The following is a 115343-nucleotide window of genomic DNA, read 5'->3' on the forward strand; positions in this document are numbered from 1 at the left end:
GCCGGCGCGGCCGTCATTTTCGTCGGTATTGTTCTAGCCAACGTTTTGCGAAATCTTATTGAGAGCACGCTCAAAGTTGCGCAAGTTGATCGACTGGCCGGACGTTTTGATCTTGCTGATGAGACCCAAATTACAAATGGCGCAGTCTCCAAAGGCGTTGCCAGATTGGCCGCCGCTGTTGTTCTCATCTTCTCTGCAATCATTGCGGTAGGGATATGGGACATCCCAGGAGTATCCGGGCCCGTTGGCGATATGCTTGATCTGATTTTGACATATATCCCGCGCGTCTTATTTGCTGCGGCGATCGTTGTCATCGCCGTATATATTGGCCGCTTTGTGTCCAACCTGATCCAGTCAACTCTACCAGCCATGGGCTTTGACCGGGCTATGTCATCTATTGAAGGACTTGATGGAGATAAAATTTCCGGCTTTAACCCGTCGAAAATTCTAGGCAAAATCGCGTTTATTGCGATTGTACTTTTAGGTCTCACCGCGGCTATGAATGTATTGGAAAGCCCCGTGCTGACAGCCGTGTTCTCAACTCTCTTGGCGATTGGCGGCAAGATCGTCCTTGGCGCGATTATTATCGGTGCAGGCATTTTCATCGCCAATATCGTTACGCTCATGGTCAGAGGCGCAGTTGGCGACACTGTGGCTAATGTAATTCGCTACATTCTGATTATTCTCATTACCTTTATGGGCTTGTCAGAAATGGATTTGGGTGACGGCATTGTCGAAACGGCCTTTACTGCTGCTGTGATTGCGGCTGCTGTAGCGGCAGCACTCGCCTTTGGTCTTGGTGGACGCGAATGGGCTAAAGCCAAGCTCAACGAGTATTTTCCGCCTAAAGCGGGATCAAAGCCCGCTGTCCGTAAAACGGCAAGTGTTAAAGCACCGCGCAAAACAGCGGTGCGGAAAGCTCCGGCTAAGAAGTCTTAAACTTTAAATATAAACAACAGAATCCCGTCCAAGTTATTACTTGGGCGGGTTTTTTTATGCCGAAAATTTATCCGCTATCTCCTGCATATCGGCGCGGCTTACACGGTCCATGTCCATCGCTTGTAGGGCAGTAATACGCGCCCGAAAGACTTTATACGTTTTTGCAAACGCCGCCTGTCTTGCGCTTAGCGGCTCTACATAGGCTGGATCCGGCGCGGGCCAGTATAGCTTGATATGCTGACCATGAAAGACGGGGCAAACCTCATTTGCCGCATTATCGCAAACTGTAACTACAATATCCATCTGCGGCGCCCCCTCAGCGCTAAATTCATCCCAGCTCTTTGAGCGATATTTGTGTGTGTCGTGGCCCATTTTAGACAAATGCGCGAGCGCGTCGGTATGGGGGTGCGCTGAAGGGTGGCTTCCGGCGCTATAGCCGCGCCACTGCGCGCCGCCCATATCATTGCAAAGCGCTTCGGAAATAATACTTCGCGCTGAATTTCCGGTGCAGAGAAATAAAATATTATAAGGCGGTGTCATGCCCTGTGCCTAGAGCGAGTGCCCTAACAGCGCAAAGTCATTTTTTAGGTGACCCATACGGTTTGCCGCATTAGCCTGACGTCTTGGAAACCGAAATTTCACATAACACACATATCGTCGAAGCATTGATTGAAGAGCGCTCCCGGCGTCTAATGCAACGGCCGCGCCTGTGGTCTGCGCTCCGGCCTGCACTTTATCGCTTGCTGGGCTATAAACGCGCTGTCGCCATGGCCGACGCTATTGCTGATATGACGGGACGTCAGGCCTTTGACTATGTTAGCGGCGTTGTTGGTATTCAAACTCGCGCAGAAGGGACAGAGAATATTCCGCGCAGCGGCGGGCTTATGATTATCGGCAACCACCCGACGGGACTCGCTGACGGGCTATTCGTACATAATGTGCTGCAATCTATTCGCCCCGAATACATGTTTCTAGCAAATGCCGATGCGTTGCGCGTTGTGCCCAAGGCCGGTGACCTCATCATTCCTGTAGAATGGGTCGCGGATAAACGCACGAAAGCCAAGACCAAGCAAACTCTGCTTGAGATGAAAGCAGCGGTCGCGGATAAACGCACTATGGTTATTTTTCCATCAGGGCGCTTGGCGGTTTTGGGGGTACGGGGTCTTCAGGACCAAGAATGGATGAACACAGCCGTCAGCTTTGCTAAGAAATATAACATTCCGGTTGTACCGCTGCACATCAAAGCGAAAAACAGTCTGTTATTTTACATGTTCAGCTGGCTTCACCGTGAGCTTAAAGATATCACACTCTTTCATGAAATGCTCAATAAAGGGCGGCAGCGCCCCCGCCTACGCTTCGGTCCCGTTATCGACCCGCACTCGCTTAGAGGAAATAATGACAACTCTACGGCGCAAATGCGCGCCATTGTTGAGAAACTGGGACGAAATTAAGTAACCCGCTCGACGAGCATCTTCTTTGTCTCGGCGATTGCTTTGGCCGGGTTCAGCCCTTTAGGACAGACATTGGCGCAATTCAAAATCGTGTGGCAGCGATAGAGCCGGAAGGGGTCTTCGAGATTATCGAGCCGCTCGCCTGTCGCCTCATCACGGCTGTCTACGAGCCAGCGGTAAGCTTGCAGCAAAACGGCAGGGCCGAGATAACGGTCGCCATTCCACCAGTAAGATGGACAGGCGGTGGAGCAACAGGCGCATAAAATGCATTCGTAATAGCCATCAAGCTTGTTTCGGTCTTCAGGGCTTTGCTTCCACTCTGTCGTTGGCGTCGGTGTGGTTGTATGCAGCCATGGCTCAATAGACGCATATTGGGCGTAGAAATTTGACAAATCAGGGACAAGATCACGAACAACCGGCAAATGCGGCAATGGCGAGATTGTGATTGTACCGCCTTTAACTTCATCAATGCCTTTCGTGCAGGCGAGCGTATTACGCCCGCCAATATTCATTGCGCAAGATCCGCAAACACCTTCACGGCATGACCGCCGGAAGGCCAGCGTCGAGTCAATTTCGTTCTTGATCTTGAACAGGGCGTCCAGAACCATAGGACCGCATTCATCCAGATCAATCTGGTAACTATCCCAGCTGGGCTGTCCGCCCGCTTCAGGGTCATAGCGGTAAATCTTGAACGTCTTCATACGGCTGCCGCCGGATTTTGCGTCCCAGACTTTACCTTTTGAAACCTTGGAGTTTTTGGGCAGGGTCAGTTGTACCATATGAAATCCTTATCCGCAGTAGCAGCGATGGGCGGTCGTAACTGTCTATATAGACCGCCGCGCTATGAAAAGCACTAATCGCGGTCACGCCAAATTGTCGCCGTTCGTATGCCTACATTAAACGAATACAAACACGGCGAATATCGCAGCAATGATGACAAGCAAAACGATAGAAATCATTACGGGGTATTTACGCTTTCCGTCCGGCATAGGGTCGGTGCGGCCTTGGTGATTGTCGGGCATAGTCTTCTCCTCTATGGGAACAATGCGGTCTTTAAAGAATAGTTCCTATTCCGCCCCTCAGAAGCGAATTTTATGTCCGATGTTATCTTAACCAATCCCATAGCGTTTTATTACTCGTTAATCGGACTGGCCTTTTTGGGTCTAACCCTTAGGCCCGCGCTAAAGCACTCATTTTTCTTCAACGTGCCAATTATATATATCGTCATTGGCGCTTTTGCCGCCGTGATCGGATTGCCTGTTATCAACCCTATGGCCAGCGGTGTTGAGAACAAAATCATCACCCACGGGGCAGAGCTTGTGGTAATCATTTCACTGTCTGCGGCAGGCCTGGCGATTGACCTGACTGCGAGCTGGAAAAATTGGCAGCCAACATGGCGGCTCCTCGGCATTGCCATGCCGCTGACCATCGCCGCGATTGCGGTGTTCGGCATTTATGCCTGCGCGCTTCCGCTTGCGACCGCAATTCTGCTGGGCGCAGCCATGGCTCCGACCGATCCGGTATTGGCGCGTTCAGTTCAGGTTGGTCCGCCCAATAGCGAGCAAAGCGGCGTCACCACCGCTTTAACCTCCGAAGCCGGGCTGAATGACGGTCTGGCTTTTCCGTTTATTTGGTTGGCTATCGGCCTCGCCACTGCAGCCGTCGGGGATTTTAACTGGGCGCAATGGGCGTCGTATTACGTGCTGTATAAGATTGCGGCAGGCATTATCGTGGGTGTGGCCATGGGCTGGCTCATCACCAAATTTCTGTTCAGCCCTTTGGGCGATGCCACAAATGAACGCGCCAATCCGGCACTGATTGTACTGGGCGCGACATTTATCGCCTATGGCGGGGCCGAATTCATCCATGGATATGGTTTTATTTCCGTCTTCATCGCTGCGCGCGCCGCACGAAGTTTCGCCAAAGATACCAGCGCGGAACCCTATGAAAACGCGGCCCATGAGAGCGCAGACCAGTTAGAAGCTATTTTAATGGCCATACTTCTGCTTTGGCTGGGAGCCTTTATCGGCACATATTTATGGCACCAATGGATATGGTCTGATCTGCTTGTCGCCTTGGCAATTGTGTTTGTGATCCGCCCTGTCGCCGGTTGGATTTCACTTATCGGTATGGGCTGCAATCGCATGGCACGTTACAAAATGATGTTTTTTGGCATTCGCGGCATGGGGTCTATATTCTATGTCGCTTATGCGCTCGGCCATGCCGACTTTACCCAAGCCGACACAGTCTGGCGCATCTGCGCCCTCACCATACTCGTCTCCGCATTAATCCATGGCAGCCTCGCTAATGTCTGGATGCAACGCGACAATGAGATTAAAACCGCATAGCGCGGATATTATTCAGGCTTGTTGTAATCGCCTTGTTATACGGCGCTTTAGGCTGGTCATGTTCGGCAATGAAATATTCCATGCCTGAGATATCGTTAAGCGCAAATATCCGCTCAAAATCAATGTCCCCTTCGCCAACATTGACCATATAATCACGGATCAGTTCTGGATAGCTCGCGTCTTTAGCAATAGCGGCCCAGGGATCTCCGCTCATATCTTTGACATGACAGGCTTTAAACCGTCCCGAATAACGCCGGATCAGCTCTACAGGATCGACTTTGCCCAAAACCGCCCAGTAAATATCAAGCTCGAAACAGACAAGATCAGGATCGGTGTTGTCCATCAGAACCTGCATTGCCGTGGTTCCGCCGCCCAGATCATCAAATTCAAATTGGTGATTATGATAACCCAGCTTCACGCCTTCATCGCGCATAACGCGTCCGGCTGAATTTAAGGTACGCGCATGGGCTTTCCAATGCTCAAGCCCCCGCTCTTCTTCGGCAATATAAGGCACAAAGGCAATTTCAATGCCGAGGGTTTTAGCCGCTAATATGCCGCTGGCAAGATCGTTTCGAATGGTTTCAATGCTCATATGGGTCACGGGACTGGGCAGACCCGCAAGGTCCAGAGCCGTATTCAATTCCGCCGGTGTCCGGTCTGCGTAATTACGCTCATTGAGCTCGACATAATCGTAACCCGCATCTTTGATCATCTTCAGCGTGCCGGAAAAATCGACATCCATCGCTTCGCGCAAGGTGTAAGTTTGTATCCCGACTTTACGGATCATATTGCCCGCTGTTTTTCCTCCTTTGAGCGGAATGTCTTCTGTGGCCCCGCCATCCGATTTACCACACGCGCTCAGCGCTAGAGCTCCGGCGCCTAATGTCAGCATTGCGCGTCTATTATAGATCATCATAAGTCTCCACTTTGAAAAAGGTCGGCGGCGTAATTAGCCGCCCGCGCCGAGAGCGCCATATACGTCAAGGATGGATTTTGGCAGGCTGAACTGGCCATGGCTGACCCATCCGTTATAAATAAGTTTTTCACGTCGTGAGCACGGTTAAAGCCATTTAATACGCTCGTTTTGGGATCGCGGCCCATGCGCGCTGTGCCCATTTCATGAATGCGTGCGCCGATTTCTGTCTCATTACGGTCCGGTTGCCATGGCGTAGTAATGTCGGTAAATCCGGCTTTTTCAAAAATCTCGATCGCGTCAGCATGGCCTGCTTTTAATATCGCTTTTTCATTATCGCGCATTTTCGCATTAATGACGGGGAGCGGCATGCCCCATGCATCGGTTTTCATTTCATGGAGTGTGACACGATTATCCGGATGCGGCAGCACTTCGCCAAAGACGTCGAGCATAATACGCCAGCGGCCCGGCATACGGTTCTTCGCCTTAAGCGCCGCGCCAATACCTTGATGTTGTGACCATGCGCCGTCGCGGTGCGAATAGACCTGATAGGCAAAACCGCGCTTATAATCCTGGTCACGCTCGGGATAATTGCGATAGCGCGGCAGATAGGCCCCCGTCGGGCGGCGGCCATAATAATATTTATCCAAATTACCAGGAGCCGTGGCCTGCACGCGGCTTCCGCCGACATGATCCATAATATTACGTCCGACTTGGTCAGAGCCATTGGCCAGACCATTTGGCATGGTTTCGGATTTTGAATTTAGCAAGATAGACGCGCTGGCAATTGTTGAGGCGTTGAGGAAGATAATCGGCGCGGTATATGTGCGCGAGGCTTTGCTCTTGGCGTCGATGACTTGTACGCCCGTTACCTTTTGCAAGACGCTGTCATAATCCAGTTTCTGAACAATTGCGTCTGTAACAAGCGTCATATTTCCTGTGCGTTCCGCCGCAGGGAGCGTGGCCGACAAGGACGAGAAATAAGCCCCATATGAGCAGCCGCGATAGCATAAATTGCGCGCTTGGCATTGCCCGCGACCCAGCGCCGTTTGCTCTTCAGTTGCCCGCGATAAATTCGCGACCCGCCCAATGATAAGCTGCCGTTCAGGGAAATGCGTTTCAATTTGGGCTTTGAGCATTTCCTCTGCGCAGGTCATATCAAAAGGCGGCAGAAAGTGCTGTCCGTCCGGCAAGGTCGGGACATTATCACGCCCGCCGGAAATGCCGACAAATTTTTCAACTGTGTCATACCATGGCGCCAAATCCTCATAGCGGATCGGCCAGTCTACGCCCTCCCCATCCATGGCATTGGCCTCAAAATCTATCGGTGACCAACGGTAAGCCTGCCGACCCCACATGATAGATCGCCCGCCCAGATGATAGCCGCGCCGCCAGCTGAATTTGCCTTCGCCTTCTTGCAAGTAAGGATGCTCACTATCTTTGACCCAAAACTGTTTCGTCGTCTCATGAAAAGCGTAAATTTTGGATTGTTCGGGGTAGACCGTAGCCTTTTCATCCGGTGAAACCCAGTCAAGCTGCGGCCGCTCCCAAGGATCAAGATTATCCGAATAATCGTCTTGCGGCGTGACCTGACGGCCGCGTTCCAGCACTAAAACTTTCAAGCCGCGCTCGCATAGCTCTTTTGCTACCCAACCACCGGATATTCCAGAGCCGACGACAATTGCGTCAAAATCCGCCATCTTAAAGTACGCCGCTTTCCATAAGATCTGCCGCGTGGTGGGCCGCGCGGGCGGAAAATGCCATATAGCTGATTGATGGATTTTGACATCCACCGGAGGTCATAAATGAGCCATCGGTGATAAATAGATTAGGCACGTCCCAGCTTTGGTTCCATTGATTCAGAACGCTGGTTTTGGGGTCACGGCCCATACGCGCCGTGCCCATTTCGTGAATTCCCCGCCCCGGTGCAGACATATTATCAGCGCTCACCTCATCCGGATTGCCAACCCAGTTGATTTGCATGCCGGCGGCTTCTAGCATCAATTTCGTATCGCGTGTTGCATGACGCATTAAAGCCACTTCGTTTTCCCGGTGACGTTGATTAATGACGGGGATAGGTAATCCCCATTCGTCCGTTTTTGTTGCGTGAGCGGCGACATGATTGCGCTCATCCGGCAGAATTTCGCAAAACGCAACAATCCCCAAGCGCCAAGGCCCCGGGGTGCGCTGCGCATTTTTATATTCAGCGCCGATACCCGGCGACCACACATTCCGCCTCCAATTGTCACGGTATATACGGCCCTGATAGCCATATCCGCGGACGCTATCCTCACTGGGCTCCGTATGATTGCGAAAGCGTGGAATGTAAAAACCGTTAGGTCGGCGTCCCCAATGATATTTGTCTTCCAAGCCGGGCATGATGGCATCCGCAGTTGCGCCTGCAACATGATCCATCAGGTTTTTGCCAAGCTGTCTGGAGCTGTTTCCTAAACCCTTTGGCGCGGCGTCGCTGGCAGAATTTAAAAGTATCAAACTCGTAGCAATCGTTGAGGCATTTAAAAAAACAACTCTCGCCGTCACAGTTTTTGTTTGCTTCGTATTTATATCGATTATTTTTACGCCCGTCGCCCGGCCTGTAGCCTCATCATAATCGACTTTAACAACGGCGGTATCTGTCATCATCGTCAGATTACCCGTATTTTTCGCTGCAGGGAGGGTGGCGACATTCGAATTAAAATAGGCGCCGAATGAGCAGCCCCGATAACATAAATCCCGGGCCTGACATTGACCCCGCCCGAGCGCGGTTTGCTCCGGCGTTGGCTGTGTAAGGTTTGCGACCCGGCCCGGAATGACTTTGCGGGTTGGGAAGGCCGTTTCGACTTTTTGTTTAAATTCAGTTTCAGCACAGCTGAGCTCATGAGCAGGCTGAAAAACGCCGTCCGGCAATATATCAAGCCCTTCCATGGATCCGCTAATTCCCGCGAAATAATCAACCTTATCGTACCATGGCTTGATATCATTATATCGGACGGGCCAATCGACCCCGTGCCCGTCTTTTTTATTTGCCTGAAAATCAATCTCGCTCATGCGGTAGGACTGCCGTCCCCACATCATTGACCGACCACCGGTATGATAACCGCGAAGCCATCCATACTCTGTTCCCGGAGCTGTCTCATAAGGGTGCTTTTCGTCCTCAACCCAGTATTGTTTCGTATTCTGATTAAAGGCGTAAACAGTACTCTGAATTGGATATTTTGTTTTATCCTCCTCTGTAGTGCGATTTAAATTTGGCGTGTCCCATGGATCGACAAAATCCGTGTAATCTTTTTCCGGCGTGATTTGCCGTCCGCGCTCAATAACGCAAACCTTGAACCCGCGCTCGCACATTTCTTTGGCGACCCAGCCGCCCGACATGCCCGAACCGACAACAATGACATCAAAATCAGCCATTATGTCGCCCATGTCTTGCCGACTTCGGAGAAAGGAATACACCCTTTCCATTCGCCCGGTACAGCCTCATATCGAAGTTCCTGCGTCGCGCCAATTTCACTCATATAATAGGCTGTTGCGATAGTTGATTTAACGTCACGATAACCGCTGTGAAGTTCGCTCGCCTCGCCTGAGTAAGCTACGCTATCAAATGCGCTTAGCGCTTCAGCCTGCGCGTCTACGCCCAGTTCGGCAAAGCCTCTCTCGCCATTACCAAGACTATCATTAAGTCCATTGATGACTGCGCGCCATCCGGCGCGAATTTCAGGCGTTGCCCAATTTGACGCCAAGTCTTGTATCACAGCAGGAACTCCGGCGGCTACTGCGCCGGGCGTGTCTGTGTCGGGAATAATGGTATTGGCCAGCGCGCCGACAATGGCCATTTCGCGCGTGGTAAAGAACCGTCCTGCAGCGTCAAATTCTGCGCCTGTTATTGCGCTTGCCTCCGGCGCGGTTTTTTGACCGCAAGCCGCAAGAGCGCCGCCCGCGCTCACTGCCAATAAAGCCTTCATCATATCGCGACGATACATACTCGCTCCCCTATGTCATTTTACGCACTGCTCTTTAATGACAGCGCTGTCTTATTTATGACTCCTGATGGGGATTTAAGCAAGAGGGCTTTTCTACGGCATGGCCTCGCCGCGTCGTGCCTCAATCAGATCGTAAAAATCACGCGCGGTCAGATTGATATTATCCGCATTCGCGCTGTCTTTGATCCTGTCAATTTTTTGCGTACCGATAATCGGCATGACGCCAGCAGGATGGCGAAGAGTGAACGCCAGCGCGATATTGACGGGCGTCGTGTCATACGCTTCGGCTAAACGCATAAGAGTTGACATAACGCGCTTAAACATGGCTTCGTTAAAGCGCCCATAAATCCTGCCGGTGGCCAGCGCACCACCTGCCAAAGGCGACCACGCCATCAGGGTCATATCGCGTTCTTGGCACTGATCTAATATGCCGTTCGTCATGGGATCCTGACATAGTGCCGAAAACTCATTTTGATGCACAATCAAACCGCTTTCCATATTCATTTGCAAAGCATGAGCCTGTGATGCTGTGAAATTGGATATGCCGACATATCGCGTTTTTCCACTATCAATCAAAGCATCCAGCGCGCGTCCGGCCTGGGCAAATGATGTCGATAAATCAGGACGGTGGATGAGGAACAGATCAACGCAGTCAGTATTTAACCGCACTAATGATCTCTCCAACGCACCCGTTAAATAATCATAAGTGCTATTATAAGGACGCGGCGGAATAATCCCGCCTTTAGTCACCAGAATCATCTGATCGCGCAGCTGCGGGGCGCTTTTCAGCACTTGCCCCAATACCGCCTCGGCTTCGCCAAATCCATCTGGCTCTTTAGTAAATTTCGACGGTTCGCTAAAACCATAAATATCCGCCGTATCGATCAGGGTCATACCGCAGGATAGTGCCGTCTCTATTTTGGCTTGTGCTTGCTTTGGCGTACTTTGCGCCATGCGCCAGCAGCCATAGCCGATACGCCCAACGCGCAAATCCGATTGTCCAAGAGTTATTGTTTTCATGAGCGGTTATAGAGCCCTTTGCACGTGGTCAGGGCTAAGCTGCGCTGCGGGATTTGATCACTGCTGTAAGGTCTTCTTCGAGCTCCGCAGCAATAGGCAAAGTTACTCTAAACGCGAAAACCGTACCTTTGCCGACACGGCTATCGGCCTTAATTTGCCCCCCCATTTCCCCAACTAATTCCTTACAAATAGAGAGTCCAAGTCCGGTGCCGCCTATATTTGACGCGCCGCCATCCTGCTCGAAGCGTTCGAACACACGCGGTATGTCAGCAGACGCAATGCCTATACCTGTATCGCGAATGTAAACCCGCAACGCGAATCGACCCGGCCCCATTTCCTCCCCGCGCAAGAAAATATAAATACCACCCGTTTCGGTAAACTTAATCGCGTTGTTGACTAAATTCTGAATGACTTGACGTAAGCGCCCTTTATCCCCAACCAAAAATTGCGGAATATTGTCATCAATTTTAACCTTAAGCTGCAACCCTGTTTTTCGCGCATTTACGCTGTTCAGCTCTGCAAGGTTTTTTACCAAATGGCGAATGTCAAAAGTCTCCGGATAAAGTGAAAGCTTTCCCGCATCGATTTTGGATAAATCCAAAACATCATTTATAATTGTCAGCAGCCCTTCCGAACAATCCCTAACAACGCAGGCATATTTCGTCTGCGTCGGGCTGAGATCTGACTGAACCAGAAGCCCTGACATGCCGATTATTCCGTTGAGCGGCGTGCGAATCTCATGACTCATATTGGCCAGATAGCGCGCGGTAATAATCTCGGCCTCGCGCGCTTGGCAAGCATTTTCTTCCAGACCGTCCAGTTGCTCAAAAACACGTTTACTAAGATAGGCGGCCAAGGCTGTCGCTAAAACCAAGGCCAATGTCATTTGAAAGGCACGCTGAAAAAATAACGAGCCATAATCGACGCCCGCCGTATCCCAACCCGCCGGATTGGACATAGAATAACTGAACAAAAACCACACTAAAGGAACCGCGACCAGCCCGTAAAAATAAGTTGATTTCCAATTACTAATAAGCGCAATAAGCGTTACGCCCATAAGTAAAATCGGAACAAGTGCCGTATTAATGCCCCCGGCCATATCAAGGCTATCGGAGGAAAATGACGTTGCTAAAACAGATGCAAAAAGAACACATGAATAAGCGACAGCGTAAAAATAATGAGATTTGATATAGCGGACGGAATTTAAAAGAACGAACAAAACTAAACACGCCATAAGTGAAATGACGTGCATCGAATTAAACCTGCCATAAGTCAGATACATTACGCCCTGGTTGACAACTTGCGTTGCGATAGAGGCATAACCGACCAAAATGATCGCGCCAAAACGCAGCTTTTCGCTCGCTGGTGCTGCGTTGTCCAAGCGCAAAAACGCGCGATAGCGGTTCAAAAAGGTAATCGCCCTGCCCCATAATACGACGTCATCTTAGGGAAGCGCTATATACTCACAGCGTTAGTAAGCCGTTAAAAACTCGTTTTTGCGATTCAGTAGCTTACACTTTTATAGCCAATGTACGAAGAATATGAATTAAAAGAATGCCTGGATACCGGTAATACTCCGGCCCAGTATAAGAGCGTGAACATCATGGGTGCCTTCATAGGTGTTGACAGTCTCCAGGTTCATCGCGTGGCGGATAACGTGATACTCTCCAGATATCCCGTTTCCTCCGTGAATATCACGCGCTTCGCGGGCGATCGCTAACGCCTTACCACAATTATTACGCTTCATCAGACTAATACTCTCCGGTGCCCATGCACCTTCGTCCAAGGCGCGGCCCAGAGCGAGCGAGCCTTGCAGGCCCAGGGCAATTTCCGTTTGCATATCGGCAAGTTTTTTCTGCACAAGCTGCGTTGCCGCGATCGGCTTGCCAAAGACAATCCGCTCCATCGCGTAATCGCGCGAGGCATGCCAACAAAACTCCGCCGCGCCAATCGCGCCCCAGCTAATGCCGTAACGCGCCTTGTTAAGACAGCTAAACGGCCCGCGAAGACCTTTAACATTGGGCATCAAATTCTCTTCGGGCACGAACACATCCGCAAAAGCCAGCTCGCCTGTAATGGAGGCGCGCAATGATAATTTGCCTTTAATCTCCGGCGTGGTGAAACCGTCCATTCCGCGCTCTAAAATAAAGCCGCGGATTTCACCGTCCAGCTTGCCCCAAACAACGGCCACATCGGCAACCGGTGAATTTGTAATCCACATTTTCGAGCCGTTGAGAACATATCCGCCGTCCACTTTTTTAGCTGTTGTGCGCATTGCTCCCGGATCGGACCCGCCATCAGATTCGGTTAGGCCGAAACAGCCGATCCATTCACCTGTCGCGAGTTTAGGAAGGTATTTTTGCTTCTGCGCTTCGCTACCAAAAGCTTCAATCGGATACATGACAAGACTGCTTTGTACGCTCATCATAGAGCGGTATCCGCTGTCGATAGCTTCAACTTCTCGCGCAATAAGGCCGTAGGCCACGTGGCTGCCATTGCCGCCGCCATAGGCTTCGTCGACCATAGCGCCAAGCAAGCCAAGCTCTCCCATTTCATTAAATATTTCGCGGTCAAAACGCTCTTCGTCATAGGCGGAGACAACGCGCGGGAGCAGCTTGTCGCGGCAATATCCCCGGGCGGCATCACGGATCATGCGCTCTTCTTCGGACAGGGCGTTTTCCAAAAATAACGGGTCTTCCCAATTATATTTCGGCGCGTCAGGGTTTGTCTTAGCCATAGTTGGCTCCTTTAAATCTTATTCTTTTATAGCAAATTTACGTTGGCTGGGCAGGCCCATAGACAGCACTATCGGGTCGGCATTTTGCCGCGCCTTGAAGTTTTCTTTTCCTGATAATCCGTCCCAGCCCAGCCCGATCAGGCTCTGCGCGACGGGCGCGCCCAGCGTCGTCCCCGGACCAAGAACGATATAAACATCAGGCGCAAATTCTTGGGCGCAGATTTCTATGGCGCGGGTAAAATCATAAGTCTGGGTGATCTGGTGACCGAATGTATAATCATATAGCGCGTCAATATAGACTGCGCCGGGAGTGTATATCGCCCCGCGTCCGTCGATCATGGGGATAGCAGGCTGGCTGAACACATCAGGCTTTAAAACCTGCCGCGCGGCCTCCGCAATCGGGCTCATAGCTTCGCTATGAAACGCCCCATGGTACGGCAGCCGCATCGGGAAAACGCCCATCTTGGGTAGGGTTGTCATCAGGTGATTGAGCCCCGCCTCATCAGCGGCAAACACCATCATGCCACCCAGTTTTATCGACGCGCTGATTTCGCCTTTTCCGCTACCGAGCGCCGCTTTGACTTGGGCAATATTCTCGGCGCTGGCATTCCAATCCTCATCAACAACGGGAAAAACCACCTGCCCGCCTGTCGCGCGCTCATGCATGAGGCGGCCCGTTGTATTGACGATGCGAGCGCCGTCATCCAGCGACACGGCGCCTGCGCAAGCTAGCGCCATATACCAGCCCAGCGAGTTTCCGGTCACACCGACAATATCGAAGCGGTCCCGATCAATAGATTGGAAATCCCCAAGCGCGCAGCCATAGATGAGCGCGCTGGCATTATCACCGGGCAGGTGAAGGTCAGCCTTAAACGTGCTCTGACTGTCAAGGTCAGCAATACGGATTTGATCGTCTGCGCGGCCCGTATCAACAGCCGATAAAATTGCGGGTTTATCGCCGTGATGTTTCTTTAAGTATCCAAGCTCGCCTGCGCCATATGTGCCGCGTCCGGGACAAATTACGACGGCTGTTTGTTTTTGGCTCATAACGTCGCCAGCTTATTTGCTGCCGCCGCAATCGTCTCTGCGCTCGGCAATGTATCGTAGGCTGCCGTGCCTAGCGCGATAAAGCTATCGCCCGCGCAGTGGCGCTCAATATTGGCATTTACACCTGCTTCGATTAATTTGCTCATCAGCTCTTCGGACAGCGATCCTGTTTCGCGGCACTCATCGACAATTAGGATATTCTTGCAGCCCTTAACGGCTTTCAAAATGGCTTCCATTGGCAAGGGGGACAACCAGCGCAAATCAATAATGCGGTGTTTCGCTTTGATGTTTTTAGCGGCTTGATGGGATAGATAATAGCCGTTTCCATAGGTCAGAATGGCGAGCTCTTTACCGTTTTCGTGCTGGCCAATATCGCCGAATTTAATTTTGTTTTTACGGTCAAATTCAGACGTCCACGCGCCGTCACTCTCTTCAATATCAGCGGCCTGATATAGCGCAATCGGCTCAACAAAAATGACGACGCGCCGTTCTTCATGAGCCAGACGCAGCGCTTCGCGCAGTAGTGCGGGCGCGTCAGCGGCGCTGGACGGGCACACCGTAATCACCCCCGGAATATCGCGTAACGCTGTAATAGAATTATCATTATGAAAATGCCCGCCAAAGCCGCGTTGATAAGCCAGTCCGGCAATTCGCACGACCATGGGGTTGGTAAATTGACCCTTGGAGAAAAACGATAATGTACTCGCCTCACCGCGGATTTGGTCTAGCGCATTATGAAGATAAGCGAGGAATTGAATTTCAGGAACGGGCAGAAAATCCTGATGCCCAACGCCGATGGCAGTGCCAAATATTGTTTGCTCATCCAGAAGCGTATCGAAAACGCGGCGCGGGCCGAACTGTTTTTGAACGCCTTTGGTGATGCCGTAAACGCCGCCTTTTTTACCGACATCTTCACCAAAAATCAGCGCCTGCGGATAGGTCGCCATGACGTCCATAAGCGCCTGATTGAGAGACGCTGCCAGCGTGAGCTTTCCGGACTTTGCCTTGGGCAATTTCACGGACGGCATAGGCTCGCGGTGAAACGCTTTCGGGGGGATAATCGGCGCGGCAATAGCGTCGTAACCGGACAGTTTGGGAGCCTTAAACGCCCGCTTTGCGGCGCGCTCTACACGGTCGCGCATCGCCTCATACTGGGCAAGAATACCATCAGCATTGTGGCCAGACTTAATAAGATGCGCGGCCATGGTGATGAGCGGGTCGGTCGCCTCTAACGCTTCAATCTGCGCAAGATTACGGTATGCCGTTTCAATATCTGCGCCGGCGTGGCCCATCAGACGCACAGTTGACAGATGCAAAAAGACAGGCCGGCGGCTCCGGCGGCACTGCGCAATGGCGGCGCTAATCGTATTAAAGGCACTGACAGGATCACGGCCATCGGCATAAATATAATCCAGACCGGGACGGTTTTTATAGCTCGTCGCAATCCACCCATCCGGCGTATCAACGCTAATCCCGACGCCATTATCTTCACAGATATAGACAATCGGCATTGGGCTGCCCTGATAGGCGGCCCATGCAGCAGCGTTAATTGCGCCCTGCGCCGTTGAGTGGTTTGCGCTCGCATCGCCAAAACTGCACAGCACGACGCTGTCATGAGGGACAACCCCGTCATGGCCCAGCGGCTTAGTAATCCCGACGGCGTGGGCCATACCCATGGCTTTAGGAAGGTGGCTGGCAATCGTGCTGGTCTGCGGAGGGACAAATATGTCCAGCCCGCCGAGCACTTTGTGCCGTCCGCCTGACACCGGGTCTTCGCTACTCGCCACGAAGGACAACAGCATGTCGTAAAGCGCGCCCGCGCCCGGGATATGGCGGCGGCGCTGAATGCAGAAATTAGCGTCACGGTAATGCAAAAACGCCATATCATCGCGGCGTGCCGCAGCAGCAACCGAAGCCATTACCTCATGACCGCTACTACCAATAGAATAAAAGGTTTCGCCCTTACTGCGCCGCGCCAGCAAATCGAGATGCCGGTTCATCAGCATAGTTTCGAACAGATCGGCCACCATATATGCAGGCATATCGGATGTACCTATTACAGGTAATTTACCGGATTTCAGGCGCTCAGAAAAAGCAGTATCAACGGCATCGGCACGGTTAAACACGGGCAAGACTTTCTGATACTTGGACGGGCGCAGCAGCAGCCGAACGACGCCAGCTTTGCACTTTATCACCCGGTCTCAATCCAAGCTCTTTATAAGCACGCTCCGGTAAATAAAGATAACGGCGTTTGCGATGGGCAGGCGTAATGGCGACGCGAAAGTTTTGCAGATCCCCCGCCGCAACAAGGCGCAAGGGCGCGGTTTCGTCAACGTCGCCAATATCAGCGAGGGTTTCGCGGCTTTCCAATATCGTGGTTATCTTGTGACGCCATGCAGCCACCACAGGTCCGCCGTCAAATAAATCAACCGTATGGCTGTCACAAAAGCCTTCATCATGAAGGAGTTTCAGCGCGCCGGCACCGGACGGATGAGCCTGCCCCATAACGCGCCGCGCTTCTGCGGAAAGACTGTCTATACGCACAGGCTTATCGGGGCTAACCAGCGCCAGAGCGCGTGCTTCTAATGAGGCAAATTGGGCATCGGCTTCAAGAAAACTGCACCCGAATTTGGCCGCAAAGACCGCGTCGTAAAACGGCGCTTTATTATTGTGACTAACACCGCGAAGCTCCGCAACGATTGTGCGGGAAAACATGTCGGGCTGCGCTGCGATCATCAGGTAACGCGCCTTGGCCAGATAACGCCCCAGTCCGCCCGCGCGATGTTCGCGTTTTAAATATAAAGAGCCGACTTCTGTTGCGCCGGCAAAACGGTCGGACGCCGATAAAAACTGTCCGTCCGGCGAAATATCAAAATTAATAAAGGGCGGCTCGCCCGACGCGCCGATATTGGTTTTCACCGCCGCGCATCCAATCAACTCTCCGCTCTCTACATGATGCAGGCCAAGGAAATATTTACGCGTTATGGACATATCTGACGGCCCGCCGACAGAGGCAAAACTATCGACTGACATTTGTATATATTTTGCCAGATAGTCGCGATCCGGCTGCAGACTGGACAGCCCGCCCTGCGCCGAGCAGGCAAGATCGTAAAGCCCGTCAATATCTGCGGCCGAGACCGGCCGCAGCATATAGAGAGGCAGGTTAGCCATTATCCGGTTTTAGCCGCGCTTTTCATTTGGGCGAACACGTCATCAAGCTTGGTCAGCGCCTGTTTGCATTCGTCATGCGTGACGTTCAGCGCCGGGGCCATACGGATAACATTATCGCCGGCTGTACCGATTAAGAAGTGATGGTCATCCCGCGCGATTGTGCGAACGTCCATATTCGGAACTTTCAGCTTTAGCCCGATAAGAAGGCCTTTTCCGCGAACGCCTTCGATCATGTCAGGATATTTTTGCTGCGCCATGTTCTCAAGGCCCGCTTCAAATTCCGCCGCAACCGAATTTAAATGCTTGTAAAATTCAGGATCGCCGAGATATTCGAACACAGCGAGGCCAACAGCCATAGCCAATGCATTGCCGCCATATGTGCTGCCATGTGTGCCGGGGACCATGACTTTGCCAACGGCCTCCGTCGCCATAGTAAAGCCCAGCGGGAAGCCGCCGCCAACGCCTTTGGCGCAGGCTATTAGATCAGGCTGCGCATTTTCAAACCATTGATGGGCGAATAATTTGCCGGTACGGCCTGCGCCGCATTGCACTTCATCATAAATCAGCAGCGCACCGTGCTCGTCGCATAATTTGCGAAGGCCCTGCAGACATTGTCCGGGAACCGGGCGAAGGCCGCCCTCGCCCTGTACAGGCTCAATAATTACGGCGGCAACAGTGTCGTCCATTTCCACCTGCAGCGCGTCATGATCACCAAAGGGCAATTGCACATAACCGGGGAGGCGCGGGCCGAAGCCTTTAAGATATTTGGGATTGCCCGAAGCGTTCACGGCGGCGTAGGTGCGGCCATGAAAAGAGCCGTCAAAGCCGATAATTTTAATGCGTTTTTCGTCGCCGCGATCATAATGATAACGCCGCGCTGTTTTCAACGTCAGCTCAACCGCTTCTGATCCGCTATTGGCAAAAAACACGCGGTCGGCAAATGATGCTGAACAATATTTATCAGCCAGCTCCTGCTGCCCCGGAACGTCGAACATATTGGACAAATGCCATAATTTATTCGCCTGTACGGTTAGCGCTTTAACGAGGTCAGGATGGGCATGGCCCAGCGTATTGACACTAATGCCCGAGATAAAGTCGAGATATTTATCACCGCGGTCATCTGTCAGCCAGACGCCCTCGCCTTTGACAAAATTGATCGGCGGCGGTGCATATGTTGGAAACAGATTTTCGCGTGTACTCATAGTTATCTCCTTGTTGCTGCAATTAAACAGTATTTTTTATCAAATAGAAGCTGTTTTATGCGCAATATCGTGTATATCTTTTTCCGAAATGACCGATTGAAAGTCAAATCGGCAAATCAGTAAGGTATGACTATGCGTATTGGCGACAAAGACAAAGCCGTTTTAAATTTACTTCGCGAAAATGCGCGGGCGACGACGACGGAGCTGGCTTCTAAACTCGGCTTATCGCGCTCCACCGTGCAAAAACGCTTGGAGCGTCTCGAAGACACAGGCGTGATCGAAGGCTACACCGTGCAGCTCTCTTCCGCCTATATGGATCAAGAGATCAAAGCCCATGTCTCGATCACGGTTGAGCCGCGCATGACCAATGAAATCATCACTGTCATGACCAAGATGCAGGGCGTGCGCGCCATCTACTCCGTCTCCGGACCCTATGATTTAATCTGTGAAGTGGCGGCATTATCCGTACGCGAACTCGACGCCGTCATTGATGATATTATCGAAATCACCGGCGTAGAGCGGACAGTATCGAGTGTGATTTTGAGTACAAGGTTGAAGCGGTGAAGCCAAACCTTTCGCCCGCACCCTCTGGCTTGACCAGAGGGTGACGGTAGCAGGGCACTACCTCACATCAAAACTGGCTAGCTTTGCAAAGAAGGCTGTCCAGTCATCATGCTCTGCGATCTCTTTCCAGAGCGCGCCGATCTGCTCATAAATCAGCGCTTTAAGGAAATCGCCCGTCTCGGGTTTGGCCATTGGAGTGTAACTATCAAACACAGTGCGCCACGTTGTGTAGGCGTCGGTTTTATAGTGGTCGAGATTGACGCTGTGCGAGTTAGCCTCGCCCTGCCCAAACGCATCATGGAAGAATTGTGGCCAGCTGGCGCGGCTGTTCTCCAACATTTCAAATGTTTTGAGCGTGAACACAGTGTCGCGTTCTAAATGACCGCTTGGCTCTATGCCCAGACGCCGAAACATGTGGCGCGTGACGGCCATTTGATACTCACTTTGGAAGCTTTGCAGCGCCTCCATCAAGCGGTCTTCTTCGTCAGTTAAAGACAGGCATTGCGCCAGTTGCGCAAGGTTCCAATACATCGCTTCAGGCTGTCGCGCGAAGGCATATAATTTGCCGTGGTCAAAATAAGCAGCCGTGAAATCCGCCTGCATATGGGGCAAAAACCGATAGGGGCCATAATCGAAACTCTCGCCCGTAATATTCATATTATCAGTATTCATCACGCCATGAACAAAGCCCGCCGCCATCCAGCTTCCAACCATATTAGCGCTGCTTTTGGCCGCTTCACGCAGCAGTCCCGCAGGCGTTTTATCTTCCGCGTCGGGATAATAATGGCGCAGGCAATAGTCCGACAAAACCGCTAGATTATCTTTGCTATTCTCAAAATATTGGCGCTGGAATGTGCCGAATCTTATATGGCCATGCGACAGCCGCGTCATGACGCAAGAGCGCGTCGGTGACGGCTCATCGCCGCGCGTTAGCTCTTCGCCTGTCTCTATCAGAGAGAATGTCCGCGACGTATTCACGCCAAGGCTTTCAAGATAGCGCGTGGCCAGAACTTCGCGCACCCCGCCTTGCAAAGTCAGGCGGCCATCACCGCTGCGCGAATGCGGCGTCGTACCGGAGCCTTTGGTGCCAAGGTCTAAAAGCCGCCCTTGATCGTCTCTTAATTGCGCAAATAGAAATCCGCGCCCGTCACCAATATCGGGATTATAATGGCGAAATTGATGACCGTGATAACGCAGCGCCAGCGGCTGTTTAATGTTATCATCCAGCGGCGTGAACCAGCCGAAATGGTCTTTCCACTGCTTATCCGACAGCCCCTCCAGTCCCACCGTTTTCGCGGCGCGGTTATCGCGATATCGCAATATATGTTTAGGGAAATCAGCCGGGCTAACAACGTCATAAAACGCATCGCCCAGCTCTGTGATTTTAACGTTGGGTGTATATTGCACTACATGCCCATTTCAGAGCCGAAATGGCTATGAACATTTTGGTAAAAATCCATCGCCATAATACGCTTGCGCCACGCGGTTAGCGCAGTAAATTCTGACAAATCGACCTGTGCCAACTCCGCCGGGTCAAGCGCAGCAATGGTCGAAATATCGGCGAGCGAGAACGCATCTGCTGCAATATAGTCGCGGGTCTCCAAAATTTTATTTAAGTGCGCGCAGTCCGTACCGAGCAGGCGCAGACCAAAGGCGAGCGATTTTTTATCCGGCTCTTCACCGAGGAATTTACAGACCACGCGGTTGAAAAACACGCGGCCCATAGCTTGACCGACATGCTGACTGGCAAAGGTAATCCAGCGATCGACATTGGCCCGCGCCTCAAGGTCTTTGGGAAACAGATCAGAGTTATGTTTCGTCGCAAGATAACGTAAAATTGCGTCGGATTCCGTGAGGGTAAATTCGCCGTCTTGGATGACCGGGACTTTGCTCATCGGATTGACCGCGACGAAAGCGGCGCTGCGCTGCTCGCCCGTTTGAAGGTTCACATTATGAAATTCATGTTCCAGTTCAAGCGCGCTAACGGCGTAGCGCACTTTATTGGACGGAGACGAAAACGGATTGGCGTAGACTTTAAGCATGACTGTCTTTCTGTAACATTTGTCTGCGAAGAAACTCTCCAACATCGACGGGAATTTTACGGCCTGGTGGAAAGGCGCGGGTGAAATTTAGAAAACCGTGCGGCATGGATTTTTCATGGTGATACTGCACTGACACGCCCGACAATCTTAAGCGATCCGCATAGGCGCGGCCCTCTTCACGTAATGGATCAAGTCCGCATGTCAAAATATAGGTCGGCGGAAGGCCGCGAAGGTTGGATTCAAACATGGGCGACAGGCGCGTATCATGGACATCAGCCCCGCAAACATAAGACTTCTCGATATAGGTGAGCGCGACCGCGCCAAGCTCTAGCCTGTCCTGCCAGCCGACAATATGCGGGCGTTTTTCAGACAGCTGCATAAGCGGGTAGAATAGAACCTGCGCGGATAAATCCTGCCGGTATTTCTGCGCCAGATAGGCCGCCAAATTGCCGCCCGCGCTGTCCCCGCCAATTGTAAGCTGCGTCCCGTCTATACCGTAAGCGTCCCCGCTTTGTGACATAGCCCAAACAAGAGAACGTTCGGCATCATCGGTTGCGGCCGGAAAGGCGTATTGCGGCGCAAGGCGGTAATCAACTGACAATACGCGGTGCCCTGAAGACAGCGCAATGCGCCGGCAAATACCGTCATGGCTGTCGAGGTTGCAGGTGACAAATCCCCCGCCGTGGAAATAAACATGCAGCGGCCCGACTTCATCCGCACCATGGGGCGTGTAAAGCCGCGCGGGAATATCATATTCGTTATGCGGCAATGTAATTTCGCGCACCGTCTGCATATTGGGGCCGGGCGTTTCAAATTTATAGGTCAGGCGCGAAATGCGCGCATGCACAAGGCCGAATTTGTCATCTGTCTCGCGAAACTGGGAGAGTTGCGCGCGCATATCATCTATCAGGCTCACGGCGTATATCCCCCACTCTTCAAAAAGCTGCGTTCTTGCGGTGTATTTTCCCGCCCCAGAACAATGTTACGATGCGGAAACCGTCCAAACTGCGCGATCAGCTTGCGGTGAGCGCGGGCATGGTGGAGCGTATTTTCATTGTCCAGCCCGCGCTCGATAAGACGCACGCATTCATCCTGATCGGCCATAATTTCGCTATGCATATAGGGCATGTAGAAAAAAGCGCGGCGCGATTGGTCCGTTTTCATGTCAAAATTCTGGGCCACGCCGCGCTTTGCTATGGCCAGAGCCAGCGCGTCCCACGCAAACATGGCCTTGGTCCCACGATACATATTGCGCGGAAACTGGTCGAGCATGATGATGAGCGCCAGCGCGCTGTCTGCACTTTCTTCCCAAGGGTGCGCGGGAAATTTAGTGGCCTGCAGCGCCGCATCTATTGCTGTATCTTCAAACCTGTCGCGAATTTCAGCGTCAAAGGCATCTGATTGCGCAAACCATTTTTTCGGTCCCGACTCATCAAACCATAACGTCAAAATATCATTCGGGGTGACGCTCACAAACGCACCTCTCCATTTTCAATATCCGTCACGGTCTGCGCGGATAGCGGCTCATATGTATCGCCCCTGGGCGGCGCATAATACAGCGGATCAGAGATTTTAGCGTGATCAAACCCCGCTTTAACCAGATCGGTTTTTTTGAACTTAAATGTACTGGTCGTGTCGGTCTCTTGTTGCAAACGCAGGAAGACGGGGCGCGCATAATGCGGCAGCTCTGCGGTGACATGGGCATATAGCGCGGCCAAATCGATGTCTTTATCCGTCACGATTGAGGCCATGCCCGCGCGCCCGTCATGACCGGGCACAGCGACGCCGTAGACATTAGCCTGCACAATACCGGGGAAGCCCGACAGAACGCCCGCCACTTCATTGGTTGCGACATTTTCCGCCTTCCAGCGATAGGTATCGCCAACGCGGTCGACAAAGTAGAAATAGCCGTCTTTGTCCCGGCGCACCAGATCACCGGTACGAAACCATTTATCGCCGGGTTTGAATACACCGCGCAGGATTTTCTTTTCAGTCGCGGCGCGGTTTTCATATCCATCGAAGCGAAACCGCGCTTCGTCCTCTTTGATCTCGCCGATCATTTCGCCGACTACGCCGGGTTTGGTCCGCACGGCCAGCCCGTCCCGCCCGCGCACATTACGTCCGCTATCAACATCATATTCGATCACATCAATATTGAATTTATGTTTCAGATATCCCGGGACGCGGCCAATCGCGCCGACGCGTCCGCGCACATTAATCAGGCTGACATTGCCTTCGGTCGCGCCGTAAAACTCGATCACATTCGGGATATTAAAGCGGCTGACAAATCCGGGCCAGACTTCAGGGCGTAGGCCGTTTCCGATGATAAAACGAATATTATGCGAGCGCTCCATAGGATGCGGCGGGGCTGAGAGTAAAAATCGGCATAGCTCTCCGACATACATAAAAAGCGTCGCGCCATATTCCGTGCATTCTTCCCAGAATTTGCTGGCTGAAAATTTGGGCCGTACAATAACTGCGCCTCCCTTCATCAGCGCGCAGCCCACACCGCACAGCCCGCCGGTCGCGTGATACATGGGCAGTACCATCATCATGCGATCCTCAGGACCGCATTTGGCACCGGCCGCAAATCCACGCATGTAATTCTGTCCGCGCACATGAGAGACTTTGGCCGCTTTAGGCAGGCCCGTCGTGCCGGATGTAAACATTTTTAAAAGCTGCTCTCCGGCTTTTATGCCCGCGCGATATTTGCGGTCCGGCCGCTCAGCAGATTGCGCCGCGATCATGGCGTCAAAACTGTCCAGACCCTTCACAGGCCCAAAAGCCGACAGCGCTATAATACTGTCCGCAATATCGGCTTTGGCCCCGAAATAAGCCTCGCTCATTTCATGATCAACAATTAGATATTTAGCCTCTGATATCGTCACGCAGTGCTGCAGCGCCTTACTGGCGAGTTGGTAATTGAGCAGCGCGGGAATGATCCCGACCTTGGTCAGACCATACCACAATGCGACATATTCGAGCCGGTTACGCACAAAGATGGCGACGCAATCGCCGCGCGTTAGCCCGGCATCGACCGCCCAATGGGCCACCTGATTGGCGTAGGCGTCAAAAGCGTCATAGGTCCAGATGCGCGCGTCTTCGATAAAAGCCAGATTGGGCCCAAATTCATCAACGCTGTTTTCAATATCATCAGGGAGCAGCCGCTCGGAGTTTGGATCCACGTCTTTAACATAGCTGAGCATACGCAGCAGATCGCTAATATAGCGGTATTCGCGTTTGATTGTGGACAGAAGACCCATGCTTTTCACCTCTATACGTTTTAACGCAAGATAGGCGGGGCGTGGCAGGGGTCAATAAAAAATCGGTATCAAATGTCATAGTTTTTATGTTGCGCGGATATAGGATAAATTCAATTTACTCTATTTTTACCACGTTAGCATTTTTATCATTCATCAGCCCAGCGCGTCACAAATAGAGCCATTGTTTTAACGTCTTACTTTTATAATCATATCCACTTCTGTTCGTTTTAAGGCCCATAAATATGGTAAAGATCACGAAAAAATCGCATGTACTCAACGTACTGTCGTCGAAATTTTTAACATGCCGGTCAGGCTCAATCGCTCCGATAGCCGCAACATCTCTGCTCGTCCTCGTTATGGCGACAGGAGGAGCGGTAGATATGTCCAATGTCTCGAGCATGCGTCAGAAGCTACAAAACGCTTCTGACACCGCAGCTCTTACCGGAGCGGTCAAAACAGGCACACAAGATCAACGCAGAGCTGATGCATTGGCGGCACTAAATGTCAATTTGTCGCCAAATACCGCAAGAAATATTGAGCTTGCCACTGTCGACTTTTCTGCTGACGGTAATGTTATTGTCAGTGTTCGCTCCACCTATGACACGATGTTTCTGGGCATCATTGGGCGGCACACGATTTCGCCGACGGTAACGTCAATAGCATCATCTTACGTTTCGGGAAATGATATGCGATGCGTTCACGCTTTGAATACATATGATCAATCTACATTAATATTTAACAGCAAACCCCGCGGGAGCGACATCTTCACAGGGACTTCATTATATGCCAACAGATGCCTAACGCAGGTCGATTCAAGGTCACCAAGTGCGGCATTATTAAAAGCAGGAACCTATTCCTCGGGCACAAATTGCTTTGTCGGATCCGATGGATCATCCATGGAAGGTATCAGTCCTGCCCCTGAAGCAGATTGCAAGGCCTTAGGCGACCCATTCCTCAACTACGCGCTGCCGGGTACGGGTGTCTGTAATTTTACCGGCGCAGAAATTTCTGGTTCAGGAACGGACAACAAGGCGACTGTCCACCCCGGTACATATTGCGGTGGATTAAGTGTTGAAGGTGATAAGGTCGAGTTTAAACCCGGAGTCTACAGAATACTCAATGGCCCATTAGAAATTAAGTCTGACTCATCCATAAAGGTAAAAAAAGACAAACATTCACACGCTGATGGCGTCACATTTATCGTCACGGGTACGGATGCCAGCATTCAACTGGAAGCTCAAGAAATAGATTTGAAAGCGTACCGAGACGGTCCTGCCCCTTCATTCATATTCTACGTCAAGGACACTAATGGATCCAAATCCGAAGACAGCAATATTATTGCTAAGCAGTTTCTGCGATTTGAGGGTATTATTTATGCGCCAAAACAGCATTTACAAATACGTTGGAGTCGACCTGCGGACGAGTTCTCGAAATATTGGGACAAGGCGCCGTCACCGTTCACATCGGTCATCGCGGATTCAATAGATTTTCACGGATATAGTCAGTGGGGGTTCGAATATTACCCTGATAGGACAGATTTGAAAATCCCGAAGGAATTGCTGTCGGAGCATTTTTCTCCGAGATTGGTCGATTAAGAAAAATGCATTTTGGTAAAACCTGAATCGCCAAAGTCTCATCCGAAGTTATAAAACCGACGCCCTAGACCCGTGTCAGTTCCGCAAGCCGAGCTCCCTGAAATTGTTAAAGTCCAAATTTAACTGGAAAAACACTATTTTCAGGTAAAGCCCTATTTTTGAAATGAGAGCAATAACGCGCAAGTAAAATGGCGCAATGTGTACATCGCCAGAAGTTAAATATTAAGTCTGCTGTTTAATTAATCCGGCAAGATTCGTGAGCTTTATATTTTTTGAGAGGGACTATGAATGTGAGTATTAGCGATCCATTACAATTATTCGCATTTGGAACGGCAGGCCTAATTTCAGCTATTTTGATACTATATCAAATATATTCCCGTTTCATGAAAAACGGCATAGATAAAGCGGTCATATTTCCGGCTATAGCAGGTGCTTTACTCGCCGTTTTCGCAGGCCTGAGTGCATTACATAATAAGTCAGGTGAATCCCTGGCTTGGTTATACAGCTCGGAAGCTATTGATCGCGGTTTGTTTGAGTGGGGCACCGTTTTGTGTCTTATTGGCGCGTCCTATTTTGCTATTATAGTTGCTCTAAAGGCAAGAGGTCTTCAACGTTATGTGTTCCTCGGGCTGGCTGTTGCAAGTTTTATTGTTGCCGGAGAAGAGCTAAGTTGGGGCCAATGGGTTTTCCGCTGGAACACTCCAGAAGTAATGGCTGAAATTAACCGCCAAAATGAGACCAATATTCATAATGTGGTAAATCCGCGTATTTATGATATATTATATTACATCATGGGGTTCACTATAATCGGCCTGTCTACTGTAGCCTTTTTCTTCTTCGGCAAATCAAATAACACTGATTCTGACCTTAAGAACGGACTGAAAGGACTTCTTGAAAGTGGTGGAAAATGGCTTCGAGGCAGCAATATCGGGCTGGTGGTCACGCTGAGCGCGGCAACACTTCTGCAACATGAATTATTAGAAGAATATGCGGAATTTGTGCTCGCCCTCACGGTAATGTTGTTCATAATCCATCATTATCAAGCGATTAAGAAACAGTCCAAATCGCAGCCTATGTCCAATTTTGTGACATAATAAGTGATGGGCCGTCATATCTTAAATAATAGCCTGGACCGCCTCGAGACGGGTCACTCTACTGATCTAGGACACTCACCTGTTTCGGGCCGTATTCGTAACGGTTTCTAGCCATTGAAAATCCGGTAATGTAATTTGGCGAGAGGCGCACTTCACGTTCACCGCCATTTTGTCCGCGCAGAAGCAAGAGCAGTCCCTGCCCGCCCTGAGCGCGCTGCATCACATCGCGTGGCACATAAATGCGCATATCCTCGCGGCGACGGCATGACGACGTTACAACATAATCGGTCGGGCCATAATCATTCCAATATCCTCCGCCATAATAGCGGCGCGGATAATTCCCGCGGTTATAACCGCGATAATTCACAGAGACAGAGCCAGCTCCGCGTCTACGGTGACTGGATATATCTCCCGCTTTTTGCGCGCTGGCAGTCGTCGCAAGATTAGGGTCTTGGAAATGCATGCCTTTCAGATCTTCGGTCTTACGCCGGCTAACCACAGGCTTTTTGGGCCTAGGGCGCGCGGCGGGTTTCGGCGCGGGCGCAGGACGGCTCACGGGCGCAGGATCCGGACGGCTCACAGGAGTCGATACTTTGGGAGCAGGCGCAGCGCGGCGGCCCGGGCGTCTGCGCGGCGGCGGAGTACCGCCCACATCACCAACCGGGCGACGGTAAATAGTCGGTTTAGGCTGGGGTCCATTTTCAGGGACATCCGGAGTATAAGTGCCGGGGTCTCGGCGGCGCGGCCGGCGCGGCCGGTCAACAATTACGCCGCCCGTTCCTGTATCGTCATCCGTACCCGGATCACGGTCATCATCATCATCGTGGTCGTCGTCATCATGGTCTCTATCACGGCGGTCCCCGCCGCGTCCGCGTCTGTGGCCACGGCCACCATATCTGCCATCGTCCCGGCCGCCATAATTTCCACCGCCGTAATAGCCGCTGCCATAATTAGGGGAGACATCCTGAACGCGGTCTTCGCAGGATAGAACGGTTGCCGAGAAATCAGCCAGCAAGACGGGCTCACCGCCAGCCCAGCGGGCACGGTTATAGACCCGCATTTCAGCCGGGTTAGCCGTCGGAGTTTCGTAAATCAGTCCAATATCAAGCCACGCGCCGCCGTCACGGTCTTGATAAGGCTCTGCAGTTTGAAGATAAGCTGTCGCCGTTGTTCCGCGCGCCCATCCGCCCTGTTTAATGGACGGAGCGCGCAATTGGCCGAGGCCGGTATAGCTGTCAATAACCGGAAAACTGCGCTGCGCAATCTCATCCGGGGCGCGTTCATTAATAGGCGTTACGCAAGCGCCAACAATCAACACCGTTCCGGACATAAGTGTAAATTTTGACATGCGGGACATAACGGCTCCTATAATACTTAAACACTATATAGTTTAGGCACAGTGAGAGCAAACTGAAGGCGGCATTCATATGGTGTTCATAGTTTGAGCGCCGAGAGGCTCAGCCTAACTGTCACGATGGCAAATTGGCCTTATGACACCGAATTCAGCTGTATTGTGATAAGCTGCTTGCATAGCTGTAGGCACGGCGCTAACAGCGCGCTTGCGCAAGATAGCGCATTGCTACATTTCCCATTGGGAAATGAGTAAACCGGGACGGCTTGCCGTCCCGGCGCTTCGTTGCATTTCATCCCAAGATGAAATGCGGGCACTATGCGGGTGTGGCGGAATTGGTAGACGCGCTGGATTCAAAATCCAGTTCCTCTGGAGTGTCGGTTCGAGTCCGACCACCCGTACCATAATGAATTCAAAGATCTGTCGGGTGTTGGTTGCACTCGGTAGGGCCATGTCCCTCTCAAAGAAATCCAAAGCAGTCTGTATCCTTAACAAAAGCCGCCTCATCGGAACTTTTAAAAAACTTATTCGTTTATTTTACAGACGAATTCATCAAAAAGGAGACTCTAATGAATAGCGATATAATTGAAGGAAATTGGAAACAGCTCAAAGGTGACGTCCAAATCCAATGGGGCAAGCTTACCAATGATGAGCTTGACCGGATTGAAGGTAACCGCAAAAAACTTGCAGGTAAAATACAAGAAAAATACGGTAAAACCAAAGACGAAGCCGAGCGTGAAATCAAAGAGTTTGAAAAATCACGCAAAAAATAATCTTTACCCTACGGTATGGTAAACAGTCGCCCGTCATGCGGGCGGCTATTTTTACGGTTTGATTTTGGCTCCTGTCAGCACTTCGCGATCTAATGAATCACCAGGAAGAACAGAAATATCACCTGTAGTTTCTAAAACAACGGTTTGGAGATTATCGAGTTTGAAGACATTAGCTTCACGCAGTTTTGCCCACACATCATTATCAGCAATGCGCGCGCTATTTAGCGCTTTTTCATTCCACATTCCCTTATCGACCAAAATGAGCGGTTCATTCTCGATAGCCTTTGAGAGCGCAGGAAAGTCACGTTTCAATCTGGCTATCAACCATTGCAACGCTAATATTGCGGCCATAGCTAAAATCGCTTGGATGAAGGCTGGCCAATCAGTTGCACTTGCTGCATTGGCAAGCAATGAGCCGGTCGCAACAGTTGAGATAAAATCGAAAGCGGTCATTTTAGAAAATGTACGCAGACCGATTATGCGCACTATAATTACCACCCATATCAGTCCAGCCGGGCCAAGTATTATACTTCGCGCTAGAAGGTCAAAGTCAGGAAGGTTTTCAAAAAACATATAATCTAGGACTTTCAGTGTTAAATAATAAGAATTTTTACCTTAACATGCTCAGCATTCCCGTAACATATTAGATCTCCAATCATAGTGTGAAAACTTTTGAGGCGCGCGCATACGTTATAAAAATACTCATGTGGTCATATAGTGTGGTCAGATAGAATGTGTTGAAGGCTTCGCCATATTAAGTCTTACATATAGCCTTTTGGAATGTAAGATAGAGTCCGTCCACCCATACCCTTTAGACATTTATTAAATATGCCTTCATGGATTACTTATAAAGCCTCACCATGAGCCTGAACTCCTTTCTCGATAATATGTATGAGCAGGTCAAAACCCTTGCCCGTCACCGCCGCGCAGAGACCGCTTTGTGCGCCGTGTCCTTTGCCGAAAGCTCCTTCTTTCCGATCCCTGTCGACGTTATGATCATCCCGATGGTACAGGCGCGCCCCGAACGTTGGCTTCGGATTGCATTTCTGGCCAGTCTATTTTCTGTCATTGGCGGAATCGCAGGCTATTTCCTCGGCATGTTGTTTTTTGAAACGCTCGCCGCGCCGCTCCTGGATTTACTCGGAAAAACCGACAGCATGGCCATTTTCCGCGAGAAGATAAATGCCCATAGCGGATTATGGGTTTTTGGCGCGGGCTTTACGCCCTTCCCTTATAAAGTCATCACAATTATGAGCGGAGCGGTTCCGGTCAATTTCGGTATTTTTGTGACCGCCAGCGTTTTGTCGCGCTCATTACGGTTTTTCCTCGTCGCAGGGATTGTGAAAAAATTCGGCCAAAAAGCAGAAGATATTATCAAAAAGAATTTCGCGCTCGCGACAATTATCATTTTTGCTATTCTCGCCGGCCTGTACGCGATCCTGCATTACGCCCTTTAAGGATACAGGCCGACGACTTTGCCGAAGCCATACTGCGCAAATATGCGCCTGCGGGCGGGGGCGGCCTCAGGTCCGATCAGCAGAGCACAATCCGGCGGCTCCTCACGGCTGTCTTTTGGCAGTTCCAAAAGTAGAGATTTAATACGGCGGGCAATAGCCTGCCCGCTATCGACCCAATTTATTGTCTGGCGCGTGACGGATTTAAGCTCGTCCATGAGCAGTGGAAAATGAGTACAGGCTAAAACCACTGTGTCAATATCAGCGCCGAAACGTCCCTCGAACAGCGGCGAAACTTCGCGGCGCAATATGTCCATATCGACCTTGCGGCCCGACATCTTGTTCTCAGCCAGCGCAACTAAAGCCGTCGAGCCTTGCAAAAGTACGCGGCAATCTCCGGCAAAATTTGCGATTAGATCATCAACATATTGGCGCTTCACCGTGCCGGGCGTTCCCAGCACAGCCAAAGTGCGCGTCCGGCTTTCTTGCGCGGCCGGTTTTACCGCCGGAACCACACCTACGACCGGGGCGCGTACGGCGTCGCGGATCACGTCCAGCGCGGTGACTGAGGCTGTATTGCACGCCAATACGATAATGTCGGGACGCACCGCGATTTCCAGCGTAGCCAGTAAGCCCGGCAGGCGCGCGCGCAATGCAGCCGCGCTTTTGCTGCCATAAGGACGGAACATATCATCAGCCACATAGGTCAAGGACAGACCCGGCGTTTCGCGGCGGATATGATCGGTCACGGACAATCCGCCCATACCGCTGTCAAAAATCAGTGCTCTATGGCCCATGGTGATCCTGAAATTTATCCTTTGGAATACGCTGTGTGATTCGGTTATTTCACTGTGCAGGCTTTAACCGCAATATGGTTTATTTTTTGTTCGGACGGTGTCATGAGTGCGGCCATGACAGCTCAGCCCGCGCAATCCATAAATATCCGCCATATAGCGCTGGCCACATTCGTGCCAGTCGCGGTCATGTTAATCGCTCTGTATTGGCGGCCCATATGGCGCGACGAAGCCTGGGCTTTATTTATGTCTGATCCGTCCATAGGGCTGGGTGGCGTGACGGCGCGATCATCGACAAATGTTCATCCCCCCTTTTATTTCTATATGCTGCATATTTGGCGTCTATTTGCTGACGGCATCTTGCTGAGTAAAAGTCTCAATCTGGCTTTGATTATAATCGGGATTTTTGCAGCGCTGCGCATTGGTAAAGCGCATAGGATGCAAACTTACTTATTCTTACTGTTTTGCGCGGGATCATATTGGCTGATTTATTTCACCTCTGAAATACGGCCCTACGCTTTGATGTTTATCATCGGCACCTTGTCCGTTCTGGCCATGGCGCGCATTCTGCAAAGCACGAAAGGCGTGCGCATTTGGCCCTTTGCAATGGCGTGGGCTGTCTTGTCCGCCGCCGCGTGCCTGACCCATTATTTTAGTTTTATTTGGACGGGAGCATTCGGGTTGTTGACCGGGCTGGCCATGCTGAAACAGGGTCGCGCGAAAGACTTTGTGATCGTCGGCGCAGCCTCTGTCGCCGGAATCATTCCCGGGCTTTTATTCCTTGCCAATGCCTATGGCCAGATGGGCATTCCGCCCGGCGAAGAGCTGTCCATAATGGGAAATCTTGCTTATGGATTTAATCAATTTCAGCGCGGCATGGTGACAAAGCTTTTTGGCTCAAATCTCGCTTTGGCGATTATATTTTTCATGTCTATTGCGATCATGGTTCGGCGGCGCAAGCCTGTCGATATCGCTATTGGCGGGGCTGTCATTCTGACCGTCACCGCCCTTTTTATTGTGCATATAGTATGGCAACCCGTCATCAAAGAGCGCTCCTTTATTATCATTATTCCGGCTATGATATTTTTAATGACCCGGGCCGTCATGATAGACACGGATGGAAAATGGCGTGGACGTGTTATTCGCGCTTTGCCGTTGGTTATTGCCATAACACCATTATTATTCGTCACGGAATATTTCAAAGACCGCGAGCAAATGAGCGATGTTCGCGCGCTTCTAAGCACTCAAGCTTGCCGCGGCGCGGATATTACCGCCTATTATCGCCCTGCGCCCGAAGGTGAAGGCTTTAACGAATATTATACCCGCCTGTCATTAGACGGTTTGGGTGTCACTCTGATCGACAGTTCCGGCGCATTACGCGCACGCGCCTCTGATTGTCCTATTAAGGCTTTGGCGTTACAATTACCACGCGGTGAAAAAGACGAGCATAGCATTGCCCGCGCCGCCCTGAGTGTATCGGGCGTTCCCGTGTCAGAGCTTGAGGAAATATCTGTCGGCAAGGGCCGCAATTTACTGTATCGGTCGCGCCCATGATATCGTCAACACATTATGGCCGCTACGCGCTCTGGCTGATCCTCGGTGTGACGGCGGTTCGGGTTTTTGGCCTGCCCTTTTCACAAGTTCAGCTTCATGGTGACGAAGCCCAATATTGGAGCTGGGCGCAGGATCTTGATTTCGGATATTTTTCCAAGCCGCCTCTGATTGCGTGGATTATCGCCGCGACAACCGCTGTGTTTGGCGATGCTGAATGGGCGGCTCGGCTGGGCTCGCCGCTCTTTCATGCGTTAACAGCGACATGTTTATATTTTTCCGGGAAGGCATTTTTTAGCGCCCGTGAAGGATTTTGGGCAGCGCTCATTTTTCTACTTATGCCGGCCGTATTTTTATCCTCAGGCATTATCAGCACGGATGTTCCGTTGCTCACGATGTGGGCCTTTGGCCTGTTATGCGTGGCCAAATTACGCGCCGCGCCGTCTTGGCCATGGGCTGTAGGCCTGGGCGTCGCCATAGGAATCGGTTTGCTGGCTAAATATGCCATGATGTTTTTTCTCCCCGCTCTGGTTTTGGCCGTAATTTTCGACAAACCCTTACGCTATGCGCTTGCATCATCGCGCAGTGTCATCACGGTTTTGGTCGCGGGAATTATTTTTGCCCCGAATATTATCTGGAACGCCCAGAATGGTTTCCAAACCGTCTCGCATACCGCAGCGAATACCAATTTGGACGGGCCGTTATTTCATCCACTGGAATTGCTCGAATTCTGGTTCACACAAATTGGAATTTTCGGCCCCGTCCTACTTGTGATTTATGTCGCGGCGCTGATCTCAGCCTTTCGTAAAAACGCCAGCGCGGAAACACGATTGCTGGCCTGGTTTATTATTGTTCCGATCACGATCATCAGCATTCAGGCCTTGGTGTCACGGGCCAATGCTAATTGGGCCGTAACCAGCTATGTTGCAGCGTGTATGCTGGTGGCACGCTTTGTCATGGCACGTCCGAACTGGCGCAAAGCGGCCATTTTTGGCCTCGCTTTTAATATCTTTATGGGCGGTATGGCTACGGCCGGCGGGCTGTTTCCCGGTTTTGCGGACGCTTTGGGTCAGGCCAATGCGTTTAAGCGTACGCGCGGATGGGTAGAAACCAAAGAGGCAATCATTCCATATTATGAAGCCGGGTGGCGCGGGCAAAATTTCGATGTCATCGCTTTCGACCACCGCTTGACGTTTTATGATATGAATTATTACGGCCTTGGCGAGACTGCCCCATTGAAAATGTGGCTCTATCGCAGCGCGCCGCACAACCACGCCGAAGCGACAGCGCCTCTGGGCGCGGGCGAGCAGCCCGTCTTGCTGGTTAATAACTATCCGGATTACGCCGACGAGTTCACTGATGACTTTAAACAACTGGAGCGTCTCGGCACGATAGAGATTGACCTTGGCGGCGGGAAAACCCGAACGCTTTATATGTGGGCAGCGGCTGGCTATACACCTGCCGCCGCTCGGTAATTAATTACCCCAGAGCTCAGCCAAACGCGCATCGCGGCGACAGCCAAAGCGGTAGCCCTTATAACGCACAGGGTTTTTCTTGTAATAATCCTGATGATAATCCTCGGCGGGATAAAATGTTGTCGCCGGGAGCACTGGCGTCACAACACGCGCGACTTTGCCGGAATTGACGATCATGTCTTTGGAGGCCTCGGCCTCGGCCCGCTGATCCGGGGTTGTAAATATCGCCGTGCGATAGCTGCTCCCCTTATCGCAAAACTGGCCGCTGGAATCGGTCGGGTCGACAGTCATCCAATATTGATCAATGAGCTGCCGATAAGTCACAATTGAGGGATCATAAATAATCATCGCGGCCTCGTAATGACCGGTCTCTTTATAGCTGACAGCCTCATAAGTCGGGTCATCCAGCGTGCCGCCCGAATAGCCGGAAATGACCTCGGAGACGCCGTCCAGTTTCTCAAAATCGCTCTCGACACACCAGAAACACCCGCCCGCAACAATGGCGGTTTGCATATCGGATCCAAGCCCGCTTGGGCGAACAAATTGGGCTTGTGCACCCGTCATTGGCGCGGGGGCCACCGTCGCCGCTTTGGTTTGCGAAGAAGAATTAGAGGCCGCGCCGCTGGAGCAAGCGCTAAGCGTCAAAGCGGCCATGGCCGCTGATAATATAAGGTGTTTCATAATCTTATAATGCGCGCCTTCGCGGACAGGTTCCAATCACAAGGTCTTGGTTTTCCATCACAAGCGCGTTAAACGCACATATGCAATTCACCATTATGCAAACGTCAACTTACCATATCGAGGCGTCACTGCATCCAATTCCTTTAATCGTCTTGCCGCTGCTTTTTATTCTAATCATGCTTTGGAAAAAGCCGGACGTTGATATTGATCCAAAATCCCGTGTGGGGATATTCCGCCGCATTGCAGCATTTTATATCGATTTCTTTACGGTAATGATCGGCGTAATGCCGTTCATCACGCTCCCCTCGCTTGTCGTTGAATATTTTGTGACAGGCACATGGCAGTGGCGTTTTGAGAGAGACTATTTTCGATATAGCGATTTATTATCCTTATTTTTCTTTTTAATCGGCTTTTATGCAATTTTCTACTTCTTTAAATGGCACTTTAAAAACGGAAAACAAACACCCGGCCAACGATTATTTAAGTTCAAACTTATTCAAAATGGCGACAAGCCAAGTATGGGCATTCGGTTACTGGTCGCGTGGGCCAATGCCGCATGGTGGCCAATATGGCCCTGGACAATATTCAAATGGCAACAAGATTATTGGTGGGACCGCGCTTCAAAAATAATTGCCCGGCGGACGCAATCCGGTTCACACTAAACTGAAGTGTCATGCCTTCCTTTGCCCCTACCGCTCCTCGTCGGCGTAGTTCATATAAGCCTGCAGTTTTTGCGCAATGCGGGCACGCTTAACGGTGTCGAGAACCACGCCGCAGGTAAAGGACAAGGCCGCGCCGATCATTAAGGCCGCTGCTAATATTGCGGACGGCATTTTTGTTACCAAACCTGTCTGCCAAAATTCCCATATAACCGGAATGCCAATCGCGAGGCTGGTCAGCGCAATAATAAATGCTCCGAAAGTGAAAAACCGCAAGGGTTGTTGATCGCGGTAAAGCCGCCCCATCAGCCACGCAATGCGCGCGCCATCTCTAAATGTTGATAATTTACTCTCCCCGCCAATCCGGTCAAAAAATGCGACAGGCACTTCAGCAAAGGGCAGGCGCAGCTCCAGTGCGTGTATGGTCATTTCCGCCTCAATCTCAAAACGGTCACTCATCATCGGAAAGCTGCGCACATAACGCTCTGAAAAGACGCGGTATCCGGAGAATATATCGGTGAAATGGCGACCGAACCCCGCCCCCATAAGCCAGGTGAAAAAGCGGTTTCCAACGGCATGACCGGGACGGTATACGCTATTTTCACTCTCACGCGCAGCGACAATCATATCTAATTTATTGTCAGTCATCATCTTAATCAGGCGCGGCGCGGCGCTCGCATCATAGCTGCCATCGGCATCGCACATAATGTAGATGTCCGCTCGGATTTCGCGAAACAGACGGCGCATGGCATTGCCTTTTCCGGGAAGCGCCTGAAATAATAGCTCAGCCCCTGCGGCGCGCGCCCGCTCGGCGGTCGCGTCAGAGCTGTTATTATCGCACACCACAATGCGCGCCTGAGGCAGCGCTTTGGCAAAGCCTTCTATGACAGGCGCGATCCCGTCTTCTTCATTATAGGCCGGCAGGAGTATTGCGATTTTCGGCTGCGCCATGATGACATCTCTTATCTATTTGCCGCGCTTGTAAATGAATGTGGTTTATAGAGGGTTAGTACCGCCGAAATTGCGCCAGTGCGCTTCCCCGGTGACGGGGAAGCGGTTATAAAGCAGTTTTATCTAAACTGACATTATTTTTGCATCGTTGCCTGCCATGCCCCCATAGACCCAAGAAAAACGTCTACGTTCTTAAAATTATTAGCTTTCATTATTGAGGCGGCGATTGTGGCGCGCGCCCCGCTTCCACACATTACAGTATAAGACTTATCCGGATCCAAATCGCCCAAGCCGTTCTCAATGTGACCGACATAATGATGTATAGCGCCATCAATATGCCCATTGTCAAATTCGTCCTGTGACCTCACATCCAAAAGCGTCCAATCCTCTTTGGTCGAGGTCAATCTGTGCTTAACGGTTTTCGCATCAACAAAGGGAAGGTCGCCGATATCCGCGCCCGTAGTCGAAAACCCGACCACACCATCCAAGCGTCCGATAATTTTATCAAAACCCATTCTTGCCAGATGGCGCGCCGCAAGTTCGGCCTGTTGCGGGCCGTCACATACGAAATATATTGTTTCGGAATCGCGCAGAAAATATCCGGCGAATGCCGAAAGCATATCCACAGGAATTGCCAATGATTCCGGTATATGAGCCCCTGCAAATGATGTCACCGACCGTATATCTATTACGCGGTCAGCATCCTTGGATTTAAAGGCTTGAGGGCTCACCGGCGGCGGCATCAGAATGCTTTTTATCGCCGCTCCTCCTACAAGGTTTAACTTTTCCATTAATGAAAAATATTGGGGAATATAGTGCTTTTCGCTCAGCTTTTTTTTAATAAATTTCTCGCGAGAGGATATTCCAAGCATGGGATTGTTTTCAACCTCGTGGCCGATCGTTGAGAACTCCCTATTGGCCATATTATTCCCGCATACCGAACCCGCTCCATGCGCAGGATAAATTATGGCCTGATCACCGAGAGCTTTAAGTTTTTTCAAACTGTCAAAAAGAAGACCCGCAACTTTTTCAGCCTTGTCAGGATAAAAATCTGTACGCCCTGTATCTCCTACGAAAAGCGCATCACCTGTGAATACACCGACAGCGCCTTTGCTGTGATTTTCATCAAAAATGACGATTGAGATACTATCAAAAGTGTGGCCCGGCGTTTCCAAAATCTCAAGGCGCATTGCGCCGAACGTGAATTTGTCTCCCTCTTTAGTCGTTTGTGCATATTTGACAATTCCGTCAGCATTAGGTCCATGGAAAACCTTTGCTCCGGTCATTTGCGCAAGTATGGGTGCGCCTGAGATCAAATCCTCATTACGATGCGTTTCGATAATATGTGTGATCGTTGCACCTTTTTTACGGGCGGCCTCTATGTAGATTTCACAGTCACGCCGTGGATCTATCACACAAGCTTGGGAGCCGTCGCCAATCAAATAGGATAAATGGGCTAGGCCTTCAGATTTAATTTTATCAATAAACATTGTTAGATTTTCTCCTGCTACACGTCTGAAAATTACGGTTCATATATCAAGCCGTTCCGGCTTTAACTCACTGTATTGGTATTGGCACTTTAGACTTGAAAAATTTACCATGATTGATGTTGTATAGCATAGTTTTTAGAGGCTTCTCTCACATCCTAAGCGCACGCCCTACGGATTCCAGACGGCCACTATATTGGGGTCTCTGAAAAAATATAAAGCAAAATAGCGGGGCGACCGAAAACTAACCGCCCCGCTAAAAACCTTAGATAAGCTCGAGAAGCTTACGCGCGGCCTCTTCGGAAGACGCCGGGTTTTGTCCCGTGACCAGCTTGCCGTCAGTGACGACAAATGACGCCCAGTCGTCGCCTTTTTGATAATCGCCACCTTTGGATTTAAGCATATCTTCGAGCAGGAACGGCACGACATCCGTCAAACCTTGTGCCTCTTCTTCACTATTGGTGAAGCCCGTGACAGTTTTGCCTGATACATAAGGCTTGCCGTCCTGGCCTTTCGTGCGTTTAAACACCGCCGGCGCATGACAGACGGCCCCGATCGGGCGGTCACTGACATTAAACGCTTCAATCAGGGCGATGCTGTGCTTGTCTTCAGCCAGATCCCACAAGGGGCCGTGGCCGCCCGGGTAAAACACGGCGTCAAAGCCGTCAGCCGAAACCGTCGACAGAACAGCCGTATTAGCGAGAGCCTTTTGAGCTGCGTCATCATCTTTATAGCGTTTTGTCGCTTCGGTCTGCGCGTCCTCATCATTGCTTTTCGGATCCAGCGGCGGCTTGCCGCCTTTGGGAGAGGCTAAAGTGATCTGCGCGCCCGCATCCTTAAACACGTAATAAGGCGCGGCAAATTCTTCGAGCCAGAAACCCGTTTTTTTGCCTGTGTCGCCTAATTTATCATGGGAGGTCAGAATCATTAAAATCTTCATCGGTTTATCCTTAAAATGAGTGAATATCGTCCAAGCTAACAAAGGGAGGTCGGCCCGGGTTTAAACTATGTATGTATTACGACTGGTGCGGAGCGTTGTTCCCCATCATTAGCGCATAGCCGGGATGCGCGCCGGACATATGACCGTATCTTTGACGTGCGGCAGTGCGATTTAGACGCAGGCCGTCATACGATGGCCCGTCGGGTGACCACATGCGCGCCGGGTTGGTCGGCGGCGGCGCGCCGCTAAAACAAGAGGCGAGTCTCGTCCGTAGGACGAGCCGGGAAGTAAAAAGCAGGAAGCCTGCGGGGCGGCAACTCCGAAGGCTGCCAAAGGTTTTTCTAGTGTTTACGAAGATGCCATCCCCGCAGCGGTATCTCGCGGCCCTCCCGTGTCCGGGCATGAGCACCACACTAAGAGCTGCGTCCCACGCGAGGTCACAGTCCCAAACCTGATGACGTGGGCCGTAACCTCACAGCAGCGCAGATCCAATACCGTCTCGTGGCAGAAAAGAAACGTCTTCCCCGTCCTGACCAAAAGAACAGTCTAAAGATAAGTCAGATGGAAGAGGCGGGGATGGATAAATATATATCCCCGGTTTTTGGCCTGTCCAACTCTCAAAACCGTCATCCGGTGCGCCGGTTCGACTCGGGTCAATAGCTGCGCTAACGCGCAGGTGGGAATGACCGCCATTCTTCAGGTTGAAAAGATATATCCACACATGCCATCAGGATGATAAGCCCAAATTAAGGCGCACCTACATGCAATGCATGAATTCATGCGAATATGTGTTTGTCAGCCTTGTCGAGATAGATGTTACGGTTTACGCTTTAATTAAAGCACACGGACTGCAACGGTCTTGATGGCACTTCCACAGGACTTTCATGCTCCCTACAGCCCGGACTTGGTTCCAACGCCTTGCGCCCTATCGAAAGCCTGAAGATGGCCGCGCCGTGTTTGAGCTTCTGATTACGCTCATCCCGTTTCTTGCCCTTTGGGCCGGTATATGGGCTCTCATGACTGCGGGGCACTACTGGGCCGTAATCGGCTTTATACCCGCCGGCGGCCTTCTCGTGCGTTTGTTTATCATTCAACATGATTGTGGGCACCAGTCTATGTTTGCTCATCGCCGCGTGAATGATTGGATCGGACGATTCATAGGCATTCTAACGCTAACGCCTTATGATCATTGGAAGCGGGGCCATGCCCTGCATCATGCCGGCTCCGGCAATCTGGACCGCCGCGGCATTGGCGATGATATCATCACGATGACCGTTGAGGAATATAAGAGCGCCTCCAAATGGGGCCGGCTGAAATACCGCCTCTACCGACATCCCGTTATTATGTTTGGCGTGGGCCCGGCCTATGTTTTCTTTTTGCAAAACCGCTTGCCGCTCGGCGCGATGAAAGACGGGGCTAAGCCCTGGGCCAGCACACTTCTCACCAATCTTGGCGTTGCTGTATTATATGGCGCTCTCATTTGGGCTGTCGGATGGAAAATATTTGTGCTCATCCAGATCCCGACAATATTGGTTGGCGCGTCCATTGGCGTTTGGATGTTCTATGTACAGCATCAATTTGACGAAACCCACTGGTCAAGAACGGGCGAATGGGACCGCAAATATGCCGCGCTTGAGGGCAGTTCCTATTATGATTTGCCGGCATGGCTGATGTGGCTGACCGGAAATATCGGCGTGCACCATGTCCACCACCTCTCCGCGCGCATCCCGTTTTATCAATTACCCCGGATTTTGAAGGCGCATCCAGAGCTTAAATCCGTCGGCCGTCTGACATTTTTGCAAAGCCTGAAATGCGTCAAGCTGGCGCTATGGTGCGAGAGTCAAAAACGCATGATCAGTTTCCGCATGGCGAAAGCGCAAGCGTAGACCTTTATCTTGTCTGAAATGGGCCGCTTTAATGGGGCTGCACATTATTGAGCGTTATTCCCGGCTGTCTTTATAACGCCCCAGCGCCTCTTCCCGGGCCGCTTTGTGATCGACAATAGGCTTAGGGTAATTGCCGCCTAGTTTTACGTCCGCTTCTTTTAAAACTAATGCAGGCGCATCCCACGGGCGGTGGATAAATTTGGCGGGCATGTGTTTGAGCTCCGGCACCCATCTGCGCACATAATCCCCGTCAGGGTCGAATTTTTCGCCTTGGGTGAAGGGATTAAAAATCCGAAAATAAGGCGAGGCATCGGCGCCGCTGCCCGCGACCCATTGCCAGCTGGCGGCATTGCTGGCGGGATCAGCGTCGACCAATGTATCCCAGAACCAGTCCTCGCCTTTGCGCCAGTCAACAAGCAAATGTTTAATCAGAAAACTCGCCGTGACCATCCGCACGCGGTTATGCATCCATCCCGTCGCCCAGAGCTGCCGCATACCCGCATCGACAAAGGGATAGCCGGTTTGCCCGCGCTGCCACGCCTTTAATTTGCGCGCATCATTATCCCATATAAAGGCATCGAAAGCGTCTTTGTAATTCGCCTCAGCCAATTTTGGATTGTGATAAAGCAAAACGTAGGAAAATTCGCGCCAGCCGGTTTCAGATAAAAAGGTATAGGTTTTCTCGGCGCGTTTATGTGTCTCATGCCATATCTCACGCGGGGATATTTCGCCAAACGCCAGATGCGGCGAGAGGCCGGATGTCCCGTTCTCATTGGCGGCCATATTGCGCTGCGTTTTATAGTCCTCGACAGGGCCGTCCAGAAAAGCGGCAAGCCGTTTATGAGCGCCCTTACTGCCCGGTATCCACGGATCATCAAAGCCGCCCGCCCAATCGGGGGCGGTGGGTAGGAGGCTTAAATCATCAACTGACAGCCCGTCTATATCGCCGTCCCACCCGGTAATTTTTTCAGGTGCAGGCAAGGCGGGGTCAATGTCGCCGCGCGCCAGACAGGCTTTCCAATAGGGCGTAAAAACCTTGTAATAGCTGTCATCACTTTTGGTCGTGACCTCCCACGGTTCATGCAGCAAATTCCCCGGATGGCTTTGCGCATCAACACCGTCATCTTTGAGCGTCGATTTAATCGACTTATCCGTTTCTATCGACGCGCCCGCATAGCGACGCGTCCAATGCACAGCTCGCGCGCCCGTATCTTTGGCGACGGAGGGGATGAGGATTTCAGGATTGCCCGAGAGGATATGCAGCTTGGCCCCGCGCGATTTAAGGTCCGCAGCCAGCGCGGTCAGGCTATAATTCAGCCACCACCGGCTGGCCCCGCCGCGCGGCCGTCCGGCATATTCATGATTAATATAAAGGCACAAAACGGGCGCGCCGCTTTTAACAGCCGCCGTCAATGCGGGATGGTCAGCCGTGCGAAGATCACGGCGAAACCATAGGATTACAGGGCTGTCAGTCTTCAATTTTGTCATCAAGAGGTGTTACGGCGACAAGGACGCGGCGGATTGTCAAATATAATTGCAATATTGTCGCGACAAGCGTAGCGCAGACCAGCGACACCATCGCAAATAAAATATTGTAAAATATTAAATACCATCCCTCAGGGATATTTTCGAACTCCCCTATCGGCAGAACGAGTAAGAGCAGAAGCAATACCGAGCCGATGAGCGCCGCTGTTGCCAGGCTCGACACCCGCGAAATGCGAACATAGACGGCATTGTCAAAATCACTATCGCTGCGGTTTGTCAAACCGATTAAAGCCAACATCAGAGCCAATGTTGTCGCCGACGCTGTTGCGATCGCAGAGCCTAAATATAATCCGGCATTGGCCAAAGATGTAATGAGCTGTTGCGCTTCGGAGTCTCCGTAAACACTTCCAATCGCCCAGCGGGCGGCGCCGCTAATGAGCAAAATCATTCCCGCGCCCATCATGGGCCAGTAATCACGCGTATCTTTTATTGTTATCATACTTAGTCAACGTAGCGGGCGGCCAAAAAGTTCAGGAAAAAGCAATTTCAGCTGAAATCGTATAAAGATCTTCCATAACGGCCTCAGTTGTTGGCCATCGCCCCGCGCCTTTGCCGCGAATGCGGTACTGGCTGCCGTCATCGAAAGTAAACACAGCATGAGCCTCTTCACCTTCGGCCTGTGCGAGGAAATCATCTTTCTGTAAGTCCATAAGACGTAGGGCCGTGTGGAACTCTCCGGTCTCATCGACCCAACAGCTGGCGACACGTTTCGCGCGGCCGTTAAATTTCGCGGCGCTGAACCCGTCAATCGTATCGCGGGAGATATCATCCAAAGTAATCTCCTTGCTAAAGCCGTAACGCGCAATCAGGCGTATTTTCGCCGCCGCGTCAGAGCCGTCAACGTCGCCGCTGGGATCCGCTTCGGCAAAGCCTTTATCCTGCGCGAGTTTTAACGCCGCGTCATAATCCATCCCTGCAGAAATATTATCGAGCATGAAATTGGTCGTGCCGTTAAGCAGCGCATCGACGCGCGTTATGCGGCCGCGCTCGCGCTTGCACATTTCCAGAACCGGCATTCCCCCGCCCGCCGTGCCGGAAACTTCGAGCATGGCGTTATGGTCAACGGCGAATTGGTCAAGCACCGCCCCGCCCGCCGCGACGGCCTGTTTATTGGCGCTGACGACATGCACGCCCGCGGCAAGCATAGCCCGCGTCTGCGATAGCGCTGGCTCTATCCCGCCGGATACATCGATAAAAACGTCAGGCTTGGCGGCCAGCAGGTCTTCAAATTTCGTCGTCAGCAAATCAGCTTTCATACCTTGATCGGTATATTTTTTGACATTGCGCACCATGATTTTGACGCAGTCAAAGCGGTCTTTATTCTCGTTCATGCGGCGGTAAACGCCCCCGCCTACAGTGCCACAGCCCAGCATTGCGACGCGTAAAATACGGGCGTGATGCGGCGCGGTTGGAGATGCCGTTTTGCCGCCGATTTCGGTCACAAAAGGACTGCCGGGCTTACCTAATTCGATATTCTGGCCGTTCTTTTTGGCAAAGGCGAGCGCACGCGGCGCGATCAAACCTTTATTTAGCGATTCCATATCCGCATGGCTAATCGCGCCAAACCGCAGCGGCGCATCGCCTTCGCGTTTAGGGTCATGCTGATACACACCATCAATGTCTTTGAGCAGCAGCGCGCGTGTGCCGAGTTTTTGCGCCACATACAGCGCGGTCAGATCAGCCCCGCCTTGTCCCAGAAGCGCCGGACGGTCATTATCGCCAATCGCGACAAATCCGGGCATGACGACAATATCGTGGTTTTTCAAATCCAGTAAAAGCTGTTCCACGTTCAAATCGACCAGCCGCGCATTCGCGCCTGTCCCGTCTGCACGCAAACCCAAATCACGGGCCTGGCGCACATAGGCGGGCGCGCCGACACGCTCCAGCGCCAGAGCCAGTAAGGCCGCGCTGCGCTTTTCGCCCAGACATATCAGCTCTGCGAGGTTTTTGGCCTCATCACCCGGGCCAATGCGGCGGGCTTCGGCCATCAGGACATCCGTCTGGTCACCCTGCGCGCTGGTCACAGCGACGATATTATAGCCTTTGGCATAATGACGGTAAATCTCGCTCGCGGCCTGTGTGTAATCAGACAAGCTGCGCAGTACGCTATGGCCGAAATTAAGGACGAGGACGGGGACTGACATATCGTATCTTTCTTTAGCGAGAATTTCTATAGCGCCCGCAAGCGGAACAAAACAGCGCTTTAATTTGAGGGGCGGGAATAATGGCGCGCGCGCGGCAAGTCAACGCAGCGGCAAAAAAAATTGCTCCAATCGGGAATGAATGCGTATATCAGTTTATGACTGACACTTTACATGACAACATTCTGAAACCTAAAGGCCGTTCAATGCTGCGCGGCCTTAGAGGCAAATGCCCGCGCTGCGGAGAAGCCAAGCTGTTTCGCGCCTATCTGAAACCCGTCCATGACTGCAGCTATTGCGGGCAGGATTGGGACAGCATTCGGGCCGATGACGGGCCGGCATGGCTGACCATTTTAATCGTCGGGCATTTGGTGGGGCCGCTCATCGTCTACTTTGTGCTACATCCCGCTATTCCGTTGTGGGTTAGTTTTGTGCTTATTCCCCTTCTCGTCGCGGGCCTGTCGCTGCTCTTGCTCCCACGCTGCAAAGGCGCCTTTATGGGCCTAATCTGGGCCACAGGCGCGCCGACGAGTTAGGCGCAGACCTGCCCTGTTTCATCAATCAGCATTTCGCCACCTTCTTTATAAAACGGACCTTTGGGTTTAGTCTCCAACAAGTCTAAAACGGCTTCGCTAGGGCGGCAGAGCTTCACGCCTTTAGGGGAGCACACAATAGGGCGGTTGACCAAAACGGGATGCTCCAGCATTTGCGCCAGAATATCGTCCTCACACACCCCCTCACCTAGCAGTCCCAAGTCTTTAGCAGGGGATTTAGTTACGCGCAGTGCGGTGCTTGGCGTTAACCCGGCGACCGCAAAAAGCGCGAGAAGCTGCGGCCGTGTCCAGCCCTCGCTAAGATAATCAATAACAACAGGGTCATATCCCGCTCCCCTAATGATGGCGAGGACATTACGCGATGTTTCACACTTCGGATTGTGATGAATAACGACCATAGTCTACCTTTCTACTCCGGGAATTTTGAGCGCGTGCGGTTGGCAAAAGCGACGAGCGACAACATCACCGGCACCTCGACCAAGACGCCCACGACAGTCGCCAGCGCCGCGCCCGAGGACAGGCCAAACAGGCTGATCGCCACCGCAACCGCAAGCTCGAAAAAGTTTGATGTGCCGATCATGGCGCAAGGCGCGGCGATATTATGGGGCACTTTCCACGCCCAGGCCGCGCCATAAGCCACAGCAAATATTGCGTAAGATTGAATAACAATAGGAACGGCAATGAGCGCGATAATCATCGGGCGTTCCAAAATGACTTCCCCTTGAAAGCCAAAGAGCAGCACCACTGTGGCCAAGAGGCCGATGATTGAAAATGGTTTCACTTTGGCGATGAACGCGTCAATGGCCGGCGGCCCCCCTTTGCCGAGCAAGTATGCACGTGTGATTATCCCTGCGGCCAAGGGAAGAACGACGTAGAGAACGACAGACAAAATCAGCGTCGCCCAAGGCACGGCGATATCTGTAACGCCTAAAAGAAACGCGACAATCGGCGCGAAGGCGACGACCATAATCGCGTCATTAATACTGACCTGGGCGAGCGTATAGGCCGGATCGCCTTTGGTCATTTGCGACCATACGAAAACCATAGCCGTACACGGGGCGGCCCCGAGCAAAATCAGGCCGGCAATATAACCGTCTGCATCAGCAGGTGGTATAAATCCTGCAAAGATATGTTTAAAAAACAAGACGCCGAGAGTCGCCATCGTGAAAGGTTTGATCAGCCAGTTTACGGCCAATGTAATAATCAGTCCTTTGGGTTTGTCCCCAACACGTTTGAGGCTGGCGAAATCCACACCAATCATCATCGGCCAAACCATAGCCCAGATCAGGATTGCCACAGGCATATTGACGCTGGCATATTCAAGTCCGGCTAGACCGCTAAACACGCCCGGGAGTAATTTTCCTAACGCGATGCCGCCAGCAATCGACAGCGCAACCCAGATCGATAAGTAACGCTCAAAAATACCCATAATAACTCTCTCCATTCATGGAGGGTCATAAGGGAAGATTTACATTATTTCAATAGTCGTTGAACTATTGTATCATTATTTTAACATGAAATATTAGACCGCCCCGAAACGGTGACGCAGATTTCAGGATGACCGTTACAACAATCATCGACAAGAGCCGCGAGCAGGTCATTCACGCCGTCAATGCGGGCTGTGTAAATTAAGCTGCGCCCGTCGCGGGTTACGCTCGCCAGATCGGCCCGCGTGATGATCGCGAGATGATTGGAGAGCGTATTGGGCGCAACTTCCAAAGCTTTGGCAATTTCCCCCGCAGATAGCCCCTCACGCCCGGCGCGCATCAGGGTCTTAAAAACCGCAAAGCGCGTCGATTGAGCCAAGGCCGAAAGCTGCTCGATTGTTTTTTCCGTTTCTGACATAGCCAATATCTACGCGAATATCTATCTCTTGGCGAGCTTGATTTTCGCCGCCCGGATCAATTCAATCGCAGCAGGCGCTCCCGGCTTGAATAGGCGGGCATTTGACATCACCATAAGAGCAATAGACGCAGCAATCACCCTTTTGGGGTTTGAGGACGGCGCTGCATCCCTTGCAGTCATAGAAATACTGGCAGGCATTTGTCGGCATCGTATCCTTTGAAACATGGCCGCATTCAGGACAAGTCAAAGTAGAGTTCGGGATAGTTCTTCTTAAAGGCTGAGCCATCTTTGAATTTGTCCTTCGTAATAAGGTAAAATGCTGGCGGCCACCGCGAAACCTCCGCCAATGAGTAGCAATAAAAAAATTCTGCGGCTAGGTTTACGCCCGCCGCGATAAGCATAAATAATGCCTCCCAGCACAAGGCTGATGGTCAGCGCCGTAAACCAAGGTTGCAACCGTGCTAAAAAACTCAAATGACTGACCAGAGCGCTACTGACGCCCAAATTGATAAGAATTATCGGCAGGATGCAGCAAGACGCCCCAATAAAGGCAAAGATGCCGGTGAAGGCACCGCCTGCAGCAAAAAACCCGCTTCGATTTGGTTTTTTATTTTCCATATACTGATCTATAGCAACTGTAGTAACTATAGATTCAAGAGAAAAATCATGATCAAGATTGGAGAATTAAGCGCGAAAACCGGCGTGAAGATTGAGACCATTCGTTACTTTGAAACCATAGGCCTGATGCCTGAGGCGCAGCGCAAATCCAGTGGGCACCGCGTTTATGACGAGGCTCAACTCCGGCGTTTGATCTTTATTAGCCGGTGTCGGGTACTGGGGTTCTCTCAGGCTGATATACGAAGTCTTTTGGGCATCGATGATCATTCGCCATCATGCGATGAGGTTTTGGCCATCACAAGCCATCACAGAAAAACCATCAAATCTAAAATAGCGGATCTACGAAAACTGGAACGCCAGCTTGAAACCATATCATCAGCATGCCTCACCAATGATACGCTTGATTGCCCGATAATCGAGTCGTTGTCGCAAATACATTAGACGTATGAATTTACTCTATCCCGTATCATTCTAAGCCTTCCCCACCATTGCGGCTTTCACCATAACGCTCGGCAGGGCGAAGTCTTTAAGGTCATGCAGCGGCGCATGAATGCCCTCCGGTAATTCGGACTGCGCGCGGTAGACCGTCAGAAATAGCCGGAAATGCGTGAAGACATGCTCGACTATTCCCGCCTCTTCCCAATTTAGCTTTGCGGGCGCGAGTGAGAGCCAGTCCGCAGCGTCGGGGGCCACGACTAGCCACGGCGTGCCGGGCAGCTCCATCATTGCGCCGAGCAAGCCCTTGTCCGGGCGTCTGGCGAGCAGCAGCGCCTCACCGTCGGTTAAATAAAATACCGCGCCATATCGCGTCGGTAGTTTTTTCTTCGGTAGTTTTTTGGGATAATCCGTCATATTTCCGGCGGTATATGCCGCGCAATGCGCCTGCCATGGACAGGCTTCGCAGTCGGGGTTTTTCGGGCGGCATATAGTTGCGCCCAAATCCATAATCGCTTGGGCATAATCAGCAGGGCGCTCCGGCGAAGCGATCTCACCGGCCAGCGCATTAATCTCGGCTTTGGCGGGCGGAAGCGGAGTCTGCACAGCGCGCAAGCGGCTGATGACTCTCTCGACATTACCGTCGACCACATTGGTCGCCTCCCCGTAGCAAATGGCGGCAATCGCGGCGGCGGTATACGGCCCTATGCCGGGCAATTTTAAAAGCGCCGCCTCGCTACCAGGGAAAACGCCGTCATGCTCATCACGGATGATTTGCGCGCATTTATGAAGATTACGCGCGCGGGCATAATAGCCCAGACCCGCCCACAAAGTCAGGACGCGGTCACGCGGCGCATCGGCGAGGGTCTCCACGGTCGGAAATTCGGCGAGAAATTTTTCCCAATAGGGCGTGGCGTGAGGAACCGTAGTTTGCTGCAGCATAATTTCGGACAGCCAGACCGCATAAGGATTAGCCACGACACCGCTAGCACGGTCTTCAGGACGTATGCGCCACGGCAATGTGCGGCCGCTGGCATCATACCAGTCCAGCAAAGCAACGCGCAGGGCCGGCGCGTCATGTGGGCGATTGTTCATCAACCTGCCATAGACGGGCTCGTAAAAAAAAGCGACAAGACGCTATGCCTGATGACAGCTCATATCCGCCGCACACGCAGGCGCCCCTTGCGCCGCAAGTGGAGTTTGGCCGCCGCTTGCCCGGCACGTCAAAGCTGACTGAGCGCGAACGCATTGCGCTGCTGGCGCAATATCTCGCAGGCCAGCGCGCCCGCCCGCAGATCCGTAATGCCCCCCCAGCCAGCCGCGCCATGACGCGCATCATCAAACCACTAGCTAAAACTTTCGGCCCCGGTTCCGGCGGTCTGGAGCGTCAATGGGACCAGATTGCGGGACCTAAATTATCACGCCTGTCAAAACCGAGCCGCATTACGGGCGGCCGCGACGGGCGGGTTTTAACCGTGATCGCCAGAGGCCCCGCCGCGGCGCTGATTAGTGCGGACAGCCAAAACATTCTCGCGCGGATCAATACCTATTTGGGCGCAGGCACGATAGCGCGGCTAAAGATTGTTCAAGGCGCCATCGCGACCCAAAACGCGGCGCGGCCAGTCTATAAACCCAAAGCTATACCGCAGGGCCTCACGCCCGATGAGACTAGCGCGCTGCAAAAAGGGCTGGAAAATGTGCGCAGTGAACGCTTAAAACAAGCTTTAGAACGTCTTGGTCGCGCCGTCATTGCCAGCGATAAATCAGGAAAACGATTATGATTATGAAACATATTATATTGGCCGGCTTGTTATCAGCTGCCAGCCTTGGCCTCGCCGTGACAGCAGCCGCGCAAAGCAGCTCACTGATGACGCCTATGCCTGTTGATGATGGCGGCGTGCGCACGGAGCTTGCTGAAGACCACGCAATTGGCAGTGTCTCCGCGCCGATCACGATAATTGTCTACGCCAGCGTCACCTGCCCGCATTGTGCCAAGTGGTTCCAAGAGGAATACCCTGTTATCAAACGCGACTATATCGAAACCGGTAAAGTGCGCATGGTCTTTCGTCCTTACCCGACCGCGCCGGCCCCGCTTTCCTATGCCGGCTTTGCCATCGCGCAATGCTCTGGCGCGCGCTACATGGATAGCGTTGAGTATCAGATGAACAATCAGCAAGAGATTATCGGCGGCTTGATGGGGGCAAAGAGTGCAGAAGAACAACTGGATGGATTTAGCGCTTATGCCGCCCAATCGGGCCTTACAAAAAGCGATGTTCAAGCCTGTCTGGCCAGAGAAGAGTCGATCACACCAATCCTAAAATCACAGCAATTGGCCCAGGCCGCAAAGATTGGCGGCGTACCGGCGGTCTTAATGGGCAATAAGACCTTTTTGCTCGACGACACGTCTGCGGCGGCGTTATCCACACAATTTGACGCAGTATTGCCCAACTAATCCATGCTTATCCAGAGGCTTGGCGCGGATCGCCTTGCCTTTTGAGCGAAATTTCACATTCTAACCATATAAGGGGAATCACATGACTGATTCGTTTAAGACATTTCTAATAGCTGCACTTATGGGCAGCGCACTGAGCCTTGCCGCATGCGGCGGCGACAAAACGGCATCTGCTGGTAATGGTAATGGTGAACGAAGCCAGTACGAATTGGCCGGCGACCACGCCATCGGTAATCCTGACGCCAAAGTGACTGTCGTCGAATACGCCTCAGTGACCTGTAGCCACTGCGCGACGTGGCACAAAACGGTTTGGCCGCAATTTCGCAAAGATTATGTCGATACCGGTAAAGTCCGGTTCATCTACCGCGAATTTCCGACCTCTCCGGTGAAGCTGGCCGAAACAGGCTTCATGATAGCGCGCTGCGCGGATGAAGATAAGTATTTTGCCAATATCGGCCTGCAATATGAGCGGCAAGCGGCTCTGTTCGAAGCGGCCGGTAATGGCGAAGCTAAAAAGGCCTATACAGAACTCGCCCGCGCGGCAGGTCTGTCCGAAGACGAATTTGAACAATGCCTGGCTAATGAAGACGAATATGAAGCCATGCAGACCGTTATTAAAGGCGGATTTGAGCGCGGCGTTTCCGCAACACCGACTTTCATTATCAATGGCGACATCGCCAAGGTTTACATGCTCGAAGATTTCGATGAAGCATTTAAACCGTTCATCGATGTGCCACAGCGTGACGCCGCAGAGGACACTAGCGCCTCTGACGGGGACCGCTAGAGCGGATCGCTATGGGCCAACTCCGGTTTGAAGAAATAAAGCTGACGGGATTTAAATCCTTTGTCGAACCGACCAGCTTTAAAATCAGAGATGGCCTAACGGGGATTGTCGGCCCCAATGGCTGTGGTAAATCCAATTTATTGGAAGCCATTCGCTGGGTCATGGGGGCTAATTCCGCCAAAGCCATGCGCGCGGGCGCGATGGATGATGTCATCTTTTCCGGCACGTCCAACCGCCCGGGGCGCGGCCAGGCTGATGTTGTCCTGACTATCGATAATAGTGCGCGCATTGCGCCGCCCATGTTTAATGATAGTGACGAGCTTGAAGTTCAACGCCTGATCAAAAAAGGCGGCGGCTCCACTTATAAAGTCAACGGCAAGACCGTACGCGCCAAAGACGTACAGCTTCTCTTTGCCGATGCGTCGACCGGCGCAAACTCTCCCGCTTTGGTGCGGCAAGGCCAGATTAACGAACTCATCAGCGCAAAGCCGGAAAACCGCCGCCGCATACTCGAAGAAGCCGCGGGTATTTCGGGCCTGCACAGCCGCCGCCACGAGGCCGAGCTTCGCTTGCGCGCCGCCGAGAATAATCTGGATCGTCTTGACGATATTTTGCAGCAGATTGAGGCGCAATTGGTCTCGCTGCGCCGCCAATCTCGCCAAGCCTCGCGGTTTAAGCGTCTGGCGGGCGAGATTCGCGAATACAAAGCCCTGCTCTGGCTGAAACGCTGGGACGCGGCCCTGCAATCGCTTACCGAGGCGCAGCAAACCCGCGGCGATATTGAAACACAAGTGCAAGACCTTACCCGGGCCGCCGCCGAGAAAACGCGCATTGCCGCGCAAATCTCCACAACAGTCGAGCCTAAACGTGAAGCGCAAATTATTGCTGCCGCCGTTGTCGCGCGGCTCAATGCGGCTAAAGAGGCGCTTCAAAGCGACGAGACCGCCGCCCGCGCGGAGATCGAAAAGCTGTCCGGGCAGATCAAGGATTTGGCCGCGGATATTGGCCGCGAGCAGGGCATTATTGACGACGCCACAGAGGCGCTGGCTATGCTGGCGGTTGAGAAAAATCTTCTCTCAGCCTCAGGTGACCGCAGCGCCGATATTGCCTCCGCCAAAGATACCGCCGAAAAAGCCGCCGCGGCGCGCAGCCAAGTGGAACGCGATTATAGCGATCTGACGGGACGAGCCGCCTCATTTAAAGCGCGCAAGGAAACAGCGGGCCGCGATCTGCAGGAAGCGGAAAACCGTTTGTTCCGGCTGACCCGCGAGCGCGGTGAATGGGCTGAAAAGCTCGCGACTTTGAAATCCAATTCCGGCGGCAATGCCAATCTGTTTGAAGCTGCTGTTGAAGACCATGCCAATGCATTGACGAAGGCCCGCGACGTTGAGGCGCATTCCAATGAGGCGCGCCAAGAGGCGGAGAAAACTGAACGCGCCGCGCGCGAAATATTAGCGCAGGCCCGCGACGTTGTCTCAAAGCTGCGCGCTGAGGAAAAAGCGCTGTCCGATATGCTGTCGCGCGGACGCGGCGAAGCGGTCTGGACGCCGGTTCTGGACGACATTGACGTGCGTGCCGGTTACGAAAAAGCGCTGGTCGCAGCTTTTGGTGATGATCTAAGCGCTGCGCTTGGCGGTGACGCGCCGCTGCGCTGGATGGGCGCGAATACGCCTGATGCCGCTCTGCCTGCCGGCGTTGAAAGCCTGGCCGGATATGTCAAAGCGCCGGACGCCTTGCTGCCCCGCCTGTCGCAAATTGGACTGATCGCCAGCGATGAGTCGCATTTATCGACCCTTCTGGCCCCTGGCCAATGCCTCGTCACCTTAGAGGGTGATTTATGGCGCTGGGACGGCTTTGCCGCCAGCGGCGATGTCCCCTCGCCCGCCGCCATCAAACTCGAGCAGCAAAACCGCCTCGCCGTCTTAGCCGGCGATATTGCCGAAAAAGACAAATTGCTGACGCGAGCGCAAGAGGCCACTGAGGCCGCGCGGGCCAAACGTGACAGCGCTGAGCACGATGCGCGCGAGGCCCGCCGCGCCCTGCCCGACCTAGAGCGCGCCGAACGCGCCGCGCAGGCCGCCCTGGCCAGTTTTAAAACCGATGTCGCCCGCGAAAACGCCCAGGCCCAGGCCGCGCAAGACCGGCTCGAGCGTCTGGATCTTGATGTGCGCGAGACCACTAAACGCCGCGATGATCTACAGACCTTTGCCAGCAGCGTGACGTCAGATATTGATTACGATGCAGAGCTTGAGGCTCTGTCGACCCGTCTGGCTGAAGCCCGCGAAACCGCGTCAGAAGCGTCCGGCACATACCGACAGCTCTCCGGCGAGGCCGCCAGCCGCGAAACACGGCTTGCCGCGATTACCAAAGAGCTTGCGGACTGGACACGCCGTAATGAACAGGCCCGGCAACGCGTCGCGACTCTGGCGTTGCGTAAAGACGCCGCCGTCGCCACCTATACCGCCGCGACAACCGGCCCCGATCAATTTGCGCAGCGCCGCGATACCCTTTTTGCTGAGCTTGACGCCGCAGAGACCCGCCGCAAAGAGGCCAATGACGCCTTGGCCGAAACTGAAGGCGGCCTTCGCGCCGCCGAGGCCGAAGCCCGCGCTGCCGAGAGTGCTTTGGGCAAGGCCCGTGAAGACCGCGCCGCTGCCGAGGCCCGCCTGACCGCCGCGCAAGAGCGCAAAACCGAAATTACGGCGCGCATTGGCGAAAGCCTGAACTGCGAACCGGGCGAGCTTAAAGAGCAGCTCGGCGATATCGACCCGGATATTAAGCTGATGGAAGCTGATATTGAACGTAAGGTCGAGCGCCTGTCCCGCGAGCGTGAAAATATGGGCGCGGTTAACCTGCGCGCCGATGAAGAAGCGCAGGAGCAGGAAACGCGCATGATCGCCATGTCCGACGAGCGCGCGGATCTAATCGCCGCGATTGCGCGCCTGCGCGAAGGCATAGACGAGCTCAATACCGAAGGACGGCAGCGCCTCCTAGCCGCATTTGATGTCGTAAATTCGCATTTCGGGCGGCTGTTCACGACGCTGTTTGGCGGCGGCCATGCCAGTCTGGCGCTGACCGAATCAGATGACCCGTTAGAAGCCGGACTTGAAGTCATGGTCAGCCCGCCGGGCAAAAAACTCGGCTCAATGAGCTTGATGAGCGGTGGCGAGCAGGCCCTGACTGCAACGGCGTTGATTTTTGCGGTGTTTATGAGCAACCCTGCGCCGATCTGCGTGCTCGACGAAGTCGACGCGCCGCTTGATGATGCCAATGTCGACCGCTATTGCAATCTTCTTGATGAAATGAGTCGGGTGACAGATACGCGCTTTATTACGATCACCCATAATCCGGTCACGATGGCGCGCATGGACCGTCTGTTCGGTGTCACCATGGCGGAAAAAGGCGTCTCCACCATGATCAGTGTCGACCTGTCCAGCGCCGAACTTATGGTCGCGGCGCAATAGGCGTAACGCCGCAATAACCGCATATGCGACAGAATTGTCGCAAGGCCAATTATATAAGCAAAGCTGTTAATTTACATAGGCTTAGCCAAACAGCCCCCTCGGTTGACTTCCCGAAAGCGAATGGATAGGTTCCGCGCGCTTTTGGGAGGTCTTTTTCGGAAGCCATAACTCTATATGTCAAATCAAGATCAAAGAAACTCGACCGAGACACAAAGCCAATCCAAAACTCCGGATGATTTGCGCAAAATGCGTGAAAAGATCAATGCGGTTACCCCCGCAGTGACGACCGAAGACAAGGAACAGCCTAATAATCTCGGTATTGGTCTACGTTACGCATCAGAGTTTTCAGCAGCGGTTCTTGTCGGAACCGCGCTGGGTTATGGCGGTGATAAGCTTTTCGGAACAGCGCCCTGGCTAATGCTGCTGGGACTGATTTTTGGGTGTGGCGCAGGCGTGTTAAATATTGTACGGGCCTCGCAAGAACAGATGAAAGCCGCGCAAGACGCGCAGCAAGAAGAGCAGGACGAAATATGATCGCTGCAGGTTTGGATCCGATTGCGCAGTTTGAACTGCACAAGATTCAAGAGCTTAAGCTCGGTCCAATTGATATTAGCTTTACCAATTCATCTTTGATGATGGTGTTCACGGTTGCCCTGATCGGTCTGTGGCTTTTGCTGTCTACACGCAAGGCTGCGCTGGTTCCCGGACGCGCGCAATCTATTGCTGAGATGTCCTACGAATTTATCGCCGATATGATTCGCTCGACAGCCGGTAAAGACGGGCTTCGCTTCTTCCCCTTTGTCTTCTCGCTGTTTATCTTTATTCTGTTTGCCAACCTTCTGGGCATGATCCCGTTCTTCTTCACCACAACCAGCCATATTATCGTCACCTTTACTTTCGCTATGATGGTCATCGGTTTGGTGGTGGTTTACGGCGTCTGGAAAAACGGTTTTGGCTTTTTAAAGCTGTTCTGGCCCGCCGGCGTCCCTGCCGTGCTCAAAATTCTATTAGTCACGCCGCTTGAAATCATTTCCTTTCTGTCGCGCCCGATTTCGCTTTCCGTACGTCTGTGGGCGAATATGTTTGCCGGTCACATCCTGCTAAAATTGTTCGCAGGCTTCATGATCATGATGGTGTCGGCCTTTGGCGTCTTTAAAGGCGGCCTCGCTGCGCTTATCCCGTTTTCCCTTACACTGGCGCTCACACCGCTGGAGTTCCTCGTGGCCTTTGTTCAGGCCTATGTTTTTGCCCTGCTGACGTGCGTTTATCTATCTGACGCCCTTCATCCGGGTCACCACTAACTTTTAATATACGCTTACCTAAGGAGATTATCATGGAAGCAGAAGCAGCAAAATATATTGGCGCAGGTCTGGCCTGTTTGGGTATGGCCGGTGCCGGTATCGGCCTTGGTCACATTTTTGGTAACTACCTGTCAGCAGCGCTACGTAACCCGTCCGCCGCACAAGGTCAGTTCGCAAACCTGATTTTCGGCTTTGCCGTTACAGAAGCGCTGGGCATCTTCTCATTTGCCGTCGCTCTGATCCTGATGTTCGTGGTCTAATACAGACCTTTACTAAAAGTCCGGTTTTATGACCTATTTGTTTGATATGTTTGGGTACGGCTTTGCAGCCGCTGCCTCGGCAGCTGAAACTGTTGCGGATTATAAGGGTGATCAAGATGGCGGGGCCGCGTTCCCGCCTTTCGATCCGACCTATTTTCCATCGCAGATATTTTGGTTGTTGGTTACATTCTTCGTTTTGTATTTCATGCTTTCGCGCATCTTTTTGCCGCGTATTGGAAGCATGATTGAGGAACGGTCAAACCGGATAGCAGATGATCTGGATATGGCGTCGCGCCTCCAATTGCAGGCCGAGCAGGCTCAGTCCTCTTATGAGCAGGAGCTCGCAGATGCCCGGGCCAAAGCCCACAATATTGGCGCAACAACGCGCGCCAGTGTCGAAGCCGAAATTGCTAAAGATGTCGAAGCAGCGGACGTTGAAGCCGACCGTCAACAGGCCGGCGCTGATGCGCGCATCGCCACCATTCGGAATCAAGCGCTGAAAAATATTGACAAAGTCGCCGCCGACGTGGCCGCTGAAATTGTTGAAAAAATTGGCGGCTTCACCCCGAATACGGCGACTGTCAAAACAGCCGTCGGTTAACCGGAGAGCCTTATGCATTTTGATTTCGATCCCGGCAGCCCGACAATCTGGGTCTTCCTTGCGACTATAATCTTTCTCGTGGCGATGATGTATTTCGGCATCCACAAGAAAATCGCGTCTGCACTTGATGCGCGCGCGCAAAAAATCACCGATGAGCTGGATGAGGCCCGCCGTCTGCGTGAAGAAGCGCAGACCTTGCTCGCCTCTTACCACCGCAAACAAAAAGAAGCTGAAACGCTGGCTGAAGAAATTGTCTCACAGGCCCGGCGCGACGCAGAAAATATGGCTATACAGGCTCGTAAAGATCTGGCCGAACGGCTGGACCGCCGCGCGCAATTGGCCGAAGACAAAATTGCCAATGCCGAAGTTCAGGCTCTGGCCGAGGTTCGCGCCCGCGCAGCCGATATGGCCATCGCCGCTGCGGAAAAAATTATTCGCGAGAATATGAGCGCGGCCAATCACAAAACTTTGGTCGCCAGCGGCATTAAGCAAATTGGAAAGTCGCTGAATTAATTTTACGTCATAAATTGCGTTAAAGCCGGACTTTATGTCCGGTTTTTTTATGTCTGCTTGCCACGCCAAAGCCGTTATGACACACCGCAATTATGAGCGTGGAAACCCCGAATGCCGCCGTCAGGCGCCTCGACAGCGTACAAATATTGCGCGCGCTTGCGGCGTTGCTTGTGCTGCTCTCCCACCTCTGGGTTATTGAATCTAAATACAGCCCGGACCAGATCACAAGTAGCGCTCTGGATTTCGGGTTTTCCGGCGTCGATCTTTTCTTCGTTATTTCCGGTTTCATCATGGTTTATGTGTCCCGTGACACAACCCGCGGTCCGGGTGCATTCGGACGGTTTTTATATAGCCGGTTTACCCGCGTCTATCCGCTCTATTGGGCCGTAAGTCTGGCTGTTCTGGCGGTCTATTTATGGCGTCCGGAGATTATAGTTGGAAGCGGAGAGGCAAAGCCTAATATTCTAAAATCAGCCCTGCTCTGGCCGGATATTCCACCCGACGGGACAGGAACGCGATTGCCGCTTCTCACAGTGGGATGGACGCTGGTTCACGAATTGTCATTTTACATTATATTTGCCGTATCGATGCTGTTCTCCCGGCGCTTTTTGCTTCCGTTCCTGCTTGCGTGGAGCGCGGTATTCATCGCCGGAAATATGATGGGACTGGCCTCTGCTCCTAATGCGCTGCGCATTATCTTTGACGCTTTAACAGCAGAGTTCCTGCTCGGCGCTTTTGCCGGATGGTTATTTTTGCGCATAGAGGGCCGCGGATGGGGGCCTGCATGTGGACTTTTTATTGTCTCGGCTGTTGTGTTTTGGGGGCTGCGTCCCTTGCCCGTCGATTTTTCGGAGAATTGGACGCGGGTTCTAAATTGGGGCCTGCCCGGCGTCTTTCTGCTTTATGGTTTGGTCGGAATAGAGCAGCGCGCGCGGCGAAATTTCCCGCGCTGGCTCGCTATATTTGGCGATCACTCCTACGCCCTTTATCTGACCCATCTTTTAGCGCTAAGCGTTATGGGCCGCATCTGGGCTATATTTGCGCGTGATGGATGGGTCGATAATCTTATCATGCTACCGCTGATGACAGCGGTCTGTATCGCCGTTGCCGCAGTGACATATTACTGGATTGAACGGCCATTATTACGCCTGACAAAAAGCGTTATCGCTAAATAAAAGCCGGGACGGGCCCGGCTTTTAAATATGAGTTTTACTCACGCCTTCAGGCTTTACTCCGCTGCTTGGGCCAAATCTTCCGGCGGTGTCCAGCGCAGGATCGGGTTGCGCGCAGCCCGGGTCTCGTCCAGACGGCGTAGCGGGGCGTAGACGGGCGCGTTTTTAAAGCTCTCGACCAATCCAGCCTGCGCGCGCATGGCGAGCGAACGCATAGAGAAAATAAAGCGGTCAAGCTCGCCCTTGCTCTCAGACTCGGTCGGCTCAATCAACATGGCCCCGTGCACAACCAGCGGGAAATACATGGTCATCGGGTGATAGCCTTCATCGATCATCGCCTTGGCAAAATCGAGCGTGTCCACGCCGGTGTCTTTGAGGAAGCGGTCATCAAACAGCGCTTCATGCATACATGTCCCGCCAAAGGCCGGCGTCATGACATCAGACAGGCTCGCCTGAACATAATTGGCGTTCAGCACGGCGTCTTCGGTAGCTTGCTTAAGACCGTCAGAGCCGTGGCTCATCATATAAGTCAGCGCGCGGCTATACATACCCATTTGACCATGAAAAGCGCACATGCGGCCAAAACTTTTTGCCCCGTCAGTGTGCTCAACATCTTCAACCAGACCGTAGCCTTCATCGGTTTTGACGACATAAGGCACAGGTGCATAGTCTTTTAGCGCGTCCGATAATACGGTCGGGCCGGAGCCGGGACCGCCGCCGCCATGCGGGGTAGAGAAAGTTTTGTGTAGGTTGATATGCATGGCATCAACGCCCAGATCACCCGGACGGACGCGGCCGACCAACGCATTGAAGTTCGCACCGTCGCAATAAAAATAGCCGCCAGCTGTGTGGATCAGATCGGCAATTTCAATAATGTCGGTTTCAAACAATCCGCATGTATTGGGATTAGTCAGCATAATGCCGGCTATGTCGTCTGATTTTTCATCCAGTTTTTTACGAAGTGCGTCCATATCGACGCGTCCGCGCTTATCGGCCGGAATTTCATCAACCGTAAAGCCGCACTGCACCGCTGTTGCTGGGTTCGTGCCATGCGCGCTTTCGGGCACGAGGACGCGGCGCTTATGGGTATGGCCGTCAGCATCTAGCCGCGCGCGGATCGCCATCATCCCGCAAAGCTCGCCATGCGCGCCCGCTTTGGGCGTGAGCGCAACCGCTGGCATATTACAGAGCGTCATCAGCCAGTGTGACAGCTCGTGCATTAGCTCAAGTGCGCCTTGAACCGTGCTGACCGGCTGCAAGGGATGAACATCTGCCAAACCGGGCATACGCGCAACTTTTTCATTTAGCCGCGGATTGTGCTTCATCGTGCAAGAGCCAAGCGGATAGACGCCCATATCGATGGCGTAATTTTTCTGTGACAGACGCACATAATGGCGCAGGGTTTCCGGCTCTGACAGGCCGGGCAGGCCGATCTCGCCTTCGCGCTCATGGCTGCCCAGTCGGCGGGCACGACCTTTAGGCTCGGGCAGATCAACGCCCGTGCGGCGCGGCGTTCCGGTTTCAAATATAAGCGCGGTGGCCTGCTCTAAGCCTTTAGAGCCGGAGACCGTGACGCGATCATTCATATTAGTCGCGACGGGCGATGTTGGACGGCCTTGGTTTAACATTACGCGCCTCCTTCGACGGCCAAACAAGTATCTTCGAAATAAGCCCAAAGCTCATTTGAAAACTGATCCAGCTCGGATTTAAAATTTAAAACAAATGATGATTTTTGGTGATTATTGGTCAGGCCGCCCTGCATATTCTGCACCTTATCAACGCTTAGCGTGCCGCCCTCTCTATAGCCGACATTGACGCCGAGTTTGAGCAAAGCTGTCGGGATAGACGCCGCTTGAATCAACGCCTCGGTAATGGAATCGGTATTGCCGGTTTCAAAATCAAGCAAATGGGTAAAGCCCGCTTTGGCGTGGTCGAGCGCGCGCTTGACGAGTAGGTCGTTTAAGGTCCGGCTCATGACAACACCTCCTGACTTTCGCGTATCATTTGGCAACAGAACTCGGCTACCTCGGTCAAAGTAGAGTCCAAAGAAGAAGAATGTGGATAATCAGTATTAGATATTTTTACACCCCGTTCATTGAACCGTCCCCAAAACTCCAATGGTTTTGCTTGCTGCTGTAAAGAACTTACTTTCCGAAGCGCCCATGCTGTTGCACGGGTTTTACTCTCGAAACTTACCGACAATGTCGTCAGCACAAGTTCAGCATCTTCCATTAGTTTTTGAGCTAAGTATTTTTTATCAATATCTCTCATGTCAAAACCTCCGCCAGAGCATCACCAAAGGCGTGAATATCTGCTTCTGAGACTGTTTCTGTTGCGCAGACCAGCAGCAGGTCTTCATGCTGTCCGCCGGAAATACGCGAGAACGGGACACCGCCCAAAATGCCTCTATCGGCCAGCGTCTGAACGACGTCTGCGGCTGGTTTAGAGAGCCGAACCGTAAACTCGTTAAAGAATGTGTCGTTAATCACTTCAGCGCCTTTAATGCCGTTAATCACATCGGCCAGATGACAGGCGGCTTCGTGATTGAGCGCGGCGAGGCGTTTAAGACCCGCATCACCGAGCAGGCTCATATGGATGGTAAAAGCCAGACAGCACAAACCGGAATTTGTGCAGATATTGCTCGTCGCTTTTTCGCGGCGAATATGCTGCTCGCGGGTCGACAATGTCAGGACAAATCCGCGCTCGCCATTGGCATCAACGGTCTCGCCGCAGACGCGGCCGGGCATTTGGCGCACCAGTTTTTTGGTGCAGGCAAACAGGCCCACATGCGGTCCGCCAAAGTTTAACCCAACGCCAAGGCCCTGGCCTTCGCCGACGACAATATCCGCGCCCTGTTCACCCGGGGATTTAATCGCGGCCAGCGCGACAGGTTCTGTAAACACCGCAATCAGCAGCGCTTTGTGTTCGTGCGCTTTGGCGGCAATCGGAGCGAGATCGATAATTTCGCCAAAGACATTGGGCGATTGCACAACAACGCAGGCCGTCTCGTCCGTAATATGATCGATAATATGGTCATCGCGGCCCGGGCGGCAATCGCGCTCGTCAATCTGGATGTCCAGCGTTGAGGCCAAAGTCTGCGTCGCGGCGGCGTAATGCGGGTGCAGGCCGGGCGCCAGCACGGCTTTGGATTTGCGCGTGACGCGCTTGGCCATCACCACAGCCTCCGCGCAGGCGGTCGAGCCGTCATACATAGAGGCATTGGCCACATCCATGCCGGTCAAAAGCGCGACTTGTGTTTGAAACTCGAATAAAGCTTGCAGCGTGCCTTGGGAGATTTCGGGCTGGTAGGGTGTGTAAGCCGTCAGAAATTCACTGCGCTGGATCAGATGATCGACAGTCGCCGGAATATGGTGGCGATAAGCCCCTGCCCCACAGAAAAAAGGCACGGATCCCGCGCTAACTGATTTGGCCGACAGGCGCGCCATATGGCGCTCAACCGCCGCTTCGCTTTGATGTGTGGGAAGATCAACCAAACTGTCTAGGCGCGCCGATTTCGGCACATCTAAAAACAAGTCATCGATTGATTTGACGCCGACAACATCCAGCATCGCCGTTCGGTCATTTTCATTTAAGGGGAGATAACGCATTTAATTCATCCTAATTAAAAGGGCTGCGAGCAGCGCAGCAATCATTAATCCAATTCCGTCAACAATGACGATTTTTCCAAGACTTCCACCCTGCTCACCGCGCGCAACGGCTATAACCATAAAACTGCCCATACTAATGACGGCCCCTATTAATACGGGCCAGCGCGCGGCTGAGACGTGCGCGGCGTAAATACAGGCGGCGGCGACAAGCGCGAAGAGCACGGCGCGGTGTTGCAGCAGTGTCATCAAGACGGTATCATTGGCGGAAATCCCGTATAACTTTGATATTTTAGCCGGAAAGAGCGCCGACAGAGCAGGCACGCCGTGAATGCCCAGCCCCAAAACATAAAATAATATCGGCACGATATATTGCATCTATTGGTCTTTCCGATTGGAGCTCACAAGGCTGAACGCAAAGGCGCCAAGCCCCATGAGGATACAAAATATGCCGACGCCGAGTGTGTAGAGTTCGCGCTCGGCGGGAGCTGTATTGACCCATGACGCCAGATAATAAGCGCCGAGCAGCGCGATCAGAACGCTCCAGATTTTAAAAAAGAGCGGTCTGCGCGTCATGACCTACAGCCCGTCGCAATAGGTTTTATACGCCGCTTCATCCATCAGGGCGTCAAGTTCGTCCGCGTCGGAAATTTTAATCTTGATAAACCAGCCCTCACCGTCCGGTGAGGCATTGACGGTTTCCGGCGCGTCTTCGAGGGCCTCATTGACCGCAATAACTTCGCCGCCAACTGGGGCGTAGACTTCGGAGGCCGCTTTGACGGATTCGACAACGGCGGCTTCGTCGCCCTTGTCCATCTCGCGGCCGATTTCCGGCAGCTCGACAAAGACAACATCGCCGAGTTGCTTGGCCGCATAAGGGCTAATGCCAATCGTTCCGATGTCGCCCTCGACATTAATCCATTCATGATCTTCTGTATATTTCGTGCTCATAAGTTAAGCTCCTCTATAATAATTATGCGCCGCAAACGGCATTTTGACGATCTTGGCCGGGCGCGGCTTGCCGCGCACGATAAGCTGCACAGCAGTGCCGGCTTTGGTAAATTTACGGCCAACAAATCCAATGGCAACGGGGCCGCCTACGGTCGGGCCAAAGCCGCCGGATGTAATTTCGCCAATGCTATTGCCGTCCATATCCTGAATTTCGGTATGCTCACGCGCGGGCGCGCGGCCTTCGGGTAATATCCCGACGAGACGTTTTGTTGACTTATCGGCCAGATCATTGGCCACGCGCGCCGCGCCCAAATACCCGGCATCGGCGCTGCGGCGGTGCTTCTGAATTGACCAAATCAGCCCGGCCTCAATCGGAGAGACAGACGGGTCAAGCTCGTGTCCATAAAGGCAGAGCCCGGCTTCCATGCGCAGACTGTCGCGCGCGCCAAGGCCGATCAGCTGAACATCATCATGAGCCAGAAGCAGCTTTGTCAGCTCTTCGACGTCGTCATGTTTAACGCTAATCTCAAAGCCGTCTTCGCCGGTATAACCGGAGCGCGAGACATGCACCCAAATCGTTTTTGTCAGCGGCAGATCTGTATGGGTCATAAAAACCAGATCTTTGACGGCGGAATTCATCGCGCCCAGAACCTCGGCCGCTTTCGGGCCCTGCAAGGCAATCAGAGACAGAACGTCATCTTTAATGTCGAGGCTCACGCCGTCCGGCAAATGCTTTTCAATATGGGCATAATCAGCGTCTTTACAGCCTGCATTAACCACCAGATATAATTTATGAGTGTGGCCCTCAAACCCCAGACGCGAGATCATCAAATCATCCAGCGTGCCGCCCTCTTCATTGAGAAATTGACTGTAGCGCTGCTGCCCCGGCTCGAGATCGGTAAGGCTGGCGGGCACGAGTTTTTCCAGCGCTTTGGCCGCCGTCTCAAACGTGCCGTCATCAGCCGCAATGAAACACTGCCCCATATGCGAGACGTCAAACAGCCCCGCTTTGGCGCGCGTATGGTTATGCTCGCCCAGCACGCCGAGCGGATATTGCACGGGCATATTATAGCCCGCAAAGGGCACCATTTTGGCACCTGCGGCGACATGCAGAGAATGAAGTTTCGTCTGTTTTAAATCAATCATAGCCAACACCTTTTCAACCTTTCGGTCATGAAGTGCCGCCGACTGTCACTTGGGCCTGAGAGCGTTTACTCCTTCGGCGGGGCCTTGAACCACCTCACTTGCGTGAGGCTTGACCCACTTTCCAGCTTTTATGTCCAAACGGTCCGGTATACCTGAGCGATTGACGGGGCCATTGCGCCTTCGGTGGCCGGGCGACTGACGCGCCCGACTCTCTCCCATTTGGAACAATTCAGATGCGCTACGGCGCAAAAAGAGTCAATTGAAATTGTACAGTATGTAAGGTGAATTTGTACAACATATAAGGCTAAGTTTGGTCTTGAACAATTAGGGGCCGCACCGCCTGTTGGCACGAAATCAAGATTTTAAATCTCTATGAAAGTTACGCTCACTCTATTCGCTTTGGGAGCTTAGCGGCTTTTAAAATATCTGTATTTAAAATTTAATCCCAACCGATTATGTCAAGATCTGAAAAAACCTAATTCAATATGTGGTTTTATTTGTGAGCTAATATGAAATCGCGCGTGGCACAAATTACGGCGTCCTGATCCCCGGCGAAAATCAGATGCTCGTCTCCCGGCATTTCAAGCAGGTCGGCGCCGGGAATACGGGCCGCCAGATATCTTGCCTCGTCAATATGGGCTTCGCGGTCGTCGGTGCGGTGCATAACAAGGGTCGGGGCTTTGATGTTTGCCAAAATGTGGCGGACATCTACCTGGGTGTTCATTTTGGCAAGGGCGAGAGCCGCCGCCGGGCTGGCGCTGCGACGTTGATAGCTGGCCCACCACTTACAAAAAACGGGATCATTGGCGTATTGCGGCGCGATATTTTCAATACCGATAGGGCCGCCCCATCCATTTTGAATCTCATCGTAGAAATCTTCCCGCTCCATGGCCGTCGGCGCCCAGGGGTAATCCGGCGCCCATTCGCGTTTCGCAAACACGCCATATAACGTTAGAGCGCTAACCCGGTGCGGATACATGGCCGCGAAGGCCATCGCCAAGCCGCCGCCTTCGGACATAGCGAGTATGGCCGCGCGTTTCGAGTTGGCCGCATCCATGACCGCCTGAATATCGCGCATGCGCTGCTCGGTTGATGGCAGGCCAAAGGCCCGGTCTGACAGACCTGTCCCTCTCTTATCGAAGAGGATCACCCGTGCAAAGGATGCAAGGCCTTCATAAAATCTGGCCAGCTCGGGTGACTCCCAGCCATAGTCTAAATGCGATACCCATCCCGGCACGTAAACCAGATCAAGCGGACCTTCCCCGATCACTTGATAGGCGATGCGAATATCCCCGCTCTTAGCATAATGCACATCGTAATCGCGGGGGCTTTTAGAATTCTGAGGACTGATATTTACCGGCACGCCCAACCGATAGCCCCGCTTTGGCACCGTTATAATAATATCAGTTGCTGTGGGCCCAAGGGCCGCTCGTAAATTGGAGACAATTTGTACAAGCGATTCTTCGGAAGCGATTATATTTGGCCACAGGGTTTCAATTAATTCATCTTTGGAAAATAGCCGCCCGCGCCCTTTGATCAATAAACTCAATAATTCGAAAACCTTAGGCCGAATTTGCAAGTCGGCGCCGTCCCGGATCAATTGCCCGCTATCCAAATCGAGCATAAAATCACCAAAGCGATAGACGGAGCTTTCGGAATTGTTGCTAACCAAATTTCACCTTTCTTTCAGGACTTGTGTGACGGGCAACTTTATTCAGGTAATCTTAGAGCGATATTTTATAAAGGAATAGCATGAAAATCCTGGCATTTGCATATGGCATTCTATGCTATCTTATCTTTTTTGGAACAATATTATACGCAATCGGATTTGTGGGAAATTTCGGCGTTCCCAAATCTATTGATTCAGGGGTGCAAACATCTTTGGTTTCGGCCGTGTTATGGAATGCGGGGCTATTGACGATATTCGCGGTCCAGCACAGCGTGATGGCCAGACCGGCTTTTAAACGGTTTTGGACGCGCTTTGTACCGGAGCCTATTGAACGCTCGACATATGTTTTATTTTCAAATCTGGCGCTTATTCTTCTATTCTGGCAATGGCGCTCCATCAGCGAACCCGTCTGGTCCGTCAATTGGACTCCCGGAGCCCTTATGCTTCATAGCCTGTTTTGGTTGGGCTGGGGAATAGTTTTCCTGTCCACTTTTTTGCTCAGCCATTTCGAATTATTTGGACTCAAACAGGTTTGGCTTAATTTCAAAAATGCGGATTCGTCTCATCCCGAGTTTAGAACGCCTCTGCTCTACCGTCTCGTCCGCCACCCGATTTATCTTGGCTTTACTCTCGCCTTTTGGGCGACCCCGAATATGACCCAAGGACATCTTTTGTTTGCGATCGCGACGACAGGGTACATCCTAATCGGTATTCAACTGGAGGAGCGGGACCTCGTTGCCGTGTTTGGTGACAAATACAAAGTGTACCGCCAGCAGGTCTCTATGCTGATACCTTTTTTCAAGTGAGTTTTATTTGTCTCACCGATTTTTCCATTATACTCTTTGGAAAATTAATAAGTCAAAGGACGGAGGGTTGATAATGACCGTCCACCCAATCAAAATATTTATGCGGGCCCGTTCATCTGCGCAATGAAGGCATCGGCGGCTGAGATAGACTACTCCATGTCCGCGATTGACGGGGCCATTGCGCCCTCGGTGGCCCGGCGACTGACGCGCCCGACTCTCTCCCATTTGGAATAATTCAGATGCGCTACGGCGCAAAAAGAGTCAATTGAAATTGCGCCACGGGCACGTTTATGGTGGGTTAGAAGACCTTTAGCGATGCGGAGAGAGAGATGAAGCTTATTATGTGTGCAACGGCAATGGCCATGTTGTTAACGTCCTGCGCGGATACAGAGGATAAGGCCGCAAAAACTGTATCGGCGGAGTCGCAAAGTTGCGTCGAACTCACACGCATCTCAGATGATAGCGGGAATATTTTATATACGCCGAAGATTGATTTTTCCGCCGCAATGACCGCGTGCGAAATCGAGCTAAAAACTGACCCCCACAATGTCGATTTGAAGCTTGGTTTGGCGCGCGCGCTCTTTGGTGACAGTGACCGATTTGACGAAATTACACCCCTGTTGGAAAGCTTGGAACCGGAGGATACGGGGCGGGTCGATTACATCCGCGCAGTGAGCTATCTGCGCGGCGAAGGCGTAGACAAGGACCGCGCCAAAGCGGTGGCTCTTTTCCAACAGGCGGCACAGAAAGGATTTATCCCAGCCTATGTCGATATCGGTGACGTATTATTGTCAGACGCTGAAAAGGATGACGAGAAAGTAGAAGCTGTAACATGGTACCGCAAAGGCGCAGCGGCGGGTCAATCCGAATCCATGGTAGAATTGTCCGATAGTTATCATGAAGGAAGCGGTGTCGAAAAGGATGAAGCCAGGGCTTTTGAATGGGCACAAAAAGCTGCTGATTTGGGTAATTATCGCGCTTATAATTATTTGGGCTATTTTTATGAACACGGAATTGGCACGCCCGAAGATGACGACAAAATGATTGTGAATTATACTGTCGCAGCGCAAGGCGGGGTTACTCCGGCGCAGGCCAATCTTGGATATCTGTATTATTGGGGCGCAGGCGTTGATGAAGATAATGACGCGGCCGCCAAATGGTTTGAAAAAGCCGCAAAGTCCGGTGATGACCGCGCCCAATACTATATGGGCGAGATTTACAGAAATGGCTATGGCGCAGACATTGATTATGTTTTGGCGGCCCATTATTACCGCAAAGCCGCCAAACAGGATTATGCGGAGGCCTATGGGGGCCTCGGAACGCTGGCCCTAAAAGGCCAAGGCATGGACAAGGATTACGATCTTGCGCGCAGCTATTATAAGCGCGGTGAAGAGCTTGGCGGCAGCACCTCAATTGCTAATCTGGGACATATGGCCGAGCGCGGTGCCGGAGAGGCGCAGGATTGGAACAAAGCCGTCACTTATTATAAAGCGGCGGTAGAGGCCGAAAACTGGTGGGCCGCCCGGCAATTAGCTGCGCTGTATATTGACGGGCGGGGGGTCGAGAAAGACATCAATGCCGGATTGTCATACTATCTGATCGGTACAGATTTTGGTGATACGGATGCTGCTGAAGCCATTGATCTCTTTGTTGTAGACAATCAAAACTGGCGCGACATGGTCAGCAGCGACATGATGGCAAAAATCGAAGACCCCCGCGCCGAATGGCGCAAGCTTTCGCAGTAGGGTGAATTACATCCGCTCCGGCACTGCGATACCAAGTATGTCGAGGCCGAGCTCCAATTGACGTAATGTTGTTTGCGCCAGCGCGAGGCGCGAGGCTTGGACATCAGGCGCGACGCCGTCCTGCAATATCGGGCAATCAGCATAGAAGCGCGAAAAGCTCTGCGCCAGACGGTAAATATGGTCGCACAGAATATGGGGTGAATATTTCGACGCAGCTCCGGCCAGCGCGCGGTCAAATCCGTCCAGCGCCAGCACGAGCGCGGTTTCTGCAGGCTCAGCCGCTTTGACCTCCCCGGCGCTAACGCCGAGCGCGGTCGCTTTGCGCAAGATCGATTTAATCCGCACGGCAGCGTATAATAGATAGGGCCCTGTTTTTCCTTCAAAAGCGGTAAACCGCTCCGGATCAAAGATATAATTGGTCAGGCGCTGATTTTGCAGATCGGCAAATTTAAGCGCGGCGAGGCCCACCTTGCGCGCAATCTCGTCGCGCTCCGCCGCGTCAAATTCCGTGCCGATTCCGGCCTCCGCCAGACGTTTTTTTGCCGCGTCATTCATCAAAGTCAGCAAATCATCCAGCCGCAAAACGCCTCCGTCGCGGGTTTTAAACGGCGTGCCGTCATTACCGTTCATCGTGCCAAAGCCCAGGTGCTGCATCTGCTCGGGGCCGTACATACCAGCCATGACAGCGGCGCGGAACACCTGCTCAAAATGTAGGGCCTGACGTTGGTCCACGACATATAATATCAGGTCAGGATCAATCTCATTTTTGCGGTCCAGCAAGGTCGCCAGATCAGTTGTATGGTATTGCACAGCGCCGCTGCGCGAGACCAAAAAGACAGGCGGGACCGGCTTTTTATCGGCCTCCGTCTCAACGCGAATGATCAGCGCGCCGTCATCCTGCTCGGTAATGCCTTTGGCTTTGAAACCCTCAATCATCCCCGCGATAAGCGGATCGACCGCCGCCTCGCCTTTCCACAGATCAAACTCCACGCCCAGCGCGCCATAGCCCTGTTTCAGCGCGGCAATAGACACGCTGATAAAATGCTCCAGCAAAGCGCGATACCCTGCCCGACCGGTTTGAAGCTCTGCCGTAGCCGCGCGCGATCGCTCCAGCCGCGCCGCGTCGGTTTTGGCTTTGTTGCTGGCGGCGGGGTAAAGCCGGGACAGATCGTCCATGGTGACGGGGCTGTCTTCGGGATAATCGTCCGTCTTCGCCGCGTCGAAATAAGGCAAATCCGGCTGTTCGTCTTCCAATTCTGTAATCAGATGCCCCATTTGCAGGCCCCAATCGCCCAGATGGACATCGCCAATGACGGTATTGCCGCGAAAGCGCAAAAGCCGTTTGAGGCTCTCGCCAATCACGGCGCTGCGCAAATGGCCGACATGCATGGGCTTGGCCACATTTGCGCCGCCATAATCAATGACGATAGTGTCGCGGTCTGGCGCGCTTGCGCCTGTGCGCGGATCATCCGCAATTTCGCCTGCGCGTGTATTAATCGCCTCAATCGTCGGCGTAATATTAATAAATCCGGGTCCGGCAATCTGAAGGCTGTCGATCAGCTCATGTTTAGAGAGCGCCATGACAATACCATGCGCAATATCGCGGGGATTAGCCTTTTGACCTTGTTTTTTCAGCGCGCCTGCCGCCGCCATCGCGCCATTGCATTGATAGGCGACATCATCACGCGAGCTTTCAAAGACTGCGCCCAAATCAGTCGCAAATCCCGCAGCCGCAAAGGCCTCACCAAAGATCAGGCTCAGCCGGTCTTGTAACGACGCGCTCATAATGAGGTCTAACGTTGTCCCGCATCAGGGCGGAAGCGCTTACCTTCAGCGTTAAAGTCCGCCTGCGCCTCGGTCAGGTCAAAGCCGATAATGATCTCGAAATTCTCACCCGATGTGGTCTCATTCGCGCGCGCAATCGTAATTTCGCCGACAGTTTCTGTTACGCTGACGCGGTCAGAGCCGGGCGGGAAGGTTACGGTGATGGGGAAATATTCTTTATCGATCACGTCGATATTCTTTCGCGTCACGGCGACGAAATAGCGGAAAGTATGTGTGCGCTGCGTCGCCGCCGGCCCGATACCGAAATTGGCATTAAAGACCAGATTAGCGATAATCGGCGCTGTTCCGACATATCGGCAGACGCTGGTGACTTTGCCCATCTCGCCCGAATAGGCGACATTGGAATAGCGCTCTTCGCCGGCAAATTCGACAATACGCGCTGCATCATATAGCGAAAAGGCGCGCGGGCACGGCCCGGGATTGGTCTCGGAGGCCTGCTCGACCTTAACAGCGCGCTCGCGCAAGGTCTGGCACGCTGACAGCCCCGCAATCATTGAAGCGCCCAGGGCGCATGCGGTGAAAAGGCGCGGGCGGAAAAATCGGGTCATAGTCACAGTCCTGACAGTGGATATTGGCTCATTACATGTTACAGGGCGTGTTACAGGACAGGCGCTCAGCCCGCAACGGCTGTATCCACGCCATGAGGAGAATTTAATGCCGCACGTTAAAAAAGGTGAAAAGCCGGATATGACGCTTTATCTTGCGGCGCCGCGCGGATTTTGCGCCGGCGTTGACCGCGCCATACAGATTGTCGAGCGCAGTCTGGAGCTCCACGGGGCGCCGGTCTATGTGCGCCACGAAATTGTGCATAACCGTCATGTGGTCGAGCGCCTTGAGCGTATGGGCGCGGTCTTTGTCGACGAGCTTGATGAATGTCCGGAGGACCGTCCGGTTGTATTCAGCGCACATGGCGTGCCCAAATCCGTGCCCGCCGAGGCCAAGCGCCGCAATATGGTCTTTCTCGATGCGACATGCCCGCTGGTTTCCAAGGTTCATGTCGAGGCGGAACGCCATGCAAGCCAAGGGCGGGACATCTTGCTGATCGGTCATGAAGGTCATCCCGAAGTCATCGGCACAATGGGACAACTGCCGGACGGTCAGATCATCTTAATTGAGACCGAAGACGATGCGCGTAATTTCACGCCGCGCGACGCGGATAATCTGGCTCTCGTGACGCAGACCACATTATCGGTTGATGACACGGCGGGCATAATCGCCGTTCTGCAAGACCGTTTTCCCGCCATCGCCCTGCCCTATAAAGAAGATATTTGCTACGCCACAACAAACCGCCAGGCCGCCGTTAAAGCCATCGCGGAGCGTTGTGATTTGCTCCTGGTGATTGGCGCGTCCAACTCGTCAAATTCCAAACGTCTTGTCGAAGTCGGCGAACTCGCCGGATCCGACAAAGCCAGATTGGTTGCCAGCGCAAGGGAGATCGATTGGAACGACCTAAGCGGCGTGAGCAAATTGGGCCTGACCGCAGGCGCCAGCGCGCCGGAATATCTGGTCGAGCAGGTTATTGCCGCCATGCGCATGCGCTTTAATGTGACGATTGAAGAGGTCGAAGTGACTAAGGAAAAAGTTATTTTCCGTCTGCCAAAGTCTTTGAGAGAACCCGCTTAATGCCACGAACGAGACCCTGCACGAAGGGCATTATAATTTACACCGACGGAGCCTGTAGCGGCAATCCCGGCCCCGGCGGCTGGGGGGCGTGGATGATCGCAGGCCAGCACGAAAAAGAACTCTTTGGCGGCGAGGCGGCCACGACCAATAACCGCATGGAAATGATGGCCGCGATCAAAGCTATCGCCGCGATCAAGCCCGGTTATGACGGCCCGGTTACGATTATCACCGACAGTGTTTATCTGCGCGACGGCATCACAAAATGGATCCATGGCTGGAAAAAACGCGGCTGGAAAAAGGCCGATAAAAAACCTGTCCTGAATGTCGACCTCTGGAAGGAGCTGGACGCCGCCGCGCAAGGCCGCAATATTGACTGGCAATGGGTCAAAGGCCATTCCGGTGACCCCGGCAATGAACGCGCCGATGAGCTGGCGCGGCGGGGGATACCGACGACATGCGGGTAGAGTTTCGGCGCTGAATTTTGCGCAATCCCCGGTTTGAGCGGGGATCAATATTGACCTACACTCCCCACTCTCGTCATCCTCGCTGGTCCCCAGCGCAGCTGTTGACCCGAGGGTCTATCTTTCCGCTGAGAGACGTACCTACGGCTTAGCAAACCGCGGTTTCACCTAGGATATCTAAACACGGTATTTGATTGAGCCATGGATCCTCGGGTCAAACCCGAGTCGGACCGGCGCACCGGATGACGGTATGGGGGTTGGTCTTTCGAAACTATGGATATATATTTATTCATCCCCGCCTCTCAAACCTGCCCTATCTTCAAACTGTTCTTATCGCATTGGGCAGGCAAGCGGACGTTGGCTGGCTGGCGGTAAGGCGCTGTTGGGATGATCTGCGGCTTAACGTGCCGCGCGGAGTCCCGCGAGTGAGAGCTATGGCGTCTAACCACAGCCGATGGCCGCTCGCAGCAACAGTGTTGTGCTGCGTTTTTGTGAAATAGGGCGCATGTCGAAAATTTGGGGTCACATCCAAATGGACGGCAGGGAATTTGAGAAACAAAACACACTAACGCGAACCACAGGTAATCCTGCTTTTTCAAAGTCCCGCACAGACGCCCTTTTTAATAACCGAGATGAAGAGATAGATTATTGAGATAGACATACCACACTCACCCCCTTCGTTATCCAGAGCGCAGCGAAGGATCCATTCCTAGAGGGTTCTGTTACGTGCAAAATTATTTAGAGACGCGGCCCCCAGGCATGGATCCTTCGCCGCTTTGCGGCTCTGGATGACAGAAGGGATTATGCTTGGGCTTACGCCTGTCAGCCCGTGCGGGCGGCCCCGTTCGCTGCGCTCTAGCTGACCTACATTTTTATCCGGCCTCGTAGGTCAGCTAGAGCACCGCGAAATCCGACATCACAAAGCAAAGCGCCACCTGCGCCGTCCTGCCCGGCGCCCTTTCGCTTGCCCGCGCGAATAGGGGCTGTTACGCTCCTGTAAATTCAATTTGCAGGATATGACCATGCGATTTTCGACCCTCGTTTTTACCATCTTTGCCGGCGCGGCCGTGACCCTTTCAGCGTGTAATCAAGAGCCGGAAAGTATTTATTTCGAGGCAGAGACGCCGCAAGCCCAGCTTGGCGATAATGTTATCCCAACCGGATATACACTGGACCTTCGTGTTGATCCGCAAGCCGATAATTTGTCAGGGACAGTGACAATTAATGTCGATATCAAAGAGCCAACACAGCGCATCTGGCTCCATGGTAAAAACATGATTGTGGGCGAGGTCACGCTTGAAACCGGGCGTAAACGCTTTGTCGGTGTGTTCACTGAAATTGATGCATCGCAAGCCCCGTCCGGCGTGGCGCGTATTGATTTTGAGAAGGTCGTCCCTGCGGGCAAGGCGACGCTCACCCTCCCCTATGAGACACCTTATAATCTGTCGCTCAACTCCGCCTATAAAGTCGAGCGCGGCGAAGAGGCGTATATTGTGACGCAAATGGAACCTGTCGGCGCGCGCGAAGCCTTTCCCGGGTTTGATGAGCCAAAATTTAAAGTTCCGTTTAACGTCTCAATCAGCTCACCATCTGAAAATGTGGTTTATTTTAACACGCCCGCAGCGACTGAGGCCGTTAATGAAGATGGCTGGACGCGATATAATTTTGAAACAACCCGCCCGCTACCGACATATTTGATCGCCTTTGGGGCAGGCCCATATGATGTTGTCGATTTTGGTGATATTCCCGCCAATGAGATCCGCACGCGCCCGCTTCGATTGCGCGGCCTTGCTGCCAAGGGCTCAGGCCCGCGTCTGCAATACGCGCTTGAAAATACTGAAGGCATTCTCACCGCGCTGGAAGGCTATTTCGGCACCGAATATCCTTATGAAAAACTCGACCTGATTGCGGCTCCAGAATACGCCTTCGGGGCAATGGAAAATCCCGGCGCGATTGTTTACCGCGAATATCTATTGCTGCTTGATGATGACGCGCCGCTGTCGCAAAAACGCGCCTATGCCCGCGTGCACAGTCACGAACTGGCCCATCAATGGTTTGGCAATTTGGTCACGCCCGTCTGGTGGGAAGATATCTGGTTGAACGAGGCCTTTGCCACATGGATGGGCAATAAGGGCATTGATTTATGGCAGCCCGAAGGCGGCTATGATCGCGTGACGCTCAATGCTTCGCTCGGCGCGATGACAACGGATTCGCTCTTCACCACCCGCAAAGTGCGCGAACCACTGGCCCGCACCGAAAACGTCATGGATCAATTTGACGGCATCACCTACCGCAAAGGCGGCGGCGTCTTGTCGATGTTCGAGTCTTATTTAGGCGAAGACAAATTTAAGGCCGGCGTGCGCCTGCATATGGACCGCTATAAAGACGGCGTCGCCACAGGCGATAATTTCTTCCAGTCGATCGCGGACGGCTCCGGCAATCCTGAGGTTGTTCCGGCTATGAAAAGCTTTGTCGATCAACCGGGTCTGCCTTTGGTCAAAGGCGCGCTACACTGTAGCGGCGAAGGCGACGCGGTCACGAACACAGTCTCATTAACCCAGTCGCGCTACGCCCCGCTCGGCTCGAAAACCGGGCAGGGTCAGAGCTGGCACATTCCCGTCTGCGCGAAATTTGGCTATGCCGACGGCACGACACTGAAAACCTGTACATTGATGAAAGACAGCGAGGCCGTTCTCGCGACCGAGAAACCGGGCTGCGCCGATTGGGTTATGCTCAATGAAAATGGCGCAGGCTATTACCGCTTTTCCTTAGACGATGCCGGCTGGCAAGCTCTGCTCGCCAATTCCGATCAGCTTAATGAGCGCGAAACTTTGGCGATGTTAGACAGTCTGGAAGCGGGTTTTCGCGCTGGAGATGTCAACTCTTCTGTCTTTGTGACCGGCATGAAAACGCTGGCCGCGCATCCTGAATATGACATTGCCAATAAAGCCGGTAATTATCTGGGCTGGATGTATGACAATCTGGCCGAAGACAGTCGCCCCGCAGTCGCCAAGCTGACCCGCGACATGTATGCCGAGCGCTATCGCAGCACAGTCGGTACCGATACCACAGATGGCAATTTGCTCGCTCCTGATCTGGCTGCACGCCTTGTTAGCTATGGCGATGACCGCGCTATGCAGGCTGGATTTGCCGGACAGGGCGCCGCTTATCTTGGCCTTGATGGGGAGCCCAATAAATCCGCCATTGCGCCGAACCTTTTGTCGCGTGCGCTGCGTGCCGTAATGATAGCCCGCGGCGATGAGGCTTACGCCCCGCTTTTGGAGATGGCCAATTCCGGTAGCGCCTTTGAGAAAGGCGCGGCGATTGGCGCGCTGGGCAGCACGACTGATCCGGCAATTGCAGCGAAACTGCGCGACCTTGCGCTGAATGACACAGAGGCGATGACAGGCCGCCAAGCTACGTCGCTGCTCTCTGTCATGATGGGTAATGACGCGATTAAAGACGAAACATGGGCTTGGTTTCAAGCCAATTTCGACGCCTTTATATCAACCCGCGTGGCCGATGTGCGCAAGCCGGGTATGCCGGGCTTTGCCCCCGGATGCAGCGTTGAGGCCGCGTCTGCGGCGACGACGTTTTTTACCTCCAAAGCCGCGATAATTCCGGGCTATGAACGCAGCCTTGCGCAGACCGTTGAGCGCATAGAGCTTTGCGCCGCGCTTAAAGAGGCCAAAGCCGAAGAGATGGCGCAGGCGCTCGCAGGGCGAAAATGAGTATTAAAGCCGCCATAATGGGTGCGTCGCGCATTGCGCCGCGCGCCTTTATCACCCCCGCCAAGGCACGCGGCGATATTGAGATAGTTGCCGTAGGGTGCCGTAATATAGAGCGCGGCCGCGCCTATATTGCGCAGCATGATCTGCCCGCCCGCGCGGTCAGTTATGACGAGATCGCCGCTGATCCTGCGATCAACATTGTTTATAATGCTCTTCCGCCCGCCGTGCATGTTAAAACTGTTGTTCCGGCTCTGGCTGCGGGAAAAGCCGTTTTATGTGAAAAGCCTTTTGCAATGAATGCCGGTCAAGCGCGCATGATGGTCGAGGCGGCCGCCAAGAGCGGGGCCTATATTCTGGAAGCATTTCATTACCAATTTCACGGCGCATTTAAGGAATTTCAGCAGCGCATTGAAAATGGTGATCTGGGCGATATCTTCGCTTTTGAAGGCAAATTTAATATTGCGGTGACCGAAAAGCCCGGCGAGCTTCGCTTTGACCGCGCGCTGGGCGGCGGCGGCCTGATGGATCTGGGATGCTATCCCCTTCATGCCGCCCGTACCTTATTCGGAGAGCCTGAAAATATTTCCGCGCGCGCCGAAATTTACAACGGCGTGGATCGCAATTTATGGACGCAAATGCGCTGCGGCGATGTGGCGGTCAGTCTTGAATGCTCCATGGACGAGGTGTATCGCGATGATCCCAGCGTCTTTATTATGGCCCATGGCCAGCGCGGCTCTTTGGCGCTGGAGCATTTTGTATCGCCGCAAAACGGTCATAGCTTTTACCATGTGACGCCGCACAATATAACGCAAAGCACTGTGCCTTTGGAGCCAACGAGTTATCGTGCGCAACTGGATTATTTCATTGAGAATTGGCGTCATCCCAATCCGGACTCGGTCATTAAGCCCGCCGATTTTATCGTGCAAATGGCGGCTATAGACGCGATTTACGCCGCGGCGGGCATGGGCTGACAACTCAATTTTAACCTTAAATCTAGGCGTCAAATTAATGCCCCTTCCTATATTATCCTCGAAATAGCTTTGAGTAGGGGCCCTCATGCGTAATTTTTTAAAAGATCAATCCGGCAATACAGCAGTATTTTTTGCAGTAAGCTGTTTTGCAGCTTTAAGTGCAATTGGTATGGCGTTAGATTACAGCCAGATCAGGTCCATGCAAACCGTGCTTCAAGGACAAGTTGACGCCGCAGTGTTAGCGCTCGCTAAATCAGATGCGACAACCCTTCTGGATCGCCAGAGTCTCGTCACAGCTGCGATGGAGCAAAACGGGTTTGAGGTCACTCAATTCCAACCCCAATTTGAAATTACCGCAAATAATGAAGTGCGGGTTTGGGCAACACGTATTTATAATCCGGTCATTATGGGGCTGTTCGGTAAGAAGACTGTCCGCATTAATGCTGAGGCTGAATCACTCTTGTTTCAAGAAAGACAGGCCGAAGTCGTCATGGTTTTGGACGTCACAGGGTCAATGGGCGGAAGTAAAATCGAGGGATTGAAGGGGGCCGCCAACGCCTTGGTCGACACCATATCTTCTCAAGGCGGGGCTAATAGTAAGTTGGCTTTGGTTCCATTTTCCAATTATGTAAATATATCACCCGACTTCGTCTCACAAAATCCATATTGGCTGTTATTGCCTCAAAAACTAATCAAGAAAAGCTCGAGTGAAAACCGTTTTTGGAACGGCTGTGTTGGCTCCCGGGATCGCCCTCTGAATATCACAGATGGGGGATACGGAACGCGTATTCCCGCCATGTTAAATGAAACATGTGCTAATCCGATTGTGCCATTGACGACAGACTATAGCAATTTGACGTCAAAAATTAATTCCCTGTCTGCCAATGGCGCCACTTATATGCCGGCCGGTATTGCGTGGGGGCAGCGCGTTCTTTCCTATGAGCAACCCTTTGCCCAAGGCGCTAAGCCGGACAAAAACGTCAGCAAAATTATGATTGTCATGACCGATGGGGAGAATACGCTTTATTTATCCGGCGAAGAACATGTCTGGGCCAGCCAGTCAGAGACTTATAAATTAGACGCCACAAACAAAGATACGCTTCTGGCGTGTCGACGGGCCAAAGGCGATGGAACAGAAATTTACACGATCGCGTTTGAAGTGACGAGCGCCGACACCAAGGGTCTCTTACGCGAATGCGCGACCACTCCGGCTCATTATAATGACGCCAGAGATTCAGTTGAACTCCAGCAAATTTTCCGTAATATCGGATCAGAAATTCTGAATGTGCGGCTTACCCGTTAAGGGCGGTTCAACGCGCTATCCTATGCCGCGTCAGAGAGCGGAACGGAAAGCCGCGTCAGCATTTCTTTTGGAATAATCTGCCAGAACTTGTCTTTCTCCAGCGCCCATTCCGCCAGCAATTTTTTGGAAAATTCTGACCCTGTTTCGCGGGCGTGTAGCGCAACCAGATCTTTGAGCTCTTCCTCATAATGCGGGGAGTCCAGGCGCTGCCAGACAATATTGTCCGGATTAGCGGCGCGTTCGAACCGGTCTTGATAGTCGTAAATATAGGCCATGCCGCCGGTCATGCCCGCGCCAAAATTATCACCTACGGAGCCGAGTATAACCACAGTTCCGCCTGTCATATATTCGCAGCCATTCGTGCCCAGCCCTTCGACAACGGCAATCGCGCCGCTATTGCGCACAGCGAAACGCTCGCCTGCGCGTCCCGACGCCAGCAGATATCCCGAGGTTGCGCCGTAGAGACAGGTATTGCCGATGATCGCGCTGGTATGATGCTCAATCGGCGACAGTCCTTGCGGGTTAAGCACGATATGCGCGCCGGAGAGCCCTTTTCCTACATAGTCGTTGGCGTCGCCATCGACAATCAGTTTTAATCCCTTAATGCCGAATGCGCCCAGCGATTGCCCGCAACTGCCCCGCAGGCGCACGGAGAGCTGCCCATCAGGCAGGCCGTCCGCGCCGAAACGGCTGTAAATCTCTGAGCTTGTCCGTGTCCCGATCGCGCGCTGCGTATTTTGCACGGCGTAAATCAGCTCGCTTTTATCGCCGCGCTCGAACACCTGCCGCGCATCACGGATAATCTGCGCGTCCAGACTGTCCGGAACCTCATTGCGACTGGCGCGTGAGCTAATCACCGGATTATTATCCGGACGGGCCAGAACGGGATTTAAATCCAGATCGTCCAGCTCGGCAGCGCCGCGGCTGACTTGGGCCAATAGGTCGGCGCGGCCAATGATTTCCTCAAGCGAGCTAAAGCCCATGCTCGCCAATATCTCGCGCACGTCTTCGGCGATGAAGGTCATCAGGTTAATGACCTTTTCCGGCGTGCCTGTGAATTTTTCGCGCAGGCGCGGGTCCTGAACGCAGACGCCAACGGGGCATGTATTGCTGTGGCACTGGCGCACCATAATGCAGCCCATCGCGACCAGCGACAGGGTGCCAATTCCGTATTCCTCCGCGCCCAGTAGCGCGGCCATGACAATATCGCGTCCGGTTTTAAGACCGCCATCCGTGCGCAGCGTAACTTTACCGCGAAGATTATTCAGGCTGAGAATTTGGTGGGCTTCGGTCAGGCCGAGCTCCCATGGAATGCCCGCATATTTGAGGCTGGTTTGCGGCGACGCGCCCGTCCCGCCATTATGTCCGGCAATCAGTATGATATCCGCTTTGGCTTTCGCCACGCCCGCCGCTATTGTGCCAACGCCAGTCCGCGCGACCAATTTAACAGCAACACGCGCGCGCGGGTTAATTTGTTTAAGATCGTAGATCAGCTGTGCGAGGTCTTCGATGGAATAAATATCATGATGTGGCGGCGGTGAGATGAGCGTTACGCCGGGCGTCGCATTACGGAACTTTGCGATCATTTCCGTGACTTTAAAGCCCGGCAACTGCCCGCCCTCACCCGGCTTTGCGCCTTGGGCGACTTTGATTTCAATCTCGCGGCACTGGTTGAGATATTCTGCAGTAACCCCGAAACGGCCTGAGGCGATCTGCTTGACCGCGCTATTCGGGTTATCGCCATTCGGCAGCAGCTTATAGCGCGCGCGGTCTTCACCGCCCTCGCCGGAAACCGATTTTGCGCCAATGCGGTTCATAGCGATATTCAGCGTGCCGTGGGCTTCGGGCGATAAGGCGCCAAGGCTCATGCCCGGCGTACAGAACCGGCGACGGATTTCATTTATCGATTGCACCTGACGCAGCGGAATGGCCCCGGTATCGGATTGGATTTCCAGAAGGTCGCGAATCTGGATCGGCTGACCCGAATTCACAACGTCGGCATATTTTTTATAAAGTGCGTAATCCCCCGTATTGACTGCATGTTGCAGCATATGGATCATCTCAGCCTGATAGGCATGGCGTTCCCCTTTGGCCCGCACGCGGTACAGACCGCCCACAGGCAAATTGACAACAGACGGATCAAAGGCGCGTTCATGCACGCGCGTCAGTTTTGTCTCCAGCCCGCCCAGACCGATGCCGGAAATGCGCGAGCTCATGCCCGGGAAGCATTCCGCAACAAGAGCGCGGGACAGGCCAAGCGCTTCGAAATTATTGCCACCGCGATAGGACGAAATCACAGAGATACCCATTTTGGATATAATCTTTAAAAGTCCTTGCTCAATAGCGTAGCGGTAGCGCTGCGCGGCCTCCGTCTCGCTCATATCAAGCAGGCCCCGACCTACGCGGTCCTGCAGGCTGATTTGGGCCAGATAAGCATTAACGCATGTCGCGCCCGCGCCGATCAGAACGGCAAAATAATGGGTGTCCAAACATTCCGCGCTGCGCACGATGATAGAGCAAAATGTACGCTGTCCCGTCTCTAGCAAATGGGTTTGCGCGGCCCCGACACATAAGATCATCGGCGCGGCGATGCGCTCCTCGCTTTGCGCCTCGTCGGTGAGGATGACATAATCCGCGCCGGATTTGACCGCCGCCTCGCATTCAGATTTAATCCGATCCAGCGCGACGCGCAGGCCCGCGCCCGGCGTTGCGCCGACTTCGGGAACTGGAAATGTGCAATCAATTTTAGCCACAAAGTCGGACATCATATCCGTAAAGCGCTGATACATGCCATTGGTTAAGACGGGGCTGTCCAGAACAAACATTTTATCGGTCTGGGCTTTGCTCTCAGCCAGAATATTCCCCAGATTTCTAAACCGCGTTTTCAGCCCCATAACGCGGGTTTCGCGAAGCGGATCAATAGGCGGGTTCGTGACTTGGCTGAAATTCTGCCGGAAGAAATGTGAGAGAGGGCGGTATTGATCAGACAAAACGGCCAGAGGCGTGTCATCACCCATAGAGCCAATGGCCTCTTTGGCGTCTTCGGCCATCGGCGACAGGATTAATTCCATATCCTCCAGCGTCTGGCCACAAGCCAGTTGTCGCCGCAAAAGCGCTTCGCCGGAGAAATGCGGCGCAGGCTCGTCGCCTATCAGTTCTTCATCCAAATTGACGGAGGATTTAAGCCATTTTTTATATGGCCGCGACCCCGCCAGTTCGTCCATAATTTCTGTGCTATCGTAAAATTTAGGGCTGTCTAAATCCAGCGCGATCATGCGGCCGGGTTTCAGCGCGCCTTTGTCGATAATATCGGCCTCGTCAAGAGGGCACATACCTGTCTCAGAGCCCACGGCCAGCAGGCCGTCACGCGTCCGTGCATAACGCAAAGGCCGCAGCCCATTGCGATCCAGACCGGCCATACACCAATGTCCATCATAGGCGACAAGCGCGGCGGGGCCGTCCCACGGCTCCATCACAGCGTTGCAATACTCATATAGGCTACGCCAGCTATCGGGCATGAGGTCGCCGCGTTTGGAATAGGCTTCGGGCACCAACATGGTTTTCGCCATCGGGGCATTACGCCCCGCGCGCACCAGAAGTTCAAACACCTGATCCAGCGCCGCGCTGTCGCTACCGCCGGCCTGGATAATCGGTTTCACCTCATCCGCCTGTTCGCCAAAGGCGCGGCTGGCCATGCGAATCTCGTGGCTTTTCATATGATTGACATTGGCTTTAAGCGTATTGATTTCGCCATTATGAGCGATCATGCGAAAGGGCTGCGCCAGCGCCCATTGCGGGAATGTATTGGTGCTGTAGCGCTGGTGATAGAGTGCTACGCGGGAGACAAACCGCTCATCTTTGAGGTCGGGATAGAAATTATCGATATCCTGCGCGAGGAACATACCTTTATAAATAATCGTCTGCACAGATAGAGAGCAGACATAAAAGGCCGGAATCGCCTGTTCAATGACGCGCTTTTCAATACGGCGGCGTACAATATAAAGCTCGCGTTCCAGCGTATCGCCCTTGCGTCCTTTGGGGTCGCGAAACATCACCTGTTCAATAGACGGGCGGGTGTCTTTGGCTTTCTGTCCAATCACATCCAGATTGATCGGCACCTGACGCCATCCATAAATATAAAACCCTTCACGCAAGAGCTCAGCTTCAACAATGGTGCGCGAGCGTTCCTGCGCAGCAAAATCCGTGCGCGGCATGAAGATCATCCCGACGGCGATTTTGGCATTGGGCGGTTTATGGCCTGCGCGCTCGACCTGTGCGCGGAAGAAATCCTGCGGAATATCAAGGCGTATCCCCGCCCCGTCTCCGGTCTTACCGTCAGCGTCAACTGCGCCGCGATGCCAAATATTTTTCAGCGCTTCAATCGCTTTTTCAACAACGTCGCGGCGGGGTTTGCCCTCAAGACTGGCGACAAGACCGACGCCGCAGGCATCATGCTCCATTGCCGGGTCATAGCTATTGGCGTCCATCAGAACCTGACGTGATGCTTCGTAATTTTTCAGCCATTCGGACATTTAGTTATTTTCCTGTTTTGCCATAAATTCGGCGATCACTTGCGCGCCGGTCTTGTGCGGTACATCTTGGGGCAGCTGCTCATATTCACCCGCTTCATCGGTAAATATGCGGCTGCTAATTTGACCGGGCGCTTCATCAAACAGGCCCAAGCTGACACTGGCCTGATCCGGCATGGCATTCATGCGCCAGCTAATCGTTGACCCGCAAATCTCGCAAAAGCCGCGTTCTGCATAATCAGACGAGCTATACCAGACGAGACCCGGCCCTTCGAAATTGACGCCACCTTCGAAATGTCCCGCGTAGAACGCGCCGCCCCCATTCTGCCGCCGGCACATTTTGCAATGGCAGGCATCAGCCTCAGTAAATTTTCCTTTTGCCGTGACCGTCACGCCGCCGCACAAACATCGACCTTTTAAGTCTGACATCTTTTTACTCCGCCGCTTGCAGCTGCGCGCTGCGTTCGATTTCGGAAAGATAGCCATGCATATGCTCTGCCGCGTCGCGGCCTTCGCGTATCGCCCACACAACCAGAGAGGCCCCGCGCACGATATCGCCCGCCGCGTAGACGCCGGGCAGGTTCGTCTCATAGGTCAGCGGATTGACCCGCACTGTACCCCAGCGCGTTGTGGTCAACTGTTCAGTTAACACCGCCATATCTTCAGGTGTATAGCCCAGCGCTTTGATGACCATATCGGCAGGAACATCAAAGTCCGCGCCTTCGATCGCTTCAGGCGCTTGGCGTCCGGATTTATCTTTAATACCCAGACGCATGCGGTCTGCGCGCACCGATGAGGCTAGGCCTTTGCGGTCGTGAACGGATTTAGGCGACGCCAGCCATTCAAATATGACGCCCTCTTCAATCGCGTTGGCTGTCTCGCGGCGTGATCCGGGCATATTGGCATGGTCCCTACGGTACAGGCAGGTCACGGATTTCGCGCCTTGGCGCACGGCTGTGCGCACGCAGTCCATAGCCGTATCGCCGCCGCCAATGACGACAACATTTTTATTCTCAGCCGTCTCACCGGTAATTGTATCGCCAAGGCTGCGCTTATTGCTGGCGGTGAGAAAATCCAGCGCCGCAGAAACGCCCTTTGCGCCGCCGCCAGGTACGGTCAAGTCACGCGCCTTATAGACGCCTGTCGCGATCAGCACGGCGTCGTGTTTTTCGCGCAATTTATCAAAGCTGATATCGGTACCGATATTCACGCCCAGCTCAAACTTAATTCCGCCTTCTTCAAGTCGTCTCGTGCGGCGCTGCACAATCTCTTTATCCAGCTTAAAATTCGGAATGCCGTAGATCAAAAGTCCGCCCGCGCGGTCATGGCGGTCATAAATTGTGACCTGCCAGCCTTGCCAGCGTAGCTGCTCCGCTGCGGCCAGCCCTGCCGGGCCTGCCCCGATAATGCCGACGGAGTGCGGGCGCTCGCGGCGCGGCGCGATGGGCTCAACCCAGTCATTTTCCCATGCCGTGTCGGAGAGATAGCGCTCGACGCTACCGATGGTCACTGTGCCATGACCGGATTGCTCAATCACGCAGGAACCCTCGCAAAGCCGGTCTTGGGGACAGATACGTCCACAAATCTCCGGCATATTATTGGTCGCCGCAGAAACGCGGTAAGCCTCCTGCGTACGGCCCTCTGCAGTTAGTTTCAGCCAATCAGGAATATTATTTTGTAGCGGGCAATGATTTTGACAAAATGGCACGCCGCACTGGCTGCACCGGCTCGCCTGCTCTTTGGCTTTGATATCAATATAGTCGCCGTAGATTTCCAGAAAATCATCACGGCGTTGCTGCGCAGGGCGCTTAGCCGGCATATCACGCTCGACCTCTACAAATTGCAGCATTTTATTAGGCATGACGGTCTTTCAGTATCGGACAATGGGAGTGAGCGCAGTCTTTACGGTATTTTTGCTCCTTTGGCAATATGCGACATTCTGTCATTATTTTATATATCATCAGTTTTAAATCTCTACAACATACTGTATTTATTATATAAATTTAAATTTATTTCTATTAGTAAGATTTACTGATATTATATTTTTTTGAATACGAAGTGAGTAAATATAAGCCGTGACGCCCCAATCGTAATGGTATAACAATACGCGGATTGAATTTAGCCCGGCATCAAAAGGCCCTGTCCGAACCCTAATGACTTCTAATTCCAAAGACGAAACAGTGTCGAAGGTAGAGATGCCGGGCCATGACTGCGCCGATCCGTCTTTGCATGATCCGTCTGCAGCGGGCCGCGCCCCCGTCGCCGCGCAAATCGGCGTATTGGGAGGGCTTTCCGCACCGGGACGTCTTGATCCTCAAGAGGCGGCGCGCATCACCCGCCGCATTACGAGTTATAGCGTTGCTGTAGGCGTCATACTCTCTGTCATGAAATTCTTTATCTGGGAGCAATCAGGCTCTGTCGGTGTGCTATCGTCACTCGTGCATAGCGGGCTGGACCTCGCCGCGGCCTTGGCTACGTTTTTTGGTGTGCGCTACGCCGCCCGCGCGCCGGACGCGACCCACAGCTATGGACGCGGCAAAGCCGAAGGGTTCGTCGCCGTCCTGCAAGCGTGTTTGGTGCTCTTCTCGGCCGGCCATATTGGCGAGGAAGCCGTTCACCGCATTATGGACCCGCAAATTGTAGAACATGGCCTGTCCGTGATTGTCGTTATGGGATTTGCCATCGCCATGACCTTCTGGCTGCTTATGGCCCAAGGTCACGCTATCGCCGCAACAGGGAGCGTCGCCATAGCCGGAGACCGCGCGCATTATCTGTCCGACATGGCGGCCAGTATCGCCGTTGTTATCGGCGTAGCGCTAGCCGCATTCACGCCTTTTGCCCGTGCGGACGGCATTATCGCGCTGCTGATCGCCCTATGGCTGGTATATACGGCGTTCAAAGTCGGACGGCTGGCCTTTAACCAGCTTATGGACCAAGAGCTTCCGCCCAGCGAGCGGCATTTTATATCTGAGCTGGCAGGGCAAGACAGCCGGATAACGCAAATTAAAGACCTTCGCACGCGCGCCTCGGGACCTCATGTCCATATCCAAATGCATGCCGAGCTCTCCTCCGACCTGTCCCTGCTCGATGCCCATGACATTATCTGCGCGGCGGAGGCCCGTATTTTAGCGGCATTCCCCGCTGCAGATGTCACTATTCATCCTGATCCGGCGGGGCATGACCATGGCAATAGCCGCTTTCGCCGTCATGAAGATACGACGTAACCCCGCCGGGCTGGACAGAATTCTTGCGCGTCGCTGTCACCTGTGGTGTTCTGTTCACAATTAAGGATTATCATGCGCGCATTATTATTAACCTTTGCCCTGACCGTCTCCGCGCAAACCGCTAGGGTCTGTCAGTAGATGACGCGCGACCCCCTTACAGCGCTAAAGACGCGCGCGAAGCAGTTAGGCTTTGCTGATTTTGGCATTGTTGATCTGGCCACATATGGGTCGCAGCCCGGCGACAGTCTGGATGATTTCATTACCGCAGATTATCACGGGACGATGGGGTGGATGAAAGAGACAGCGGATCGCCGCCGTCATCCACTGGCCATGTGGCCTGAGGCGAAGTCCGCTATCACGCTGGGCTATAATTATGGCCCCGACACGGATCCTATGGCTACGCTGGAGCATGCAGATCGCGGCACGGTTTCCGTCTATGCCCGCCACCGCGATTATCACAGCCTGATCAAAGGCAAGCTCAAAGAGCTGGCCGCCCTGCTCGCCCGTGATACAGGGCATGATGTTAAAGTTTTTATCGATACCGCGCCGCTCATGGAAAAGCCGCTCGCGCAAGCCGGCGGTCTGGGCTGGCAGGGCAAACACACCAATCTGGTTAGCCGCGATTACGGCAGTTGGCTATTTCTAGGCGTCATCCTCAGCGCCGCCAATCTCGAGGCTCTAGCGCCGGAAACCGATCATTGCGGCTCATGCCGCGCCTGTCTTGATATTTGCCCCACAAATGCGTTTCCGTCAGCCTATAAGCTCGATGCCCGGCGCTGCATCTCTTATTTGACGATAGAGCATGCCGGAGCGGTGGATATTGAGCTGCGCGAGAAGATGGGCAACCGCATTTATGGCTGCGATGACTGCCTGGCGGTCTGTCCGTGGAATAAATACGCCCGCGTCACGCAGGATGAAAAGCTGCTGCCGCGCGAAGATCTGAACGCGCCAAAACTGACTGAACTGGCCGCACTGACCGATGTGGAATTCCGCAAATATTTTTCAGGTTCGCCGATTAAGCGCATCGGCCATAAACGGTTTTTGCGAAATGTGCTCTACGCCATCGGGAACTCAGGCCTAGCGGAGCTGGCTAGCATTGCGCGGGGTCATGGTAATGACGCTGACCCAGTTGTGGCAGAGGCGGCCCAATGGGCCGCCTCGCGCTTAGGTTAGAGAGCTTTTAAAAGCCTATTGCGGACTATTCGTATAATTCATGCCTTCGCCGCCATATGTGCGGGGCGTGGACGGGCTGGTATAATCCATCATACCATAGTCAGGCTGCGCGCTATTGGACGAGCCATACATCATGGCCGAAGGCTGACTGGCCTGATAGCCCGACGCGCTACCGCTGCCATAGCTTATCCCTGTCGCTGCGCCCTGCCCGCTGGCCGCGCCGCCGCCATAAACGATGCCTGTTGACGCACCGCTGCTGCTGTAATTGGTCGTGCGCGTATAAGATTGCGTCGGGCCGCCGGACAAGGATCCGACGGTACGCGGCTGTGAATAGGAATGGCCCGGCTGCATGATTTGACCCGTGTCACAAATGACCCGCATCCACTCATAGCGCTCGTTCTCAATCAAACGCTTACGCGCGACTGTATCTGTGACTTCAGGATAATCGGTAGACTGAACCTGACCGGGCGCGATGATATCTTCGAATGTAACGGAGCCATATTCAGCCTGGATCGGGATTTCGCGAACGCCGCCGGGATCACTCACCACCTGTTTTTGAATAGTCGTGTATTTGGGCGGCACGCGCAGGCGTGAGACTTCACCGCGGCTCGCTAAAACCTTACGGTTATAGGTGAGGACTTCGCCGGGTTCTTCGACAAGGCACCAAATCTCGCAATTAGATCCACAATGTTGGGCATTGGCTGGCGCGTTGTAACCGCTGCCATATGTATTGCTATTTTGCGCCCCGTAACTGCCACCGGAGGCGCCATATCCACCGCCTGCAGTTGAGAGCACATTATAGCCTTGGGCGATAAGCTGCCCGGGATTTCCACGTTTCCAGACGCGGCGCGGAGCGCTGACCTGAACTGTTTCGGTCACAGTTTCAAACCGCGGCTCAGAGACTGAAAGTGTCTCATAGGATGGGCGTACCATAACATCATGATTGATGGTTTTATATTGCGGCTGGCGCACTTCGTAGCGCACGCTGGCCTCTTTTGTCATGACCGTCTCTTGACGCGTCTTAATCACAGGCTGCTGAACGTCATATCCCTGATAGCCGTCCTGTATCACAACGATTTGCGACTCGGTGGCGTATTTCGCGCCGTGCCGAACGCGGGCATAACACTCTCCGGGTTGGGCGTTGGTGGGCAAGGCGGTCAGGCCTGTCGGATTGAGGGCTGTGGCAAGCGGCGCAAACGCTGCGCTGCCAAGCAATAAAATACCGATAGCCGGAAGATGTTTAAATGATGTGGATGTTAACATGGTTAGGTCCTTACTCGATTTTGTATAGCCGCTTCAGCCATACGGGTTAAAATACGACAGCGTCCCATGACTGCCCCTCTGCAATTTATATCAGTCCTGTTTTACGACCCGAAGCAGCGTCAAAGCCGCCGTAACTCCGATGGCCACGCCGGCCGTATTGGCCAGCGCATCCAATAGAGATCCTGTCCGGCCTGCCCCCATAACGCCCTGCGTAATCTCAATAATAATACCCAGCGCGACCACTGCTGCGGCAACCTTTTGCCAGCCTGATGCTCTCCAGCCTAGCATAAATAATCCCCCCAGTACTGTATAAGCCATAAGATGCATGAGTTTGTCAAAATGGGTCACACTGGGCATGGATACAGCTGGACGAAGCGATGCATATGTCACACAGATCGCCGCTAAAATAGCTGCAACCCTGAAGACATATTGTATAGCCTGCCCGGCCTGCATTTTAAATCGTTTTTGTGCGATGACGTAACTCATTTTATTTTTATGTGCGAGACGCACATTAATTCACCCTATGACTAGACAGATTTGAGCCTATGGTAAACAGATGGTGAAATTATGGCAAAATCATTAGCCTGAGGAGAGAATATGAAAACGTTAGACCCCAAAACTGTTGTAAATGATTTGGATGGATGGACAGGCGGAGATGATTTTATCACCCGCATCTTCAAATTTGAAGACTTCGTCAGTGCCTTCGGCTTTATGACGCAAATTGCCATTCATGCCGAAAAAATGAACCACCACCCCGAATGGTTTAATGTCTATAACCGTGTCGATGTCACTCTGACGACCCACGATGCCGGCGGCGTGACGGAGAAAGACATCAAACTCGCTGAACTGATGAACAAAATTTCGGATTAATATCTGAAATTATTTCTCAGATTAATCCGATTCGTCCTGTCCTGCAGCCACCCAATTGGTTTTAAGACTATATCCGGCCAAAGATGTCATTTTCTGCAATCGTAATATGGCTTTGCGGTTCAGCAGTTCTTCATGACCGCGCTTGACCTTAAGGTGGACTGAACCCTCATCAAATGACAATTTGAAATATTTTAAAATGCCGGGCGTGCGTCCGGCAATGACAGAACCCGCCCGCATAGCAGCGCCCCATATGCGGGCATATTGGCGTTCACGCGCCATGAGGTGATAATGTATTGCGGCATCATTGGGCGTGCTGTCACGACCGGTAAAAGAGCCGTATAGCATCAGTGCCAGATAGGCGCGCTCTTTATGGTTCAGTCCGGCCAGCGGCGCGTAGAGCACATCCTCAAACACCAAATCCGCGCGATGGTCAGGGTGCAGGCCTTTGCCAATGCCGACCAAATCACAGGCGGCGCGGCGCAGGCGCGTCTCATTTTCTTCATCAAAACACCCCGGTAAATGCGGGGCTATAGCTTTGAGCCATTGGAACAAACCGGGGCCGAAATCGCGTCCCTGTTGATTGCCTGCCGCTAAATGCGCGCAGGCGTCATGCAGCGGCACGCGCTTTTTCACTTTGGCCGTCAAGCTGTCATAGAGAAGGCCTTCGCGCAGACCGGAGGATGAAAAGACCACAGTATCAGGCTTTAAAGCCCGGATGAGTTCGACCATGACCAGACCCGCATAGGGCAGGGTTTCAGCGCGCCGATCAGAAATTCCCGGCCAGTTTAAAAGATCGCTTGCCGCCTCTTCACTTGCCCATTTGCCCAGTGCCGTGGCTTCCTGCGAGCGCATTTCGAAGCTTTGCAATATGCGCAAAGGATAGCCTTTACGTTCATTATGAATCTGCGCCAAACGCCGCCATGCACCGCCGACAAGATAAAGTTGTCCGCCACGCACATCATAATGGTCTTTGGCATCGGCAAGTCGTTTACGCACAAGTGACCGCGCAGCCATAGGTTTGGCGGGATCGTCCAGCGCCGCAAAAGGACCCAGAGCAAATGTGCGGCCATCACTGGCGGCCTGATCCTTAATCCGGATGAGCTCCAAACTGGCGCCGCCCAGATCAGCGACAACGCCCGCGCTGCGCCGGTCGCCATTAATGACACCCAATGCAGAAAAATAAGCTTCTTCTTCGCCGCTCAATACACGGATTTTTATCCCTGTTTCTGTTTTAACGCGCCGCACAAAGGCAGGACCATCGCTGGCCTCACGTACAGCAGCGGTCGCGACGACCAAAATTTTATTTAAGCCCTGCGCTTCGGCCAAGGCCTTAAATCGCGCCAGCGCTTTGACAGAACGCGCGACGCCATCAGGATAAAGCTGTCCGGTGCGGCCAATATTGCGGCCCAGACCCGCGAGCAGTTTTTCGTTGAATACGGGCGTCGTCGCGACGCCATAAATTTCATAAGCAACAAAGCGCACAGAGTTTGATCCAATATCAATAACGCCGACGCGGCGAGTCTCGTCATCCGGCAGAGCGCGTGTCATCTGGATCCGTTTTTTCTATAGGTTTATTATCATTGAACATGGCCCCGCGTTTTTTACCCTTGCGTATAGGCTGACCCGGCGCAGTATATTTGAGCGCTTTGCCGCGGCCCGATAGCGAGGGGTTGTTCATGAAATAAGCATGGGCTGAGAACGGCTCATCGACATCTTCGATATCGCGGCGCTGATAAGTCCCATCGGCTTGGAGCTCCCAACTATTGGTTTCGTCCGATAGATTGGCGACCATAATCTGGTTCATAATTTGTCGCCGCACAGTAGAATTTTCCACCCGCACCAAGGTCTCGACGCGGCGGTTCAAATTGCGCGGCATCCAGTCAGCAGAACTGAAATAGACGACGGCTTTGGCGCTGGGCAATTTTGCTCCATTGCCAAAACACATTATGCGGGCATGTTCTAAAAACCGCCCGACAATAGACGTGACCCGGATATTCTCCGACAGCCCTTTCACCCCCGGGCGCAGACAGCATATGCCGCGGACAACCAGATCAATTTGCACGCCCGCGCCTGACGCTTCGTATAACAGATCGATAATCCCGACATCGACAAGCGCGTTGAGCTTCGCCCAAATGGCAGCGGGCTTTCCGTCTTTCGCATTATCTATTTCTGTGCGGATTCGCGCTTCAAGTTCGGGACGAAGAGTAGCGGGCGCAACAGCAATCTTCTCCATATTTTGCGGATCATTATAGCTGGTAATAAAATTAAACACTTTCCCGACATCGCGGCCATAGGCGGGATCAGCCGTAAAGAGCGCGAGATCGGTATAGATTTTGGCGTTTTGGGCGTGATAATTTCCTGTGCCCAAATGGGCGTAAGTTTGCAGCTTTTTACCTTCCCGGCGAATGACCAGAGAGATTTTCGCGTGGGTTTTGTAATCAATAAATCCGTAGACCACATGCGCCCCGGCCCGCTCCAGATCGCGCGCCCATTTCAAATTCGTTGCCTCGTCGAAACGCGCTTTAAGCTCAACCAGAGCCGTGACCGCCTTGCCGCGCTCGGCCGCGTCAATTAGCGCCGCGACAATCGGGCTGTCATCAGATGTGCGGTAAAGGGTCTGTTTAATCGCCACGACATCGGGATCTAAAGCGGCTTGTCGTAGGAACTGCACGACTACATCAAATTCCTCATAAGGATGATGGACCAGAATGTCTTTTTGCTTAATCGCAGCAAAACAGTCGCCGTCATGCTCGCGAATGCGCTCGGGGAAACGGGCCGTAAAGCGGCCAAAGAGCAAGTCGGGCCGGGTTTTGACGATAAGCTGTGACAGACCGCTCATGCCCATTAGGCCATCAAGTTCGTAAACCTCGTTATCACTCGCCTGCAGACTGTCAAATAAATAGGATTTAAGCGTGGCGGGCATGGTCTCATTAACGCGCAAGCGGACAACACGGCCGCGGCGGCGCTCTTTAATCAAGCTCTCAAAATGAAGGACAAGATCTTCGGCCTTTTCGTCCACCTCAATATCGCTATCGCGCGTCACGCGAAACAGGCCCTGACCTTTCATCGTGCTTTTCGGAAAGAAATCATTGGCAAATGCGGCAAGCACATCCTCAAGCGCGACAAATGTCGCTTTACGGCCATTAGAGGATTTATATATCTGAACAAAACGCGGCACATTAGACGGTATCGGAATAAGCGCACGGCGGTCTTCAGCCTGCCTTTGCGTGGAAAATGAAACCAATAAACCAAAACCAAGATTGGGAATGAATGGAAAAGGATGCGCCGGATCCAGCGTGATCGGCGTGAGGAGCGGCTTGACCTGCGCTTCATAAATACGCGTTAAATCCGCCATCTCGCTTTTCGATAATTGCTCGACGGTTTTGACCTTCAAGCCTTCATCGCTCATCAGCTTGCGGAGGTCTTCCCAGCATTTGCGCTGCCCGATCATCAGCTTCATCGCGCGCTTGCGGATTTTTTCCAGCTGACGCTCCGGCGTATAGCCGTCCTGGCTGGGCGTGGTGATACCGTTTCGCACCTGACTGGACAGGCCGGCGACACGGACCATGTAAAATTCGTCCAGATTAGAGGCGGATATAGATAAAAACCGCAGCCGTTCCAAAAGCGGATTTTTTGGGTTCTCCGCTTCTTCAAGTACGCGGTCGTTAAATTTAAGCCACGACAATTCGCGGTTAAAAAACCGGCGATTGCTGTCCGGATCAATTTCAATATCTTTGTCGAGCGTTCCCATAGCCACCTTATGACAGGGCGCCACGCCGCCCGCAAGACGGCGTATTCACCGGCTGTCGCGCAATTGTGCCCAGCGGGTGAGACGCTCTTTCACAGCGGCTTCGCGTCCGGCGTTTTTAGGGCGGTAAAACACTTCACGCGGCATGTCGTCAGGGAAATAGTTCTGGCCGGAAAACCCGTCCGGCGCGTCATGATCATAATTATAGCCTTTGCCATAACCCAGCTCTTTCATCATCGTTGTCGGCGCGTTTAAAATATGGGCTGGCGGCGGTAGCGACCCTGTCTGTCCGGCTTTCGCCATAGCGGACTTAAAGGCGGTATAAACAGCGTTGGATTTAGGCGCGCTGGCCAGATGAACAACGCAGTGCGCAATGGCCAGCTCGCCTTCGGGGGAGCCGAGCAGGCGGTAGCTGCGCACAGCCTCACCCGCGATCATCAGCGCCGCCGGATCGGCAAGGCCAATATCTTCGCTCGCCTGGCGCACCAGACGCCGCGCAACATAGAGCGGGTCTTCGCCGCCCGTCAGCATGCGGGCCAGCCAATATAGCGCTGCATCGGGGTCAGAGCCGCGAATGGATTTATGAAGCGCAGAAATGAGATTATAATGCTCGTCGCGGGTCTTGTCATAAGCGGGCGCGCGTTTTTGTAAAAACTCCGGCAGAGCTTTGCCGTCCAGCATCTGTCCGTCCGCCGCCTGTTCATATAAGGTCTCAGCCAGACCCAGAGCGAATCGGCCATCGCCGTCCGCCATCGCAATCAAAACTTTGCGGCCATCATCTGTGAGCGGTAAAGCCCGATCCATCAGGCTTTCCGCCCGCGCGAGCAGATCATCAATGGCGTCACTGGACAGGCGGTTTAAGACAAAGACCTGCATCCGCGAGAGCAGCGCGCCGTTTAGCTCGAAGCTTGGATTTTCCGTTGTCGCGCCCACAAGCGTGACCACGCCCTCTTCGACAAATGGCAGAAAGCTGTCCTGCTGCGCGCGGTTAAAACGGTGAATCTCGTCAACGAACAGTAATGTGCCGCGACCTTCATCGCGGCGCGCGCGCGCAGCCGCGAACACTTTGCGCAGATCGGCTACCCCGGAGAACACCGCGCTGATTTGCACGAATTCAAGATCCGCGTGGTCGGCAAGCAGTCTTGCAATAGTCGTTTTACCAACTCCGGGCGGACCCCATAATACGAAAGAACTGAGCCGACCGCTGGCCAGCATACGGCCCAAAGGCGCAGTATCGCTGAGCAAATGGTCTTGACCGATAACCTCAGACATAACGGCAGGCCGCAAGCGGTCAGCCAGCGGACGCGGCGCGTCATCGGAGAGATTTGAAGCGGCAAAAAGGTCACTCATAATGCGCTTATGACGCTATCAGCGTTGCGGCGAAAGGGGGTTAAGCGTCTTTATCCAGCGCATAACCAGCGCCGCGAATAGTGCGCACCAGATCGGGCTTGCCGTCCGTGTTAATCGCGCGGCGCAGCCGGCCCATATGGACATCAACCGTACGCTCGTCGATATGGATATCCATTCCCCAGACATGATCAAGAAGTTGCGCGCGGCTATAGACCTTTTTAGGGCGGCTTAGAAGTGTGCGCAGAAGTTTAAATTCCGTCGGGCCGAGCTTGATAATATCACCATCGCGGCTCACGCGGTGAGTTTCGGTATTCATCTCTATACCCGCATACGACAGCGCCTCCGTACCCAAGCCGTAGCGGCGCATATTGGCATTAATACGGGCAATCAACTCGCGGTTTGAATAAGGCTTGGTGACATAGTCATCAGCCCCTACCGTAAGACCGCGAATTTTGTCATCCTCACTGCCGCGCGCGGTGAGCATCATAATGGGAATGTCGCGTGTATCGACATCGGTCTTTAGCGTCCGGCAGACGTCGATGCCGGACATATCCGGCAGCATCCAGTCCAGAACGATCAGATCGGGACGATGGAGCCGCGCTTGCTGGATCCCGTCCTCGCCGCACTCAGCGTAAAGCACACTGTACCCCGCGGCCTCGAGATTATAGGTCAAGACCTGCGCCTGCGCGCTCTCGTCTTCGACGATCAGAACAGTAGATGAGCCTGACATAATCTTATTTCATCTCTTCCAGCTCTTCGGCGGTAAAAATCATACGGCTGGTTTTATCCCCTTTGGGACGTTTATCTTCGGGCCAGCTTCCGGTCACAAGAAAGATCACCTCCTGCGCTATGCTGACGGCGTGATCGCCCATACGCTCAATATTTTTTGCGATAAACAAAAGATGCATAGACGCGCCGATATGTGACGGGTCTTCCATCATATAGGTGAGAAGCTCGCGAAACAGCGAATTATGAAGCAAATCCACTTTTTCATCTTCGGTGCGCACGAGCTCTGCGGCCTCGGCATCACGGTTGATATAGGCATCTAGGGCAAGTTTAATATGATTTTCAACCAAATCAGCCATACGCGTTAGAGTCGAGAGTGAGCCGTAAAAGCTGTTACTGCGCGTAATCGTATTCGCGCGGCGGGCAATATTTTTGGCATAATCCCCCATGCGTTCCAGATGACTGGCGATTTTAAGCGTCATGACCATGCTGCGCAAATCCTGCGCAACCGGCTGCCTCAGCGCCAGAACGCGGATCGCCAGCGCATTAATTTCGGCCTCCAGGGCGTTAATCTGACCATCGCCGCCAATCACTTTGGAGGCCAGCTCGACATCTGATTTCATCATGGCAGAAATGGCGTTAGATAATTGATACTCGACCAATCCGCCCATTTCGATCACTAAGGATTCAACCTTGTTCAGATCATCATCAAATGAGGATACGATATGTGTGGCTGTCATCGGTTTCTCCACATCCCCCTCTTTTTGAGGATCCGATAAAGGGTCTGTTTCATCTGTCATCTTATATCCATCTTACGCTATGCGATATTAAGATGAATCATATCAGAGCTTTTCAGAAAAGCCGTGTGACAGTTTTATGAAAGTTTTATGACACTGGAGGCGTAAACTCAATGCATGAGGTTATTAAGCCGTAAACGGCATCAGATGGACTGTCATTGTCGTGCCTTTGCCCATTTTACTGTTAATCACCAGACGTCCGCGGTGTCGGTTAATGATATGTTTGGCGATCGCAAGACCCAGACCTGTCCCGCCCATTTCACGCGAGCGTCCTTTATCGACACGGTAAAACCGCTCCGTCAGACGCGGTATATGTTTGGACTCAATGCCTTCGCCATAATCATGAACTGTGATTCGGACACCATCCAGCAAGCCCTCGCCTTCGGACGGTGTTTGACGGATATCAACATCAACATAACTTCCCGGCGGCGTGTAACGCAGTGCGTTTTCAATGATATTTTGAAACACTTCCGTCAGCAAATCCGCGTCACCGCGCACTTCGGGAACCGTGTCGTGACATGTGATACGCACCCGGCCGGGATAATCCACATCGGCAGCAGCCAGCGCGGATTCTACTTGCTTTATTATGCTGAGGAGATCTACTGAATCGCTAGGAACGATATGTTCCTGAGCTTCGAACTTCGATAAGGACAGCAAGTCCTGCACTATGCGCGACATGCGCTGTGTTTCCCCGTCCATTAACTCCAAAAACCGCTCCCGCGCGGCTTCGTCATAGCGCGCCGGTCCGCGCAGCGTTTCGACCATTCCGATCACCGATGTTAGGGGCGAGCGCAGTTCATGACTGACATTGGCCACAAATGTACTTCTGGCGCGCTCAGCTTCTAATTCTGCGGACACATCCACAAATGTTAACAAACAGCGGCTTTTTAATTTGTCGCCGACAGGCGCGGCGGTAATTTGAAACACGCGCTGCGTCTGAAACGTCAGGGACGTTTCCAGCATTTTCATTTTACGCTCTTTGATAGATAAATTCACCAAAGACAGCACTTCAGGATGCCTTATAATCCGGATAAGGTAGACATCCGTAAGCTTACGGCCAAAGAGTGTCTGTGCTGCAGAATTAGCCTCAATAATGCGTAAATTCGACGCCAGCAGCAATGCCGGATAGGGCATAGCATCCACAAAACTCGGCATATGTCCCCCGGCTAAAAGAATTTAAAAGCGTATAGTGCCTTGCCGTATGCGCCCGCCACGGTCAACTTCGACAGTCCACATATCCCGCGTCTCCGCGCCTTCTACTATATCAGCCAGATCGTCAGTGGTTTTAATCGTCTGCTCATTAACCGACAGCATGATATCGCCGGGTCTGAACCGGCGGGCTGCGGGGCTGCGCGATGCAATATCTGTAATCACGACGCCGCGAATAAAGGGGTCAAAGCCGATTTCCTCAGCCAGTTTGGGAGACATATTAACGGCCGTTATTCCGGCAAACGGGCTGTCATCATCGATAAATACCTCTGCGCGGCTCGGTGTTTCGGTCGGCAGCGTAATGCGCAGGCGTTTGGTTTGCTCCTTGCCCTCTGACCAGATGCGTATGTTAGAGCGGCTATCCGGCTCCAGCGTGGCCATTTTAAAAGCGATACCGCTATCGTCATTGACATCTGTGCCGCCGATTGACAGCACCACATCGCCTTTGGTCAAGCCCGATTGATCCGCCGGACCGCCGGGGTAAACCTCTCCGATAATTGCGCCGCGGGGACGATCCAGACCCATAGCCTGCGCCATTTCACTGCTGACAGCCTGCGTGCGTGCGCCCAGCCACGGCCGTGCAATGACACCGTCCGCCAGAGCGCTTTTGACTGCGCGGCTGACCAGTTCCGCCGGAATGGCGAGGCCGACACCGTTAGAGCCGCCGCCTTTGGATAAAATAGCCGTATTTACGCCGACAAGTTCGCCGCTCATATCGATTAGTGCGCCGCCCGAATTTCCGGGATTAATTGCGGCGTCAGTCTGTATAAAGGATGAAAAATCCGAAACAGTGGTGCGGCCCTTGGCTGAAATAATGCCGCTGGTGACGGTTTGTCCAACGCCAAAAGGGTTCCCTATGGCCAGCACGATATCACCGACTTCCAGATTGCGATCACCGCTTATGTTAAGAAACGGCAAGGTCTGGCCTTCGGTATCCATTTGCAAAACGGCAATATCCAGCTTGTCATCCTTAGCAATAAGTTTGGCCTTGTATTCACGGCGGTCAGAGAGCTGTATCGTCAATTCCTGCGCGCCCTGCACAACATGGGCATTGGTCACGATAACGCCCTGACTGCGTACAATGACGCCGGAGCCCAGAGAGCGCTCCATACGCTCGCGCGGGACGCCGCGCATGATCCATCCGCCGCCAAAGCTCATCATCGGACTGTCGCGCACACGGCGCGTGCTTTGCACGCTGACCACAGCGGGCGCCGTCAATTTGACCAGCGGCGCAAAACTCATACGCATATCCAGCGCAGTTTGCGGCACGCTGCGCGTTTCAAGTTCGGTCTGCGGAATTTCAGGCAAACCGATTTGCGCCGTAATTATGGGAGCGCTAATGGCTGCCCCGCCAAGCAGAAGCGCGGCAAGGCCGGCTTTCAAAGCTGTAAGTTTCGATTTAGGCAGCTCTGCGCGCCCGCGCCTGGTATCTGTTTTATATGTCATGGTCTATATCTAGGCGCGGGGAGAGACTTAAAAAAGGCAAAGCGGCAGAATATTTCGTGAAAAAGTGGTTAGGGTCGCGCGCATAGGCGTCGTGCGACGCGGCGTTGCGCAATCCGCCCATAGTCCCTATGTCACCTTCATGAAGATGCAGCCTATGACAAAATCCGATTCCGGCCCGCTTACGGGTGAACAATGCCAAACCATGAGCGAGGTCCGCGAAGGCGTTGACGCGCTGGATCGCGAGATTGTCGCGCTGCTTGTGCGCCGTCAGGCCTATATGAGCGCCGCCGCCCGGATTAAGGGTTCGCGCGACGCTGTCTATGACGGTGAACGCATCGAGGATGTCGTGGCCAAAGTGGTGTCCGAAGCCCAAAAAGCGGGGCTGTCTCCTAATATTGCAGAGCCGGTCTGGCGCGAACTTATCGCGCGCTGCATTGATTTTGAATTTGCTAAATTCGACGCATTGCGCGGCGCATAACCGCTTTTAAAAGGCCTGTACGCTGTAAGGCAGGGTTTCAAATATCGGATCCAAATAACGATCGCGGTTCTGGTTTGACCAATTCGGAATATTTTTGATACAGAAATAGCGCGTTTGCGGCGCTTGGCCGGATTTGGCGCGCAAAGCTTCGTCGCGTGCAAAGGTTTGAATTTCCGACAACGGTGTGACTGCGCCGCTCGTGCAGCTCTCTATAATATCCTGCCCAAGCTGTTGATCGACACGTTTAAATTCTGTGCGGTTATAGGCGACAAAACTGCGCGCCACGCGGTTACCTTCAAGATATTTTACATGCACCATGCGGCGGTAATTCGGGATATCGGACGGCGATGTTTCGATAAGAAGCGTCGGACTGACATCCTGCGCGGTGGCGGTAGCAGATCCAAAAATTGGTAGCACAAATGCCGCCATTAGTGCTGTAATCCGTGCTGCCCGCATAATCGTCTCCATAAATCTGGCCGTCCTTCATTGCGAAGCATAAGCATCACACATTACGCTGCAATATTGTTGCGCAGCGTCTAGCATATGGATTCTGAACGTAAAATGGACGCGCTACGGGCGAGCGCGTTCATTATATTCCGCCATGATTTGGGGTCACGGACGGGAGATTTTAAATCAAACCCTAATTATTCGTCCAGCTCTGCCCGAGCTTTGGCCAAGGCTTTGCGGGCGGCGGCGAGACTACGTGTGGCCTGTGGGGATAGGTTATCATCGTCAAGCTGCATCTCACTAATTATGGCTTGAGCGGCCTTAATACGGGCCTGGACGCTCATATTCGGCGGCATAGGCGGATGCATGCCGGCGTGGGGCGGCATAGGGCGATCCATGTGGTCAGAGATAATCCATTCTTCGTCGTCACCCATTTTTAACGCATAGCCCTGCCCCTGCATGACTTTGACGTCATAGCTTTCAAGATCTTCCAGATTAATCTTACGCTTCTGGCCTGTGACTTTGTCGGTCTCCCACGCTTCGACTTCGCCGTCATTGACTTCGACAGTCAGAATCTTATCAACCTTTTTGCCGTTATCATCCGACATGATCCGAATCACGGATTTTGTTTTCTGGACGTCTTTATGCTTGCCCGCGCCGGCCATGCCGTCTTCCGGATCTGCAGAGGCCACATAGGGGGCGGAGAGTAGCGCGCCGCCTGCAAGTAAGAGTGCCGCGAGAGCTGTGCCGGTACGGCGGTGTTTTGGTGAAGATTTAAGCATCATGAGTCTGTCCTTTAAAGGGTGGGTTAACGTAAGACCAAGCGCGGGCTCGGCGGTGAAGCGTCTCTTATGTCCTGACTTCGGAACGGGGGAGCCCGGCGCAGTATGCGTTGCCATATGCAGCAAAGTCTGCGCGTATCGACGCGCCGGAGTTTCGCCGTCAATATAAGGTAGAAGCGAAGCATCGCAGGCTGCTTCCTGATCAGCGCGAAACGCGCGCGCCGCCATATGGATGACGGGGTTAAACCACCCCAGCGCAGTCAGGGTTATAACGGCGGTTTGAGCCGGCAAATCATGACGGCGCACATGCATTAGCTCGTGCAAAAGGGTTAGGTTTTGTTGATCAACTGACAGACGGGTTTCAAAATCGCGCGGCAGGATAATGATAGGTCTAAATAGCCCCGTTATACAGGGCCCTTGCCCCGTCATCATACGCACGCGAACGGAGCCTTTAACGCCGATCCGGCTTGCAATTCGCCGCATTTTATCGCCTACCGCATCGCTTGGATCTACGGAGCTGGATTTGATATGGCGCAAATACAGGATTTGGCGAATGGCCTGGCCTGTCACCCAAAGCGCCGCGCCGAACAGCCAGAGCGCCAACATTATTGCTGTCCAGTCTAGGGATACCGCCGGCGCTATAATTTGTTCGTATTGCACGACTGGCGGCGAAATACCGCTCACAGCTACTTGCGGCGCGGCACTCTCACCACCGAGCCACGGCACGGCGATAGATGGTAGAAACAGACGCAATATAGGTAACGCCCAGAGCATATAGGCGGCGCGCGCGCCAAAGAGGCGGGCAAATGGGCGGCGAATAATCAAGATAAAGAGACATAACCCCGTTACCGCCAATCCCGTTTGCACCGCCCAATCCGCAATCGTTCCTGCGCTCCAAAACAGATCAGATGCGAAATTTGAAAAAGCCTGCCCGGTCATGATTTCAGCTCCGCTATGAGCGCTTCAAGCTCTGCAATATCGTCATCGCTCAGCCCTTTGCCTTCGGCTAAATGCGCGACGAGCGGCGCGGCGCGGCCGCCAAATAATCGGTCAGCTAAATGCCGCGTAGCGCGGCCCGTCACAGTGCCGCGCTCGACGGCTGGGCTATATAAAAAACGGCGACCTTGCGGCTTTGTCCCGACAGCGCCCTTTTCGACCAGTCTCGACAGCAAGGTTTTGACCGTGCGTTGGCTCCAGTCCTGGGCATCCAAACGCTGCGCAATATCGGCCGCAGCCAGCGGATGTTCGCGCCACAGCACATCCATCACATGCATTTCGGCTTCTGATATATTAGGCAGTGTCATAAAATTCTCATTGATTACATATGTAGTCGTTAAGAGCGATTACGCTTGTAGTCAATATATAAAATATGAAGATTTGGAGAGGTGTCGCCCCAACAAAAAACCCCCCGGCGATGCCGGAGGGTCTAAACTTTTTACAATGTCGCTGTGACTACGCCGCAGGGGCTTCATCCGCGATCTCTGCCGGGAACTCTTCGAGACCCGCTTGCGCTTCAGCGCGGCGTTCATCGATAAGTTTCGTGTCACGCTCATTGGCCAGTTTCTGGTACTTACGCAGATTTGCGCCTGTACCCGCCGGGATGAGACGGCCCACGATAACGTTCTCTTTCAGGCCTTCCAACATGTCTTCCTTACCCTGTACTGACGCTTCGGTCAGAACGCGGGTGGTTTCCTGGAATGACGCCGCAGAGATAAAGCTGCGGGTTTGCAGTGACGCCTTGGTAATACCAAGCAGAATAGGCTTAGCCGTCGCCGGACGCTTATTCTTGTCACGCTCCAGCAGAGCTTGATTGGTATTTTCAAACTCGATCTTATCAAGCTGTTCACCGCGTAGAAGCGAAGTTTCGCCCGGATCAATGACTTCGACTTTTTGAAGCATCTGGCGAACAATTGTCTCAATGTGCTTGTCGTTAATCGGCACGCCTTGCAGACGGTAAACGCCCTGAACTTCGTCGACCAGATATTGGGCCAGAGCCTCAATACCCATGATCTCCAAAATATCATGCGGCGCAGGATTACCATCAATCAGATAGTCGCCTTTGCGAACCATATCACCTTCTTGAACCGCCATATGCTTACCTTTGGCAATCAAATATTCGGTCGCTTCGACATTCTCGTCGACAGGATTAAGGCGAACGCGGCGCTTATTTTTATAATCACGCGTAAATTCGACCGTACCGTCAATATCGGCAATCACGGCATCGTCTTTCGGACGGCGTGCTTCGAACAGCTCGGCAACACGCGGCAAACCACCAGTAATGTCGCGCTGTGTTGCGCCGCCTTTCGGGATACGTGCAATGACGTCGCCCGGCTTGACTTTGTCGCCGGCATTGACAGACAGAACCGCGCCAACGGCCAGCATATAGTTAGCCACATTTCCGGTCGCCAGTTTCACAGGCTCGCCATTTTTGTCCTGAACGACGGCCAGAGGCTGCAAACCGCCGCCTTTGGAGCTACCGCGCCAGTCAATGATACGCTTGGATGAAATGCCGGTTTCCTCATCGGTCTCATCTTTGGCAGACACGCCTTCGACGATATCGAGTAGGTTAATTTCGCCGGCCACTTCCGTGATAATCGGCGTGGCATAGGGATCCCATTCCGCAATCCGGTCACCGCGTTTAATCTTAGTGCCGTCTTTCGGCGTGACGCGATAGCCATAGGACACTTTATGTGATTCCAGCTCTTTGCCGTCACCGTCGACAACACGAATAGTCATGTTACGGCCCAGCACAACGTAAATGCCGCGCTCGTCTTTTACGACATTGCCGTCAACATATTCGATCGTGCCTTCATTGGAGGACTCGACAACAGATTTATCAGAAACCGAGGCCGTACCGCCAATATGGAACGTCCGCATAGTTAGCTGCGTACCCGGCTCACCAATAGACTGCGCTGCGATAACACCGACAGCTTCTCCCATATTGACCTTCGTCCCACGGGCCAGATCGCGGCCATAACAGGTCGCACAAATGCCGTTACGGGTTTCGCAGGTCAGAGGACTGCGCACGCGCGCATCCTGCAAACCGGACTCATCAATCTGAGCCATCAATATTTCTTCGATATAGGTGTTGGCCGGAGCAATCATATCGCCGGTGCGCGGGTCAAGAATGTCTTCTGCACAAGAACGGCCCAGCATACGTTCGCCAAGGCTAACCTGAACTTCACCGCCGTCAACAACAGGCTTAAGCGTGATGCCCTCGACCGTGCCGCAATCCTGTTCATTAACAATACAATCCTGCGCCACATCGACGAGACGGCGTGTCAGATAACCGGAGTTCGCGGTTTTCAAAGCCGTATCAGCCAGACCCTTACGGGCCCCATGGGTCGAGTTAAAGTAATCCAGAACCGACAGGCCCTCTTTAAAGTTAGCGGTAATCGGCGTTTCGATAATCTCACCGGACGGCTTGGCCATAAGACCGCGCATACCCGCAAGCTGCTTCATCTGGTTTTTGGAACCCCGCGCGCCGGAATCGGCCATCATAAAGACAGAATTGATCAATTTACGCGGACGCGCGGCTTCGGCCATCATAGCGTCAGCCACTTTATCCGTACATTTTGACCAAGCGTCGACAACTTTGTTATATTTCTCGCCTTTGGTAATCAGACCGTCAGCATATTGCTGTTCAAAGTCATTCACCAATGCCGAGGTTTCGTCGACCAGGATTTTCTTCTCGGCCGGGATGATCATGTCATCCTTACCGAAAGAAATACCGGCTTTCGCCGCCTGTTTGAACCCGAGGCCCATAATTTTATCAGCGAAAATCACTGTCGCCTTCTGTCCGGCGTGGCGATACACCACGTCAATCAAATTACCGATGGCCTTTTTCGTCAGCACTTTATTGACTAGGCTATACGGAACCTCATGATGATCAGGCAAATATTCCGCAATCATCATACGTCCCGCTGTCGTTTCAGCAGCCTCGCGCGTGATGGTGCCGTCCTCGGCAGTAACGTTAAAGCGGGCAATAATCTTAGTATGGATATTGATATGTCCGCCATCCATAGCGGCTTCCAGCTCGGCCATATCCGCAATCATGCGGCCTTCGCCTTTTTCGCCTTCGCCCATAATGGACATGTAATACAGACCCAAAATAATATCCTGTGACGGGACAATAATCGGCTTGCCATTGGCCGGTGACAGGATGTTGTTCGTCGACATCATCAAAACGCGGGCTTCGAGCTGCGCTTCGATAGACAGAGGAACGTGAACCGCCATTTGGTCACCGTCAAAGTCAGCGTTAAACGCCGCGCAGACGAGCGGGTGAAGCTGGATCGCTTTACCTTCGGTTAGCACGGGTTCGAACGCCTGGATGCCAAGCCTGTGAAGCGTCGGCGCGCGGTTAAGCAAAACCGGATGTTCACGGATAACCTCGTCGAGGATATCCCACACTTCAGGACGCTGTTTTTCAACCATTTTCTTAGACTGTTTAACAGTGCCTGAGAGACCTTTGGCGTCAAGGCGTGCATAAATAAACGGTTTGAACAGCTCGAGCGCCATTTTCTTAGGCAGACCGCATTGATGCAGTTTAAGCTCAGGGCCAACCACGATAACGGAACGTCCGGAATAGTCGACGCGCTTACCGAGCAGATTCTGACGGAAGCGGCCCTGCTTACCTTTAAGCATATCGGACATAGATTTCAGCGGACGCTTATTAGCGCCTGTAATCACGCGGCCACGACGGCCATTGTCAAACAAAGCATCAACAGATTCTTGCAACATGCGTTTTTCGTTACGCACGATAATATCGGGCGCGCGCAGCTCAATCAGACGTTTCAAACGGTTATTACGGTTAATCACGCGGCGGTACAGATCGTTCAGATCAGAGGTCGCGAAACGGCCGCCATCCAGCGGCACAAGAGGACGCAATTCCGGCGGTATAACCGGAACAACAGTCAGGATCATCCACTCGGGACGGTTGCCTGATGTCAGGAAAGATTCCAGCAATTTCAGACGCTTGGAGAACTTTTTTAGCTTCAGCTCTGAGCCTGTTTCGGTCATGTCAAACCGTGTGCGCTCAATCTCGGCCTCAAGATCAAGGTTCATCAGCATTTCGCGAACAGCTTCCGCGCCGATACCGGCAGTAAAGCTGTCTTCGCCAAATTCAGCCTGGGCGTCGACATATTCTTCTTCGGACAGGATCTGACGCTCAGCCATAGAGGTCAGGCCGGGCTCCGTCACGATATAGGACTCGAAATACAGAACGCGCTCAACTTCTTTGAGCGTCATGTTCAGCATGGTCGAAATGCGCGACGGAAGCGATTTTAGAAACCAGATATGGGCGACAGGCGCGGCCAGTTCGATATGGCCCATACGTTCACGGCGAACGCGCGTCACTGTCACTTCAACGCCGCATTTTTCGCAGACGACGCCCTTATATTTCATCCGCTTATATTTGCCGCACAAACATTCATAATCTTTGGTCGGGCCAAAGATACGCGCGCAGAACAGGCCGTCTTTTTCAGGCTTGAACGTACGGTAATTTATGGTCTCCGGCTTGCGGATCTCACCGAAAGACCAGCTATGGATCTTCTCGGGCGATGCCAGAGAAATTTTAATGCGGTCAAAGGTCGGGCCTTCTTGCGCAGGATTGAAAATGTTCATGACCTCTTGGTTCATAACTTTTTCCTCTTAGTGTGGAGCAAAACGCTCCGAAAAATTCAAATCGCCCGAATATACGGGCAAGCGGCCGGGAGGGGGAGACCCCCTGCCCTTAACCGTTAGTAAGTTCGATATTGAGGCCCAGCGAGCGGATCTCTTTGATCAGCACGTTAAAGCTCTCCGGAATACCCGCTTCGAAGGCGTCATCACCGCGCACGATAGACTCATAGACTTTCGTCCGGCCCGCCACGTCATCCGACTTGACGGTGAGCATTTCCTGCAAGGTGTAAGCCGCGCCATAAGCTTCAAGCGCCCAGACTTCCATCTCACCGAAGCGCTGACCACCGAACTGGGCTTTACCGCCCAGAGGTTGCTGCGTGACCAGAGAGTATGGACCGATTGAACGGGCATGGATTTTATCGTCGACCAAATGGTGCAGTTTCAGAAGGTATTTATAGCCTACTGTGACCGGACGTGTGAACGGCTCGCCTGTACGGCCGTCGTTCAAACGCACTTGACCGGATGATGTCAGGCCTGCTTTTTCAAGCATGTGGACAATGTCGGTTTCATCCGCGCCGTCAAAGACAGGCGTTGCGATCGGCATACCGCGTTTAAGATTACCGGCCAATTCAATCAGCTCGGAATTTTTACGCGGCAGTTCTCCGCCCTCATACGCATTATTGAGCGCAAGCTTGAGCGGCTCCATTGATCCTTCGGCGTGATAGGTTTGCAGCGCCTCATCGATCATCTTACCGATACCGGCACAGGCCCAGCCCAAATGCGTTTCCAGAATTTGTCCCACATTCATTCGCGACGGAACGCCCAGAGGGTTCAAAACCAGATCGACCGGCGTGCCATCATCAAGATATGGCATATCTTCGATCGGGTTAATTTTGGAAATCACACCTTTATTGCCGTGACGACCCGCCATTTTATCACCGGGCTGTAGCTTACGCTTCACAGCCACGAAGACTTTAACGGATTTCATCACGCCCGGCGGAAGTTCATCACCGCGCTGCAATTTATCGACTTTGTCCTCAAAACGAGCATCCAGACGCGCTTTTGACGTGTCATATTGCTCTTTAAGGGCTTCCATCTCGCCAATGGCCTTTTCATCGTCAACACCGATGCGCCACCAATCTGAACGTGGAATATCCGTCAGATTTTCCAGCGTGACAGGGCCTTTTTTGAAGCCGCGCGGTCCGGAGACAGCGTTTTTGTTCATCAAAACATCTTCGAGATTATTGTAGATAGATCGCTCTAGAATAGACAATTCATCATCACGGTCTTTGCCGAGACTTTCAATCTCTTCACGCTCAATCTGCATAGCGCGCTCGTCTTTATCCACGCCGTGGCGGTTAAAGACGCGAACTTCGACAACCGTTCCGGACGCTCCGGGCGGCAGTTTCAAAGAGGTATCGCGTACGTCAGAGGCTTTCTCGCCAAAGATCGCGCGCAGCAGTTTTTCTTCCGGCGTCATCGGGCTCTCGCCTTTTGGCGTGACCTTGCCGACCAGAATATCGCCCGCGTGCACTTCCGCGCCAACGGCCACGATACCGGCTTCATCCAGATTGGACAGCTGCTCTTCGCCGACATTCGGGATGTCGCGCGTAATCTCTTCAGGCCCCAGCTTTGTATCGCGGGACATGACGGTGAATTCTTCCAAATGCAGTGATGTGTAAACATCATCGCGCACAATGCGCTCTGAGATTAGGATGGAATCCTCGAAATTATAACCGTTCCAAGGCATAAAGGCGACGAGTACATTTTTACCCAGAGCCAGCTCGCCCAGATCGGTAGACGGGCCGTCGGCAATAACGTCACCGGCTTTAACTTCATCGCCAACTCTGACCAATGGACGCTGATTAATACAGGTCGACTGGTTAGAGCGCTGGAATTTCAGCAGGTTATAAATATCAACGCCGGATCGGGTCAGGTCGGACTCTTTCGTCGCGCGGATAACAATCCGCGTGGCGTCCACTTGCTCCACAATACCTTCACGTTTCGCGGCAACCGTCGCGCCGGAATCGTTAGCAACAACGCTCTCCATGCCGGTACCGACCAGAGGCGCTTCTGCCTTCAGTAGAGGCACAGCCTGACGCATCATATTTGATCCCATCAGCGCGCGGTTGGCGTCATCATTTTCAAGGAACGGGATGAGCGCAGCCGCAACAGAGACTAGCTGTTTCGGCGACACATCGATGAAGTCGACCTCGTCGCGCTCGACAAGTGTCACATCACCATTAACGCGGCAGGTGACAAATTCAGTCGCCAGCTCGTTTTTATCCGTAATTTCGGCATTGGCCTGCGCAATTTTATAGCGGGCCTCTTCCATAGCGGACAGGTATTGAACCTTATCTGTCAGCTTACCGTTTTTAATCTGGCGGTACGGGCTTTCGATAAAGCCGTATTTGTTGATCCGCGCATGGGTCGCCAGTGAGTTGATCAAACCAATATTCGGCCCCTCGGGCGTTTCAATCGGACAGATACGGCCATAATGTGTCGGATGCACGTCGCGCACTTCAAAACCGGCACGTTCACGGGTCAGGCCGCCGGGGCCAAGCGCAGACAGGCGGCGCTTATGCGTAATTTCGGACAGAGGATTGGTCTGATCCATAAATTGTGACAGTTGCGATGAGCCGAAGAATTCACGGACAACAGCGGCGGCCGGTTTAGCATTGATCAGATCATGCGGCATGACTGTTTCAATATCGACGGAGGACATACGCTCTTTAATGGCGCGCTCCATACGCAAAAGACCGATACGATATTGATTTTGCAAAAGCTCACCCACAGACCGCACGCGGCGGTTGCCAAGGTTATCAATATCGTCTTTTTGGCCAATACCGTCTTTAAGTTTCACCAGCGTATCCAGCACGGCCAGTAGATCTTCTTTACGCAAAATACGGACGTCATCCGGACATTCAATATTCAGACGCATATTCATTTTCACGCGGCCCACATCTGACAGGTCATAACGCTCAGGATCAAAGAACAGGCTCTCAAACAAGGCTTCGGCCTGCTCCGGCGTTGGCGGCTCGCCCGGACGCATGATGCGGTAAATATCGACAAGCGCGTTATCGCGCGCTTCATTCTTATCCGCGACCAATGTGTTACGGATATAAGGCCCGACATTAATATGGTCGATGTTAAGAACTGAAAGCTCGTCGATGCCGGCTTCAATAATGGCTTCAATGATTTCGATATTCAGTTCATCACCGGCTTCGGCGTAGATCTCGCCAGTTTCAGTGTTTACCATATCTTCGGCAGCATAGCGTTCAGCCAATGCTGCATCAGAGATAAGAACGCGCTTCAGACCGCCATCGGCCAGTTTCTTCGCGCCGCGTTTCGTCAGCTTGCGGCCCGCAGGGGCAGCAACTTCGCCGGTTGAAGCGTCGACAAGATCGTAAACAAGCTTGGAGCCGCGGTAATCTTCAGCGTTAAACGGAACAGTCCAGCCGCCCTGTTTCTTCTCGCGTTTGAAATCGATCTTCTCATAGTAATGCTCAAGAATATCGTCACGGGTCATGCCCAGCGCATAAAGCACAGTCGTCGCCGGCAATTTGCGGCGGCGGTCAATACGCGCGTATAAAATGTCTTTGGCGTCAAATTCGAAATCGAGCCAAGAGCCGCGATACGGAATAATCCGCGCACTGAACAGGAACTTGCCTGAACTGTGGCCCTTGCCGTTATCATGATCAAAGAAAACGCCCGGAGAGCGGTGCATTTGAGACACAATCACGCGCTCGGTGCCGTTAATAATAAACGTCCCTTTTTCCGTCATCAGCGGAATGTCGCCCATATAGACGTCTTGCTCTTTAATATCTTTGACTGATTTTGCACCCGTATCGTCATCGACATCAAACACAACCAGACGCATTTTGACTTTGAGCGGCGCCGCGTATGTAATATCGCGCTGCTGGCACTCTTCTTCATCAAATGCCGGCGGTTCAAAGACAAAGCTGACATACTCTAAAACGGCGCGATCAGAAAAATCGCGAACCGGGAATACTGACCGGAAAACGCCGTTAAGTCCGTCTTCACCGCGGTCGGCGAGCGGTACAGCTTTTTGCAAAAACATCTCGTAAGATTGTTTTTGAACCTCAATCAGGTTTGGCATTTTCACCACTTCGGGAATACGGCCAAAACTTTTGCGAATACGTTTTTTTCCAGTGAAAGTCAGAGACATCAAGGACACCTTCGGTTTGCGCGACCAGCGCCTGTGCACTGGCGCGGTCTGATAAATTTGGTCGGTGTTTAAGCTGGCCGACCAGCCTCGCTATAACTTGCGGGAAAGTGTGGGCGTTCGGAATATCTCCCGAACGCCCGAAACGTCAGCTTACTTAAGCTCGACAGACGCGCCGGCAGCTTCCAGCTTGGACTTGATGTCCTCAGCTTCAGCTTTCGTTGCGCCTTCTTTGACGGCTTTAGGTGCGCCTTCAACGAGGTCTTTAGCTTCTTTCAGGCCAAGACCTGTAATCGCGCGGACTTCTTTAATGACGTTGATTTTCTTCTCACCAAAGCTCGTCAGAACGACGTCAAATTCGTCTTTTTCTTCAGCAGCTTCAGCAGCGGCAGCAGGACCGGCAACTGCGACAGCAGCTGCGGCTTTGATGCCGTTTTCTTCAAGAATATCGTTTAGTTCTTTTGCTTCGAGAATGGTTAAACCCATCAGCTCATCAGCTAGCTTCTTTACATCAGCCATTTTAGTTTCCTTTAGTTAGGTTCAGTTCGATTTTGCGAGAATGAGTGTCGTAAATTCATACAGCAATTAAGCCGCAGCCTTTTCTTCAATGACCTTGATGGCGCCAACAAGTGCGCTACCAACAGCATTAAGACGAGACCCGATTTGTGAAGCTTGACCCAGTAGACGTGATGCCACCATGCCAATCAGTTCTTCGCGTGACGGCAGTTTGGACAGTTCCAGAATACCGTTTTCGTCAAAGATTTCCTCACCCATGAAACCGCCAATGATATTGAAGTGATCATTATCTTTGGCAAAACTCACGGTGACTTTCGGCGCAGAGATCATGTCCTCGGCCCAGGCAACAGCCACGGGACCGGTGAGCATGTCAGACGCGCCTTCAGCAGGCGTGCCCTTTAATGCGATTTTAGCCAATCGGTTATTTATAACCCGGATCGACGCGCCTTGCTCACGGAGCTTGGCACGTAAATCCGTCATTTCCGCAACTGTCATGCCTGAATATTCAGTCATGACAACGGATCCAGCCTCGGCAAATACGCCTTTCAGCGTTTCTACCAGGACTTCTTTTTCATTACGATCCATTGCGGTCTCCTTTGTAACAGACCCTCCACCATGGAAGATCCTCTAAGGTACGCTTGCTTGCCCCGTTTCCAGATCAAGCGCGCGCTAGACTGTCCCAGGGCTCGAACCAAACCAGCCGCATGCGCGGCAAATCCGGTTGTTGCTCTGTCTATCACTGGCGAAAATTAAGTCCGTTCCCTTAAAGGGTCAGGACGCCAATGGTCTCGGACAGGCGCTGACGAAATCGCCAGCTATCAGGCCGGAAGTATCCGGCCCAAATCTTGTTTAAGCGGTCGCCTCGAAAGACGGATCCAGCTTGACACCCGGACCCATTGTGGAGGTCAGAGTGACGCGTTTCATGAACACACCTTTGGCGCCGCTTGGGCGGGCCTGACGGATGGCTCTTAAAAACGCGGTAACATTTTCTTCAAGCGCAGCTTCGGAAAAGCTGGCTTTACCGACACCGGCGTGGATGATCCCTGTTTTTTCAACGCGGAACTGAACAGCGCCGCCTTTGGCATCTTCAACAGCCTTGGTCACATCCATCGTCACAGTGCCAACCTTAGGGTTTGGCATCATACCTTTGGGGCCAAGAACGCGGGCGACGCGGCCAACGAGCGGCATCATGTCCGGCGTGGCGATAACTTTATCAAACGGCATGTCACCGTTTTGAATCATCTCAACCAGATCGTCGGCACCAACAATGTCTGCACCGGCTGCGCGGGCTTCATCAGCCTTGGCATCTTTGGCGAAAACAGCGACGCGTTGCGTACGGCCTGTGCCTTGGGGAAGATTACATACGCCGCGAACCATTTGGTCAGCGTGGCGCGGGTCAACACCCAAATTGATGGCAATTTCGATAGTCTCGTCGAATTTGGCCTTGGCATTTGATTTAACCGCAGCGACAGCGTCTTTAACGCTATGCAGCGTTTCTCTTTCGTAGGAGCCGCGAGCAGCCGCCATACGTTTACCTTGCTTAGCCATATCTAGCCCTCCACCACGTCGTAACCCATTGAGCGCGCGGAGCCCTCAATGATCTTTTGGGCCGCCGCTGCATCATTTGCAGACAGATCAACCATTTTCAGCTCGCCGATTTCGCGGCACTGTGATGTTGTCACAGTTCCGCCAACAATTCGGGACGGCTCGGAAGACCCTTTGTCCTTTTTCGCCATCTTTTTCAGATAGTAAGAGGCCGGAGGAGTCTTTGTGATGAATGTGAAAGATTTATCACCGAAGACCGTAATTACGGTCGGGATCGGCATGCCTTTTTCCATTTCGCCTGTCTTGGCATTAAATGCCTTACAGAATTCCATAATATTTACACCGCGCTGGCCCAATGCAGGGCCGAGAGGCGGTGATGGGTTCGCTGCGGCTGCCGGAACAGTCAGCTTGATATAGCCAGAAATCTTCTTTGCCATGATCCCTATCTCCTAATTATACCGCCGACCCCATGTCGGCAGTGAGGGGGTGTGGTGCGAAACGGCTGGACTGAGCCGGCTCTCCCACAGTTTTGAAATTTACGTCTCGGCCTTTTTGACCTGCGCATATTCCAATTCGACCGGGGTACCCCGACCAAAGATGTTGATGAGCACTTTAAGGCGCTCGCTTTCTTCATCGACACTTTCAACGGTGCCGTTAAAGCTCTGGAAGTGACCGTCGATAACTGAAACCGTCTCGCCCACTTCATAAATAATTGTACTGCGCGGACGGTCAACGCCCTCTTGAATCTGGCCGACAATGCGCGCTACTTCAGCCTCGCTCACCGGCATAGGTTTGTTGGCGTTACCCAGAAAGCCGGAGACTTTCGGTGTATTTTTGACCAAGTGATAGACATCGTCCGTCAACTGCATCTTCACCAGAACATAGCCCGGAAAGAATTTGCGCTCGCTCTCAACCTTACGGCCACGGCGCACTTCAATGACAGTTTCTGTCGGCACGAGAATTTCTTCGAACTTGTCAGACAAGCCCTTACGCTCCGCCTCGGCCTCGAGACTTTCTTTGACGCGCTTCTCGAAATTAGAATGCGCCTGAACGATATACCATTTGGCTGCCATGAATTGCCCTTACTGCGCGCCGCCGAAAGTCAGCGCATATTTCGTGAGCGTGGAAAGCACGCCGTCTGTGAGTAGAAAGAAAGCCCCGAATAAAGCCACAACGATAAAAACCATAATGGTTGTCGTCCATGTCTCTTTCCACGTCGTCCAGGTGACCTTGGCCGCCTCTTGACGCGTTTGCGCAACAAATTTGACCGGTCCGACCTTTTCCGGCGGGCGCGTACTTGCTTTAGTACCGCCTCCGATAGAGGGTTTTTGTCCCTTGGCCATACGGCATTTCCTTCTTAATGGCGCCGCATACACAAAGAACGCGTCGCCTGATACTGTAAAACGCAGACGGCGCGTATGCCGTCTGCGTGTAGACTTTTCCGTCTATTTTATTGAGTGGCAGAGGAGGAGGGACTCGAACCCCCGACACCTGGTTTTGGAGACCAGTGCTCTACCAGCTGAGCTACACCTCTCCGGTCACCCCAAGAGGCGACGCATAAACCTACTCAATAATTTTTGACACGACGCCGGCGCCGACGGTGCGTCCGCCTTCACGGATAGCGAAGCGCAGCTTCTCTTCCATCGCGATCGGGACGATCAGTTCGACATTAATATTGACGTTGTCGCCCGGCATAACCATTTCCGTGCCTTCGTTCAATGTCACAACACCGGTCACATCAGTCGTACGGAAGTAAAACTGCGGACGGTAATTGTTGAAGAACGGCGTATGACGGCCGCCTTCGTCTTTGGTCAGGACATAAGCCTCACCCACAAACTTCTTATGCGGCGTTACGCTGCCCGGCTTACACAGCACTTGGCCACGCTCAACATTTTCGCGGTCAACACCACGGATCAGCGCGCCGATATTGTCGCCGGCCTGACCGGAGTCCAAAAGCTTGCGGAACATTTCAACGCCCGTACAGGTCGTTTTCTGCGTATCGCGGATACCGACGATTTCAATCTCGTCGCCCACTTTGACAATCCCGCGCTCAACACGCCCGGTGACAACCGTACCGCGGCCTGAGATGGAGAATACATCTTCGATCGGTAGCAAGAAGGGCTGGTCAATCGCGCGCTCAGGCTGGGGAATATACTCATCAACAGCCTTCATCAAAGCGCGAATGGAGTTCTCGCCAATCTCGGGATCGGTGCCGTTCAGCGCCGCCAAAGCGGAGCCCGGAATAATCGGAATATCATCGCCAGGGTAATCGTAAGAGGACAGCAGCTCGCGCACTTCCATCTCAACCAGCTCCAAAAGCTCTTCATCATCAACCTGGTCAACCTTGTTGAGGTAAACCACCAAAGCCGGAACGCCGACCTGACGGGCCAAAAGGATATGTTCGCGCGTTTGCGGCATCGGGCCGTCCGCAGCGTTGACAACCAAAATGCCGCCATCCATTTGCGCCGCGCCTGTGATCATGTTTTTCACATAATCAGCATGTCCGGGGCAGTCGACGTGAGCATA

106 protein-coding genes, 2 tRNA genes and 1 riboswitch (2 of these 109 only partly in view) are annotated in these 115343 nt (G+C 52.9%); of the genes, 37 read left to right on the forward strand and 71 right to left on the reverse strand.

The window, feature by feature from the left end:
• On the forward strand, positions 1-939 hold the 3' portion of the coding sequence (locus H142_RS0113080) for a mechanosensitive ion channel (protein ID WP_156812033.1). The gene continues 327 nt to the left of window position 1, outside the view; 939 of the gene's 1266 nt are visible here — the last part of the coding sequence; its start codon lies off the left edge, out of view; its stop codon occupies positions 937-939.
• Between the two features lie 54 nt (positions 940-993).
• On the opposite strand, the gene H142_RS0113085 is transcribed toward H142_RS0113080, so the two are convergent.
• The gene (locus H142_RS0113085; protein WP_017932604.1) at positions 994-1479 is read right to left on the reverse strand and encodes an arsenate reductase ArsC; all 486 of its coding nucleotides are present in this window, start codon (positions 1477-1479) and stop codon (positions 994-996) included.
• 152 nt (positions 1480-1631) lie between these two features.
• Between H142_RS0113085 and H142_RS0113090 the strand changes: the two genes are divergently transcribed.
• Complete coding sequence (locus H142_RS0113090; protein ID WP_156812034.1) at positions 1632-2390, forward strand: GNAT family N-acetyltransferase; 759 nt, start codon at positions 1632-1634, stop codon at positions 2388-2390.
• Here H142_RS0113090 and H142_RS0113095 read toward each other — a convergent pair.
• On the reverse strand, positions 2387-3169 hold the full coding sequence (locus H142_RS0113095; protein ID WP_017932606.1) for a succinate dehydrogenase iron-sulfur subunit: 783 nt from the start codon (positions 3167-3169) through the stop codon (positions 2387-2389). The two genes, H142_RS0113090 and H142_RS0113095, sit on opposite strands and share 4 nt — an antisense overlap.
• 117 nt (positions 3170-3286) lie before the next feature.
• Complete coding sequence (locus H142_RS17185; RefSeq protein ID WP_017932607.1) at positions 3287-3412, reverse strand: hypothetical protein; 126 nt, start codon at positions 3410-3412, stop codon at positions 3287-3289.
• 72 nt (positions 3413-3484) lie between these two features.
• On the opposite strand from H142_RS17185, the gene H142_RS15835 reads away from it, so the two are divergent.
• A complete protein-coding gene (locus H142_RS15835) occupies positions 3485-4738 on the forward strand; it encodes a cation:proton antiporter (protein ID WP_017932608.1) in 1254 nt (417 codons plus the stop codon).
• Here the strand turns inward: H142_RS15835 and H142_RS0113110 are convergent.
• From H142_RS0113110 to H142_RS0113160, 11 genes are all read right to left on the reverse strand, one after another.
• On the reverse strand, positions 4725-5654 hold the full coding sequence (locus H142_RS0113110; protein ID WP_017932609.1) for a sugar phosphate isomerase/epimerase family protein: 930 nt from the start codon (positions 5652-5654) through the stop codon (positions 4725-4727). The genes H142_RS15835 and H142_RS0113110 overlap by 14 nt on opposite strands.
• Positions 5651-7351, reverse strand: coding sequence for a GMC oxidoreductase (locus tag H142_RS0113115; RefSeq protein WP_017932610.1), 1701 nt, complete (start codon positions 7349-7351; stop codon positions 5651-5653). Before H142_RS0113115 ends, H142_RS0113110 begins: the two co-directional genes overlap by 4 nt.
• Position 7352: 1 nt before the next feature.
• Complete coding sequence (locus H142_RS0113120) at positions 7353-9062, reverse strand: GMC oxidoreductase (RefSeq protein WP_156812035.1); 1710 nt, start codon at positions 9060-9062, stop codon at positions 7353-7355.
• Positions 9062-9631 (reverse strand): gluconate 2-dehydrogenase subunit 3 family protein, encoded by a 570-nt coding sequence (locus tag H142_RS0113125; RefSeq protein ID WP_017932612.1) that lies wholly within the window; start codon positions 9629-9631, stop codon positions 9062-9064. The genes H142_RS0113120 and H142_RS0113125 overlap by 1 nt, the downstream gene beginning before the upstream one ends.
• 93 nt (positions 9632-9724) lie before the next feature.
• A complete protein-coding gene (locus tag H142_RS0113130; RefSeq protein ID WP_017932613.1) occupies positions 9725-10651 on the reverse strand; it encodes an aldo/keto reductase in 927 nt (308 codons plus the stop codon).
• Between the two features lie 34 nt (positions 10652-10685).
• A complete protein-coding gene (locus tag H142_RS16550) occupies positions 10686-12059 on the reverse strand; it encodes an ATP-binding protein (RefSeq protein ID WP_017932614.1) in 1374 nt (457 codons plus the stop codon).
• Positions 12060-12197: 138 nt separating this feature from the next.
• On the reverse strand, positions 12198-13388 hold the full coding sequence (locus tag H142_RS0113140) for an acyl-CoA dehydrogenase (RefSeq protein WP_017932615.1): 1191 nt from the start codon (positions 13386-13388) through the stop codon (positions 12198-12200).
• A gap of 18 nt (positions 13389-13406) precedes the next feature.
• Positions 13407-14435, reverse strand: a complete 1029-nt coding sequence (locus H142_RS0113145) for an ACP S-malonyltransferase (protein ID WP_017932616.1) — start codon at positions 14433-14435, stop codon at positions 13407-13409.
• Positions 14432-16561, reverse strand: coding sequence for a thiamine pyrophosphate-dependent enzyme (locus H142_RS0113150; RefSeq protein WP_017932617.1), 2130 nt, complete (start codon positions 16559-16561; stop codon positions 14432-14434). The genes H142_RS0113145 and H142_RS0113150 overlap by 4 nt, the downstream gene beginning before the upstream one ends.
• On the reverse strand, positions 16554-17606 hold the full coding sequence (locus H142_RS15845; protein ID WP_017932618.1) for an arginine N-succinyltransferase: 1053 nt from the start codon (positions 17604-17606) through the stop codon (positions 16554-16556). Before H142_RS15845 ends, H142_RS0113150 begins: the two co-directional genes overlap by 8 nt.
• Positions 17606-18808, reverse strand: a complete 1203-nt coding sequence (locus H142_RS0113160) for an aspartate aminotransferase family protein (RefSeq protein WP_017932619.1) — start codon at positions 18806-18808, stop codon at positions 17606-17608. Before H142_RS0113160 ends, H142_RS15845 begins: the two co-directional genes overlap by 1 nt.
• A 132-nt stretch (positions 18809-18940) precedes the next feature.
• Between H142_RS0113160 and H142_RS0113165 the strand changes: the two genes are divergently transcribed.
• A complete protein-coding gene (locus H142_RS0113165; RefSeq protein WP_017932620.1) occupies positions 18941-19372 on the forward strand; it encodes an Lrp/AsnC family transcriptional regulator in 432 nt (143 codons plus the stop codon).
• A gap of 57 nt (positions 19373-19429) precedes the next feature.
• Here the strand turns inward: H142_RS0113165 and H142_RS0113170 are convergent, their stop codons facing one another.
• The 5 genes from H142_RS0113170 to H142_RS0113190 are packed head-to-tail and all read right to left on the reverse strand — an operon-like array spanning position 19430 to position 24677.
• The gene (locus tag H142_RS0113170) at positions 19430-20779 is read right to left on the reverse strand and encodes a protein adenylyltransferase SelO family protein (protein WP_017932621.1); all 1350 of its coding nucleotides are present in this window, start codon (positions 20777-20779) and stop codon (positions 19430-19432) included.
• Complete coding sequence (locus H142_RS0113175; RefSeq protein WP_017932622.1) at positions 20779-21414, reverse strand: glutathione S-transferase family protein; 636 nt, start codon at positions 21412-21414, stop codon at positions 20779-20781. The genes H142_RS0113170 and H142_RS0113175 overlap by 1 nt, the downstream gene beginning before the upstream one ends.
• Entirely contained in the window at positions 21407-22330 is a 924-nt protein-coding gene (locus tag H142_RS15850) for an alpha/beta hydrolase (RefSeq protein ID WP_017932623.1), read from the reverse strand. Before H142_RS15850 ends, H142_RS0113175 begins: the two co-directional genes overlap by 8 nt.
• Positions 22327-22887, reverse strand: coding sequence for a DUF924 family protein (locus H142_RS0113185; protein ID WP_017932624.1), 561 nt, complete (start codon positions 22885-22887; stop codon positions 22327-22329). The genes H142_RS15850 and H142_RS0113185 overlap by 4 nt, the downstream gene beginning before the upstream one ends.
• On the reverse strand, positions 22884-24677 hold the full coding sequence (locus H142_RS0113190; protein ID WP_017932625.1) for a long-chain-acyl-CoA synthetase: 1794 nt from the start codon (positions 24675-24677) through the stop codon (positions 22884-22886). Before H142_RS0113190 ends, H142_RS0113185 begins: the two co-directional genes overlap by 4 nt.
• A 242-nt stretch (positions 24678-24919) precedes the next feature.
• Between H142_RS0113190 and H142_RS15855 the strand changes: the two genes are divergently transcribed.
• Together H142_RS15855 and H142_RS0113205 are read left to right on the forward strand one after the other, a co-directional pair.
• Positions 24920-26272, forward strand: coding sequence for a TadE/TadG family type IV pilus assembly protein (locus H142_RS15855; RefSeq protein WP_083899045.1), 1353 nt, complete (start codon positions 24920-24922; stop codon positions 26270-26272).
• Positions 26273-26556: 284 nt separating this feature from the next.
• Entirely contained in the window at positions 26557-27366 is an 810-nt protein-coding gene (locus H142_RS0113205) for a hypothetical protein (RefSeq protein WP_017932628.1), read from the forward strand.
• A gap of 58 nt (positions 27367-27424) precedes the next feature.
• Here the strand turns inward: H142_RS0113205 and H142_RS0113210 are convergent, their stop codons facing one another.
• On the reverse strand, positions 27425-28714 hold the full coding sequence (locus tag H142_RS0113210) for a hypothetical protein (RefSeq protein WP_156812036.1): 1290 nt from the start codon (positions 28712-28714) through the stop codon (positions 27425-27427).
• A 323-nt stretch (positions 28715-29037) separates the two neighbouring features.
• Between H142_RS0113210 and H142_RS0113215 the strand changes: the two genes are divergently transcribed.
• Together H142_RS0113215 and H142_RS0113220 are read left to right on the forward strand one after the other, a co-directional pair.
• Positions 29038-29121, forward strand: a tRNA-Leu gene (locus H142_RS0113215).
• Positions 29122-29286: 165 nt separating this feature from the next.
• On the forward strand, positions 29287-29490 hold the full coding sequence (locus H142_RS0113220; RefSeq protein ID WP_017932630.1) for a CsbD family protein: 204 nt from the start codon (positions 29287-29289) through the stop codon (positions 29488-29490).
• 51 nt (positions 29491-29541) lie between these two features.
• On the opposite strand, the gene H142_RS0113225 is transcribed toward H142_RS0113220, so the two are convergent.
• A complete protein-coding gene (locus H142_RS0113225) occupies positions 29542-30063 on the reverse strand; it encodes a DUF421 domain-containing protein (protein ID WP_026148063.1) in 522 nt (173 codons plus the stop codon).
• A gap of 287 nt (positions 30064-30350) precedes the next feature.
• Between H142_RS0113225 and H142_RS0113230 the strand changes: the two genes are divergently transcribed.
• Positions 30351-30947 (forward strand): YqaA family protein, encoded by a 597-nt coding sequence (locus H142_RS0113230; protein ID WP_017932632.1) that lies wholly within the window; start codon positions 30351-30353, stop codon positions 30945-30947.
• On the opposite strand, the gene murI is transcribed toward H142_RS0113230, so the two are convergent.
• Entirely contained in the window at positions 30944-31741 is a 798-nt protein-coding gene (murI, locus tag H142_RS0113235) for a glutamate racemase (protein ID WP_017932633.1), read from the reverse strand. The genes H142_RS0113230 and murI overlap by 4 nt on opposite strands.
• Before the next feature lie 102 nt (positions 31742-31843).
• Between murI and H142_RS0113240 the strand changes: the two genes are divergently transcribed.
• Positions 31844-33292, forward strand: coding sequence for a hypothetical protein (locus H142_RS0113240; RefSeq protein ID WP_017932634.1), 1449 nt, complete (start codon positions 31844-31846; stop codon positions 33290-33292).
• Positions 33289-34764 carry an ArnT family glycosyltransferase gene (locus tag H142_RS15860; protein WP_017932635.1) on the forward strand — a complete coding sequence of 492 codons (1476 nt, stop codon included), beginning with the start codon at positions 33289-33291 and terminating at the stop codon, positions 34762-34764. The genes H142_RS0113240 and H142_RS15860 overlap by 4 nt, the downstream gene beginning before the upstream one ends.
• On the opposite strand, the gene msrA is transcribed toward H142_RS15860, so the two are convergent.
• Entirely contained in the window at positions 34765-35445 is a 681-nt protein-coding gene (gene msrA, locus H142_RS0113250) for a peptide-methionine (S)-S-oxide reductase MsrA (protein WP_169331866.1), read from the reverse strand.
• An 80-nt stretch (positions 35446-35525) separates the two neighbouring features.
• On the opposite strand from msrA, the gene H142_RS0113255 reads away from it, so the two are divergent.
• Complete coding sequence (locus H142_RS0113255; protein WP_017932637.1) at positions 35526-36107, forward strand: RDD family protein; 582 nt, start codon at positions 35526-35528, stop codon at positions 36105-36107.
• 27 nt (positions 36108-36134) lie between these two features.
• Here the strand turns inward: H142_RS0113255 and H142_RS0113260 are convergent, their stop codons facing one another.
• From H142_RS0113260 to H142_RS0113270, 3 genes are all read right to left on the reverse strand, one after another.
• A complete protein-coding gene (locus H142_RS0113260; protein WP_017932638.1) occupies positions 36135-37055 on the reverse strand; it encodes a glycosyltransferase family 2 protein in 921 nt (306 codons plus the stop codon).
• A gap of 134 nt (positions 37056-37189) precedes the next feature.
• On the reverse strand, positions 37190-38545 hold the full coding sequence (locus H142_RS0113265) for an MBL fold metallo-hydrolase (protein ID WP_017932639.1): 1356 nt from the start codon (positions 38543-38545) through the stop codon (positions 37190-37192).
• Positions 38546-38807: 262 nt separating this feature from the next.
• Entirely contained in the window at positions 38808-39482 is a 675-nt protein-coding gene (locus H142_RS0113270) for a type 1 glutamine amidotransferase domain-containing protein (RefSeq protein WP_017932640.1), read from the reverse strand.
• 459 nt (positions 39483-39941) lie between these two features.
• On the opposite strand from H142_RS0113270, the gene H142_RS16910 reads away from it, so the two are divergent.
• Complete coding sequence (locus H142_RS16910; protein ID WP_156812037.1) at positions 39942-40142, forward strand: hypothetical protein; 201 nt, start codon at positions 39942-39944, stop codon at positions 40140-40142.
• A gap of 224 nt (positions 40143-40366) precedes the next feature.
• The gene (locus tag H142_RS0113275; protein ID WP_017932641.1) at positions 40367-41368 is read left to right on the forward strand and encodes a fatty acid desaturase; all 1002 of its coding nucleotides are present in this window, start codon (positions 40367-40369) and stop codon (positions 41366-41368) included.
• Positions 41369-41422: 54 nt separating this feature from the next.
• Here the strand turns inward: H142_RS0113275 and H142_RS0113280 are convergent, their stop codons facing one another.
• From H142_RS0113280 to H142_RS0113290, 3 genes are read right to left on the reverse strand one after another with little or no spacing between them, the layout of a single operon-like run.
• Entirely contained in the window at positions 41423-42856 is a 1434-nt protein-coding gene (locus H142_RS0113280; protein WP_017932642.1) for a cryptochrome/photolyase family protein, read from the reverse strand.
• Positions 42837-43352, reverse strand: a complete 516-nt coding sequence (locus tag H142_RS0113285; protein WP_017932643.1) for a hypothetical protein — start codon at positions 43350-43352, stop codon at positions 42837-42839. The genes H142_RS0113280 and H142_RS0113285 overlap by 20 nt, the downstream gene beginning before the upstream one ends.
• A gap of 31 nt (positions 43353-43383) precedes the next feature.
• Positions 43384-45057, reverse strand: coding sequence for an amino acid kinase family protein (locus H142_RS0113290; protein ID WP_017932644.1), 1674 nt, complete (start codon positions 45055-45057; stop codon positions 43384-43386).
• Positions 45058-45212: 155 nt separating this feature from the next.
• Here H142_RS0113290 and H142_RS0113295 point away from each other — a divergent pair, with 155 nt between their 5' ends.
• Positions 45213-45590: a DUF983 domain-containing protein gene (locus H142_RS0113295; RefSeq protein WP_033315362.1), complete on the forward strand. Its 378-nt coding sequence runs from the start codon at positions 45213-45215 to the stop codon at positions 45588-45590.
• Here the strand turns inward: H142_RS0113295 and H142_RS0113300 are convergent.
• From H142_RS0113300 to H142_RS15865, 5 genes are all read right to left on the reverse strand, one after another.
• Positions 45587-46006, reverse strand: a complete 420-nt coding sequence (locus tag H142_RS0113300; protein WP_017932646.1) for an arsenate reductase family protein — start codon at positions 46004-46006, stop codon at positions 45587-45589. The two genes, H142_RS0113295 and H142_RS0113300, sit on opposite strands and share 4 nt — an antisense overlap.
• 11 nt (positions 46007-46017) lie before the next feature.
• On the reverse strand, positions 46018-47037 hold the full coding sequence (arsB, locus tag H142_RS0113305; protein WP_017932647.1) for an ACR3 family arsenite efflux transporter: 1020 nt from the start codon (positions 47035-47037) through the stop codon (positions 46018-46020).
• An 80-nt stretch (positions 47038-47117) separates the two neighbouring features.
• Positions 47118-47453: an ArsR/SmtB family transcription factor gene (locus H142_RS0113310; protein ID WP_017932648.1), complete on the reverse strand. Its 336-nt coding sequence runs from the start codon at positions 47451-47453 to the stop codon at positions 47118-47120.
• 61 nt (positions 47454-47514) lie between these two features.
• A complete protein-coding gene (locus H142_RS17210; protein ID WP_083899046.1) occupies positions 47515-47739 on the reverse strand; it encodes a GDCCVxC domain-containing (seleno)protein in 225 nt (74 codons plus the stop codon).
• The gene (locus H142_RS15865) at positions 47724-48071 is read right to left on the reverse strand and encodes a hypothetical protein (protein ID WP_033315317.1); all 348 of its coding nucleotides are present in this window, start codon (positions 48069-48071) and stop codon (positions 47724-47726) included. The genes H142_RS17210 and H142_RS15865 overlap by 16 nt, the downstream gene beginning before the upstream one ends.
• Before the next feature lie 48 nt (positions 48072-48119).
• Here H142_RS15865 and H142_RS0113325 point away from each other — a divergent pair, with 48 nt between their 5' ends.
• The gene (locus tag H142_RS0113325) at positions 48120-48512 is read left to right on the forward strand and encodes a MerR family transcriptional regulator (RefSeq protein WP_026148068.1); all 393 of its coding nucleotides are present in this window, start codon (positions 48120-48122) and stop codon (positions 48510-48512) included.
• Positions 48513-48542: 30 nt separating this feature from the next.
• Here H142_RS0113325 and mutY read toward each other — a convergent pair whose 3' ends face one another.
• Positions 48543-49601 (reverse strand): A/G-specific adenine glycosylase, encoded by a 1059-nt coding sequence (gene mutY / locus H142_RS0113330; protein ID WP_017932652.1) that lies wholly within the window; start codon positions 49599-49601, stop codon positions 48543-48545.
• 44 nt (positions 49602-49645) lie between these two features.
• Between mutY and H142_RS0113335 the strand changes: the two genes are divergently transcribed.
• The 10 genes from H142_RS0113335 to H142_RS0113380 all read left to right on the forward strand — a co-directional run bounded on the left by H142_RS0113335 (position 49646) and on the right by H142_RS0113380 (position 59056).
• Positions 49646-50287: a DUF721 domain-containing protein gene (locus H142_RS0113335; protein WP_017932653.1), complete on the forward strand. Its 642-nt coding sequence runs from the start codon at positions 49646-49648 to the stop codon at positions 50285-50287.
• On the forward strand, positions 50284-50958 hold the full coding sequence (locus H142_RS16555) for a thioredoxin domain-containing protein (RefSeq protein ID WP_017932654.1): 675 nt from the start codon (positions 50284-50286) through the stop codon (positions 50956-50958). Before H142_RS0113335 ends, H142_RS16555 begins: the two co-directional genes overlap by 4 nt.
• Positions 50959-51040: 82 nt before the next feature.
• Positions 51041-51742 carry a DsbA family protein gene (locus H142_RS15875; protein WP_017932655.1) on the forward strand — a complete coding sequence of 234 codons (702 nt, stop codon included), beginning with the start codon at positions 51041-51043 and terminating at the stop codon, positions 51740-51742.
• Positions 51743-51753: 11 nt separating this feature from the next.
• Positions 51754-55206 carry an AAA family ATPase gene (locus tag H142_RS0113350; RefSeq protein ID WP_017932656.1) on the forward strand — a complete coding sequence of 1151 codons (3453 nt, stop codon included), beginning with the start codon at positions 51754-51756 and terminating at the stop codon, positions 55204-55206.
• A gap of 174 nt (positions 55207-55380) precedes the next feature.
• Complete coding sequence (locus H142_RS15880) at positions 55381-55740, forward strand: AtpZ/AtpI family protein (protein ID WP_017932657.1); 360 nt, start codon at positions 55381-55383, stop codon at positions 55738-55740.
• A complete protein-coding gene (locus tag H142_RS0113360) occupies positions 55737-56507 on the forward strand; it encodes a F0F1 ATP synthase subunit A (RefSeq protein ID WP_017932658.1) in 771 nt (256 codons plus the stop codon). The genes H142_RS15880 and H142_RS0113360 overlap by 4 nt, the downstream gene beginning before the upstream one ends.
• Positions 56508-56539: 32 nt before the next feature.
• On the forward strand, positions 56540-56767 hold the full coding sequence (locus H142_RS0113365; protein WP_017932659.1) for a F0F1 ATP synthase subunit C: 228 nt from the start codon (positions 56540-56542) through the stop codon (positions 56765-56767).
• 28 nt (positions 56768-56795) lie between these two features.
• Positions 56796-57368: a F0F1 ATP synthase subunit B family protein gene (locus H142_RS0113370; protein ID WP_017932660.1), complete on the forward strand. Its 573-nt coding sequence runs from the start codon at positions 56796-56798 to the stop codon at positions 57366-57368.
• A 12-nt stretch (positions 57369-57380) separates the two neighbouring features.
• Complete coding sequence (locus H142_RS0113375) at positions 57381-57881, forward strand: F0F1 ATP synthase subunit B family protein (protein ID WP_017932661.1); 501 nt, start codon at positions 57381-57383, stop codon at positions 57879-57881.
• 92 nt (positions 57882-57973) lie between these two features.
• Positions 57974-59056, forward strand: a complete 1083-nt coding sequence (locus tag H142_RS0113380; RefSeq protein WP_017932662.1) for an acyltransferase family protein — start codon at positions 57974-57976, stop codon at positions 59054-59056.
• Positions 59057-59109: 53 nt separating this feature from the next.
• Here the strand turns inward: H142_RS0113380 and gcvPB are convergent, their stop codons facing one another.
• The 9 genes from gcvPB to H142_RS15885 all read right to left on the reverse strand — a co-directional run bounded on the left by gcvPB (position 59110) and on the right by H142_RS15885 (position 66427).
• Positions 59110-60681, reverse strand: a complete 1572-nt coding sequence (gcvPB, locus tag H142_RS0113385; protein ID WP_017932663.1) for an aminomethyl-transferring glycine dehydrogenase subunit GcvPB — start codon at positions 60679-60681, stop codon at positions 59110-59112.
• Complete coding sequence (locus H142_RS0113390) at positions 60681-61028, reverse strand: hypothetical protein (RefSeq protein WP_017932664.1); 348 nt, start codon at positions 61026-61028, stop codon at positions 60681-60683. The genes gcvPB and H142_RS0113390 overlap by 1 nt, the downstream gene beginning before the upstream one ends.
• On the reverse strand, positions 61025-61324 hold the full coding sequence (locus H142_RS0113395) for a hypothetical protein (RefSeq protein WP_017932665.1): 300 nt from the start codon (positions 61322-61324) through the stop codon (positions 61025-61027). Before H142_RS0113395 ends, H142_RS0113390 begins: the two co-directional genes overlap by 4 nt.
• The gene (gene gcvPA / locus H142_RS0113400) at positions 61321-62661 is read right to left on the reverse strand and encodes an aminomethyl-transferring glycine dehydrogenase subunit GcvPA (protein ID WP_017932666.1); all 1341 of its coding nucleotides are present in this window, start codon (positions 62659-62661) and stop codon (positions 61321-61323) included. The genes H142_RS0113395 and gcvPA overlap by 4 nt, the downstream gene beginning before the upstream one ends.
• Positions 62662-63036 carry a hypothetical protein gene (locus H142_RS0113405; RefSeq protein WP_017932667.1) on the reverse strand — a complete coding sequence of 125 codons (375 nt, stop codon included), beginning with the start codon at positions 63034-63036 and terminating at the stop codon, positions 62662-62664.
• The gene (locus tag H142_RS0113410) at positions 63037-63234 is read right to left on the reverse strand and encodes a hypothetical protein (RefSeq protein WP_017932668.1); all 198 of its coding nucleotides are present in this window, start codon (positions 63232-63234) and stop codon (positions 63037-63039) included.
• A gap of 3 nt (positions 63235-63237) precedes the next feature.
• Positions 63238-63609 (reverse strand): glycine cleavage system protein GcvH, encoded by a 372-nt coding sequence (gene gcvH / locus H142_RS0113415; RefSeq protein WP_017932669.1) that lies wholly within the window; start codon positions 63607-63609, stop codon positions 63238-63240.
• Between the two features lie 3 nt (positions 63610-63612).
• Positions 63613-64755 (reverse strand): glycine cleavage system aminomethyltransferase GcvT, encoded by a 1143-nt coding sequence (gene gcvT, locus H142_RS0113420; protein ID WP_017932670.1) that lies wholly within the window; start codon positions 64753-64755, stop codon positions 63613-63615.
• Between the two features lie 129 nt (positions 64756-64884).
• A riboswitch (glycine riboswitch) is annotated at positions 64885-64983 on the reverse strand.
• A 265-nt stretch (positions 64984-65248) separates the two neighbouring features.
• Positions 65249-66427 carry an alpha/beta fold hydrolase gene (locus H142_RS15885; RefSeq protein WP_017932671.1) on the reverse strand — a complete coding sequence of 393 codons (1179 nt, stop codon included), beginning with the start codon at positions 66425-66427 and terminating at the stop codon, positions 65249-65251.
• An 80-nt stretch (positions 66428-66507) separates the two neighbouring features.
• Here H142_RS15885 and mddA point away from each other — a divergent pair, with 80 nt between their 5' ends.
• Entirely contained in the window at positions 66508-67230 is a 723-nt protein-coding gene (mddA, locus tag H142_RS0113430) for a methanethiol S-methyltransferase (protein ID WP_017932672.1), read from the forward strand.
• 329 nt (positions 67231-67559) lie between these two features.
• Positions 67560-68975 carry a tetratricopeptide repeat protein gene (locus tag H142_RS0113435; RefSeq protein WP_017932673.1) on the forward strand — a complete coding sequence of 472 codons (1416 nt, stop codon included), beginning with the start codon at positions 67560-67562 and terminating at the stop codon, positions 68973-68975.
• Positions 68976-68981: 6 nt separating this feature from the next.
• Here H142_RS0113435 and argS read toward each other — a convergent pair whose 3' ends face one another.
• Both argS and H142_RS0113445 read right to left on the reverse strand, forming a co-directional pair.
• A complete protein-coding gene (gene argS, locus H142_RS0113440) occupies positions 68982-70760 on the reverse strand; it encodes an arginine--tRNA ligase (protein ID WP_017932674.1) in 1779 nt (592 codons plus the stop codon).
• Between the two features lie 8 nt (positions 70761-70768).
• Positions 70769-71368, reverse strand: coding sequence for a hypothetical protein (locus H142_RS0113445; RefSeq protein WP_017932675.1), 600 nt, complete (start codon positions 71366-71368; stop codon positions 70769-70771).
• A gap of 106 nt (positions 71369-71474) precedes the next feature.
• On the opposite strand from H142_RS0113445, the gene ispH reads away from it, so the two are divergent.
• The 5 genes from ispH (at position 71475) to H142_RS0113470 (ending at position 78909) form a co-directional block, all read left to right on the forward strand.
• Positions 71475-72443, forward strand: coding sequence for a 4-hydroxy-3-methylbut-2-enyl diphosphate reductase (gene ispH / locus H142_RS0113450; protein WP_026148073.1), 969 nt, complete (start codon positions 71475-71477; stop codon positions 72441-72443).
• Positions 72443-72907, forward strand: coding sequence for a ribonuclease HI (rnhA, locus tag H142_RS0113455; RefSeq protein ID WP_017932677.1), 465 nt, complete (start codon positions 72443-72445; stop codon positions 72905-72907). Before ispH ends, rnhA begins: the two co-directional genes overlap by 1 nt.
• A 1019-nt stretch (positions 72908-73926) precedes the next feature.
• Positions 73927-76635, forward strand: coding sequence for a M1 family metallopeptidase (locus H142_RS0113460; RefSeq protein ID WP_169331868.1), 2709 nt, complete (start codon positions 73927-73929; stop codon positions 76633-76635).
• Positions 76632-77606, forward strand: a complete 975-nt coding sequence (locus H142_RS16560) for a Gfo/Idh/MocA family protein (RefSeq protein ID WP_017932679.1) — start codon at positions 76632-76634, stop codon at positions 77604-77606. The genes H142_RS0113460 and H142_RS16560 overlap by 4 nt, the downstream gene beginning before the upstream one ends.
• An 85-nt stretch (positions 77607-77691) precedes the next feature.
• The gene (locus H142_RS0113470) at positions 77692-78909 is read left to right on the forward strand and encodes a vWA domain-containing protein (RefSeq protein ID WP_017932680.1); all 1218 of its coding nucleotides are present in this window, start codon (positions 77692-77694) and stop codon (positions 78907-78909) included.
• Between the two features lie 20 nt (positions 78910-78929).
• Here the strand turns inward: H142_RS0113470 and gltB are convergent, their stop codons facing one another.
• Genes gltB through H142_RS0113485 form a run of 3 tightly spaced genes read right to left on the reverse strand, consistent with a single transcriptional unit; the run spans position 78930 to position 85299 of the window.
• Positions 78930-83441 carry a glutamate synthase large subunit gene (gltB, locus tag H142_RS0113475; protein WP_017932681.1) on the reverse strand — a complete coding sequence of 1504 codons (4512 nt, stop codon included), beginning with the start codon at positions 83439-83441 and terminating at the stop codon, positions 78930-78932.
• Positions 83442-83867 carry a GFA family protein gene (locus tag H142_RS0113480; RefSeq protein ID WP_017932682.1) on the reverse strand — a complete coding sequence of 142 codons (426 nt, stop codon included), beginning with the start codon at positions 83865-83867 and terminating at the stop codon, positions 83442-83444.
• A gap of 4 nt (positions 83868-83871) precedes the next feature.
• Positions 83872-85299 carry an NAD(P)-dependent oxidoreductase gene (locus H142_RS0113485; RefSeq protein WP_017932683.1) on the reverse strand — a complete coding sequence of 476 codons (1428 nt, stop codon included), beginning with the start codon at positions 85297-85299 and terminating at the stop codon, positions 83872-83874.
• Positions 85300-85591: 292 nt separating this feature from the next.
• Between H142_RS0113485 and H142_RS15895 the strand changes: the two genes are divergently transcribed.
• Both H142_RS15895 and queG read left to right on the forward strand, forming a co-directional pair.
• Entirely contained in the window at positions 85592-86662 is a 1071-nt protein-coding gene (locus H142_RS15895) for a cation diffusion facilitator family transporter (RefSeq protein ID WP_017932684.1), read from the forward strand.
• Between the two features lie 138 nt (positions 86663-86800).
• Positions 86801-87835: a tRNA epoxyqueuosine(34) reductase QueG gene (gene queG, locus H142_RS0113495; protein ID WP_017932685.1), complete on the forward strand. Its 1035-nt coding sequence runs from the start codon at positions 86801-86803 to the stop codon at positions 87833-87835.
• 15 nt (positions 87836-87850) lie between these two features.
• Here queG and H142_RS0113500 read toward each other — a convergent pair whose 3' ends face one another.
• Positions 87851-89098 (reverse strand): hypothetical protein, encoded by a 1248-nt coding sequence (locus tag H142_RS0113500; protein ID WP_026148074.1) that lies wholly within the window; start codon positions 89096-89098, stop codon positions 87851-87853.
• Between the two features lie 90 nt (positions 89099-89188).
• Positions 89189-89584: a VanZ family protein gene (locus H142_RS16565; RefSeq protein WP_017932686.1), complete on the reverse strand. Its 396-nt coding sequence runs from the start codon at positions 89582-89584 to the stop codon at positions 89189-89191.
• A gap of 111 nt (positions 89585-89695) precedes the next feature.
• Between H142_RS16565 and H142_RS0113510 the strand changes: the two genes are divergently transcribed.
• Positions 89696-89968, forward strand: a complete 273-nt coding sequence (locus H142_RS0113510) for a 4a-hydroxytetrahydrobiopterin dehydratase (RefSeq protein WP_017932687.1) — start codon at positions 89696-89698, stop codon at positions 89966-89968.
• A 21-nt stretch (positions 89969-89989) separates the two neighbouring features.
• On the opposite strand, the gene H142_RS15905 is transcribed toward H142_RS0113510, so the two are convergent.
• From H142_RS15905 to H142_RS15910, 7 genes are all read right to left on the reverse strand, one after another.
• A complete protein-coding gene (locus tag H142_RS15905; protein WP_017932688.1) occupies positions 89990-91516 on the reverse strand; it encodes a Ppx/GppA family phosphatase in 1527 nt (508 codons plus the stop codon).
• Positions 91494-93719, reverse strand: a complete 2226-nt coding sequence (locus H142_RS0113520) for an RNA degradosome polyphosphate kinase (RefSeq protein WP_017932689.1) — start codon at positions 93717-93719, stop codon at positions 91494-91496. The genes H142_RS15905 and H142_RS0113520 overlap by 23 nt, the downstream gene beginning before the upstream one ends.
• A 45-nt stretch (positions 93720-93764) precedes the next feature.
• On the reverse strand, positions 93765-95066 hold the full coding sequence (locus tag H142_RS0113525; protein WP_017932690.1) for a replication-associated recombination protein A: 1302 nt from the start codon (positions 95064-95066) through the stop codon (positions 93765-93767).
• A gap of 40 nt (positions 95067-95106) precedes the next feature.
• Positions 95107-95796 carry a phosphate regulon transcriptional regulator PhoB gene (gene phoB / locus H142_RS0113530; RefSeq protein WP_017932691.1) on the reverse strand — a complete coding sequence of 230 codons (690 nt, stop codon included), beginning with the start codon at positions 95794-95796 and terminating at the stop codon, positions 95107-95109.
• Between the two features lie 4 nt (positions 95797-95800).
• Entirely contained in the window at positions 95801-96592 is a 792-nt protein-coding gene (phoU, locus tag H142_RS0113535) for a phosphate signaling complex protein PhoU (protein WP_017932692.1), read from the reverse strand.
• A gap of 123 nt (positions 96593-96715) precedes the next feature.
• Positions 96716-97744, reverse strand: coding sequence for an ATP-binding protein (locus tag H142_RS0113540; RefSeq protein ID WP_017932693.1), 1029 nt, complete (start codon positions 97742-97744; stop codon positions 96716-96718).
• Positions 97745-97765: 21 nt separating this feature from the next.
• Positions 97766-99244 carry a Do family serine endopeptidase gene (locus tag H142_RS15910; RefSeq protein ID WP_017932694.1) on the reverse strand — a complete coding sequence of 493 codons (1479 nt, stop codon included), beginning with the start codon at positions 99242-99244 and terminating at the stop codon, positions 97766-97768.
• A 145-nt stretch (positions 99245-99389) separates the two neighbouring features.
• Between H142_RS15910 and H142_RS0113555 the strand changes: the two genes are divergently transcribed.
• On the forward strand, positions 99390-99722 hold the full coding sequence (locus H142_RS0113555) for a chorismate mutase (RefSeq protein WP_033315372.1): 333 nt from the start codon (positions 99390-99392) through the stop codon (positions 99720-99722).
• 6 nt (positions 99723-99728) lie between these two features.
• On the opposite strand, the gene H142_RS0113560 is transcribed toward H142_RS0113555, so the two are convergent.
• The 13 genes from H142_RS0113560 to tuf form a co-directional block, all read right to left on the reverse strand.
• Positions 99729-100190, reverse strand: coding sequence for a hypothetical protein (locus H142_RS0113560; RefSeq protein WP_017932697.1), 462 nt, complete (start codon positions 100188-100190; stop codon positions 99729-99731).
• 176 nt (positions 100191-100366) lie between these two features.
• Positions 100367-101890, reverse strand: a complete 1524-nt coding sequence (locus tag H142_RS0113565; protein WP_017932698.1) for a M56 family metallopeptidase — start codon at positions 101888-101890, stop codon at positions 100367-100369.
• Positions 101887-102255 (reverse strand): BlaI/MecI/CopY family transcriptional regulator, encoded by a 369-nt coding sequence (locus tag H142_RS0113570; protein WP_017932699.1) that lies wholly within the window; start codon positions 102253-102255, stop codon positions 101887-101889. Before H142_RS0113570 ends, H142_RS0113565 begins: the two co-directional genes overlap by 4 nt.
• A 148-nt stretch (positions 102256-102403) precedes the next feature.
• Positions 102404-106588 (reverse strand): DNA-directed RNA polymerase subunit beta', encoded by a 4185-nt coding sequence (gene rpoC / locus H142_RS0113575; RefSeq protein ID WP_017932700.1) that lies wholly within the window; start codon positions 106586-106588, stop codon positions 102404-102406.
• A 94-nt stretch (positions 106589-106682) separates the two neighbouring features.
• A complete protein-coding gene (gene rpoB / locus H142_RS0113580) occupies positions 106683-110759 on the reverse strand; it encodes a DNA-directed RNA polymerase subunit beta (protein ID WP_017932701.1) in 4077 nt (1358 codons plus the stop codon).
• 150 nt (positions 110760-110909) lie between these two features.
• Positions 110910-111275 carry a 50S ribosomal protein L7/L12 gene (gene rplL / locus H142_RS0113585; protein WP_017932702.1) on the reverse strand — a complete coding sequence of 122 codons (366 nt, stop codon included), beginning with the start codon at positions 111273-111275 and terminating at the stop codon, positions 110910-110912.
• A gap of 66 nt (positions 111276-111341) precedes the next feature.
• Positions 111342-111857, reverse strand: a complete 516-nt coding sequence (gene rplJ / locus H142_RS0113590; protein ID WP_017932703.1) for a 50S ribosomal protein L10 — start codon at positions 111855-111857, stop codon at positions 111342-111344.
• Between the two features lie 264 nt (positions 111858-112121).
• The gene (gene rplA, locus H142_RS0113595) at positions 112122-112820 is read right to left on the reverse strand and encodes a 50S ribosomal protein L1 (RefSeq protein WP_017932704.1); all 699 of its coding nucleotides are present in this window, start codon (positions 112818-112820) and stop codon (positions 112122-112124) included.
• Between the two features lie 2 nt (positions 112821-112822).
• Positions 112823-113254 (reverse strand): 50S ribosomal protein L11, encoded by a 432-nt coding sequence (gene rplK, locus H142_RS0113600; protein ID WP_017932705.1) that lies wholly within the window; start codon positions 113252-113254, stop codon positions 112823-112825.
• Between the two features lie 99 nt (positions 113255-113353).
• Positions 113354-113890: a transcription termination/antitermination protein NusG gene (nusG, locus tag H142_RS0113605; RefSeq protein WP_017932706.1), complete on the reverse strand. Its 537-nt coding sequence runs from the start codon at positions 113888-113890 to the stop codon at positions 113354-113356.
• Between the two features lie 9 nt (positions 113891-113899).
• Positions 113900-114160, reverse strand: coding sequence for a preprotein translocase subunit SecE (secE, locus tag H142_RS0113610; RefSeq protein ID WP_017932707.1), 261 nt, complete (start codon positions 114158-114160; stop codon positions 113900-113902).
• Between the two features lie 115 nt (positions 114161-114275).
• A tRNA-Trp gene (locus H142_RS0113615) sits at positions 114276-114351 on the reverse strand.
• A gap of 29 nt (positions 114352-114380) precedes the next feature.
• Positions 114381-115343 carry the 3' portion of an elongation factor Tu gene (tuf, locus tag H142_RS0113620; protein ID WP_017931334.1) on the reverse strand. It continues 213 nt past the right edge of the window, so only the last 963 of its 1176 coding nucleotides appear in the window; its start codon lies beyond the right edge, outside the window — the gene reads right to left on this strand; the stop codon is at positions 114381-114383.

Source organism: Robiginitomaculum antarcticum DSM 21748, assembly GCF_000365025.1.
In the GTDB taxonomy this organism is placed as follows: Bacteria; Pseudomonadota; Alphaproteobacteria; order Caulobacterales; family Maricaulaceae; genus Robiginitomaculum; species Robiginitomaculum antarcticum.

Coding starts and splice junctions, on each gene's coding strand:
- H142_RS0113085 (WP_017932604.1), bottom strand. CDS start 1,479: ATGACACCGCCTTATAATATTTTATTTCTCTGCACCGGAAATTCAGCG.
- H142_RS0113090 (WP_156812034.1), top strand. CDS start 1,632: ATGCAACGGCCGCGCCTGTGGTCTGCGCTCCGGCCTGCACTTTATCGC.
- H142_RS0113095 (WP_017932606.1), bottom strand. CDS start 3,169: ATGGTACAACTGACCCTGCCCAAAAACTCCAAGGTTTCAAAAGGTAAA.
- H142_RS17185 (WP_017932607.1), bottom strand. CDS start 3,412: ATGCCCGACAATCACCAAGGCCGCACCGACCCTATGCCGGACGGAAAG.
- H142_RS15835 (WP_017932608.1), top strand. CDS start 3,485: ATGTCCGATGTTATCTTAACCAATCCCATAGCGTTTTATTACTCGTTA.
- H142_RS0113110 (WP_017932609.1), bottom strand. CDS start 5,654: ATGATGATCTATAATAGACGCGCAATGCTGACATTAGGCGCCGGAGCT.
- H142_RS0113115 (WP_017932610.1), bottom strand. CDS start 7,351: ATGGCGGATTTTGACGCAATTGTCGTCGGCTCTGGAATATCCGGTGGT.
- H142_RS0113120 (WP_156812035.1), bottom strand. CDS start 9,062: ATGGCTGATTTTGATGTCATTGTTGTCGGTTCGGGCATGTCGGGCGGC.
- H142_RS0113125 (WP_017932612.1), bottom strand. CDS start 9,631: ATGTATCGTCGCGATATGATGAAGGCTTTATTGGCAGTGAGCGCGGGC.
- H142_RS0113130 (WP_017932613.1), bottom strand. CDS start 10,651: ATGAAAACAATAACTCTTGGACAATCGGATTTGCGCGTTGGGCGTATC.
- H142_RS0113140 (WP_017932615.1), bottom strand. CDS start 13,388: ATGGCTAAGACAAACCCTGACGCGCCGAAATATAATTGGGAAGACCCG.
- H142_RS0113145 (WP_017932616.1), bottom strand. CDS start 14,435: ATGAGCCAAAAACAAACAGCCGTCGTAATTTGTCCCGGACGCGGCACA.
- H142_RS15845 (WP_017932618.1), bottom strand. CDS start 17,606: ATGGCTAACCTGCCTCTCTATATGCTGCGGCCGGTCTCGGCCGCAGAT.
- H142_RS0113160 (WP_017932619.1), bottom strand. CDS start 18,808: ATGAGTACACGCGAAAATCTGTTTCCAACATATGCACCGCCGCCGATC.
- H142_RS0113165 (WP_017932620.1), top strand. CDS start 18,941: ATGCGTATTGGCGACAAAGACAAAGCCGTTTTAAATTTACTTCGCGAA.
- H142_RS0113175 (WP_017932622.1), bottom strand. CDS start 21,414: ATGCTTAAAGTCTACGCCAATCCGTTTTCGTCTCCGTCCAATAAAGTG.
- H142_RS0113190 (WP_017932625.1), bottom strand. CDS start 24,677: ATGGGTCTTCTGTCCACAATCAAACGCGAATACCGCTATATTAGCGAT.
- H142_RS15855 (WP_083899045.1), top strand. CDS start 24,920: ATGGTAAAGATCACGAAAAAATCGCATGTACTCAACGTACTGTCGTCG.
- H142_RS0113205 (WP_017932628.1), top strand. CDS start 26,557: ATGAATGTGAGTATTAGCGATCCATTACAATTATTCGCATTTGGAACG.
- H142_RS0113210 (WP_156812036.1), bottom strand. CDS start 28,714: ATGTCAAAATTTACACTTATGTCCGGAACGGTGTTGATTGTTGGCGCT.
- H142_RS0113220 (WP_017932630.1), top strand. CDS start 29,287: ATGAATAGCGATATAATTGAAGGAAATTGGAAACAGCTCAAAGGTGAC.
- H142_RS0113225 (WP_026148063.1), bottom strand. CDS start 30,063: ATGTTTTTTGAAAACCTTCCTGACTTTGACCTTCTAGCGCGAAGTATA.
- H142_RS0113230 (WP_017932632.1), top strand. CDS start 30,351: ATGAGCCTGAACTCCTTTCTCGATAATATGTATGAGCAGGTCAAAACC.
- murI (WP_017932633.1), bottom strand. CDS start 31,741: ATGGGCCATAGAGCACTGATTTTTGACAGCGGTATGGGCGGATTGTCC.
- H142_RS0113240 (WP_017932634.1), top strand. CDS start 31,844: ATGAGTGCGGCCATGACAGCTCAGCCCGCGCAATCCATAAATATCCGC.
- H142_RS15860 (WP_017932635.1), top strand. CDS start 33,289: ATGATATCGTCAACACATTATGGCCGCTACGCGCTCTGGCTGATCCTC.
- msrA (WP_169331866.1), bottom strand. CDS start 35,445: ATGAAACACCTTATATTATCAGCGGCCATGGCCGCTTTGACGCTTAGC.
- H142_RS0113255 (WP_017932637.1), top strand. CDS start 35,526: ATGCAATTCACCATTATGCAAACGTCAACTTACCATATCGAGGCGTCA.
- H142_RS0113260 (WP_017932638.1), bottom strand. CDS start 37,055: ATGGCGCAGCCGAAAATCGCAATACTCCTGCCGGCCTATAATGAAGAA.
- H142_RS0113265 (WP_017932639.1), bottom strand. CDS start 38,545: ATGTTTATTGATAAAATTAAATCTGAAGGCCTAGCCCATTTATCCTAT.
- H142_RS0113270 (WP_017932640.1), bottom strand. CDS start 39,482: ATGAAGATTTTAATGATTCTGACCTCCCATGATAAATTAGGCGACACA.
- H142_RS0113275 (WP_017932641.1), top strand. CDS start 40,367: ATGCTCCCTACAGCCCGGACTTGGTTCCAACGCCTTGCGCCCTATCGA.
- H142_RS0113280 (WP_017932642.1), bottom strand. CDS start 42,856: ATGACAAAATTGAAGACTGACAGCCCTGTAATCCTATGGTTTCGCCGT.
- H142_RS0113285 (WP_017932643.1), bottom strand. CDS start 43,352: ATGATAACAATAAAAGATACGCGTGATTACTGGCCCATGATGGGCGCG.
- H142_RS0113290 (WP_017932644.1), bottom strand. CDS start 45,057: ATGTCAGTCCCCGTCCTCGTCCTTAATTTCGGCCATAGCGTACTGCGC.
- H142_RS0113295 (WP_033315362.1), top strand. CDS start 45,213: ATGACTGACACTTTACATGACAACATTCTGAAACCTAAAGGCCGTTCA.
- H142_RS0113300 (WP_017932646.1), bottom strand. CDS start 46,006: ATGGTCGTTATTCATCACAATCCGAAGTGTGAAACATCGCGTAATGTC.
- arsB (WP_017932647.1), bottom strand. CDS start 47,037: ATGGGTATTTTTGAGCGTTACTTATCGATCTGGGTTGCGCTGTCGATT.
- H142_RS0113310 (WP_017932648.1), bottom strand. CDS start 47,453: ATGTCAGAAACGGAAAAAACAATCGAGCAGCTTTCGGCCTTGGCTCAA.
- H142_RS17210 (WP_083899046.1), bottom strand. CDS start 47,739: ATGGCTCAGCCTTTAAGAAGAACTATCCCGAACTCTACTTTGACTTGT.
- H142_RS15865 (WP_033315317.1), bottom strand. CDS start 48,071: ATGGAAAATAAAAAACCAAATCGAAGCGGGTTTTTTGCTGCAGGCGGT.
- H142_RS0113325 (WP_026148068.1), top strand. CDS start 48,120: ATGATCAAGATTGGAGAATTAAGCGCGAAAACCGGCGTGAAGATTGAG.
- mutY (WP_017932652.1), bottom strand. CDS start 49,601: ATGAACAATCGCCCACATGACGCGCCGGCCCTGCGCGTTGCTTTGCTG.
- H142_RS0113335 (WP_017932653.1), top strand. CDS start 49,646: ATGCCTGATGACAGCTCATATCCGCCGCACACGCAGGCGCCCCTTGCG.
- H142_RS16555 (WP_017932654.1), top strand. CDS start 50,284: ATGATTATGAAACATATTATATTGGCCGGCTTGTTATCAGCTGCCAGC.
- H142_RS15875 (WP_017932655.1), top strand. CDS start 51,041: ATGACTGATTCGTTTAAGACATTTCTAATAGCTGCACTTATGGGCAGC.
- H142_RS0113350 (WP_017932656.1), top strand. CDS start 51,754: ATGGGCCAACTCCGGTTTGAAGAAATAAAGCTGACGGGATTTAAATCC.
- H142_RS15880 (WP_017932657.1), top strand. CDS start 55,381: ATGTCAAATCAAGATCAAAGAAACTCGACCGAGACACAAAGCCAATCC.
- H142_RS0113360 (WP_017932658.1), top strand. CDS start 55,737: ATGATCGCTGCAGGTTTGGATCCGATTGCGCAGTTTGAACTGCACAAG.
- H142_RS0113365 (WP_017932659.1), top strand. CDS start 56,540: ATGGAAGCAGAAGCAGCAAAATATATTGGCGCAGGTCTGGCCTGTTTG.
- H142_RS0113370 (WP_017932660.1), top strand. CDS start 56,796: ATGACCTATTTGTTTGATATGTTTGGGTACGGCTTTGCAGCCGCTGCC.
- H142_RS0113375 (WP_017932661.1), top strand. CDS start 57,381: ATGCATTTTGATTTCGATCCCGGCAGCCCGACAATCTGGGTCTTCCTT.
- H142_RS0113380 (WP_017932662.1), top strand. CDS start 57,974: ATGAGCGTGGAAACCCCGAATGCCGCCGTCAGGCGCCTCGACAGCGTA.
- gcvPB (WP_017932663.1), bottom strand. CDS start 60,681: ATGTTAAACCAAGGCCGTCCAACATCGCCCGTCGCGACTAATATGAAT.
- H142_RS0113390 (WP_017932664.1), bottom strand. CDS start 61,028: ATGAGCCGGACCTTAAACGACCTACTCGTCAAGCGCGCGCTCGACCAC.
- H142_RS0113395 (WP_017932665.1), bottom strand. CDS start 61,324: ATGAGAGATATTGATAAAAAATACTTAGCTCAAAAACTAATGGAAGAT.
- gcvPA (WP_017932666.1), bottom strand. CDS start 62,661: ATGCGTTATCTCCCCTTAAATGAAAATGACCGAACGGCGATGCTGGAT.
- H142_RS0113405 (WP_017932667.1), bottom strand. CDS start 63,036: ATGCAATATATCGTGCCGATATTATTTTATGTTTTGGGGCTGGGCATT.
- H142_RS0113410 (WP_017932668.1), bottom strand. CDS start 63,234: ATGACGCGCAGACCGCTCTTTTTTAAAATCTGGAGCGTTCTGATCGCG.
- gcvH (WP_017932669.1), bottom strand. CDS start 63,609: ATGAGCACGAAATATACAGAAGATCATGAATGGATTAATGTCGAGGGC.
- gcvT (WP_017932670.1), bottom strand. CDS start 64,755: ATGATTGATTTAAAACAGACGAAACTTCATTCTCTGCATGTCGCCGCA.
- mddA (WP_017932672.1), top strand. CDS start 66,508: ATGAAAATCCTGGCATTTGCATATGGCATTCTATGCTATCTTATCTTT.
- H142_RS0113435 (WP_017932673.1), top strand. CDS start 67,560: ATGAAGCTTATTATGTGTGCAACGGCAATGGCCATGTTGTTAACGTCC.
- argS (WP_017932674.1), bottom strand. CDS start 70,760: ATGAGCGCGTCGTTACAAGACCGGCTGAGCCTGATCTTTGGTGAGGCC.
- H142_RS0113445 (WP_017932675.1), bottom strand. CDS start 71,368: ATGACCCGATTTTTCCGCCCGCGCCTTTTCACCGCATGCGCCCTGGGC.
- ispH (WP_026148073.1), top strand. CDS start 71,475: ATGCCGCACGTTAAAAAAGGTGAAAAGCCGGATATGACGCTTTATCTT.
- rnhA (WP_017932677.1), top strand. CDS start 72,443: ATGCCACGAACGAGACCCTGCACGAAGGGCATTATAATTTACACCGAC.
- H142_RS0113460 (WP_169331868.1), top strand. CDS start 73,927: ATGCGATTTTCGACCCTCGTTTTTACCATCTTTGCCGGCGCGGCCGTG.
- H142_RS16560 (WP_017932679.1), top strand. CDS start 76,632: ATGAGTATTAAAGCCGCCATAATGGGTGCGTCGCGCATTGCGCCGCGC.
- H142_RS0113470 (WP_017932680.1), top strand. CDS start 77,692: ATGCGTAATTTTTTAAAAGATCAATCCGGCAATACAGCAGTATTTTTT.
- gltB (WP_017932681.1), bottom strand. CDS start 83,441: ATGTCCGAATGGCTGAAAAATTACGAAGCATCACGTCAGGTTCTGATG.
- H142_RS0113480 (WP_017932682.1), bottom strand. CDS start 83,867: ATGTCAGACTTAAAAGGTCGATGTTTGTGCGGCGGCGTGACGGTCACG.
- H142_RS0113485 (WP_017932683.1), bottom strand. CDS start 85,299: ATGCCTAATAAAATGCTGCAATTTGTAGAGGTCGAGCGTGATATGCCG.
- H142_RS15895 (WP_017932684.1), top strand. CDS start 85,592: ATGACTTCTAATTCCAAAGACGAAACAGTGTCGAAGGTAGAGATGCCG.
- queG (WP_017932685.1), top strand. CDS start 86,801: ATGACGCGCGACCCCCTTACAGCGCTAAAGACGCGCGCGAAGCAGTTA.
- H142_RS0113500 (WP_026148074.1), bottom strand. CDS start 89,098: ATGTTAACATCCACATCATTTAAACATCTTCCGGCTATCGGTATTTTA.
- H142_RS16565 (WP_017932686.1), bottom strand. CDS start 89,584: ATGAGTTACGTCATCGCACAAAAACGATTTAAAATGCAGGCCGGGCAG.
- H142_RS0113510 (WP_017932687.1), top strand. CDS start 89,696: ATGAAAACGTTAGACCCCAAAACTGTTGTAAATGATTTGGATGGATGG.
- H142_RS15905 (WP_017932688.1), bottom strand. CDS start 91,516: ATGACACGCGCTCTGCCGGATGACGAGACTCGCCGCGTCGGCGTTATT.
- H142_RS0113520 (WP_017932689.1), bottom strand. CDS start 93,719: ATGGGAACGCTCGACAAAGATATTGAAATTGATCCGGACAGCAATCGC.
- H142_RS0113525 (WP_017932690.1), bottom strand. CDS start 95,066: ATGAGTGACCTTTTTGCCGCTTCAAATCTCTCCGATGACGCGCCGCGT.
- phoB (WP_017932691.1), bottom strand. CDS start 95,796: ATGTCAGGCTCATCTACTGTTCTGATCGTCGAAGACGAGAGCGCGCAG.
- phoU (WP_017932692.1), bottom strand. CDS start 96,592: ATGACAGATGAAACAGACCCTTTATCGGATCCTCAAAAAGAGGGGGAT.
- H142_RS0113540 (WP_017932693.1), bottom strand. CDS start 97,744: ATGCCGAGTTTTGTGGATGCTATGCCCTATCCGGCATTGCTGCTGGCG.
- H142_RS15910 (WP_017932694.1), bottom strand. CDS start 99,244: ATGACATATAAAACAGATACCAGGCGCGGGCGCGCAGAGCTGCCTAAA.
- H142_RS0113555 (WP_033315372.1), top strand. CDS start 99,390: ATGCAGCCTATGACAAAATCCGATTCCGGCCCGCTTACGGGTGAACAA.
- H142_RS0113560 (WP_017932697.1), bottom strand. CDS start 100,190: ATGGAGACGATTATGCGGGCAGCACGGATTACAGCACTAATGGCGGCA.
- H142_RS0113565 (WP_017932698.1), bottom strand. CDS start 101,890: ATGACCGGGCAGGCTTTTTCAAATTTCGCATCTGATCTGTTTTGGAGC.
- H142_RS0113570 (WP_017932699.1), bottom strand. CDS start 102,255: ATGACACTGCCTAATATATCAGAAGCCGAAATGCATGTGATGGATGTG.
- rpoC (WP_017932700.1), bottom strand. CDS start 106,588: ATGAACCAAGAGGTCATGAACATTTTCAATCCTGCGCAAGAAGGCCCG.
- rpoB (WP_017932701.1), bottom strand. CDS start 110,759: ATGTCTCTGACTTTCACTGGAAAAAAACGTATTCGCAAAAGTTTTGGC.
- rplL (WP_017932702.1), bottom strand. CDS start 111,275: ATGGCTGATGTAAAGAAGCTAGCTGATGAGCTGATGGGTTTAACCATT.
- rplJ (WP_017932703.1), bottom strand. CDS start 111,857: ATGGATCGTAATGAAAAAGAAGTCCTGGTAGAAACGCTGAAAGGCGTA.
- rplA (WP_017932704.1), bottom strand. CDS start 112,820: ATGGCTAAGCAAGGTAAACGTATGGCGGCTGCTCGCGGCTCCTACGAA.
- rplK (WP_017932705.1), bottom strand. CDS start 113,254: ATGGCAAAGAAGATTTCTGGCTATATCAAGCTGACTGTTCCGGCAGCC.
- nusG (WP_017932706.1), bottom strand. CDS start 113,890: ATGGCAGCCAAATGGTATATCGTTCAGGCGCATTCTAATTTCGAGAAG.
- secE (WP_017932707.1), bottom strand. CDS start 114,160: ATGGCCAAGGGACAAAAACCCTCTATCGGAGGCGGTACTAAAGCAAGT.